This is a genomic window from Herbaspirillum sp. Her4, from assembly GCF_057961335.1.
This window is the reverse complement of sequence record NZ_CM176330.1, coordinates 680,629-792,325: the sequence shown is the minus strand read 5'-3', so window position 1 is coordinate 792,325 and position 111,697 is coordinate 680,629. Positions and strand designations below refer to the sequence as shown.

General features: G+C 64.1%; 106 protein-coding genes (2 of these 106 running past the window's edge). 54 read left to right on the top strand and 52 right to left on the bottom strand.

Going from position 1 to position 111,697, the window contains the following annotated elements:
* A protein-coding gene (locus ACWFUC_RS03660) for an NAD(P)/FAD-dependent oxidoreductase (RefSeq protein WP_489624137.1) crosses the window boundary here: on the top strand, positions 1-981 show its 3' portion. It extends 306 nt beyond the left edge of the window; the window shows 981 of its 1,287 coding nt (coding positions 307-1,287); its start codon lies beyond the left edge, outside the window; its stop codon occupies positions 979-981.
* A 9-nt stretch (positions 982-990) separates the two neighbouring features.
* Here the strand turns inward: ACWFUC_RS03660 and ACWFUC_RS03655 are convergent, their stop codons facing one another.
* Positions 991-1,521 carry a cysteine hydrolase family protein gene (locus ACWFUC_RS03655; RefSeq protein ID WP_209569502.1) on the bottom strand — a complete coding sequence of 177 codons (531 nt, stop codon included), beginning with the start codon at positions 1,519-1,521 and terminating at the stop codon, positions 991-993.
* A gap of 167 nt (positions 1,522-1,688) precedes the next feature.
* Here ACWFUC_RS03655 and ACWFUC_RS03650 point away from each other — a divergent pair, with 167 nt between their 5' ends.
* Both ACWFUC_RS03650 and ACWFUC_RS03645 read left to right on the top strand, forming a co-directional pair.
* Positions 1,689-1,868 carry a hypothetical protein gene (locus ACWFUC_RS03650; RefSeq protein ID WP_034331740.1) on the top strand — a complete coding sequence of 60 codons (180 nt, stop codon included), beginning with the start codon at positions 1,689-1,691 and terminating at the stop codon, positions 1,866-1,868.
* A 90-nt stretch (positions 1,869-1,958) separates the two neighbouring features.
* Positions 1,959-4,448, top strand: a complete 2,490-nt coding sequence (locus ACWFUC_RS03645) for a DEAD/DEAH box helicase (RefSeq protein WP_489637444.1) — start codon at positions 1,959-1,961, stop codon at positions 4,446-4,448.
* Between the two features lie 42 nt (positions 4,449-4,490).
* Here ACWFUC_RS03645 and ACWFUC_RS03640 read toward each other — a convergent pair whose 3' ends face one another.
* Positions 4,491-5,924, bottom strand: coding sequence for an MFS transporter (locus tag ACWFUC_RS03640; protein WP_489624135.1), 1,434 nt, complete (start codon positions 5,922-5,924; stop codon positions 4,491-4,493).
* A 197-nt stretch (positions 5,925-6,121) separates the two neighbouring features.
* Here ACWFUC_RS03640 and ACWFUC_RS03635 point away from each other — a divergent pair, with 197 nt between their 5' ends.
* Entirely contained in the window at positions 6,122-6,403 is a 282-nt protein-coding gene (locus ACWFUC_RS03635; RefSeq protein WP_121041139.1) for a hypothetical protein, read from the top strand.
* Positions 6,404-6,450: 47 nt separating this feature from the next.
* On the opposite strand, the gene ACWFUC_RS03630 is transcribed toward ACWFUC_RS03635, so the two are convergent.
* Positions 6,451-8,313, bottom strand: a complete 1,863-nt coding sequence (locus tag ACWFUC_RS03630) for a sigma 54-interacting transcriptional regulator (RefSeq protein WP_489624134.1) — start codon at positions 8,311-8,313, stop codon at positions 6,451-6,453.
* A 293-nt stretch (positions 8,314-8,606) separates the two neighbouring features.
* Here ACWFUC_RS03630 and ACWFUC_RS03625 point away from each other — a divergent pair, with 293 nt between their 5' ends.
* The 6 genes from ACWFUC_RS03625 (at position 8,607) to ACWFUC_RS03600 (ending at position 13,239) form a co-directional block, all read left to right on the top strand.
* Positions 8,607-10,076, top strand: coding sequence for a benzaldehyde dehydrogenase (locus tag ACWFUC_RS03625; protein ID WP_489624133.1), 1,470 nt, complete (start codon positions 8,607-8,609; stop codon positions 10,074-10,076).
* Between the two features lie 58 nt (positions 10,077-10,134).
* The gene (locus ACWFUC_RS03620; protein WP_489624132.1) at positions 10,135-10,902 is read left to right on the top strand and encodes a coniferyl-alcohol dehydrogenase; all 768 of its coding nucleotides are present in this window, start codon (positions 10,135-10,137) and stop codon (positions 10,900-10,902) included.
* 49 nt (positions 10,903-10,951) lie between these two features.
* Entirely contained in the window at positions 10,952-11,920 is a 969-nt protein-coding gene (locus ACWFUC_RS03615) for a SphA family protein (protein ID WP_489624131.1), read from the top strand.
* Between the two features lie 158 nt (positions 11,921-12,078).
* Positions 12,079-12,363, top strand: coding sequence for a hypothetical protein (locus ACWFUC_RS03610; RefSeq protein WP_489624130.1), 285 nt, complete (start codon positions 12,079-12,081; stop codon positions 12,361-12,363).
* Between the two features lie 275 nt (positions 12,364-12,638).
* Positions 12,639-12,899 carry a DUF4148 domain-containing protein gene (locus ACWFUC_RS03605; protein WP_489624129.1) on the top strand — a complete coding sequence of 87 codons (261 nt, stop codon included), beginning with the start codon at positions 12,639-12,641 and terminating at the stop codon, positions 12,897-12,899.
* Between the two features lie 115 nt (positions 12,900-13,014).
* Positions 13,015-13,239 (top strand): hypothetical protein, encoded by a 225-nt coding sequence (locus tag ACWFUC_RS03600; protein ID WP_121041128.1) that lies wholly within the window; start codon positions 13,015-13,017, stop codon positions 13,237-13,239.
* Between the two features lie 189 nt (positions 13,240-13,428).
* On the opposite strand, the gene ACWFUC_RS03595 is transcribed toward ACWFUC_RS03600, so the two are convergent.
* The 5 genes from ACWFUC_RS03595 to ACWFUC_RS03575 all read right to left on the bottom strand — a co-directional run bounded on the left by ACWFUC_RS03595 (position 13,429) and on the right by ACWFUC_RS03575 (position 16,852).
* A complete protein-coding gene (locus ACWFUC_RS03595) occupies positions 13,429-14,094 on the bottom strand; it encodes a GAD-like domain-containing protein (protein ID WP_489624128.1) in 666 nt (221 codons plus the stop codon).
* A 165-nt stretch (positions 14,095-14,259) separates the two neighbouring features.
* Positions 14,260-14,700, bottom strand: coding sequence for a hypothetical protein (locus ACWFUC_RS03590; RefSeq protein WP_489624127.1), 441 nt, complete (start codon positions 14,698-14,700; stop codon positions 14,260-14,262).
* A gap of 10 nt (positions 14,701-14,710) precedes the next feature.
* The gene (locus ACWFUC_RS03585) at positions 14,711-15,610 is read right to left on the bottom strand and encodes a hypothetical protein (RefSeq protein ID WP_489624126.1); all 900 of its coding nucleotides are present in this window, start codon (positions 15,608-15,610) and stop codon (positions 14,711-14,713) included.
* A complete protein-coding gene (locus ACWFUC_RS03580) occupies positions 15,607-15,852 on the bottom strand; it encodes a hypothetical protein (protein WP_489624125.1) in 246 nt (81 codons plus the stop codon). The genes ACWFUC_RS03585 and ACWFUC_RS03580 overlap by 4 nt, the downstream gene beginning before the upstream one ends.
* A 337-nt stretch (positions 15,853-16,189) precedes the next feature.
* Complete coding sequence (locus ACWFUC_RS03575) at positions 16,190-16,852, bottom strand: NUDIX hydrolase (RefSeq protein ID WP_034333177.1); 663 nt, start codon at positions 16,850-16,852, stop codon at positions 16,190-16,192.
* Positions 16,853-17,063: 211 nt separating this feature from the next.
* Here ACWFUC_RS03575 and ACWFUC_RS03570 point away from each other — a divergent pair, with 211 nt between their 5' ends.
* The 8 genes from ACWFUC_RS03570 to ACWFUC_RS03535 all read left to right on the top strand — a co-directional run bounded on the left by ACWFUC_RS03570 (position 17,064) and on the right by ACWFUC_RS03535 (position 26,436).
* Entirely contained in the window at positions 17,064-17,927 is an 864-nt protein-coding gene (locus ACWFUC_RS03570; protein ID WP_489624124.1) for a cysteine hydrolase family protein, read from the top strand.
* A 31-nt stretch (positions 17,928-17,958) separates the two neighbouring features.
* Positions 17,959-19,161, top strand: a complete 1,203-nt coding sequence (pncB, locus tag ACWFUC_RS03565; protein ID WP_134223836.1) for a nicotinate phosphoribosyltransferase — start codon at positions 17,959-17,961, stop codon at positions 19,159-19,161.
* Between the two features lie 28 nt (positions 19,162-19,189).
* Positions 19,190-20,887, top strand: a complete 1,698-nt coding sequence (locus ACWFUC_RS03560) for an NAD+ synthase (protein WP_489637443.1) — start codon at positions 19,190-19,192, stop codon at positions 20,885-20,887.
* Between the two features lie 70 nt (positions 20,888-20,957).
* Positions 20,958-22,007 (top strand): bifunctional nicotinamide-nucleotide adenylyltransferase/Nudix hydroxylase, encoded by a 1,050-nt coding sequence (locus ACWFUC_RS03555; RefSeq protein ID WP_489624122.1) that lies wholly within the window; start codon positions 20,958-20,960, stop codon positions 22,005-22,007.
* Between the two features lie 4 nt (positions 22,008-22,011).
* On the top strand, positions 22,012-23,184 hold the full coding sequence (locus tag ACWFUC_RS03550; RefSeq protein WP_489624121.1) for a hypothetical protein: 1,173 nt from the start codon (positions 22,012-22,014) through the stop codon (positions 23,182-23,184).
* A complete protein-coding gene (locus tag ACWFUC_RS03545; RefSeq protein ID WP_489624120.1) occupies positions 23,184-24,338 on the top strand; it encodes a TRM11 family SAM-dependent methyltransferase in 1,155 nt (384 codons plus the stop codon). Before ACWFUC_RS03550 ends, ACWFUC_RS03545 begins: the two co-directional genes overlap by 1 nt.
* Positions 24,339-24,543: 205 nt before the next feature.
* Positions 24,544-25,482, top strand: a complete 939-nt coding sequence (locus tag ACWFUC_RS03540) for a LysR family transcriptional regulator (protein WP_039784761.1) — start codon at positions 24,544-24,546, stop codon at positions 25,480-25,482.
* 33 nt (positions 25,483-25,515) lie between these two features.
* Positions 25,516-26,436 carry an ornithine cyclodeaminase family protein gene (locus ACWFUC_RS03535; protein ID WP_489624119.1) on the top strand — a complete coding sequence of 307 codons (921 nt, stop codon included), beginning with the start codon at positions 25,516-25,518 and terminating at the stop codon, positions 26,434-26,436.
* Between the two features lie 73 nt (positions 26,437-26,509).
* Here ACWFUC_RS03535 and ACWFUC_RS03530 read toward each other — a convergent pair whose 3' ends face one another.
* Positions 26,510-27,409: a DMT family transporter gene (locus ACWFUC_RS03530; protein ID WP_489624118.1), complete on the bottom strand. Its 900-nt coding sequence runs from the start codon at positions 27,407-27,409 to the stop codon at positions 26,510-26,512.
* A 204-nt stretch (positions 27,410-27,613) separates the two neighbouring features.
* On the opposite strand from ACWFUC_RS03530, the gene ACWFUC_RS03525 reads away from it, so the two are divergent.
* The 6 genes from ACWFUC_RS03525 (at position 27,614) to ACWFUC_RS03500 (ending at position 31,183) form a co-directional block, all read left to right on the top strand.
* Entirely contained in the window at positions 27,614-28,237 is a 624-nt protein-coding gene (locus ACWFUC_RS03525) for a glutathione S-transferase family protein (RefSeq protein ID WP_489624117.1), read from the top strand.
* Positions 28,238-28,604: 367 nt separating this feature from the next.
* Positions 28,605-29,018, top strand: coding sequence for a PAAR domain-containing protein (locus ACWFUC_RS03520; RefSeq protein ID WP_489624116.1), 414 nt, complete (start codon positions 28,605-28,607; stop codon positions 29,016-29,018).
* The gene (locus tag ACWFUC_RS03515) at positions 29,018-29,512 is read left to right on the top strand and encodes a DUF4123 domain-containing protein (RefSeq protein WP_489624115.1); all 495 of its coding nucleotides are present in this window, start codon (positions 29,018-29,020) and stop codon (positions 29,510-29,512) included. The genes ACWFUC_RS03520 and ACWFUC_RS03515 overlap by 1 nt, the downstream gene beginning before the upstream one ends.
* Complete coding sequence (locus ACWFUC_RS03510; protein ID WP_489624114.1) at positions 29,509-29,871, top strand: hypothetical protein; 363 nt, start codon at positions 29,509-29,511, stop codon at positions 29,869-29,871. Before ACWFUC_RS03515 ends, ACWFUC_RS03510 begins: the two co-directional genes overlap by 4 nt.
* A complete protein-coding gene (locus ACWFUC_RS03505) occupies positions 29,868-30,452 on the top strand; it encodes a restriction endonuclease fold toxin 5 domain-containing protein (protein WP_489624113.1) in 585 nt (194 codons plus the stop codon). Before ACWFUC_RS03510 ends, ACWFUC_RS03505 begins: the two co-directional genes overlap by 4 nt.
* On the top strand, positions 30,449-31,183 hold the full coding sequence (locus ACWFUC_RS03500; RefSeq protein ID WP_489624112.1) for a hypothetical protein: 735 nt from the start codon (positions 30,449-30,451) through the stop codon (positions 31,181-31,183). The genes ACWFUC_RS03505 and ACWFUC_RS03500 overlap by 4 nt, the downstream gene beginning before the upstream one ends.
* 113 nt (positions 31,184-31,296) lie before the next feature.
* On the opposite strand, the gene ACWFUC_RS03495 is transcribed toward ACWFUC_RS03500, so the two are convergent.
* Together ACWFUC_RS03495 and ACWFUC_RS03490 are read right to left on the bottom strand one after the other, a co-directional pair.
* Positions 31,297-31,449, bottom strand: a complete 153-nt coding sequence (locus tag ACWFUC_RS03495; protein ID WP_166675108.1) for a hypothetical protein — start codon at positions 31,447-31,449, stop codon at positions 31,297-31,299.
* Positions 31,450-31,629: 180 nt separating this feature from the next.
* Entirely contained in the window at positions 31,630-32,718 is a 1,089-nt protein-coding gene (locus ACWFUC_RS03490; protein ID WP_276843520.1) for an NADH:flavin oxidoreductase/NADH oxidase, read from the bottom strand.
* A gap of 125 nt (positions 32,719-32,843) precedes the next feature.
* Between ACWFUC_RS03490 and ACWFUC_RS03485 the strand changes: the two genes are divergently transcribed.
* On the top strand, positions 32,844-33,176 hold the full coding sequence (locus tag ACWFUC_RS03485; RefSeq protein ID WP_034331719.1) for an ArsR/SmtB family transcription factor: 333 nt from the start codon (positions 32,844-32,846) through the stop codon (positions 33,174-33,176).
* A 14-nt stretch (positions 33,177-33,190) separates the two neighbouring features.
* On the opposite strand, the gene ACWFUC_RS03480 is transcribed toward ACWFUC_RS03485, so the two are convergent.
* The 4 genes from ACWFUC_RS03480 to ACWFUC_RS03465 form a co-directional block, all read right to left on the bottom strand.
* Positions 33,191-33,622, bottom strand: a complete 432-nt coding sequence (locus tag ACWFUC_RS03480) for a hypothetical protein (RefSeq protein WP_039784766.1) — start codon at positions 33,620-33,622, stop codon at positions 33,191-33,193.
* Between the two features lie 156 nt (positions 33,623-33,778).
* Complete coding sequence (locus ACWFUC_RS03475; protein WP_489624111.1) at positions 33,779-35,053, bottom strand: c-type cytochrome; 1,275 nt, start codon at positions 35,051-35,053, stop codon at positions 33,779-33,781.
* Positions 35,054-35,067: 14 nt separating this feature from the next.
* Positions 35,068-36,840 carry a GMC family oxidoreductase gene (locus tag ACWFUC_RS03470; protein WP_489624110.1) on the bottom strand — a complete coding sequence of 591 codons (1,773 nt, stop codon included), beginning with the start codon at positions 36,838-36,840 and terminating at the stop codon, positions 35,068-35,070.
* Between the two features lie 53 nt (positions 36,841-36,893).
* Positions 36,894-37,607: a gluconate 2-dehydrogenase subunit 3 family protein gene (locus tag ACWFUC_RS03465; protein WP_489624109.1), complete on the bottom strand. Its 714-nt coding sequence runs from the start codon at positions 37,605-37,607 to the stop codon at positions 36,894-36,896.
* A 438-nt stretch (positions 37,608-38,045) separates the two neighbouring features.
* Here ACWFUC_RS03465 and ACWFUC_RS03460 point away from each other — a divergent pair, with 438 nt between their 5' ends.
* Positions 38,046-38,567 (top strand): GNAT family N-acetyltransferase, encoded by a 522-nt coding sequence (locus ACWFUC_RS03460; RefSeq protein WP_121041083.1) that lies wholly within the window; start codon positions 38,046-38,048, stop codon positions 38,565-38,567.
* 84 nt (positions 38,568-38,651) lie between these two features.
* Here ACWFUC_RS03460 and ACWFUC_RS03455 read toward each other — a convergent pair whose 3' ends face one another.
* Complete coding sequence (locus tag ACWFUC_RS03455) at positions 38,652-40,373, bottom strand: DUF3300 domain-containing protein (protein WP_489637442.1); 1,722 nt, start codon at positions 40,371-40,373, stop codon at positions 38,652-38,654.
* A 357-nt stretch (positions 40,374-40,730) separates the two neighbouring features.
* Positions 40,731-41,141, bottom strand: coding sequence for a hypothetical protein (locus tag ACWFUC_RS03450; protein ID WP_034331714.1), 411 nt, complete (start codon positions 41,139-41,141; stop codon positions 40,731-40,733).
* Positions 41,142-41,329: 188 nt separating this feature from the next.
* Between ACWFUC_RS03450 and ACWFUC_RS03445 the strand changes: the two genes are divergently transcribed.
* Entirely contained in the window at positions 41,330-42,217 is an 888-nt protein-coding gene (locus tag ACWFUC_RS03445) for a LysR family transcriptional regulator (protein WP_121041079.1), read from the top strand.
* A 186-nt stretch (positions 42,218-42,403) separates the two neighbouring features.
* On the opposite strand, the gene ACWFUC_RS03440 is transcribed toward ACWFUC_RS03445, so the two are convergent.
* From ACWFUC_RS03440 to ACWFUC_RS03410, 7 genes are all read right to left on the bottom strand, one after another.
* Positions 42,404-43,414 carry an SIS domain-containing protein gene (locus tag ACWFUC_RS03440; protein ID WP_489625591.1) on the bottom strand — a complete coding sequence of 337 codons (1,011 nt, stop codon included), beginning with the start codon at positions 43,412-43,414 and terminating at the stop codon, positions 42,404-42,406.
* Positions 43,407-44,534 carry an N-acetylglucosamine-6-phosphate deacetylase gene (gene nagA, locus ACWFUC_RS03435; protein WP_489624107.1) on the bottom strand — a complete coding sequence of 376 codons (1,128 nt, stop codon included), beginning with the start codon at positions 44,532-44,534 and terminating at the stop codon, positions 43,407-43,409. Before nagA ends, ACWFUC_RS03440 begins: the two co-directional genes overlap by 8 nt.
* Positions 44,531-45,448, bottom strand: a complete 918-nt coding sequence (locus ACWFUC_RS03430) for a glucosamine kinase nucleotide-binding domain-containing protein (RefSeq protein WP_489624106.1) — start codon at positions 45,446-45,448, stop codon at positions 44,531-44,533. The genes nagA and ACWFUC_RS03430 overlap by 4 nt, the downstream gene beginning before the upstream one ends.
* A gap of 3 nt (positions 45,449-45,451) precedes the next feature.
* Entirely contained in the window at positions 45,452-46,585 is a 1,134-nt protein-coding gene (locus ACWFUC_RS03425; RefSeq protein ID WP_134134118.1) for an ABC transporter ATP-binding protein, read from the bottom strand.
* Between the two features lie 15 nt (positions 46,586-46,600).
* On the bottom strand, positions 46,601-47,455 hold the full coding sequence (locus tag ACWFUC_RS03420) for a carbohydrate ABC transporter permease (protein WP_121041374.1): 855 nt from the start codon (positions 47,453-47,455) through the stop codon (positions 46,601-46,603).
* A 73-nt stretch (positions 47,456-47,528) separates the two neighbouring features.
* Positions 47,529-48,443 (bottom strand): carbohydrate ABC transporter permease, encoded by a 915-nt coding sequence (locus ACWFUC_RS03415; RefSeq protein ID WP_134134117.1) that lies wholly within the window; start codon positions 48,441-48,443, stop codon positions 47,529-47,531.
* A gap of 88 nt (positions 48,444-48,531) precedes the next feature.
* A complete protein-coding gene (locus ACWFUC_RS03410; protein ID WP_204726843.1) occupies positions 48,532-49,839 on the bottom strand; it encodes an ABC transporter substrate-binding protein in 1,308 nt (435 codons plus the stop codon).
* Positions 49,840-50,253: 414 nt separating this feature from the next.
* Between ACWFUC_RS03410 and ACWFUC_RS03405 the strand changes: the two genes are divergently transcribed.
* The 4 genes from ACWFUC_RS03405 to mgrA all read left to right on the top strand — a co-directional run bounded on the left by ACWFUC_RS03405 (position 50,254) and on the right by mgrA (position 55,072).
* A complete protein-coding gene (locus ACWFUC_RS03405; protein ID WP_288069796.1) occupies positions 50,254-51,591 on the top strand; it encodes an ABC transporter substrate-binding protein in 1,338 nt (445 codons plus the stop codon).
* A gap of 24 nt (positions 51,592-51,615) precedes the next feature.
* Entirely contained in the window at positions 51,616-52,329 is a 714-nt protein-coding gene (locus ACWFUC_RS03400) for a response regulator (protein WP_034331706.1), read from the top strand.
* Entirely contained in the window at positions 52,313-53,863 is a 1,551-nt protein-coding gene (locus ACWFUC_RS03395) for an ATP-binding protein (protein WP_121041067.1), read from the top strand. The genes ACWFUC_RS03400 and ACWFUC_RS03395 overlap by 17 nt, the downstream gene beginning before the upstream one ends.
* 174 nt (positions 53,864-54,037) lie before the next feature.
* Positions 54,038-55,072, top strand: coding sequence for an L-glyceraldehyde 3-phosphate reductase (mgrA, locus tag ACWFUC_RS03390; RefSeq protein ID WP_209533971.1), 1,035 nt, complete (start codon positions 54,038-54,040; stop codon positions 55,070-55,072).
* Between the two features lie 59 nt (positions 55,073-55,131).
* On the opposite strand, the gene ACWFUC_RS03385 is transcribed toward mgrA, so the two are convergent.
* The 5 genes from ACWFUC_RS03385 to ACWFUC_RS03365 all read right to left on the bottom strand — a co-directional run bounded on the left by ACWFUC_RS03385 (position 55,132) and on the right by ACWFUC_RS03365 (position 60,642).
* Positions 55,132-55,578, bottom strand: coding sequence for a YbaN family protein (locus ACWFUC_RS03385; RefSeq protein WP_134223816.1), 447 nt, complete (start codon positions 55,576-55,578; stop codon positions 55,132-55,134).
* A 4-nt stretch (positions 55,579-55,582) separates the two neighbouring features.
* On the bottom strand, positions 55,583-56,176 hold the full coding sequence (locus ACWFUC_RS03380) for a biliverdin-producing heme oxygenase (RefSeq protein ID WP_375163931.1): 594 nt from the start codon (positions 56,174-56,176) through the stop codon (positions 55,583-55,585).
* A gap of 240 nt (positions 56,177-56,416) precedes the next feature.
* Positions 56,417-58,213 (bottom strand): methyl-accepting chemotaxis protein, encoded by a 1,797-nt coding sequence (locus ACWFUC_RS03375; RefSeq protein ID WP_121041061.1) that lies wholly within the window; start codon positions 58,211-58,213, stop codon positions 56,417-56,419.
* Positions 58,214-58,510: 297 nt separating this feature from the next.
* The gene (locus ACWFUC_RS03370; protein ID WP_413458242.1) at positions 58,511-59,203 is read right to left on the bottom strand and encodes a GntR family transcriptional regulator; all 693 of its coding nucleotides are present in this window, start codon (positions 59,201-59,203) and stop codon (positions 58,511-58,513) included.
* Between the two features lie 107 nt (positions 59,204-59,310).
* Positions 59,311-60,642, bottom strand: coding sequence for a C4-dicarboxylate transporter DctA (locus ACWFUC_RS03365; protein WP_489624104.1), 1,332 nt, complete (start codon positions 60,640-60,642; stop codon positions 59,311-59,313).
* A 167-nt stretch (positions 60,643-60,809) separates the two neighbouring features.
* On the opposite strand from ACWFUC_RS03365, the gene ACWFUC_RS03360 reads away from it, so the two are divergent.
* The 4 genes from ACWFUC_RS03360 (at position 60,810) to ACWFUC_RS03345 (ending at position 67,692) form a co-directional block, all read left to right on the top strand.
* Positions 60,810-62,063: an allantoate amidohydrolase gene (locus ACWFUC_RS03360; protein ID WP_489624103.1), complete on the top strand. Its 1,254-nt coding sequence runs from the start codon at positions 60,810-60,812 to the stop codon at positions 62,061-62,063.
* Positions 62,064-62,102: 39 nt separating this feature from the next.
* Complete coding sequence (locus ACWFUC_RS03355; protein ID WP_489624102.1) at positions 62,103-63,731, top strand: HAL/PAL/TAL family ammonia-lyase; 1,629 nt, start codon at positions 62,103-62,105, stop codon at positions 63,729-63,731.
* Between the two features lie 239 nt (positions 63,732-63,970).
* Positions 63,971-65,731 carry a methyl-accepting chemotaxis protein gene (locus tag ACWFUC_RS03350; RefSeq protein ID WP_489624101.1) on the top strand — a complete coding sequence of 587 codons (1,761 nt, stop codon included), beginning with the start codon at positions 63,971-63,973 and terminating at the stop codon, positions 65,729-65,731.
* Positions 65,732-65,931: 200 nt separating this feature from the next.
* A complete protein-coding gene (locus ACWFUC_RS03345) occupies positions 65,932-67,692 on the top strand; it encodes a methyl-accepting chemotaxis protein (RefSeq protein ID WP_489624100.1) in 1,761 nt (586 codons plus the stop codon).
* Between the two features lie 14 nt (positions 67,693-67,706).
* On the opposite strand, the gene ACWFUC_RS03340 is transcribed toward ACWFUC_RS03345, so the two are convergent.
* Both ACWFUC_RS03340 and ACWFUC_RS03335 read right to left on the bottom strand, forming a co-directional pair.
* Entirely contained in the window at positions 67,707-69,164 is a 1,458-nt protein-coding gene (locus tag ACWFUC_RS03340; protein ID WP_134134260.1) for a sensor histidine kinase, read from the bottom strand.
* Positions 69,164-69,838: a response regulator gene (locus tag ACWFUC_RS03335; protein WP_034331694.1), complete on the bottom strand. Its 675-nt coding sequence runs from the start codon at positions 69,836-69,838 to the stop codon at positions 69,164-69,166. The genes ACWFUC_RS03340 and ACWFUC_RS03335 overlap by 1 nt, the downstream gene beginning before the upstream one ends.
* Before the next feature lie 282 nt (positions 69,839-70,120).
* Between ACWFUC_RS03335 and ACWFUC_RS03330 the strand changes: the two genes are divergently transcribed.
* The 5 genes from ACWFUC_RS03330 to ACWFUC_RS03310 all read left to right on the top strand — a co-directional run bounded on the left by ACWFUC_RS03330 (position 70,121) and on the right by ACWFUC_RS03310 (position 76,744).
* Positions 70,121-71,101, top strand: a complete 981-nt coding sequence (locus tag ACWFUC_RS03330) for a tripartite tricarboxylate transporter substrate binding protein (RefSeq protein ID WP_134134261.1) — start codon at positions 70,121-70,123, stop codon at positions 71,099-71,101.
* A 79-nt stretch (positions 71,102-71,180) separates the two neighbouring features.
* Positions 71,181-72,287 carry an ABC transporter substrate-binding protein gene (locus tag ACWFUC_RS03325; RefSeq protein ID WP_489624099.1) on the top strand — a complete coding sequence of 369 codons (1,107 nt, stop codon included), beginning with the start codon at positions 71,181-71,183 and terminating at the stop codon, positions 72,285-72,287.
* Positions 72,288-72,480: 193 nt separating this feature from the next.
* On the top strand, positions 72,481-74,292 hold the full coding sequence (locus ACWFUC_RS03320) for an ABC transporter permease (RefSeq protein WP_121041041.1): 1,812 nt from the start codon (positions 72,481-72,483) through the stop codon (positions 74,290-74,292).
* Between the two features lie 73 nt (positions 74,293-74,365).
* Complete coding sequence (locus tag ACWFUC_RS03315; RefSeq protein ID WP_039783129.1) at positions 74,366-75,454, top strand: ABC transporter ATP-binding protein; 1,089 nt, start codon at positions 74,366-74,368, stop codon at positions 75,452-75,454.
* 219 nt (positions 75,455-75,673) lie between these two features.
* Positions 75,674-76,744 carry a porin gene (locus ACWFUC_RS03310; RefSeq protein WP_084319776.1) on the top strand — a complete coding sequence of 357 codons (1,071 nt, stop codon included), beginning with the start codon at positions 75,674-75,676 and terminating at the stop codon, positions 76,742-76,744.
* A 113-nt stretch (positions 76,745-76,857) separates the two neighbouring features.
* Here the strand turns inward: ACWFUC_RS03310 and ACWFUC_RS03305 are convergent, their stop codons facing one another.
* Together ACWFUC_RS03305 and ACWFUC_RS03300 are read right to left on the bottom strand one after the other, a co-directional pair.
* Entirely contained in the window at positions 76,858-77,487 is a 630-nt protein-coding gene (locus ACWFUC_RS03305; RefSeq protein WP_209569475.1) for a hypothetical protein, read from the bottom strand.
* Positions 77,488-77,499: 12 nt separating this feature from the next.
* A complete protein-coding gene (locus ACWFUC_RS03300; RefSeq protein ID WP_204726849.1) occupies positions 77,500-77,658 on the bottom strand; it encodes a hypothetical protein in 159 nt (52 codons plus the stop codon).
* A gap of 178 nt (positions 77,659-77,836) precedes the next feature.
* Here ACWFUC_RS03300 and ACWFUC_RS03295 point away from each other — a divergent pair, with 178 nt between their 5' ends.
* Positions 77,837-78,808, top strand: coding sequence for a 3-hydroxyacyl-CoA dehydrogenase NAD-binding domain-containing protein (locus tag ACWFUC_RS03295; RefSeq protein ID WP_489624098.1), 972 nt, complete (start codon positions 77,837-77,839; stop codon positions 78,806-78,808).
* A gap of 273 nt (positions 78,809-79,081) precedes the next feature.
* Here the strand turns inward: ACWFUC_RS03295 and ACWFUC_RS03290 are convergent, their stop codons facing one another.
* Entirely contained in the window at positions 79,082-79,993 is a 912-nt protein-coding gene (locus ACWFUC_RS03290; protein ID WP_489624097.1) for a LysR family transcriptional regulator, read from the bottom strand.
* 142 nt (positions 79,994-80,135) lie between these two features.
* Here ACWFUC_RS03290 and ACWFUC_RS03285 point away from each other — a divergent pair, with 142 nt between their 5' ends.
* The 3 genes from ACWFUC_RS03285 to ACWFUC_RS03275 all read left to right on the top strand — a co-directional run bounded on the left by ACWFUC_RS03285 (position 80,136) and on the right by ACWFUC_RS03275 (position 82,350).
* Positions 80,136-80,585, top strand: coding sequence for a PACE efflux transporter (locus ACWFUC_RS03285; protein WP_034331311.1), 450 nt, complete (start codon positions 80,136-80,138; stop codon positions 80,583-80,585).
* 114 nt (positions 80,586-80,699) lie between these two features.
* Positions 80,700-81,338 carry an FMN-binding negative transcriptional regulator gene (locus ACWFUC_RS03280; protein ID WP_134134269.1) on the top strand — a complete coding sequence of 213 codons (639 nt, stop codon included), beginning with the start codon at positions 80,700-80,702 and terminating at the stop codon, positions 81,336-81,338.
* Positions 81,339-81,447: 109 nt separating this feature from the next.
* Complete coding sequence (locus ACWFUC_RS03275; RefSeq protein WP_489624096.1) at positions 81,448-82,350, top strand: helix-turn-helix domain-containing protein; 903 nt, start codon at positions 81,448-81,450, stop codon at positions 82,348-82,350.
* Positions 82,351-82,362: 12 nt separating this feature from the next.
* Here ACWFUC_RS03275 and ACWFUC_RS03270 read toward each other — a convergent pair whose 3' ends face one another.
* From ACWFUC_RS03270 to ACWFUC_RS03250, 5 genes are all read right to left on the bottom strand, one after another.
* Complete coding sequence (locus ACWFUC_RS03270; protein WP_489624095.1) at positions 82,363-83,919, bottom strand: sensor histidine kinase; 1,557 nt, start codon at positions 83,917-83,919, stop codon at positions 82,363-82,365.
* A 65-nt stretch (positions 83,920-83,984) separates the two neighbouring features.
* Positions 83,985-84,383, bottom strand: a complete 399-nt coding sequence (locus ACWFUC_RS03265) for a response regulator transcription factor (RefSeq protein ID WP_489624094.1) — start codon at positions 84,381-84,383, stop codon at positions 83,985-83,987.
* Between the two features lie 15 nt (positions 84,384-84,398).
* A complete protein-coding gene (locus tag ACWFUC_RS03260; RefSeq protein WP_489624093.1) occupies positions 84,399-84,641 on the bottom strand; it encodes a DUF1427 family protein in 243 nt (80 codons plus the stop codon).
* Positions 84,642-84,654: 13 nt separating this feature from the next.
* Positions 84,655-84,822 (bottom strand): DUF1427 family protein, encoded by a 168-nt coding sequence (locus ACWFUC_RS03255; RefSeq protein WP_083859654.1) that lies wholly within the window; start codon positions 84,820-84,822, stop codon positions 84,655-84,657.
* A gap of 84 nt (positions 84,823-84,906) precedes the next feature.
* Positions 84,907-85,596: a hydrolase gene (locus ACWFUC_RS03250; RefSeq protein ID WP_489624092.1), complete on the bottom strand. Its 690-nt coding sequence runs from the start codon at positions 85,594-85,596 to the stop codon at positions 84,907-84,909.
* A gap of 294 nt (positions 85,597-85,890) precedes the next feature.
* On the opposite strand from ACWFUC_RS03250, the gene ACWFUC_RS03245 reads away from it, so the two are divergent.
* The 5 genes from ACWFUC_RS03245 (at position 85,891) to ACWFUC_RS03225 (ending at position 90,730) form a co-directional block, all read left to right on the top strand.
* Positions 85,891-87,774 carry an amidohydrolase gene (locus ACWFUC_RS03245; protein WP_489624091.1) on the top strand — a complete coding sequence of 628 codons (1,884 nt, stop codon included), beginning with the start codon at positions 85,891-85,893 and terminating at the stop codon, positions 87,772-87,774.
* Between the two features lie 12 nt (positions 87,775-87,786).
* Positions 87,787-88,209: a DoxX family protein gene (locus ACWFUC_RS03240; protein WP_489637441.1), complete on the top strand. Its 423-nt coding sequence runs from the start codon at positions 87,787-87,789 to the stop codon at positions 88,207-88,209.
* A 135-nt stretch (positions 88,210-88,344) separates the two neighbouring features.
* A complete protein-coding gene (locus tag ACWFUC_RS03235; protein ID WP_039783148.1) occupies positions 88,345-89,172 on the top strand; it encodes an alpha/beta fold hydrolase in 828 nt (275 codons plus the stop codon).
* Positions 89,173-89,177: 5 nt separating this feature from the next.
* Positions 89,178-89,711 (top strand): Dps family protein, encoded by a 534-nt coding sequence (locus tag ACWFUC_RS03230; protein WP_489624089.1) that lies wholly within the window; start codon positions 89,178-89,180, stop codon positions 89,709-89,711.
* 149 nt (positions 89,712-89,860) lie between these two features.
* Positions 89,861-90,730, top strand: a complete 870-nt coding sequence (locus ACWFUC_RS03225) for a helix-turn-helix domain-containing protein (RefSeq protein ID WP_489624088.1) — start codon at positions 89,861-89,863, stop codon at positions 90,728-90,730.
* A gap of 12 nt (positions 90,731-90,742) precedes the next feature.
* On the opposite strand, the gene ACWFUC_RS03220 is transcribed toward ACWFUC_RS03225, so the two are convergent.
* The 3 genes from ACWFUC_RS03220 to ACWFUC_RS03210 form a co-directional block, all read right to left on the bottom strand.
* Positions 90,743-91,171 (bottom strand): hypothetical protein, encoded by a 429-nt coding sequence (locus ACWFUC_RS03220; protein WP_489624087.1) that lies wholly within the window; start codon positions 91,169-91,171, stop codon positions 90,743-90,745.
* A gap of 10 nt (positions 91,172-91,181) precedes the next feature.
* Complete coding sequence (locus tag ACWFUC_RS03215) at positions 91,182-91,397, bottom strand: hypothetical protein (protein ID WP_252696649.1); 216 nt, start codon at positions 91,395-91,397, stop codon at positions 91,182-91,184.
* Positions 91,398-91,686: 289 nt separating this feature from the next.
* The gene (locus ACWFUC_RS03210) at positions 91,687-92,307 is read right to left on the bottom strand and encodes a response regulator transcription factor (protein ID WP_121041011.1); all 621 of its coding nucleotides are present in this window, start codon (positions 92,305-92,307) and stop codon (positions 91,687-91,689) included.
* Positions 92,308-92,621: 314 nt separating this feature from the next.
* Between ACWFUC_RS03210 and ACWFUC_RS03205 the strand changes: the two genes are divergently transcribed.
* Together ACWFUC_RS03205 and ACWFUC_RS03200 are read left to right on the top strand one after the other, a co-directional pair.
* Positions 92,622-93,323 (top strand): YoaK family protein, encoded by a 702-nt coding sequence (locus ACWFUC_RS03205; RefSeq protein WP_489624086.1) that lies wholly within the window; start codon positions 92,622-92,624, stop codon positions 93,321-93,323.
* Entirely contained in the window at positions 93,320-93,895 is a 576-nt protein-coding gene (locus tag ACWFUC_RS03200) for a TMEM175 family protein (RefSeq protein WP_489624085.1), read from the top strand. The genes ACWFUC_RS03205 and ACWFUC_RS03200 overlap by 4 nt, the downstream gene beginning before the upstream one ends.
* A gap of 10 nt (positions 93,896-93,905) precedes the next feature.
* On the opposite strand, the gene ACWFUC_RS03195 is transcribed toward ACWFUC_RS03200, so the two are convergent.
* Positions 93,906-94,577: an HAD family hydrolase gene (locus ACWFUC_RS03195; protein WP_134224220.1), complete on the bottom strand. Its 672-nt coding sequence runs from the start codon at positions 94,575-94,577 to the stop codon at positions 93,906-93,908.
* Positions 94,578-94,948: 371 nt separating this feature from the next.
* Here ACWFUC_RS03195 and ACWFUC_RS03190 point away from each other — a divergent pair, with 371 nt between their 5' ends.
* On the top strand, positions 94,949-96,046 hold the full coding sequence (locus tag ACWFUC_RS03190; RefSeq protein WP_489624084.1) for a hypothetical protein: 1,098 nt from the start codon (positions 94,949-94,951) through the stop codon (positions 96,044-96,046).
* Positions 96,047-96,270: 224 nt separating this feature from the next.
* Here the strand turns inward: ACWFUC_RS03190 and ACWFUC_RS03185 are convergent, their stop codons facing one another.
* Positions 96,271-98,433: a hypothetical protein gene (locus ACWFUC_RS03185; protein ID WP_489637440.1), complete on the bottom strand. Its 2,163-nt coding sequence runs from the start codon at positions 98,431-98,433 to the stop codon at positions 96,271-96,273.
* A 615-nt stretch (positions 98,434-99,048) separates the two neighbouring features.
* Positions 99,049-100,350 carry a UDP-N-acetylglucosamine 1-carboxyvinyltransferase gene (locus ACWFUC_RS03180; RefSeq protein WP_034331843.1) on the bottom strand — a complete coding sequence of 434 codons (1,302 nt, stop codon included), beginning with the start codon at positions 100,348-100,350 and terminating at the stop codon, positions 99,049-99,051.
* Positions 100,351-100,602: 252 nt separating this feature from the next.
* On the opposite strand from ACWFUC_RS03180, the gene ACWFUC_RS03175 reads away from it, so the two are divergent.
* Positions 100,603-101,775: a serine hydrolase gene (locus tag ACWFUC_RS03175; protein ID WP_489624082.1), complete on the top strand. Its 1,173-nt coding sequence runs from the start codon at positions 100,603-100,605 to the stop codon at positions 101,773-101,775.
* Here ACWFUC_RS03175 and ACWFUC_RS03170 read toward each other — a convergent pair.
* The 7 genes from ACWFUC_RS03170 to xylF all read right to left on the bottom strand — a co-directional run bounded on the left by ACWFUC_RS03170 (position 101,756) and on the right by xylF (position 111,028).
* A complete protein-coding gene (locus tag ACWFUC_RS03170; RefSeq protein WP_489624081.1) occupies positions 101,756-103,261 on the bottom strand; it encodes a sensor domain-containing diguanylate cyclase in 1,506 nt (501 codons plus the stop codon). The two genes, ACWFUC_RS03175 and ACWFUC_RS03170, sit on opposite strands and share 20 nt — an antisense overlap.
* A 118-nt stretch (positions 103,262-103,379) precedes the next feature.
* A complete protein-coding gene (locus ACWFUC_RS03165) occupies positions 103,380-104,306 on the bottom strand; it encodes an L-fucono-1,5-lactonase (RefSeq protein WP_489624080.1) in 927 nt (308 codons plus the stop codon).
* 1 nt (position 104,307) lies between these two features.
* A complete protein-coding gene (locus tag ACWFUC_RS03160; RefSeq protein WP_252696641.1) occupies positions 104,308-106,092 on the bottom strand; it encodes an IlvD/Edd family dehydratase in 1,785 nt (594 codons plus the stop codon).
* A 33-nt stretch (positions 106,093-106,125) separates the two neighbouring features.
* Positions 106,126-106,917, bottom strand: coding sequence for a D-xylose 1-dehydrogenase (xylB, locus tag ACWFUC_RS03155; RefSeq protein ID WP_034330287.1), 792 nt, complete (start codon positions 106,915-106,917; stop codon positions 106,126-106,128).
* Between the two features lie 213 nt (positions 106,918-107,130).
* Positions 107,131-108,321, bottom strand: coding sequence for a sugar ABC transporter permease (locus ACWFUC_RS03150; RefSeq protein ID WP_489624079.1), 1,191 nt, complete (start codon positions 108,319-108,321; stop codon positions 107,131-107,133).
* Between the two features lie 25 nt (positions 108,322-108,346).
* Positions 108,347-109,903 (bottom strand): D-xylose ABC transporter ATP-binding protein, encoded by a 1,557-nt coding sequence (gene xylG, locus ACWFUC_RS03145; protein ID WP_489624078.1) that lies wholly within the window; start codon positions 109,901-109,903, stop codon positions 108,347-108,349.
* Between the two features lie 108 nt (positions 109,904-110,011).
* Positions 110,012-111,028, bottom strand: a complete 1,017-nt coding sequence (gene xylF, locus ACWFUC_RS03140) for a D-xylose ABC transporter substrate-binding protein (RefSeq protein WP_034330283.1) — start codon at positions 111,026-111,028, stop codon at positions 110,012-110,014.
* A gap of 324 nt (positions 111,029-111,352) precedes the next feature.
* On the opposite strand from xylF, the gene ACWFUC_RS03135 reads away from it, so the two are divergent.
* On the top strand, positions 111,353-111,697 hold the start of the coding sequence (locus ACWFUC_RS03135) for a XylR family transcriptional regulator (RefSeq protein ID WP_209569452.1). 921 nt of this gene lie beyond the right edge of the window; 345 of the gene's 1,266 nt are visible here — the first part of the coding sequence; it begins with the start codon at positions 111,353-111,355; its stop codon lies off the right edge, out of view.

Genomic DNA, 111,697 nt, shown 5'->3' with positions numbered 1-111,697 from the left:
AACCTTGCCAGCGCGCGCCGTGATCGCATCCGCACCACCGCACGCGCCTTGCGCACGCTGGTGGCCGATGCCCGCCGCCTGCATCTGGAGGTGGCGCAGCGCGCCGGTGTGGCGCACCTGATCGATACCTCGGGCGTGCTGCACGTCTACCGTTCGCGCCAGCATTTCGACAATGATGCGTTCGGCTGGGGTGTGCGTCGCGAGCTGGGCATCCAGTGGCAGGAGGTGGAAGGCGCGGCACTGCGTGAACGCGAACCGGATCTGGATCCGGCCTTCGGCTTTGCGGTCCAGGTCGACGAGGCCGGTCATTGCCGCAATCCTGCGGCGTATCTGCAGGCCTTGCAGGCGCATGCCCTGGCACGCGGTGCAAGCCGCGTCGAGGGCCGGGCCACGGGTTTCCGCGTGGAGCAGGGACGCTTGAAGGCCGTGCTGACCGAACAGGGCGAGATCGCCTGCGATGCCGCCGTCATCTGCGCCGGTGCGCGCTCAAAGGCGCTGGCGGCTGCCGCTGGCGATCAGGTGCAGCTGGAGAGCGAGCGCGGCTATCACGCCGTCATTGGCGGGCACGACCAGGAGGCGCGAGCGCGCACGCCGATGATGGTGTCCGAATTCAAGGTCATCGCCACGCAGATGGAAACCGGCTTGCGCATCGCTGGCCAGGTCGAATTCGCCTCCTTCGAGGCGGCACCGGACTGGCGGCGCGGCGAGATCATGCGCGACATCGCCCTGAAACTCTTCCCCGGCCTGCCGCGCACGCTGCCAGCGGAGGACGTGAAATACTGGCTGGGCCGCCGCCCCAGCACGCCCGACGGCATGCCCTGCATCGGACCGGCCAGCGCCAGTGCCGACATCATCCATGCCTATGGCCACGGCCACATCGGCCTGGGTTGCTCGGCACGCACCGGACGCATCGCCGCGCAGTTGCTGGCGGGGGAGGTGCCGGAAATCGATCTGGCACCGTTCAGTCCGCAGCGCTTCTGAGGGCCTGCCTCAGAAAGCGATATCGGCGGCTGCCGCGATGGTGGTGCGCACGCCATACGCCCCCAGATTGGCCAGCGTGGCCTGATGATGGGCCACCACCTGATCCACCGGCAACACACCGTTCGGTGCGGTGGTGTGTGCCCCTGCCGCCAGCGTTACCGGAAAGCCCAGCGCCAGTGCGCGACGCACGGTGGATTCCACGCAGAACTCGGTCTGCATGCCGCAGATCACCAATCGTGTCACGCCACGTTCGCGCAGCTGCGATTCCAGTGACGTCTGGTGGAACGCATCCGATCCGCGCTTGCGCAGGTAGAGGTCATCGGCCTGATGATGCAGCCCGTCCGCAAGTTGCCATCCGGCACTGTCGTGCTGCAAGCTGCCGCTATCTTCGTGCTGCACGAAGATCACCGGCGCGCCTGCCGCACGTGCATGGGCCGAGAGCAGGTTGATGTTGGCGATTGTGGTGTCGCCGTTGTCGACGGCTTCAGGGCCGGTGCACAGGGCTTGCTGGACGTCGATGATGAGCAGGGCAGTGGTCATGGTGGCGAACGCCTTGAGAAGAATGCGCTAGGGTAACAGAGCCCCGGCCAAGCGGCCCCGCAAGGATATTGCCAGCCTGACACTGCGGCAATTTGTCCCATTTCATCGGCCCGGGGGCTTGGCTACAATGAAGGCTCCCGAGTTATTCCATTTTTGTACCTATTCCCATGACAGCCCTGTTTGACCGCGTCGAAGGCTTCCTGCGCAAGGCATCCGGACTGCACATCCTGCTGGCCCTGCTGCTGGTGTGCGGCCTGCTGTGCTGGGCCGTGTGGGTATGGGCTACCGGTGAAGGCCGCACGCCGTTCGGCATGCTGGACTTCTGCATCACGCCGCCGGCGAAGTAAGCCTCCCATCGCTGGCATGCGCTGAGCGCATGCGCATGACCCCAGCCAGTTTCCCCGCGTTCCTGCACACCCGGCCTGAAGCGCCCTACAATGGCCGCTTCCCCGTTTTTCATCGGCCGCATGCCTGCTTCGCATTCCTCCAGTGCATTCCACCCCCGCCTGACCCTGCAGACACTCACCCGTGGTGAGGGCTTGCTGGGCATGCGCGCGCACGGGCTGTTCGGGCCGCGTGGCGGCATGGTGACGGTGGCGCAGATCGACTGGGTCTATGGTGAGGGCGCGCAGCGCTGGAGTGTGCCGGCCCTTGTGGGTCACCCCGATGACGAAGCCGGTTACACGCCGGCGCATGTCACGCGCAACCACGCCGCCGAGGCCGCGGCACTGGAGAGCATTCGCGAGATGGGCCTGCTGCCCTTGCGTGAGGATGCCTTGCAATGGCGTGCCGAGAATCCCCTGCATGACGCCGGACCGCTCTGGACGCTGATGCTGGAAGACGCCTTCGGCGACTTCTGGGCCGACCAGGCCCCGCGTCTGCAGCAGCAGGGCTGGATCTTGCGCGTGCGTCCGGGGTTTGCGCATGAGAGTGTGCCGGTCACGGCGTGGCGCTTCATCGTCAGCAGCCAGACCGGTGAGCTCAGCGCGCGCGAGGTGGCCGCGCCCCTGCAGCCGCGCGCCTTCTCCAGCGAGATCTTCGACGGCCTCGACCCCAGTGGTCGCTGGCTGCTGGCTATGGGCATCGAGGTCGATGGCCAGACCCTAGATGTGGCACCGATGGTAGCCGACCTGTTGCGGCGCGACCCGCGCTGGGCCGATGCGCAACAGGTGGAGCGCATGGATCCGCATGCCGTGATCTCGCTGCGTGCACCGGGCGGCCGCCGCATCGATGCCATGGCCGGTCCGCTCAAGGCGGTGGTGCTGTCCTTGCTGGATCTGCTGGTGGACCTCAAGCGCAAGGACGGACCGCTCCAGCTCTCGCCCTGGGATGCCCATCGCCTGCACAGCCTGCAGGCCGATCTCCAGCTGCTGGAAGGCGGTGCGCCGTGGCACATGAGCGGCGCTGCCGGCGTGCTGCAACTGGCACAGCGGCTGCGTGCCGCCGGCAGCGTTCAACCGGTGGCACCCCCGGCAGGATTGGGCCTGACCTTGCGCGGTTACCAGCTGCAGGGTGTGGCCTGGATGCAGTACCTGCGCCAGCACGGCCTGGCCGGCATCCTGGCTGACGACATGGGCCTGGGCAAAACGGCGCAGGTGCTGGCGCATCTGCTCATCGAACGACAGGCCGGCCGGCTCGACCTGCCCGCGCTGGTGGTGGTGCCGACCTCGCTGCTGTTCAACTGGCAGCAGGAAGCGCAGCGCATCGCCCCGGCCCTGCGCGTGGAGGTGCTGCATGGCGAGGACCGCGCGCGCCATGTCAGCGCCATTGCGCAGGGACAGGCCGACCTGGTGCTGACCACCTATCCGCTGCTGTGGCGCGATCTCGACCTGCTGCTGTCGCTGCGCTTTCACCTGCTGGTGCTGGACGAGGCGCAGACCATCAAGAATGCCGCTGCCCGCAGCACTGCCGCTGCGCGCCGACTGCACGCACGTCATCGGCTTTGCATGACCGGCACGCCGCTGGAAAACCATCTCGGCGAATTGTGGAGCCAGTTCCATTTCCTCATGCCGGGCTTCCTCGGGGATGCGCGCAGCTTCGCGCGGCTCTGGCGCAAGCCCATCGAGCAACAGGGAGAAACCGTGCGCGCGCGCCTGCTGGCCCAGCGCGTGCGCCCCTTCATCCTGCGCCGGCGCAAACAGGATGTGCTGCAGGAGCTGCCGGCCCGCATCGAGATCATCGAACGCCTGCAACTGCAGGGCCGCCAGCGCGAGCTCTACGAGAGCGTGCGCATCGCCGCCGACAAGCAGGTCCGCCGCGCGCTGGAACGGCGCGGCCTGGGCAGCAGCCAGGTGTCGGTAATGGATGCGCTGCTCAAGTTGCGCCAGGTCTGCTGCGATCCCTACCTGCTGAAGCAGGGCCGCATGCCGCGTGGACTGGAGCGCGCCAAGATCGAGTGGCTGCGCGATACCTTGCCCGCGCTGGTGGAGGAGGGGCGGCGCATCCTGCTGTTCTCGCAATTCACCAGCATGTTGACCCTGATCGAAGCGGAACTGCAGGCGCTGCACCTGCCCTGCCTGATGCTCACCGGCGACACCGAACCAGCCGCCCGCAGCGGTGTGATCGCCCGCTTCCAGCAAGGTGAAGTGCCGCTGATGCTGGTGAGCCTGAAGGTGGGTGGCGTTGGCTTGAACCTGACGGCTGCCGATACCGTGGTGCTGGCCGATCCCTGGTGGAACCCGGCCGTGGAAGAGCAGGCCATTGCCCGCGCGCACCGGCTGGGGCAGACGCGCCAGGTATTCGTCTACAAGCTGGTCATCGAGGGGAGTATCGAAGAGCGCCTGCTCGAACTGCAAACGCGCAAGTCGGCGCTGGCCGAGGGCATGCTGGGCCGCGATGACACCGCCACCATCAAGTTCGGCGAAGAGGAATTGCAGGCTTTGCTGGCACCGCTGGGGGCGGGCATTGCGGAAAAAATCCTGTCATAAGCCTGGCTGATGACTGAACAGCATCGTCATCAGCTCAGGCATTCAGGATTTCCATTCCGCCACTTCTTCCAGCGTGCGCCGTTCCGCATCCACCGCAAAGCGCAGCGCGCACACCCCGGCCAGCAGCGCCAGGCATGCGCCCAGCGCATAGCCCGCTGCCACTGCATGGCGGTCACCGCTGGCGATGAGCCAGCCCAGCAGCACCGGCGCGATGAATCCGCCCACGCCGGTCCCGATGGCATAGAAAATCGAAATGGCCATGGCACGCATGCGCAGCGGGAATACCTCGCTGGCCGTCAGGTAGGCCGAGCTGGCCGCCGCCGAGGCCACGAAGAATACTGCGCTCCAGCACAGCGCCAGTGAACGCGCATCCAGCATCCCGGCATTGAAGGCCCAGGCCGTGGCGGCCAATCCTGCACCGGAGAGCAGGTAAGTGGCCGCAATCATGCGGCGACGGCCGATGCTGTCGAACAGATGGCCCAACAGCAGCGGCCCGAGCACATTGCCCAGCGCAAACGGGAAGATGTAGAGCGCCACGCGATGGTCCGGCACCTGGAAGAAGCGCGTGAGCACCAGCGAGTAGGTAAAGAAGATGGCGTTGTAGACAAAGGCCTGCGCCACCATCATCAGGGCCACCATCACGCTGCGCTGGCGATAGCGATGCAGCAGCACGTGGGCGATCTCGTGCCAGGGCAGCATGCCGCTGCCTGCTGTGCCACTTTGGGTCGATGCGCTCGCGGCGTGTTCCACGGCGGGCAGGGGGCCATGTTGCTGCTCGACCTCCGCTTCGATCCGGCGCACCACGTCTTCGGCTTCGGCGTGGCGGCCGTGCATGAGCAGCCAGCGCGGACTCTCCGGCACATGGCGCCGCACCAGCAGCACCGCCACCGCCAGCACGGCCCCGAGCAGGAAGCAGGCGCGCCAGCCCAGTGCCGCACCCATCACCTGCGGATCGAGGATCACCAGCGACAGCCCGGCACCCAGTGCCGCCCCGATCCAGAAACTGGCGTTGATGATGAGATTGACCCGTCCGCGCACGCGCGCGGGTACCAGCTCATCAATGGCGGAATTGATGGCCGCGTATTCGCCGCCGATGCCAAGGCCAGTCACGAAGCGGCACAGCGCCAGGAACAGGAAATCCTGCGCAAAGGCGGTGGCCAGTGTCGCCGCCATGTACAGCATCAGCGTGAGCATGAAGAGCCGCTTGCGTCCCAGCCGGTCGGTGAGGCGGCCGAAGACCAGCGCGCCCAGTACGGTACCGGCGATGTAGAGCGAGCCGGTCCAGCCGACCTGCGCCGCATCGAGCGCCAGCGTATCGCTGCGCTCCAGCACGCTGCCCAGCGAGCCGACCAGCGTGACTTCCAGCCCGTCCAGCACCCAGGCCACGCCCAAGGCGATGACCACGCGCCAATGCCAGCGTGACCACGGCAGGCGGTCGAGGCGGGCAGGGATGGTGGCGGATGGGGTGGCAATCATCGAGGGCTCCGTGTGCGAGACGAGGCGCACCGTGCAGCCTGCGCCTGAACGGCAGACCGCCCGCTGGCAGCGCGGGTTCCTGTGGATGAGCTGGGTGACGTGTGGCCGGGGGTGCCTCAGTCATTTCCTGATGGGCGTCAACCCATCCGCAAGCTACCATCGCCGTATTGCCATCAAACAACGAGGACGGGGAGGACATGGACTGGTTCGATACCATCATGCAGTACGCCATCTATGCCGCTCTGGCCATCTGTTCGGTCGGGCTGGTGGCGGCCATTGCATTGTTCATCGCGCTCGAACACCGCTGGCAGGACCGCGTGATGCAGGAGGTGGAAGATCTGTCCGCGCGCAGGCAATCCGAACATCTCGACAAGGACCTGCCCATCCATCCCTGGGAAGAACTGCGCAACCGCATCGGCGAGATGCAGATCGTGGCCGATGAGGCCGACCGTCCCAGTCCCTACAAGAATGTCGCCTGACGCTCTTCGTCTGGTCTCCTGCCTGCCAGGAGATGCCCGCACATTCCCTAACTTTCCCGCTTCTGCTGCCGGTACGCCAGCTGCGCCCGCGTGATGCCAAGCAGGCGTGCCGCCGCCGACAGGTTGCCACCGGCCCGTTCGATGGCCTCGGCGATCAGGGTCTGCTCCAGCGCGGGCAGGGAGAGCGCATCACCTTCCTCCTTGCGGCCGCCGCGCCATTGCTGCACCGTCTCCAGCAGGCTGCCTTCAGGCTGATGTGAAGCTTCCTTGCTGCGCTGGCCCTGGCGCCCGGCGAGCGTGCCGGTCTCGCCTTCCCCTTCGCCCTGCAGGGCCAGCGACAGCACCTCGTCATTGAGCGTCTCGCCGCTGATGAACATATGCGGCAAATCCAGCGGATGCCCCTGCGCCAGGATCACGCCGCGCTCGATCAGGTTCTGCAGTTCGCGGATGTTGCCGGGGAAGCTGTAGTTGAGCAGCGCCTGCACCGCACGCTGCGTGAACCCGCGTACCGCTATCCCGTGGCGTTGCCCGTAGAACTTGAGGAAGTGATTCATCAACAGCGGAATGTCGTCGCGCCGCTCGCGCAGCGGCGGCAGGTGGATCGGGAACACGTTGAGGCGGAAGAACAGGTCTTGCCGGAAGCGCCCCTCCCTTACCGCCACCGCCAGGTCCTCATTGGTCGCGGCCACCACCCGTACCTTGACCTTGAGCGGACGGGTCGAACCGACGCGCTCGAATTCACCCTCCTGCAGCACCCGCAGCAGCTTGCCTTGCGCCACCAGGCTCAAGGTCCCCACTTCATCAAGGAACAGCGTACCGCCGTCGGCCAGTTCGAAGCGGCCCGCGCGGGATTGCGTGGCCCCGGTATAGGCACCGCGTTCGACGCCAAACAGTTCGGTCTCGATCAGCGTCTCGGGAATGGCGGCGCAATTGATGGCCACGAAGGGCTGGCGTTCGCGGCGGCCGATCTGGTGCAGCATGCGTGCAAAGCGCTCCTTGCCCACGCCCGACTCGCCCGTGAAGAGCACCGTCGCATCCGTCGGTGCCACCCGGTTCAGCAGATGGCAGGCGGCGTTGAAGGCCGAGGAAGTGCCTACCAGCGCGCGCGTCAGATCAGCCTCCATGGCTTCCGCCGCCTCGGCGCTGAGCCCGCTGTGGCTGTTGGCGGCGGCTTCGCCATCGGTGGCCAGCATGCCGCTGCCGACGAAGTCCTGGGCATTGAGGTAGCGCAGGTCGTCTTCGGCATCGCTCCACAGTTCGGCCGACTTGCCGATCACGCGGCAATGCGGCGTGCCCATGGCGCGGCATTCCACTTCGCGGAAGATCACCAGATGTCCCAGCAGCGTGCTGACATAACCGATGGCATAGCCGATCTGCTGCCAGCACGAGGGCGCGGTGGCGACGCCGTAGGCGGCCAGGTGTTCATCGGCTTCGCTGGAGTTGTGCCACAGGAATTCGCCCTCGTAGCGGCCGCTGTCGGGGTCATAGCTGAAGCTGACCGGGATCACCTTCACCACCCCCTCCAGCGTATGCAGCCGAGTGCCGGCCATGAGGATGGTGGAGGGATCGGCCTCGGGCCAGCGTTCGCGCACCAGCTGCGCATCGCGCGCGCCGGAGATGTAGCCGGCGCGGGTCAGCAGGCCGCGCGCCTTGTCGATGCCGAGATTGTCGATCAGCTCGCGCCGCAGCGTCCCCATGCTGCGGCTGTGGATGAGCAGCATGCGCTGGTCATTGAGCCAGATGCGGCCGTCGCCGGGCGAGAAGAACAGGCATTCGCCCAGGTCCGACAGGGTCGGATGGGCATCCACGCTCCAGCGGTCGGTGCTGGCCGAACTCAGCTGCACCGGGGCGGCGGCGCTGCCCTGGCTGCGTACCATCTCGGCAAGGGAAATACGCTGGGATGGCGGCATGGGCGAACTCCTGGCGGAAAGGGACAAGCGGGACGGGCGCGGGCCCGGTTCATCAAATGATGAAATTCAGTGGGCTGATGGTTGGCGAATTTGCGCAAATGCGCAAGCTGCAGTGCGTCAAGAACGCCGCTCCATCGCAGCAAAAATCTCTCCCTGAAACCCGCTCTGGCCGTCCCCGTCGCGGATGGATGAGCTTGCTGCGAAGCCGCATGGGATGGCGCGCAGCGCGGTGGCACAGGCTTTGCAGAATGGCTGCCGATCCGGATTCACCGGCCATTACAAAGGAGACCTGCATGTCCGCCCCATCCACCCCCTTGCTCGATCCTGCCCGCTGGCAACGCCACCTGTTCCGTGGCCGCTGGGAAGAAACCGCACACGGCACCACCGTCATCGAACCGGCCACCGGCGCACCGTTGACCGAGGTCGGACTGGCCGGCGCGGATGACGTGGCCATCTCCGTCCAGGCCGCCGTGGCCGCTCAGGCCGAATGGGTGGCGGTGCCGCCGCGTGAGCGTGCCGAGATCTTCCGTCGCGCGGGCAACCTGTTCCAGCAGCACTTCGATGAGCTCGCGCGCATGGTGGCGCGCGAGACCGGCGGCGTGCTCTTCAAGGGCGAACATGAGGTGCGCGAAGCGATCACCCTGTGCCACCTCGCGGCCGGCATGCCGCTGCAGGCGCAGGGACAGTTGCTGCCCAGCGCGCCGGGTCGCCTGAGCATCGCCAGACGTGCGCCACTGGGCGTGATCGGGGTGATCTCGCCTTTCAATTTCCCGCTGATCCTGACCTTGCGCACGGTGGCGCCGGCGCTGGCGGCTGGCAATGCGGTGGTGGTCAAGCCGGATGTGCGCACGCCCGTGTCCGGTGGCTTCATGCTGGCGCGCATCTTTGAGGAAGCGGGTTTGCCGGCCGGTCTGCTGCACGTGCTGCCCGGTGGCGCGGAGGCCGGCGAGGCGCTGGTGACGGCACCGCAGGTGCCGATGATCGCTTTCACCGGTTCGCCCGCCGTGGGCCGCCGCATCGGCGAGCTGGCCGGACGCCATCTCAAGAAGGTCTCGCTGGAACTGGGCGGGGCCAATGCGCTGGTGATCCTCGACGATGCCGACCTCGACGTCGCCGCCAGCAACGCGGCCTGGGGCGCGTGGCTGCATCAGGGGCAGATCTGCATGGCAGCCAATCGCATCCTGGTCCATGCCTCGCAGGCAGCGGGTCTGCTGGAGCGCCTGGTGGACAAGGCGCGTCACCTGCCCGTGGGCGATGGGGCCAGCGGCCAGGTGGCGCTGGGCCCGCTGATCGATGCGCGCCAGCTGCAGCGCGTGCACGGGCTGGTGCAGGACAGCGTGGCGGCCGGCGCACGCTTGCTGGCTGGAGGTTCCTATGAAGGTTTGTTCTATCAGCCGACGGTGCTGTCCGGCGTGCGGCCCGGCATGCGCGTATTTGATGAAGAAATCTTTGGTCCGGTGGCCAGCGTCATCACGGTGGATTCCGAGGAAGAAGCCATCACCCTGGCCAACCAGAACCAGGGCGGACTGGCCGCCGGCGTGATCTCCGGTTCGCTGGCCCGCGCCATGCGGGTGGCGGGACGGTTGCGCCAAGGCATGGTCCACGTCAATGACCAGACCGTCAATGACGAATGCGTGAACCCCTTCGGTGGTCCCGGCATCGCCGGCAACGGCACCAGCGTGGGCGGGCCGGCCGACTGGGAAGAGTACACGCAATGGAAGTGGATCACCGTCAAGGAGCAGGCCACGCCGTATCCCTTCTGACTCCGTCGCATGCGTGCCGCTGTAAAAAAACCAAACGATATTATTCAAGGAGACCAGCATGACACTGCAAGACAAGACCATCGTCGTTACCGGCGTTTCTTCCGGCATCGGTGCCGAGACCGCCCGGCTGCTGCGGGTCCAGGGGGCCCGCGTGATCGGGGTGGATCGCAATGCACCGATCATCAGCGTGGAGGGTTTCGTGCAGGCCGATCTCTCCACCGCCGATGCCATCCATGACGCCGCCGCGCAATTGCCCGAGAAGATCGATGGCCTGTGCAATATCGCCGGTGTGCCCGGCACGGTCCCGGCGGACTTGGTTGCACGCGTGAACTATCTCGGCTTGCGCCATCTCACCGAGCTGCTGATTCGCCGCATGCCGCCGGGCAGCGCCATCGTCAACGTGGCTTCCATCCTCGGTGCCGAATGGCCGCAGCGGCTGGACCAGCACAAGGCGCTGGCGCAGACCGCCGGCTTCGCGGCGGGGGCCGAGTGGCTGGCGCAGCATCCGGTGCCGCAGGAGCGCTGCTACCAGTATTTCAAGGAAGCGCTCATCGTCTGGAGCATGGCCCAGGCCCAGCCCTGGTTCCTGAAGCATTCGGTCCGCATGAACAGCGTTGCGCCGGGCCCGGTGCTCACGCCCATCCTGGGCGATTTCGTGACCATGCTCGGGCAGGACCGCGTGCAGAAGGATGCCCATCGCATGAAGCGTCCGGCCTATCCGGACGAGATCGCTGCAGCCATCGTCTGGCTGTGCGATGACGGCAGCCGCTGGATCAATGGCGTGAACCTGCCGGTCGATGGCGGACTGGCCTCGACCTATCTCTGAATCCGACGCACGGCAAGCGACCCATTCGATAACAATACAAGGAGACACCATGAGAGAGCACCGACAGCCCGCCCGCCGGCGCGCGGCGCGGCTGGCACTGAGCCTGAGCCTGCTGCCCGCGCTGGCCAGCGCCTACGACCAGCCCGCCGTCAACATGGGCGGGACCAGTTTCTTCGACGGCGCACCGCTGCCCGGCGGTCCCGGCTTTTACTTCGTCGAATACCTCACCTACACCAAGGCCACCAAACTGGTGGACAACAACGGCAACCGGCTGGGCTTTCCTGCCACCCAGGACATCAGCGTGTTCGCCCCCATCAGCCAGTTCATCTACGTGCCACCGGGGGCCAAATTCGGCAACAAGCAACTGGGCTTCCAGGTGCTGGTGCCGTGGGTGGCCAATGCCAAGGTGGACGATGGTGCCAACAATGCCATCCTTCGCGGCAATACCGGCATTGGCGACATCAGCGCCGGCGTGTCTGTGCAGTACGATCCCGTCATGGGGGCGCAAGGGCCGCTTTATTCGCAGCGGTTCGAGCTGCAGTTCATCCTGCCGACCGGGGCCTATGACCGCAATGCCACCGTCAATCCGGGGAGCAATACCTGGTCCTTCGATCCCTATTGGGCCGGTACGCTGTGGGCCAGCCAGAACCTGAGTTTCAGCTGGCGTCTGCACTATCTCTGGAATGCCCGCAACAACTCGCCCAATGCGGCTTTCGGCAACAACGTCAGCTCCACGCAGGCGGGGCAGGCGGTGCATGCCAACTTCTCGGCCGAGTACGTGCTCAATCCGGCGCTGACCATCGGCGCGGCCGGCTACTGGCTGCAGCAGATCACCGATACCAAGGTCAACGGCAGCGATGTGGGCGGGCGGCGCGAGCGCGTGGTCGGACTCGGTCCAGCGGCGATGGTGAGGTTGTCCGAGCGCGACCTGCTGTTCTTCAACGTGTACCAGGAATTCGCCGTGCGCAACCGGGCCGAGAACAGCAAGCTCCAGATCCGCTACGACCATCACTTCTGATCCGGGCGCATTCGGCGCTGTCGTCAGCTGCGGCTCTGCCTGCTTTCCTACAGCAGGCAGAGCCGTTGTCCGCTTAACCGCCCGGTCCTCCGGCGTGATACTGCTCCCCGACAATGAAGGCAGCCAACGTGCCCGCCACAAGATGGGAGAACCGAATCATGCCAGCTACCGACCAATCCAGAACCGGCCAGCCTGCCCGCCAGCTTGAGCAAACTGAAGATCCGATGCGCAAGCGCTTGCGTAAAACGCTCGCGGGTGGACGTTTGCCACCGGTGGTCCGTCCGCCGCGCCAGCTGCAGCCTGCGCTGCAGATGTCCTCGCAGACCTGCGCGCCCGAGGTGCGCGTGCGTGCCGAGACCGGCCCTGCGCGTCCGGTAGCAAAGCAGGTCCAGCACGAGGAATACACCCAGCCCCTGCGCGCGAATCAGCGCCAGTGGACCTGATGGCGCGGCTTTGTATCACTTTCGGACTATCGGCTCGATAGGCAATGGCGATTGTTCCAGAACCCGGAACACTCAATTCTTTCCAGCGTGGTTTTTCTCCTGAGCGCTCTTCCGTAGACTTCAGTCCATCGATGAACGACATCGCAACGCAAGAAACGATGCGGTTCTAGAGAGTGAGTGGCGTGAGCCGAACGACATCCCGGCGCCACGCATCACTGAACAGAAATCAACCCGACTGAAGTCCACTTAACGTAACGCATTCAAGGAGAAACATCATGTCCGCAAAGACCATTATCGCCGCCGTCCTGGCCCTGTCCGCTTCGTCCTTCGCTTTCGCTGAAGCCCAATACCCGGTTGACAAGCCTTTCGTCTCGCACACCACCCGCGCTGCCGTGAAGGCCGACCTGGTCCGCGCCCAGGCACAAGGCATCGCCAACCAGCCTGACTCGGTGTTCCCGGCCGTCAGCAACGCTGCTGCCAAGAGCGCCGTGCAAACCGCCGGCAGCGTTGCCGATTCGACCTACGCTGGTGCCTGATGCAGGGTGATCCGATGCGTGGACCGGCATGACCGGCCACGCATCGCGGTTCGCTGCATCGTCACTGGTGTGTAGCAGAACCCCCGGCACGTAAAACAAGAAAGAGGAATTCATCATGCTGCATCAACTGTTCTCGCGTAGTCTTTCCGTGTATCCACGGATCTACCTGCAATTTGCCGCTCTGGTCGGTTTGCTCATTGCCGCCGAGTTCAGCTTGAGCACCCTGTCCATGATGCTGACCCAGCGCGCCGTCTATCGCGTCTCGCAACGTGTGCGCCACCGCCGTGAATTGCAGCGCCGTGAACGCTGTGCCGATAGCGGCGGCAATTGCTGTGCCTGAGCCTGGCTCAAGAATTTCGACATGAAAAAAAGCGGCGCACCCACTGTGGGTGCGCCGTTTTGGTTTTTGGCGCCGATGCCGATGGCGTTTTTCGGGGTGAGGGCTGTTGTCAATGGATGGTTTTTGGACATTCGCTCAGTGTGATTCGTCCCAATGCGGAGGCGGCGCCATTGACGAATGGCTGCATGTTCAAGAATTGAGCAGCTTTTCAATATCGATCCCCGCGAATGGCAATTCTGGCTCTGCGAATTGGTGGAGAATCGTCAGGTGCACGTGGGCATTCATCTTGGCTAAATTTTCTAGGCAAATTTTTCCTCCTAATACGATAGCGGGCTCGAATCCATATATTTCATGCGGCTCAAGCGGGCCTAGTTTGGCTCTGGCGCGTTCGAAGAGCGGCTGGCCGTTCTCATCGTCCATGTCAAGATTGGCCCGCTCACTGAACAAAAAGAGCGAACGGACTGAAGAATCCTGGCGTTCCTTAGTTTTTATTTTCAATTCATTCTGGAGAGCAGTGATCATATTGAGCGCACAATGAATCGTGGTGCTGCACCCGGTTTTCTCGCCACACAGATAGAGTTTGCCAAATGCAGTCCTTGCAATTACGTGGAACGCATCAATTTCATCTAATCCTGTGTCGGCTAGCCACTCATCAACGAGGGCTTCGTAGTCATCGGGGTCAACTGTACAAAAGAGGCCATTCGCATATTCGCACCATCCTTCTTGCTCCCAGTATTTCAATAACTGATCGGGCAGCTTGCCGCGCCATTTTTCAAGGCTTGCAGGGGGAACCGGCGAGCTCTTGGTAGCCTCGCCAAAGTTACTAATAAAATGCTCAAAGTCTTGGTCTCTCATCTCATTCCCTTGCCACGGCAAGGCTCCAATTTGAAATTCATGAACGGTCCCGCTAAATCGTCGTCAGCTCCGACATAGGGAATAATTTTTTTATATTCGCGAATTCCATAGCCTTTTTCCCTTGGACGATCCATTTATTTTGCAAAAGTCTCGGAAGATAAGGCTTCATTTTTCTTTTGGTGGCCACTCATCCCATCTTCCTTTTGCGAAAGCCGTTGCCGACTTGGCTCCGTCATCGTCGTGAAAAAATCCATTCACTGCTAATCCGAGTTTGAGAAAGATACTCACGCCAGCTATTGTTAGCGGTGCATTGTCCCAATCATGCAGAACCTTAAATGCATGCGTGCCCGGAACCTCGAACAAGTTAAGTCCATTCAGTTGGACATTTTGGAGATTGGGGTACAAGCTGATTTCCAACAGTGTTTCATCCATTTCCGAATAGGTTAGTTGCAAACCGTTGTTGCTCCAATATTCTGTCAACTCCTCGGAGCACCAGCTTTTATCGATAGATAAAGGATCGCCTATCAGTTGATGAACCTCGTCGCGAGTCATTCCAAATCTGAGCGGTCCGACGCCGACGTACGACATGATGATGTGTTCCTCCATACTTGATCTCCTAAGGTAATAAGCCGTGCTGTTCAAGGCACTTAAAGTATTCCAACATTTCTAGCATTGCTTCGTTATATTTTCGCTGGTGCCCCAGCTTCTTAGCTATTTGTCGCACATCCCTTATTTCAATGACCATGGCATCTCGCCATTGTTTGTTCTTTAGGAGATTTTCGACTTTCATTCGATAGAGGATCGCTTTATGGGAAGAACCGTTGCTTGAAGTCTTTGTATGGTCGGTAGGGTCCATTTGAATGGCCGGTCCTTCGTCGCGCTTCAACGGGCTGAAATCATCAGCCGGCATGTGATGCGAATCTTTTCCATCGTTCCTTGGCTTGCTCGTCTTGCCGTGTGCTCCCCCTCGATATGGCCCTTTGCCACTTCCCTGTCGGAGATGATCACAAGGCCCCTTCTTCCTTCCCTTGATCGTGGTATCTTTGCCGCCCCTCCTGCCTCCGCCGCCTCCTTGGGCAGCCGTCGCTGCATTGACATCCCTCGCCACCTTGGCGTTTTCCTGCGCTTCTTTAGCGGCCTTGGCAGCCTTGAGCGCTTCTTCAGCTTCACGCGCTCCCTTGGCGACTCTTGCCGCGCTCACTGCGCGCTTGGCTACCTTGCCTGCCGTCGTGACCACCTTGCCGCCCGGTATCATGCTCGCCGCAGCAATCCCCGCTTCAACGTAATCGCCCTCGGCGGTATAGATGGCCGCGTCGATCGCCCCCGTGATGACCGACAAGCCCGGAACGAAACTGGCCACGCCCAGCACGCCGTGTACCCAAGGACTGGACTTCTGCCAAAACGTTTTCTCGGCCGCAGTCTCTGCCTTGATGGCTGCGTTGGCGCCGCCACCGTGCGGCGCGATGTGCGTGAACGACCTGTCAGCCTGTTCGAGGATGACGCCCTTGGTCGTCATGACACTGCGTCCCGCGTCTTATCGACCGGGTTGCAGGGCAGGTCGTTGAATTCAATCCAGGTCTGATCGGCCAAGCGCGCAAGAGCAAGCGCGAAGCCGGGTGACAAGCCCTCGCCGTCGTCAAGCTGGTTGACTAACGGTTCATTTTGGGAGACGGGGTGATACGGAAAAGCCCGCCGCAGAATGCGGGCGCAAGGATGGTCCGGAAGCCGCTGTTCCAGACCCGGGGATGCTTTGGGCATGCGAAGATCCTGTGCTCATCAAGTATCCCTCCCTGATGCAACACTGGCCCGCATTGTAGTGTTTCCATGTGGAAACTGGCAACTTCCGGATGACGGCTGCAGCTACGAAATGCTGAAGATGCGACCAAGGGGCAGCCTGCCCGGCAATGGTCCTGGCCCAGCCTGTATCAGCTGGCACCCCAGGCAAAGATTCAACTTGAAACAAAGGCCCGGGGGCGGCGCGAAACCGGACCCGGGCCTCCAAGGAGCAAGGTCACTGGCCAACGTTATATGACTAGTTCATCCGGTGTGCGCCGCTTTCCTTCGTACTGGCCGATCACAATGCAGCTGGCCATCCTCAAAGCCCGCGCTCCAGCAACTGCAACTCTTCACGAAAGGCGGGCTTCAGGCGATACAGCTGCGCCGGACGATGCGCCCCGCTCTCGAACTGTCCGTCCACCGGATCGAGCATGTCCATCTCGGTCATCTTGCGGCGGAAACTCACCTTGTTGATGCTCTCGCCCATCAGCACTTCATAGACCCGCTGCAACTGCGGCAAGGTGAAGACATCGCCCAGCAGATGGCAGGGCAGCGACGAATACTGGCTCTTGCTGCGCAGGCGCGAGACGGCGGTGCCGATGATGTCGCCATGATCGAAGGGCAGCGGCGGCAGGCGGTCCACGCTGTGCAGGCGGACCTCGTCCCGCTCGGCCTGGGCGATGGTGCTGGCCGGTACCAGCGCGTAATACGCGATCGAGATCGACCAGCCGCGCGGATCACGCGCCGCACCGGAGAAGGTGGCCAGTTGTTCCAGATAGGGCGCGGCGATGCCGGTCTTGTCCAGCAGCACGCGGCGCGCGGCATCGCGCGCATCGACGTCAGTGCGCGCATGAATGTAGCCGCCGGGCAGCGCCGCCACCCCCTTGAAGGGCGCATGTTCGCGCTTGAGCAGCGCCACTTCCAGCCCCTCGGCCGTGAGCGTGAGCAACGCCACATCCACTGTGCAGATCACCGGATCCATTTTTCTCCTCGCCTTGTCCAAGTCCGGGAAGTCTAAAGGTACTTAGTGTCATTGTGAATCTATTTGTTGCGATTCGAATCACGGATGACCTGCAAGCCATATTTAAAGCGCCAATCTAGAAAATTCACGAAATCTTTGTTAGTTGCAAAATTAAATTAAGTGGTCTACACTGGCCTTACCGTAACCCGACGCATTCCGAAAGGTGGACACCATGAAGCGCTCCCTGCATCTCCTCGTGATCGATCCGCAAAACGATTTCTGCGACCTGCCGACGGACTGGCTGCCGGTGGACCCGGCTACCGGCGGGATACTGCAACCAGCGCTGCCGGTGGCGGGCAGCCATGCCGACCTGCAACGCGTGGCGCGTCTGATCGACCAGGGCGGTACCGGCCTGTCGGCCATCAGCATCACCCTCGACGCCCACCACAGGCTGGACATCGCCCATCCCACGTTCTGGCAGCAAGCCGATGGTGCGGCGGTCACGCCTTTCACCCAGATTGAGGCCGCGCAGGTCCGTGCCGGCACTTACCTGCCACGCGATCCGCAAGCATTGCCGCGCGCACTGGCCTATCTCGATGCCCTGGAAACCGCCGGACGCTATCGCCTCATGGTCTGGCCGGTGCACTGCGAGATCGGCAGCTGGGGCGGGGCGGTCCACGCCGATGTGCGTGCCGCCTACAACCGCTGGGAAGAACGCACGCTGGGCGTGGTCACCAAGCTGGGCAAGGGCAGCAACCCTTGGACCGAGCACTATTCCGCAGTGATGGCCGAAGTGCCGGATGACGACGATCCGGCCACCCAGCTCAACCGTGGCTTCATCGCCACCCTGGCGCAGGCCGATACCGTCTACATCACCGGCGAGGCGGGCAGCCACTGCGTGCGCGCCACCACCGAGCACATCGCCGCCAACCTCGATGCCGCCGGCCGTGCCCGGCTGGTATTGGTGACCGATTGCATGAGTCCGGTGGCCGGCTTCGAGGCGCAGTACCGGGACTTCCTGGCGGCCATGTCACAGGCTGGCGTGCGCCTGGCCACTTCGGAGCAGGTGCTGCAGGAACTGCAAGCCAACGCCTGACCCCATCAACGTCTGAAAGGAGTGCCCCATCATGGCACCCGTCGTTCGCAGTCTGCTGGAAACCGATCTCTACAAGTTCACCATGTGGCAGGCGCTGCTGCACAGCCATCCGGGTGCCCAGGCCGAATACACCTTCGTGTGCCGCAACCAGCCGCAATTCCCGCTGGCCGAATTGAAAGAAGAGGTGGAGCGCGAGCTGGATCACCTGTGCAGCCTGCGCTTCAGCAGTGATGAACTGGCCTATCTGGCGCAGTTGCGCTACATGAAGAGCGACTTCATCGATTTCCTCGCGCTGTTCCGCTTCCAGCGCAAGTTCATCGAGGTCAGCACCGAGGGCGAGCGCCTGTGCATCGTGGCGCGCGGTCCGCAGGTGCATGTGATGGGCTTCGAAATCTTCGTGCTCTACATCGTCAACGAACTCTATTTCCGCCGGATCGGCACGCCAGCGGCCGGGGCAGAAGCGCGCCGCCGCCTGCAGGACAAGCTCGCACTCCTGCACGCCTTCGCCGCTGAAGCGCCAGGCCGCCATCCCTTCGAGTTCTTCGACTTCGGCGTGCGCCGCCGCTACAGCGGAGCGTGGCAGGAGGAAGTGGTGGCGACGCTGGCGCGCGAGGTCCCGCAGTATTTCAAGGGCACCTCCAACGTCTGGCTCGCCAAGAAGTATCAACTGGTGCCGATCGGCACCATGGCCCACGAATACCTGCAGTCCTATCAATCCTTCGGCGTGCGGCTGCGTGATTTCCAGAAGGCCGCACTGGAAGACTGGGTGCAGGAATACCGCGGCGACCTCGGCGTGGCCCTGACCGACGTGGTCGGCATGGATGCCTTCCTGGCCGACTTCGACCTGTATTTCGCCAAGCTCTTCGATGGCCTGCGGCACGACTCCGGTGATCCCTTCGAATGGGGCGAGAAGGCGCTGGCGCACTATCGCAAGCTGCGCCTGGATGCCAACACCAAGCGCCTGGTGTTCTCCGATGGACTGGACCTGCCGCAGGCGCTGCGTCTGTATCGTCATTTTTCCGACCGTGCCATGACCGGTTTCGGCATCGGCACCAACCTCAGCAACGACACCGGCATCGCGCCGCTGAACATCGTCATGAAGCTGTCGTCCTGCAATGGCCAGGCCGTGGCCAAGCTGTCCGATTCGCCGGGCAAGACTTTGTGCAAGGATGAAACTTTCCTGGCCTACCTGCGCCAGCTGTTCGGCATCGCTGCGCCGGCCACCCCTGCCTGAGCCGCTGCGGCGGCAGAAAGGATGCATCATGCTTCGCATCGCCATCGCCCAATGCAATCCCACCATCGGTGACTTCACCGGCAACCTGGCGCTTCACCTCGATGCCCTGCAGCGCGCCGCCCGGGCCGGTGCCGACCTGGTGGTCTTTCCAGAACTCTCGGTCTGCGGCTACTACCCCGGCGATTTGCTGGAAGAAGCACGCTTCCTGGCGCAGGCCGAACAGACTTTGCAATCGGTCATCGACGCCACCCGCAGCCTGCCCGGACTGACAGCCGTGATCGGCGCGCCGCGCCGCAATCCCGGCCCCGGCAAGCCGCTCTTCAATGCCCTGCTGGCGGTGCGCGAGGGTGTGATCGTGGCCGAGTATCACAAGCAGTTGCTGCCGGTGTATGGCGTCTTCGATGATGGCCGCCATTTCGAGGCCGGTCCGGAGACGGCCTGCGTGTTGCCGGTCAAGGGCATGCGGGTCGGCTTCCTGATCTGCGAGGATGGCTGGAACGACGACCTGCGCAGCTATCGCGTCAATCCCTTCGAGAAGCTGGCCCAGGCCGATGCGCAACTGGTGGTCTCCATCAATGCCAGTCCGTCGGATGTGGGCAAGCGCAGCCAGCGCCACGCGCTGTTCCAGGCCGCCTGCCTGCGCCGTCAGATGGCGCTGCTCTACGTCAACCAGGTGGGCGGGCAGGACCAGCTGGTGTATGACGGCGGCTCCTTCGCCATGTCGCCGCTGCAGGGACTGGCCTTCGAGGCGGCGCGCCTGGCCGAGGATTTCCAGGTCATCGCCTTCGAGAGCGAACGCTTCCTGCGCAGCGACGGTGTGGGCGAACCGGTCCGCGCAGACCAGACCCTGGCCACGCCCGAATTCCAGCGCCGCCAGATCCTGCTGGGCCTGCGCGACTATGCGCGCCGTTGCGGCTTCGGCAAGGTGGTGGTCGGTTGTTCCGGTGGCATCGATTCGGCGCTCACCATCGCGCTGGCCGTGGAGGCGCTGGGTGCGCAGAACGTGGTGGCGGTGACCATGCCGTCGATGTTCTCCAGCACCGGTTCGGTCGATGATTCCGAAACGCTGTGCCAGGCGCTGGGCGTGACGCTGTTCCGCCATCCCATTTCCGATCTGGTGCGCGAGTTCGAGGACGGTTTTGCCAAGGCCTTCGGCGCACCCCTGCGCGGGCTGCCGCTGGAAAACCTGCAGGCCCGCGTGCGCGGTGCCATCCTCATGGAATATTCCAACGGCTATGACGCGCTCCTGCTGACCACCGGCAACAAGAGCGAGATCTCGGTCGGCTACTGCACCCTGTATGGCGATACCAACGGGGGGCTGGGCCTGATCGGCGATCTCTACAAGACCGAGGTTTATGCCCTGGCGCGCCACCTCAATGCGCAGGCCGGCCGCGAGATCATCCCCGCGGCCATCATCGACAAGGCCCCCTCGGCCGAACTGGCCCCGGACCAGCGCGATACCGACAGCCTGCCGCCTTACGAGGTGCTGGACGAGATTCTCAAGTGGCACATCGAAGGCAGCCGCCTTCCTGCCGATGAAGCCCTTGCGGCAAGCCGCGCAGTCGAACAGCTCAGCGGAACCGAAACCGGGGCAGCACTGGTCGAACGCATCTGCCGCATGGTGGCGCGCAACGAATACAAGCGCCGCCAGTCGCCGCCAGTGATCCGGGTGCGCGCCCGGGCCTTTGGCAGCGGAAGGCAGATTCCGATCGCAGTGCGCTATTGAGGCGCTGGCCGTCATCCGTCATTCAGGTGAACGGCCGTTCGACCCTGTTGATAAAAATTAAGGAAAGCGCATGCCCGTCCTGACTCCGCAATACGATGCCGCCGTGGTGATCGGCCGCTTCCAGCCCGTGCACAACGGCCATCTGCACCTGCTGCATCACGCGCTGGAGCGCGCGGCCACGGTGATCGTGGTGCTGGGTTCGGCCTTCCACGCCCGCAACACCAAGAACCCCTTCACCTGGGAAGAGCGCGCCGCCATGATCGCCGGTGCCATGCCGCCGGGCCAGCGCGAACGCCTGCGCTTCGTCGCTACCCGCGATTACTACGACGATCGCCGCTGGTCCGCCGAAGTGCGCCGCCTGGTCGCGGCCGAGACCGATCCCCAGGCAAGGGTGCTGCTGGTCGGGCACTTCAAGGATGCCTCCAGCTACTACCTGCGCCACTTCCCGCAATGGCAGCTGGAAACCCTGCCGCGCGCGGGCGACATCGATGCCACCGACATTCGCACTGTCTGGTTCGAGGCCGAGGACCTGGAAGTCAGCCTCGACGTTCTCGACATGATGGTGCCGCCCAGCGTGCGCCACTACCTGCGCGCCTGGTCACTGCTGCCGCATTACGCCGCCCTGGTGGAAGAACATCGCCAGTTGCGCAAGTATCAAGCGGCCTGGGCTGCGGCACCTTATCCGCCGGTCTTCACGACAGTGGATGCCGTGATCCGCGCGGCGGACCACGTGCTGCTGGTACAGCGCAAGGGCTTTCCGGGGCGCGGGCTGTGGGCCATCCCCGGCGGTTTCCTGGACCAGCGCGAGCGCCTGATGCAGGCCGCCCTGCGCGAACTGGCCGAGGAAACCAACCTGGCCGTGCTGGATGTGACGCTGGAAGAGGCGCTGGTGGACGTCAAGATTTTCGATCACCCCGACCGCAGTGCGCGCGGCCGCACCATCACTCACGCTTACTACTTTGACCTGCGGCTGGAACAACTTCCCGAGGTCGAGGCCGCCGATGATGCGGCCCAGGCGGTGTGGACACCGATTGCACAACTGGCGGCGATGGAGGCGAGCTTCTTCGACGATCACTTCCATATCCTCGATACCTTCCTCAACCTCACCGGCAGCGAGTGAGATCATGGCCATTCCCGAAGCTGTCGATCCCATCGCACCGGATAGCCCGGCCCTGCCGGACCTGATGCCCGCCGCCCTGCAGCAGCTGCTGGAAAACCGCCTGCCACGCGTGATCCGGCGCGAGCCCGACCAGGACGACGCAAGGCGCTGGCGGCGCTGGGAGATCGGCGGGCGTACCGTGCAGATCGCCCAGCCCGTGACCTTTACCCCCTATGCCTCGGCGCAACCATGCTCGGCGCGCTGTCGCTTCTGTTCCGAAACGCTGGACGATGGCGGCCCGCACGCAGCAGCGCTACGACCCGGTCCGCAGTACGGCGCACAGCTCCGGCAAGCGCTCGCTGCGCTGCGCGGGCTGCCGCTGTCGTGGTCGCTGTCGGGACTGGAGACCACCGATGACGCCGGCTGGATGCTGTCCATGCTCGATGTCCTGCAGGAGCACGCGCGCCAGTCACCCGTGCAGGGCAGCGTGCTCTACACCAATGGCGCCGGCCTGGCCACGCCGCGTGGCGCGGAGCTGATCGCGCGCTTGCAGGCCTTCGATCTCGGCTGGGTGGAACTGTCGCGCCACCATCATGAGGCCCAAGCCAATCAGGCCATCATGCGTTTTCGCAGCGGACAGGCGGTTGCCACGCAGGCCGGCATCGACGCCACGCTCACGCAACTGGTGCCGCAGTTGCCGGTGAAGCTGGTGTGCATCGTGCAGCAGGGTGGCATCGATGGCGTGCCCGCGCTGAAAGCCTATCTGCGCTGGGCGCAACAGCGCGGTGTGACGGCGGTGATCCTGCGCGAGTTCTCGCAACTCGGACCGCAATACCGCAACAACGTGACGGCCCGCTACATCGGCGGCGCGCGCATCGATGTGGCGGCGTTGCTGGCAGCCTGCCTGGCCGATCCGGAACTGAGCGCCGAAGCGCAACCGGTGCACGCCACCTCCGGCTACTACTTCTGGAACGTGGTGCTGCACTGGCGCGGCATGCAGCTCACCTTCGAAGCCTCGGACTATGTGCGCATGCATGCGCGCCATGCCAGCGGACGCATCTACAAGCTGGTGTTCCATGCCAATGGCCGCCTGTGCGGCGGCTGGAATCCCGAACAACACGTGCTGCTGGAAACCACCGGTGCCGCCCCCATGCGCAGTCGCGCGGTGCAGCCGCTGCAGCTGCTGCGGAGCCCGTGATGAACGACAACAGCTGGCTGCACCTCAGCAGGCAGGACCCGGCCTGGACCCTGCCACGGGAGCTGGCCGAGACCGATCCCTTCGGCGCGCGCGATTGCGGCTGGGTGGAGCAGATGCAGCCGTTCATTGCGCACCTGTGCCCGCCTGACGGCAAGGTGCTCGATCCCTTCTGCGGATTTGGCAGCACGCTGGTCGCCGCGCACAGCGTGGGCCGCGCGGGCATCGGCATCGAGATAGATGGCCAGCGCGTGGCATTGACGCGCCAGCGGCTGCAGCGTCTCGGGGCCGATGGTCCGCCACAGCAAGTGTTGCAAGGCGATGCCACGGCGCTCGCGCATTCCCTGCCGCCGGTGGACCTGGTGTTGAGCAACGTGCCTTACTTCGGCTGCCAGTGGCCGGACGCCTCCGACGCCGCGCACGCTGGACAGCTTTACGCCAGCCAGACCTACGCCGCTTTCCTCGGCATGCTGGAGCGTCTGCTGCGCGCATTGCGCGACTGTTTGCGTCCCGGCGGCTGGCTGGTGCTGTGCGCCGAGAACCTGCGGGTGGGCGAGCAGTTCGTGCCGCTGGCCTGGGATCTGGCACGGCTGATGGCGGACCGCTTCCGTTTCGTCGAAGAACGCATCCTGGTTTATGACCGCGCCAGTACGTCCGAGACGCCCGGCCAGCTGCGCAGCAATCGTTCGCACGAATACGCGCTGATCGCGCGCCATCTGCCGCACGCCATCGATACGGAGCAGACTCTTGCCGTACTGCAAGCGCTGCAGTTGGCGCATCCGGGGTTCGTCCTTTACGGCAGCTTTGCGCGCTGGCTGCAGGATTTGCCGTTGTCGCAGGCGCCCGCCGATGCGGATCTGTTGCTTCCCGACGATCCGCGACTGGTTGCTGCCGTGTGCCATTGGCTGGAACAGCAGGGCTTCGCGCTCACCTGCTGGGGCGCACCGTTCTCGGCCGCCATGGCCGGCTCCGCTGCGGCCGTGCTCCCGGAGCGCCACTACCTGCGCGCCGTGCGGCTCGACCGTGCGGGCCGGCAGGTGCGGCTGGACCTGTGCCTGCGCGATGCACAGTACGATGTGGCAACTGTTCTTCCGCATGCAGTTTTCCGTCACGGCTTGCCCCTGATGCCGCCAGCGCTGTTGCAGGGCCCCGGCTGAGCTGGTGTGATCACTGCGCTGCATCGTTTATTCACCGCCTGTGCTCCCGCTTTCAATGCGCCTCATGCCAAAATGGCATGGGGCGCTGCTCATGCCATTTCGGTATAGTGGCTGCGTTCCAAAGGAGGGTCGCCGCCAGGCACAACGTGGTCGGCACCAAAGACAAGCCGCCGGATCAGCGCGGCAAGCCAACGGGGTAGGGAAGATGGAAATCAAATGGGTGGAGGACTTCCTCTCGGTCGTCGATACGCTGAATTTCAGCCGCTCGGCCAAACTGCGCAATGTCACGCAACCGGCCTTCGGCCGCCGCATCCGCTCGCTGGAAACCTGGCTGGGCGCCGAACTGTTCGATCGCTCGTCCTATCCCTGCACGCTCACGCCGGCCGGTGAATCCTTCGTCCCGATCGCCAAGGAAATGCTCAACCAGTCGATGCAGGCGCGGCTGGTGCTGCGCGGCCAACTGGCAGGTGCGCAATCCTCGGTACGCTTTGCGATGCCGCACACGCTCTTGCTGACGGTGTTCCCCAAGCTGCTGTCGGAAATCGAAAAGACCATCGGCGCCATCGCCACCACCGTCATGGCCGGCAACGTGCACGATGCCGTCATGGCCCTGGTGGAGCGCAACTGCGACCTGCTGCTGTGCTATGACCATCGCCAGCAGGGCATCGCCCTCGATACCGAACGCTATGCCGTGCTTTCGCTGGGCAAGGAGCCGCTGCGTCCCTATGTCAAGACGCTGCCCAGTGGCCAGCCCAAGTATGTGTTGCCAGGGACGCCCAATGATCCGCAACCTTTCCTCAGTTATTCCCCGTATTCCTCGCTCTCGCGCATCGTCGAGAAGGCCCTGCATTCCAGCCCGCGCCGCGTGCACCTGTTCCGCCGCTTCGAGACCGACCTGGCCGAAGGCTTGAAGAGCATGGCCGTCGAAGGCCACGGCATCGCCTGGCTGCCGGCCAGTGCGGTGTCGCGCGAGATCGCCGAGGGCAAGCTGACCCTGGCCATCGCCCCGAACGACAGCGAAGCGCTGGAGCAGGGGCTGTGGTGCGACGAGATGGATATCCGCGTCTATCGCCGTCTGGATGGAGCCAATCCGGACATAGACCGGATCTGGAACTATCTCAAGGCCGAGCACGGCACGCCATAATTTTTCCTGCATTTTTTGAAGCCAAGGTCCCGCATGAAATTTCTCACCAACCAGCAGGTCAGCGAACTGCTGACCACCGAAGACGCCATCGCCTCCATGCGCGAGGCCTTTGCCCACGCCGCCGAGGGCGCGCACCAGGGGCGCGTGCGCACCAGTGCCGCCAATGGCGTGATGCTGTCGATGATGGGGGCGGTCATTCCGTCGGCGGGGATCGCCGGGGCCAAGGTCTATACCACCATCAAGGGCCAGTTCAGGTTCGTCATCCAGCTGTTCTCCAGCGAGACCGGCGCACCGCTGTGCACGCTGGAGGGCGACGCCATGACCGGCCTGCGCACTGCAGCCGCAACCGCAGTGGCCTGCGACGCGCTGGCCCGCAGGGATGCCGCCACCCTGGCGGTGATCGGCACCGGCGTGCAGGCGCGTTCGCACATTCCGGCGCTGCTGCAGGTGCGGCCGTTCAAGGAAGTATTGATCGCCGGCTTGTCGGGCCGCGAAGCCCTGGCCGAGGAAGTCACGCGCACCCTGGGCGTTCCGGCGCGCGTGGTGAGCATCGATGAAGCCGCCGCCGCAGCGGACGTGCTGGTCACCGTGACCCGTTCAGCCACGCCGCTGTTCGATGGCAAGCTGCTGCGTCCGGGGGCCTTCGTGGCCGCCGTCGGTGCCTCCAAGGCCAACGTGCGCGAGCTGGACGACACCGCCATCGGCCGTGCCGCCGCGCTGTTCGTGGAATGGAAGCCGCAGGCGCAGCAGGAGGCCGGCGACCTGGTGCAGTGCGCACCGGGCGTGTTCGCGTGGGACAAGGTGATGGAACTGGCGCAGGCTGTCGATGGCAGCATGCCTTATCAGCGCCGCGACGAGGACATCGTCATCTACAAGGCCATCGGCATCGGGCTGGAAGATGTGGCGCTGGCAGGGCTGGCGTATCGCAAGGCGTGCGCGCAGTACGGCTGGTAAGCCGAATCTGGCGGGATGAAAAAAGGCGCTGCGGATTTTCCCGCAGCGCCTTTTTGTTTGGCGCAGCCTCGAATCAGGCAGTCACTTTCTTGTTCTTGGCGGCTGCTGCCGGTTTGGCCCGCAAGGCGGTGGCGGTGGCGATGAGCACGACGGCGATGCCGGTCACGGTGCCCACGGTCACCGGTTCATCCAGCAGCAGCCAGCCCCACAGCGAAGCGGTCATCGGCACCAGGAAGGTCACGGTGATGGCCTTGGTCGCCCCTTCAGCGGCAATCAGTTGGAAGAACAGTGCGTAAGCGATACCGGTACAGAGCACGCCCAGCACCAGTACAGATAACAGCGCAGGCAGGGTACCCGCCTGCAGCGCATGCGGCATCGACGGCGCAGCCAGCGGCAGCAGGCACAGGGCAGCGGCGAACTGGCTGCCGGTGGCCATGGCGATGGGCGGGATGCCGCCGGCGCGCATGCGCGTGAAGGTGGCCGCAAAACCATAGCTGACAGCCGCACCCATGGCCGCCAGCACCCCGGCGATCACCAGCGCATCGACCGGTGCCGGGCCGATGCCCACCAGCACCGCCACGCCGACCAGGCCCAGCACGAAGGCCCCGGTACGCACCAGGCTCAGCCGTTCGCCCAGCAGCAGGAAACCGAACATGGCCGTGAAGATCGGTGCCAGCGAATTCATGGTGGCCATGTAGGCCGAGGGAATGTGCAGCGCCGACCAGGCAAACAGCGCGAAGGGCAGGGCGGTATTGAAGATGCCGATCACCAGGTAGGGCAGCCAGTTGCGTCGCCACTGCAGCGGCACCCCGCGCATGCGGGCAAAGGCCAGCAGCGACAGCGTAGCCAGCGAGGCACGGCCGAAGGTGGTCAGCATGGGGCCGAAGACCGGAGCGGCGATGCGCATGAGCATGAAGCTGGTGCCCCAGATGGCAGCCAGCAGCAACAGCTTGGCAATGTTGGAGGAAGACATGGATGTGGGCGGCAGGTATGGCCAGTGGGAGGTCGATTGTACGGCCACTTCCTCGAGCCGTCCCGGTACAGTTGGCAGCTTTGTACCGGGCCACTTGACTGCAGCGCAACAGTCACCGGGGAGAATGAGGAAGAACTGTGCATGGCACCGTACCGGGCCACCTGCTAGGCTTGCCAGCCTGACACTTACTGTACGGGAGCCTGCATGCTGACGATCTACGGCCGTGACAATTCCATCAACGTACGCAAGGTCCTGTGGGCCTGCAGCGAGCTGGACATTGCCTTCGAGCGGCAGGACTGGGGTATTGGTTTCAAATCGACCAGCGAGCCTTCCTTCGTTGCCATGAATCCCAATGCGATGGTGCCGGTGATTGATGATGATGGCTTCGTCCTGTGGGAGTCCAACAGCATCCTGCGCTATCTCGCCGGGCAATACGGTGACGGTGCGCTGTATCCGCAAGCACTGCGTCTGCGCGCACGCATCGACCAGTGGATGGACTGGCAGGCCAGCGACCTCAACCGCAGCTGGAGCTATGCCTTCATGGCGCTGGTGCGCAAGTCGCCCGAGCATGGCGATGCGCAGCAACTGGCGGCTTCCATCGCTGGCTGGACGCGCTTCATGCAGGTGCTGGAACAACGGTTGCAGCACAGTGGCGGTTTCGTGGCGGGTCCTGCATTCACGCTGGCCGATATTCCGGTCGGGTTGTCGGTCAATCGCTGGTTCGGCACGCCCTTGGACCATGCGCCCTTGCCGGCCGTGGCAGCGTATTACGAGCGTCTCAGCGAGCGGCCCGGCTTCCGTGCCTACGGCCGCAACGGCATGGCCTGATGGCGGCGGGCGCGGTACACTGCGGCCTTGCGCATGCGCGCCCATTTCCGTCCTGCAGGTTCACCATGGCCACCCGAAAGAAAAAACTGCTCTTCCTTGCCGCCTTCCTTGGCTGTCTGCTGCTGGCCAGCGTTCCCTTGTGGACTTTGCTGTTTTACTGATTTGTTTTGATTGCTTGCGCCTGCTCGAAATCGTATCAGGCGTTACTAAAAATCCTTCCAGGATTCGCTCTTCTTTTCTGCCCGATGCGGGCCGATGCGTCTTGCCCCGGCATGATGTGCGGCCTTGCTGCGGCACCGGCTGAAGGCTTCTTTCGGATTCTCTTCTTCGCGCTGCGGCTGATGTCATCACTGCAGAGGAGGAGCGTATGCCACAAGCCTTCATCACGATTGGAGACAAGACCAGCCACGGCGGCACGGTCATCTCCGGCGATCTCACTTTCATGGTCCACGGCAAGCCGGTGGCGCGCGTGGGGGACCAGACGGTCTGTCCCCGGTGCCAGGGGACCTTCGCCATCACTACCGGCGCGGGCGACATGTTCTCGCTCGGCGCGGCCGTGGCACGCCACGGTGACCGCACCGCCTGCGGCGCCACACTCATCGCCAGCCAGGCTACCAGCACGCATGCCGAGGGGCGGATTGCCAGTCCGGAATTCCTGGCCGCTGAGGCCGAGGTAGCCAAGGCCGGCGCCGGGAACGCTGCATCGGCCGATTCCGGCATCTGCCTGAGCTGTATGCGCGATGCTGCCGTCAGCGGCGCCACCCTGCTGGTGCGCAGCTGATGGCCGCCGACGTCATGAAGCGACTGGCCGAGGCGAGGAAGACCATGCCGGCACTGCAGCTGTACGTCCTCGTGGACGGACTGCACTACGAGTCCTGCACGGATGCGGCGCTACGTGAGGCACCCGGCGTCATTGCACTTTTTGCCGAGACCGTGGATGCGCATCTGGCGCCCGCCGGGCCCTGGCTGCTGGCGGTCGAGAAGCTGTCCCCTGCGTTGCTGGAGCAGATCAGCCGCCTGGAAGCGATTGCTCCGGCGGTTTCCTGGATCATTGGCCCGCAGGATCTGCAGGGCCTGGCGCAACTATTGCGCTTGTGCATGCAGATGAGCTTGCCCGACGGACGCACTGCACTGCTGCGCTTGTGGGATCCGCGCGTGTTGGCTGCAGCAGCGCGTGACCTGAAGGCAGCGCAGCGCAACACGCTCTTCGGTCACCTGTTTGAATGGCACCTGTTGCTGGATGGCCGCCGGGTTCATATCGGGAGGCCGACATGATCCGCCTCGATGAAGACGACCTGGCGCGTTTGCGTGCCCGTGATACCGAACACTTCATTGCTGCCGTGGCCGACCAGTTCCTCTCCGAGCGTGGCGACCTGCAGCGCGTGCCGGGGCGCAGCGAGGTAATCCGGCGCATGCGCGAGGCCTATGCGCATGGTCTGTCGCTGGGCTTCGGTGCGTTGTCCCACCTGATCTACATGATGTATCTGTCGGCCGATTGGCCGGGCCTGTTCCGTCGTCCGGGCACCGTGCGTTACCTTCGCCGCCCGGGTGCCACGCCCGAACAAAGGCTCGATGACATGATCGCCGTCCTGCACAAGCTGGCCGCGCCGCAAGATGAGGAGCGCAAATCATGATCGCTCCCGTCGTGGCGGTACCGCTGATCAGCAGCGAGATTCTTGGATGGATAGGGCTGGGTGCGTTGGCGGTCGCAGCCGGTACCGGGGCGGCCATCTACAGCAGTTCGCGCAGGGCCGAAGAGGCCAAGTCCTCCCCATTGAGTCAGGCCGATGTACTCAAGAAAGATCAATCCTGCAAGCGCTGTCCCCCCGCAGCGGGGAGCCTGGTGCCACGCAACTGGCACATGTCTGAAGAGGCGCGGGCCTATCAGGCGCGTGTCACCGGGTTTGCGCCCTATACCGAGTGGGCCTTCGATGACATTGATTTCGATGGATTCCAGCTGGGCCCGTGTCTGCTGCAAGAGGCCAAGGCACGATATGCGCAGTTTTTTGACAGAAAGACGGGTGAGCCCAAGTTCTTCTATGGATTGAAGGGGTACCCGAATCTTATGAAACAAGCCGCCGCGCAGAGCGCGACCGTATTGAAGTCCAGTCCTGCCCACTTGTGCTGGTACGTGCAGGATCATTTGGTCTTTCGTCATCTGAGCGAGGTCTTTCCTGCCAACAAGCTCGCCATCCAACTTTTCCATAAGCCATGATCATGTATCTTGTCATCAACTTTGCCTTTGCTTCAACGCTCGCCACCTTGCCTAGCGCATCCGAACATTTCTCCATACTGTGGAAAGTCGCGGTTCTTTTGGACGCTGTGGGCATGCCGCTGGACGACTGGTGCCCTCCAGCTGATACGCCGGAAGATGCCCGGCGCATCCAGGCATTTGAAAGAGACGGTCCTACACGCGCTGCACTGGCCATTGTGGAAGAGGAGGAGCGCAGTGATCCTGCCAACGGCTTTCGTTATCTTGGTATCTGGAACGGCTATGAAGAAGAGGGCGGCTCCGCCATCCTGCTCGGATTGCAGCAGGCCGATGGACCCGGCAATTCCACTTTCCGCCTGCAGGCGCAGGCAGTTCCTGCGCTTTGTCAGAAGGCCAATCTGATCAAGGTGCTGACGGGGCTCTCGTTGCAATGGCAGCCTCCCTTCATCGCGGTCGACCCTGGCGGATATGGCATGCGCCACAAGGTCTTCGCCGATCGCCCCGGCGCCGGATGGCTGCTGTATCTGCCAGGCAGGATCACGCGCGCCCAAGTCCCCGAGGCCGCCGAGCTGCTGCCGGTATTGAACGAGGACGGACAGCAACGCGGCACGATCATCGTCTCGGTGGCGGGCGATGCGTTTGACGATGAAAATCCCGATCACATCCAGGCCGCCAACGCTATCGAAATCCGCCTGGCTGACCAGGACCTGTTGCCGCGCTACGCTGCCCTGTAACCCTCACGCAAAAAAAATCCCCCGGGTCCGACGACCAGGGGGCCAACATCATTTCATCGCGATTCAGGCAGACACACACCAGGCGGCACCGGACACGGTGCCGTCCCGCTCGCTCAATACGGCAGCCGATGCGGCGGCAGGCTGGCACGGCTGGCCAGCGGATGATGCCGCCAGCGCGCTTCGGCCAACAGGTAGATGCCCGTGGCCGACAACGCAACGGTCACCAGCGTAGAGAGAACGGCAGTCAGCAGGAAGGTGGTGAACATGATGATCTCCTCAAGACGACTTCATCTTAGGAGAAAGCACCGCCCGTGGCTCTAGTGATTTTCCCTAGAAAACAAACAAGCCGCTCAGGGAATCCCTGAGCGGCTTGCAGACCGGCAATGCTGTCATCCTGTCATGCTGCCAAGGCAGCAAGCCCCGCAGCAGGATGCCGCATCAGTGCATCAATAACGTTCCAGCCAGTGCGCGTAAGGTGCCGGCAGCGTCCAGGAAGGGCGCTCCACGCCCAGTTCCTTGGCGGCCTGATAAGTCCAGTGCGGGTTGGCCAGATGCGAACGACCGACCATCACCAGGTCGAGCTGGCCCTCCTTGACGGCGCGCTCGGCCAGTTCCGGCGTGCCGAAGCCCCAGGCGGAAGACACCGGCACGCCAGCTTCTTCGCGCACGCGTTTGGCGATCGGACCGAGGAAGGCCGGGCCCCAGGGGATCTGCACTTCAGGAATGGTGAAACCGATGGTCACGCTGATCATGTCCATGCCGATCTCCTTGAACTGGCGCACCACGCCGATGGAGTCGACCAGCGTCTGCTCGTCGCGGCCATCGTATTCCAGCACGCCGAAGCGTACCGTCAGGGCCAGGTGTTCCGGCCACACTTCACGCACGGCACGCAGGGTTTCCAGCAGGAAGCGGGCGCGGTTTTCCACGCTGCCACCGTAGAGGTCATCACGCTGGTTGGAATGCGCCGAGAAGAAGCTCTGGCCCAGGTAGCCGTGGGCGAAGTGCAGCTCCAGCCATTCGAAACCGGCATCACGCGCGCGGATGGCGGCATCGACGAAGTTCTGGCGCACGCGGGCGATGTCGTCCAGGCTCATGGCCTTGGGGACCTTGGGCAAGCCCTTGCCAAAAGCAATCGCGGACGGAGCGATGGTGTCCCAGCCGCGCGCGTCGTCGGCGGCCATGTGGTCGTCGCCTTCCCAGGGTCGATTGGCGCTGGCCTTGCGGCCGGCGTGGCCGATCTGGATGCCGGGCACGGCACCGGCGGCCTTGATGGCTTGCACCACCGGCACGAAGGCTTGCGCCAGCTCGTCCGACCAGATGCCGGTGCAGCCCGGCGTGATGCGGCCTTCCGGGGCCACGGCGGTGGCTTCCACGATCACCAGGCCGGCACCGCCACGGGCGATGCTGGCGTAGTGCGACAGGTGCCATTCGTTGGCCTTGCCGTCCACCGCCATGTACTGGCACATGGGCGGGACGGCAATGCGGTTGCGCAGGTTCAGGTCCTTCAGCTTGAAGGGAGTAAAGAGAGCAGACATGGGTGGCTTCTTGTCAATGATGAAAATGAGATCAACAAGCGCTGCACTGGCACAGCACTCGCTTCGTTTGTTCGTAAATCTTCGAACTATGGAAGGAGTATAACCCAGGGTGTATCATCTTGCAGATGCGTCCCTACAAACATCCCGAGATTGCCGAGTTCGTGCTGGAGCGCGTGCTCTACGCGCTGAGCGATTCGATCCGCCTGGAGATCGTGCGCCACCTGGCGCGCGTGGAATGTGCGACCTGCGGCGAACTCGATGGCGGGCGTCCCAAGTCCACCGTCTCGCACCACTTCAAGGTCTTGCGCGAAGCCGGCCTGGTGCGTACCGAGAGCAATGGCACCACCCACATCAACACCTTGCGCAGCGCCGATATCGAGCAGCGTTTTCCGGGTTTGCTGTCGGCCATCCTGGCCCAGCACGACAAGCTGCCCGCCCGCCGCAAGAAAGCGGCCTGAAGCCTTCCGTCCGCTCAGAGCTTGCCGGCCTTGACGTCGGCGTCTACCGCCACGAAGGCCGTGGCCATCGCATACTGTTCTGCCTCCACCGAGGTATTGCCGCGAAAGTCCTCGCACACCACGCGCCGGAAGGCGACCGGGTTGTCATTGCGATGCAGCTGGTAACTGCCGACCCAGGTACCGTCGATCTGTTCCCTGCTGCTGACCCGGATGAAATAACCGTGATGCTCGGCTACGTCATTGTCGAGCTGGGTATCGATCACCGCACGCGCGTAACCCACACCGGCCACCTGTGCCGAGGCCACCGAAGCGAAGGGATTGCCGTGCAGGCCGGGGGCCGGTTCGCCATCGATCTGCACGGTGCAAAGGACGTCGCCATCGCGTTGCTGCGTGCAGGAGACGCTGATGTGCTTGCCGCGATAGGTGGCACCGTAGGTAGGGAGCATGCGTGCTTTCAAGAAGAATTGCCTGGGCGCTATAGTGGCGCGATCGTTCATCGTGGTCAATCAACTTGCAGCCGGCTTGGCGTGACAGCCGCGTAAAAAAAGCCCGCATGTTGCCATGCGAGCCTTTTCTTTCACAGCGACGATTTGCGCAGCAGATCAGGACCCGTGCTTGGCCAGACCCTCGCGCATCCGGCGCACTTCCTTCTCCGACACGGTCCCTGCCTGGTTGCTCCAGCCCTGGCGCACGAAGCTGGCCAGTTCTGCCGCTTCCTTGTCCGAGAGGCGATGGGCGAAGCCCGGCATGACCAGGATCGACGGTGCCTTCTCGGTGGACGGCGTGCGCGCCCCGGCCAGGATCACGTGCAGCAACGCGCTGGGATTGTCGGCATTGACCACGGTCGCGCCATCGAGTACCGGGAAGATGCCCGGCGCGCCCTTGCCATTGACGAAGTGGCAGGCCGCGCAGTTGTCCAGGTACAGGCGCTCGCCCAGGCTCAGGTCCTTGGCGGCCGTGAGTTTCTTCGTGGTCGCCTCGGCCCCTTGCGGCGTGACGCGCCCGCTGCTGGCGGATGCCACCGGCGAGAGCGTCTTCAGGTAAGCGGCGATGGACTGCAGGTCTTCCGGTTTCAGGTGCGCCGTGCTGTGTTCCACCACCAGGCTCATCTCGCCCGCCACTGACGCGGTCTTGTTGCGGCCGGTCTGCAGGTAGTCGACGATGTCCTGCGCGCTCCAGTGCGGCATGCCGCGCAGCGACGGTACCGCCCAGCCATTGAGGTCGCCGCCCGAGAGGAACTGCGCCTGGCTGCTGTCGCTGGCCTTCTCGTTCATGGCAAAGCCGCGCGGGGTGTGGCAGCTGCCGCAGTGGCCCAGGCCCTCCACCAGATAGGCACCACGCTTGATCTCGGCGCTCCAGCCGTCCTGCTCCTTGAACGGCTTGTCATTGGCGAAGAAGACATTCCACAGCTTCATCCCCCAGCGGATGTTGAACGGGAAGCTCATGCTGCTGGCCGGCGGCGTGGAGGCCACCGGTTTCACTCCTTGCATGAAGTAGGTGTAGAGGGCGTGGATGTCCTCGTCACTCACCTTGGCATAGCTGGGGTAGGGCATGGCCGGATAGAGCTGCGTGCCATCGGCGCGCACGCCATGGCGCACGGCCGCCGAGAATTGGGCTTCGCTGTAGTTGCCGATGCCGTGTTCCTTGTCCGGCGTGATGTTGGTCGAATAGATGATGCCGTGGCCGCTGTCGATGGCCAGTCCGCCCGAATAGGCCGGCTTGCCGGCGGCGCTGTGGCAGGCCATGCAGTCGCCGGCGCGTGCCAGGTATTGGCCGCGTGCCACCGTATCCTGGTCGGCCGCCTGCGCCACATTGAACACACCCAGCACGCCCAGCGACAACGCCAGTCCGGCCAGCAATGAAGTCATTTTTTTCATGTTCTCTCCCCCCTTCATGCCTGGACCAGCGGGCCGGGGTTCTTCAGGTACTGCGTCTTGATGGCATGCGCGGCCATGAGCGTGATGGCACCGATGGTAGCCGTCGGATTGGCCTGGAAGTTCTGCGGGAAGGCATTGCCGCCGGGGACGAAGACGTTGTGTACATCCCAGGATTGCAGGTACTTGTTCAAGGCCGAATCGCGCGGCGAATCGCCCATGATCGCGCCGCCCACGTTGTGGGTGGAGACGTACTTGGTGATGTCCCAATGCGAATCCAGGGCCAAGAAGCTTTCCGACATGTGGTCCGGATTGAGCTCCTTGGAAATCTTGAGCACGATGTCGCGCAGGTAGCGTTGCAGCTTCAGTTCGTTCTGTCGCCAGTCGAAGGTCATGCGCAACAGCGGCTGCCCCCATGGGTCCTTGTAGTTCGGATCCAGGTCCAGGAAGTGGCCGCGATAGGACATGCAGGTGGTGGTGATGCTGATCTTCATGGAATGGTCGTACCAGTCGATCATGCCTTCCTTCCAGCCGCGTCCCCAGCTGGGCGTGCCCGGCGGCAGCGCCGTGCCGATCGGTGCGCCCGAGGCTTGTGAACTGTGGATCTTGGCACCGCCGATGAAACCCAGCTTGATGCCATCGTCGAAGTTGCCGGGCGAAATATCGTTGAACATTTCGCCGGTGGCACCGGCCGTGGCAAAGGAATTGAAGTGCTTGTCCTTGAAGAACAGCGTCGCCCCGCCATTGGAGAGGAAGGCATAGTTGCGGCCGATGACGCCGGTCTCGGTGATCGGGTCATAGGGCTTGCCGATGCCCGAGAGCAGCATCAGGCGCACGTTGGCGAACTGGAAGCTGGAGAGGATCACGATCTTGGCCGGCTGGAACACTTCCTTCATGTTCTCGTCGATGTAGGTCACGCCGCGTGCGGTCTTCCTGTCGGCGTGCAGGTCCACGCGGATGACGTTGGCGTTGACCTTGTAATCGAAGTTGGGCAGGCGCTTGACCACATCCAGGATGGTGGTCTGCGGCGAGGCCTTGGAATAGTTCAGGCAGGGATACTTGCTGCAGAAACCGCAATAGTTGCAAGGTGCAATTTGTGCGCCATACGGATTGGTCCAGGCCTGCGAAACATTGGCCGAGGGATTGGGGAAGGGATGGTAGCCCAGCTTGCGCGCCACATCGGCGAACAGGGTGTTGTTGTAGGTGTCGTGCAGCGCCGGCAGCGGATAGGGGTTCGAGCGCGGTCCTTCGAAAGGATCGCCGCCCGGCTGGATCTGGCCGCGCAGGTTGCCGGTATTGCCCGACAGGCCGCAGACCTTGTCGAAGAAATCGTAGTGCGGCTCGATCTCGTTCCAGGTGAAGGGGAAATCCTTGATGCGCATCTCGGGGTCGAGACTGCTGTGCTTGTAGGCCTGGTCGGCGTAGGTCTTGAGCTTGAGGTCGGTGGGCGTGGCGCGGATCAGCACCGCCGTCCAGTGCAGGCCCGAGCCGCCGACGCCAGTGCCGGGCGCGAAGGCCCCCCACTTGCGGGTCGGCAGCGCCTGCTGCGTGGTGTTGTAGCGCACTGTCAGCGCGGCATCGCGCGGGGTGGCGAAGACCTTGTTGCGGGTGGCGTAGCCGTACTGGTCGGCCGGCTTGGGATAGGCGAAGTCTTCCGGCGGACGGTCCGGGCCGCGCTCCAGGGCGCGTACCTTCAGGCCGGCCTGGGCCAGTTCGATGGCCATCAGGGAGCCGGCCCAGCCGAGGCCGACGATGACGACGTCGACGTCGTCGTTGGTAATGTTAGGCATGGAGTTAAGTCAGTAAGAGGTTGCAGGCGTGAACGAGGAGACAGGGCCGCGCATCAGGCGCGCTTGCCCGACAGGCTCACCGGTCCCAGCGGATACTTCACGTTGTGCTGGTCCACCCATTCGGTATAGGCCGCACGCGCACCGGGGAAGCCGATGGCGACCCAGGCCTTCATGTCCTTGTTGCCGCCGTACATGGGATCGGCCAGGTAGCCGTTCTTGGTATCGCCCAGCAGCTGGCCGAAGAACTGCGAAGGCTTCATCGCCTTCTCGCCCAGCGCGGCAAAGTCCGCAGCGTTCTTCTGCAGCGAGGTCAGCAGGGCATCCTTGTCCTTGGCCTCCAGCTGCTCGAAGCGCTTGCCATGCTGTTGCTGGCTGATCTGCTGGGTCAGGTCGATGCCGATGCGGTAGACGTCCTGCGGCGCGTAGGGAATCTGGAAGCCCAGCGTAGCCGGTGCATCGGTCTGATGCGGCCCCTGCTGGTAGATGTCGCTGCCCAGGCCGGCATGCAATTGCTGGTCGATGAAGACCGGCACATTGGTTTCCAGCGCGCCCGGCCCGCGCCCTTCGGCGGGGATCAGGCGGTCGCAGGCGGCCAGGATGAAGAGCCATTGGGCGGCATTGAAGAACACCGGCTTGTAGTGCTGCAGCTCGATGCCTTCCAGGCCATCGGCCCGGGCCTGCTTGAGCAGGGGCAGCGAGACTAGCGGCACTGCCGCTGCGGTGGCCGCGAGGACGGCACGCCGCGAGGGACTGAACTTGGTGGTCATGATGTGAGCAAAGTGGAGTGGGTGGAAAACAAGCTGCGCGAGGCATCGGGACAAGGACGCATCGGGCAGGACTGCGCCCGCCATGACCGCTGCACGGCACGCGCGCCGGCACCCGCAATGCCGCGTGGAGCGGCCTGCGCAGGATGAGACGTCGTTGCAATGGAATGGGGCATGGGTCGCAATCTCAGAGTGGGTCAACGCGTCTCCGATCTTGCGTCCAGCTTGCGGGGCTGGCATTTCTTGTGGTTCCCGGTCCTGGCCACGGTCGATCAGGCCAGGCGGGTTGCTCTATGGATGAGCGCACGCATTCTAACACCTCTAGTTGTCAGATGTCTTAAGACGCTGCCCCGCGGCAAGATCCTGCCATGGCCGTCTTCGGCTACACTGCTCATCCGCAGCATTGTCGCTGCAGACCCCGAATTCCGAGACCGAGACACCATGCAGATTCGCGACGCTACCCCTGCCGACATCCCCGGCATCACCCTGATCTTCAACGACGCCGTGGTCAATACCACGGCCATCTGGAGCGACAAGCTGGTGGACGACCAGAACCGCCAGGACTGGCTGGCGGCCCGTCGCCAACTGGGCTATCCGGTGTTGGTGGCGGTGGAGGGCGACAAGGTGCTGGGCTATGCGAGCTTCGGTGACTGGCGTCCCTTCGATGGTTTCCGCCATTCGGTGGAACATTCGGTCTACGTCCACAAGGATCACCGTGGCGAAGGCCTGGGCGTGGCCCTGATGCAAGCTTTGATCCCGCGTGCCCGCGCGGTCGGCAAGCACGTCATGGTGGCCGCCATCGATGCCAGCAACGTCGGCTCCATCGCCCTGCACAAGAAGCTCGGCTTCGAGCAGGTCGGCCACATGCCGCAGGTCGGCACCAAGTTCGGCAAGTGGCTGGACCTGGCCTTCCTGCAGCTGACGCTGGATCAGCGCACTGATCCCGACAACATCGGCAGCTGATTGCCGCAGCGTCAAACACGAAGGGCCGCATGGAAGCGGCCCTTTGTGTTGCTACTCAGCGATGTGAGGAAGGGGCTCACGGCCTCAGCCGTTGTGCTTTTCTCCCTCGTGCTTCTCGCCTTCATGCTTGTCGTTGGCGCGCTTGTCTTCCTCGTGTTTGGCCGGCTCGTGCTTCGCTTGCGCGTGCGCTTCCTGTGCATGGGCAGCTGCCTCATGCCGCTCGGGGGCCGCCTTCTGTTCGTGCTGCGGCGGACGTTCTTCACGGGGCGCAGCGGCAGCATGCGCCTGCATCTGCGGATGAACGTTTTCCTGCTTCATCGCCTGGGCCTTTCTTTCCTCGGCCTGCTGGCGGGCTTGTTGCGATGCATTCTGTTGCGCCTGTTCACGTTCGTGCGCCGCCTGCTGTTCCTTCTGCGCGCGCTGCTCCTGTTGTTGCTGCTGCAGTTGGCGTTGCTCCTGCTGCTCGCGCTGTGCCTGTTGTGGCGCTTCCTGATGCGGGTGCGCACCCGTTGCCTGCACGGCTTCCTTCTGCGCCTGCGGCTGTGCATGCAGGTTGGCCAGTGCCATCTTCTGCTGAGTTTCCTGCGCGCGCAGTGACGGCATCGCGCCGGGACGTGCATCGCTGGCCGTGAAATGCGGCATGCTCATGGCCGCCGGTGCCACCTGTTCGTGGCGATTGTCGATGCGGGTCTGGTTGTTGACGTTGCGCTCGTCGACATTGCGCACGTTGTTCACGTTGCTGACATTGCTGACATTGCTGACATTGCTGACGTTATTGACGTTGCTGACGTTGTTCACGTTGTTGTTCACCACGCGCGTATTGTTGACCGTCACGTTGTTGTTGGTCACGCGATTGATCACGGTGGTCGAGTGCGAGACATAGGTGGTGTTCTTGTACACCACGGCCGGCCGCTGCCAGTCGCCGGAGGGGCGATCGCCGCCACCGCCGCCACCCCAGTGCATGCCCCAGTCATGCCATCCCCAGTCACTGTGATGACTGATGGCCTCGCCCACGAACACGCCCACGCCGAAGGACAGCGCACCCACCACCACTTCATTGGCCACCGGGCTGGGCGGACGATAGGCGTAGCCCGGATACACCGGCACCGGCGGGCCATAGACCACGGCCGGGTTGTAGGCCGGCACGTAGACCGTGTCCGGCTGGCTGGATTCGATGACGATGGTCTGCGGCGGCGGCGGGATCACCGGGGCACCGGCGTAGACGGTGCGCGGCGCGGGTGCATCTTCCACCCGCACGGTGTCGCTGCTGCGTACCGTGCTGACCACCTTGAGCTGCGAGGAACTCTTGAGATTGCCGGCCTGTTGCGCACGCAGGCGCAGGGCCTGGATGGCATTCATCACGTCGTTGGGATCATTGACGAAGGCATCGCCCAGCGAGCGCGTCCAGTCCGGATTGGCGGCCATCTGCGACAGCACCGCCGGGAACATGGTGAGCGATTTCACGCTGACGTCCCAGGGCTGCTTGTCTTCGGCTGCCTGCAGGATATCGCCCTTGAGCGCGCCATTCTGTCCCAGCCACTGGTTGGCGGCGACGATCTGGTCCGGGTAGGTGGCCCCGGCCAGCACTTGCGCCACCAGCTTGTCCGGGAACAGGGCGATGGGGGCCACCATCTGCGACAGTTGCTCGGCCGTGGGCGGCGTGTAGGGCGGCGTGGTCGGCGCAGCCGGTGCGGCTGCTGCGGTGGGCGGGACGGCGTCCTGCTTCTGGCAGGCGGAGAGGGCCAGCACTGCACCGAGCAGCGAAGCCGAAACGATGATGGCGGAAGATCTGTTTCTTGTTGTCATGATGAAGTCCTCGATCCGTGACGGCGCACGGAAAACGCGTTGCGATAACCTGGCTAACGACACGCGGCGATGCGCAGTTGACTGCAGAATTGTGATGGGATGTAACAGCGCAGGCCATGCCAGGCCATCTCGCATTGTTAGGTTTCGAGCACGGCCATGGAGAAAGGTTCGACTTCGTTCTCCTTCACGCGGAAAGATCGCGCCGTACGGGAAACTGACAAAGCACTGACTGGAAAGGCGCACCAGAAGCGGGCGTTGGAGAGATGGTCTTGTCAGCGTTTTGCAAGGTCAATGCAAAAAAGGCAGACCATGAAGGTCTGCCAACAGGAGAGATGCAGCAAGGAAAAACTAATATTTTCAGCGGCACTCGCTCATGTACCGCGATTCGATGCGGGCGCGTTCGCCATACTCGATGTTGCCCGGTCCGTTCATGGTGAAGCGGCCATCGCGCCAGGTGCCCGGCACGGGGGCGCGTTGCACGTTGCTCGGGTCGCCGGTGCGCGCGCGCTCCGCTTGCATGCGCAGGCTGCGGCAGGAAGGAGATTCGCTGTTGGAGGCCAGTTGCATGGTGTTGCCGCTGTCATTCACGCTGCCGGTCCGGGGGGCCAGTGCCGTGCGCACCATGGCGCGATGCGGAGACAGGGCCTGGTCCAGTTCACTGGCCGAGGCGGCATAGGCGCTCTGGCTGAACGCCGACGCGAAGACGGCCAGGGTGCCGATGGTGGCGATGCTGCACAGGGCGGAAAGGGTGCGGAAAGAAATGCGCATGATGAGCTCCTCGTTCAGTGATCAGGATGGAAAGCGGCTTGGCATGGACGTAGTCTGCCGGTCCCTGGTTGACGCTGTATGTCATTTCTTCCCGTGCAGATTACAACTGAAACATGGCCGGATGAGCAGTTTTCAGACATGACTTAAAATGATGCATTCCTCCTCAACCATGAGTTCCATTCATCATCATGCTGGACCGCATCCACCTCTCCATCGTGCAGGAAGTCGAGCGCCAGGGTTCGCTGACGGCGGCGGCCGGCGTGCTGCACGTCACGCAATCCGCACTCAGCCACAGCATGAAGAAGCTGGAGCAGCAGCTCGGCACCGACATCTGGCTGCGTGAAGGCCGCCACCTGCGTCTGACGCAAGCCGGTCAATACCTGCTGGCCGTCGCCAACCGCGTGCTGCCGCAACTGAACCTGGCCGAAGAAAGATTGCGCCAGTTCGCCCAGGGCGAGCGCGGCGCGCTGCGCATCGGCATGGAATGTCACCCCTGTTACCAATGGCTGCTGAAAGTGGTGTCGCCTTATCTGGCTGCCTGGCCGGACGTGGATGTGGACGTGAAGCAGAAATTCCAGTTCGGCGGCATCGGTGCGCTGTTCGGTTACGAGATCGACCTGCTGGTCACGCCCGATCCGCTGGACAAGCCCGGCCTGGTCTTCGAGCCGGTGTTCGATTACGAACAGGTACTGGTGGTGGCGGCCGACCATCCGCTGGCCGGCGCCGATTACGTCAAGCCCAAACAATTGAACAACGAGGTGCTGGTGACCTATCCGGTGCCGGTGGACCGGCTCGACATCTACACCCAGTTCCTGACCCCGGCCGGCATCGTGCCGCGCAGGCACAAGACCATCGAGACCACCGACATCATGCTGCAGATGGTGGCCAGCGGGCGCGGCGTGGCGGCCCTGCCGCGCTGGCTGGTGCTGGAATATGCCGAACAGATGGCGATCGTGCCGGTGCGCCTGGGCAAGCAGGGCATCGCCAAGCACATCTACCTGGGCGCACGGGAAAGCGATGTGGAGATCGATTACCTGCGCGCCTTCATCGAGGAGGCGCGGCAGGCACAGGCATGAGCGTCAGGTGGCTCACCTACCGTTCGGACTGAGTAGCTGCGCAGCAGCGTATCGAAGTCTGTCTTGAACTTGCCGAAGGGGTGTGCCTGCGTGCAAAGGCCGGAGCACCTTCGATACGGCCCTTGCGGGCCTACTCAGGCCGAACGGGAGTCAGGGCGCTTGATCGGGACATGACCCGGTTTGCAGTTAGTTCGTTTTTGTGACTTTGTTGAGATGCCGTGGCCGGTCGGCATCCATCCCGCGTGCGGCCGACAATTGCGCCGCCATCACATAGAAGGCCTGGATCGCCACGATGGGATCGAGGTCCGGCGTGGCGGCCACCGGCAAGGTGAGGTCGCGCTCGATCACATCCTCGGGGGCCGCCAGCAAGACCCTGGCCCCGCGTGCGCGCATCTCGGCGGCCAGCGCCAGCATGCCGGCCTGCGAGGGGCCGCGTGTGGCAAACATCAGCAGCGGATAGCCGTCTTCGATCAGGGCCATCGGCCCGTGCTTGATTTCCGCGCCGCTGAAAGCCTCGGCCTGGATGGCGCAGGTCTCCTTGCACTTGAGCGCCGCCTCCAGCGCCAGCGGGAAGCCGATACCGCGCCCCACGATCATGAGCCGATTGGCCGGGACCAAAGCCTCGACCGCCGCTGACCAGTCGCATTCACAAGCCGCCCGCAAGGCCTGCGGCAACTGCCCCAACGCATCCAGCAACGCCGCATCATCCTGCCAATGCGCCGTCAGCAATGCCCCGGCTACCAGACTGGCGATGAAGCTCTTGGTGGCCGCCACGCTGGCCTCCACGCCCGCATGCAGCGGCAGGCTCCACTGCGCTGCCGCCGCCAGTGGCGAATCGGCCTGGTTGACCAGCGCCACCGTGCTCGCTCCCTGCGCGTCGAAATAGCGGATCGGTTCCACCACATCCGGACTCTGCCCGGATTGCGAGATGGCGATGGCCAGCGCATCGCGCACCTGCAGTGGGGCCCGGTTCAGCGTCACCAGCGACATCGGCAGCGACGCCACGATGCGGCCCAGGCGCGCCATGATGAGATAGGCACAATAGGCGGCCGCATGGTCGGAGCTGCCGCGCGCCACCGTGACGATGGACGCCGGTGGCGCAGCGCGCAGTTGCGCGCCCAGTGCGGCATAGCGCTCCTGGTCGCGGGTCAGCTGCACGGCCACGTAATCGGCCGCAGAGCGGGCTTCCTTAAGCATCAGCGAGGTCAATCTCTTCTCCTTCCACATAGACAGCCTTGAGGGCAAATTGCCGGTCCAGCACCACCACGTCGGCGTAGTGGCCGGTGGCCAGGCGGCCACGGTCAGCCAGGCCCAGGTAATCGGCGGCATAGGTCGAGGTGCGCAGCGAGGCTTCGGCCACGTCCATGCCCAGCGCAATGAGGTTGCGCAGCGCCTGGTCCATGGTCAGCACGCTGCCGGCCAAAGTGCCATCGTCGAGCCGCACTCCGCCCGCGCACTTGTGTACCACTTGCCTGCCCAGTGCATAGTCGCCATCAGGCATGCCGGCTGCCGCCGTGGAATCGGTCACGCAGAACAGGCGCGGGATGGAACGTAGCGCCGCACGGATGGCACCGGGATGCACGTGCAGGAGGTCCGGAATCAGTTCGGCATACTGCGCATGGGCCAGCGCCGCACCGACCATGCCGGGCGCGCGATGATGAAAGCCGCTCATGGCATTGAACAGGTGCGTGAAGCCCGAGGCCCCATGCGCCAGCGCGGCCACGCCATCGTCATAGCTGCCGGCGGTGTGGCCGATCTGCACCTTCATGCCGCGATGGGCCAGCTTGCAGACCAGCTTCAGGTGGCCGTCCACTTCCGGGGCGATGGTGATGAGCTTGATCGGGGCCAGACCGTCCAGATAATCCACCTGCTCAAGCGACGCCGCGATGGCGAAGTCGGGCTGCGCGCCCAGCTTGCCGGGATTGATGTAGGGCCCTTCCAGATGCACGCCCAACACGCGCGCATGGCCGGGCAAGCGCGCGTCGGTGGCGCTGCGGATGGCCTTCAACGCCACTTCCAGTTCCTCCAGCGGCGCGGTCATGGTGGTGGCCAGCAGACTCGTGGTGCCGTGACGTGCATGCAGGCGCGAGAGCACCTGCACCGCGTCGCCCCCTTCCATCACGTCGCGCCCGCCGCCGCCATGCACGTGCAGGTCGATGAAGCCGGGCAGGATGTAGTCGCCTTCATCGATGACGCGCGGCTGCTGCCGCAGCGGGCGGCCGTCGATGGAGCGGATGCGCTGGTCGAAGACCATGCTGCCATGGGTCCAGCCGTGGGGCGTGAGCACGTTGCCGTGCAATTGGGTCAGTGCATTCATGCCGGGGTCTCCTTGGGTTGCAGGGCGCGCCGCACCAGCAGCAGGGCTCCGTCCACCGCATCGGCTTGCGGCGGGACGATGCGCGCCTGCTGGCGGCGTTCCAGGTAGGGCTGCAAGGCAGCGGCCAGTCCGCCGCACAGCGCCAGCGGCAGGCATTGTGCGGGGTCGAGGGTATCGATCATGCGGCTGATCTCGGCGGCCGCCGCCTGCAGGATGCTGCGGGCGGCCACATCGTCATGGGCATGGGCCACCACCGGCCGCGCTGCACGGGCGAAGGCGGCCTGGTCCGCTTGTGCCAGCCAGTCCAGCAGGGTGGCGCGTTCGTCGCGTGCCGTGTCGGCGGGCAGTTCCTTGCGGCACAGGTCCAGCACGGCGTCGGCCAGCGGCCCGCGATGGCTGCGCCCATCCAGCGCCAGCTGGGCGTGATGCAGGGCGCGCAGGCCCATCCAGCCGCCGCTGCCATCGTCGCCGCTGGGAAAGCCCCAGCCATCGACCACGCGGCGGCTGCCATCCAGATCCAGCGACAGACCGATGGTGCCGGTGCCGACCGCGATGATGGCACCGGGCGCGCCGCCATGCGCACCGAGCAAGGTGGCCACGCCATCGTTGACGATCTCCAGCACGCCGAAGGCCGGTGCCTGTGCCCGAAAGTCGGCCGACCACTGCGCCACGTTCTCGCCTGCGATGCCGATGCCGACGGCGAGAGTCTCATCGGCGGGACGCCGGAGTCCGGCACTGGCAAAGGCATCCTCGATGGTCTGGCCGATGACGCGCCACGCCTGCGCGGCGCCGATGCGCAATGCGGAACCCGGGCCGCTGGCCTCGGCCAGCACCTGCCCTTGGGGCGAGGTCAGCCGCACCAGAGTCTTGGTGCCGCCGCCATCGATGCCCACCAGATAGGCGATAGCGTCCATGCGTCAGTCCTCGGCGAGGCGGCGAGCCGCCTGCAGGTTGCCGGGGTTGCGCCGACGCAGCGCCTGCCCTTGCGCATCGAAGAGATGGAAGGCGTGGCTGTGCACGGAGAGCGCGATCAGCTCGCCGATATGCACGCTGCGATTGCCATCGCCGCGCACCACGATGTCGTGGCCGCCTTCCAGCGTCACGTAGAGGAAGTTGGCTTCGCCCAGGTGTTCCACCAGGTTGACCACGCCGCGCAGCGGCTGGCCGTCGCCCAGCCCTTCGCGGATCTGTTCGGCGCGCAGCCCCAGCGTGACGGCTGCACCCGGCGCGACACCCTGCGGATCGACATCGGCCAGCAGCCGCAGTCCACCGGCGATTTCGACCTGTACGCCGCTGTCGTCGCAGCGCGTGACCACGCCGGGGAAGAAATTCATTTTCGGTGAACCGATGAAACCGGCCACGAACAGGTTCTGCGGCTGCTGGTACAGCTCCAGGGGCGTACCGGCCTGCTGGATGCGGCCCTCGTGCATGACCACGATCTTGTCGCCCAGGGTCATGGCCTCGACCTGGTCGTGCGTCACGTAGACGATGGTGGCCGCCAGTTGCCGGTGCAGCTTGGCGATCTCCAGCCGGGTCTGCACGCGCAGCGCCGCATCGAGATTGGACAGCGGTTCGTCGAAGAGGAACAGGCGTGGCTGGCGCACGATGGCGCGGCCGATGGCCACGCGCTGGCGCTGGCCGCCCGAGAGTTCGCGCGGCAGGCGCTGCAGCAGGTGATCGATCTTGAGGATGGAGGCCGCATGCCGGATGCGCGCATCGATGTCGCTCTTGCTGCTGCCGGCGACCTTGAGACCGAAGGCCATGTTCTTGTACACGTTCATGTGCGGATACAGCGCATAGCTCTGGAACACCATGGCGATGCCGCGTTCGGCCGGCGGCAGGTGATTGACCACCTCGCCGCCGATGGCCAGTTCGCCGCCGCTGATCTCTTCCAGCCCGCACAGCATGCGCAGCAGGGTCGATTTGCCGCAACCGGAAGGCCCGACCAGTACGCAGAATTCGCCATCGCGGATATCGAGATTGAGCCCGGCCAGCACATCGGCGCGGCCATCGTAAGTCTTGCGCAATTGCTTGATGTTGACGTGTGCCATGAAGTCTCCTTTGAATTATTTGACCGCGCCTGAGGTGAGGCCACGGATGAGCTGGCGCGAAAAGGCCATGTACAGGATCAGCACCGGGATGACCGCCATCGACAGCGCCGCCAGTACCGAATTCCAGTCGGTGGCGTATTGCCCGATGAACTGCTGCACGCCCAGCGTGACGGTGCGGGTGTCTTCGCCGGGCGCCAGGATGAGCGGGAACCACAGGTCATTCCAGGCCGGGATCATGGTGAACACGGCCACGGTGGCAATGGCCGGACGCAGCAGCGGCAGGATCACCCGGAAGAAAATGCTCAGTTCACCCACGCCATCGCAGCGCGCCGCGTCCTTCAGCTCGCCCGGAATCTGGCGCATGAATTCGGACAGGATCATCACCGCCAGCGGCAACCCTTGCGCGGTGTAGACCAGCACCAGTGCGGTACGCGTATTGATGAGGTCCAGCGCCACCACCAGCTGCAGGATCGAGACCGTGCCCAGCCGGATCGGGATCATGATGCCGATGGCGATGAAGAAATTCAGCGCACGGTTGCCGAAGAAGCGGTACTCGGTCAGCGCCCAGGCCGCCATCGCGCCGAAGAGTACGATCAGCAGCAGGGCGGCCAGTGTCACGGCCAGGCTGTTGCCGAAGTAGAGCAGGAAGTGGGTCCCTGCCAGCACCTTCTGGAAACCGGCGAAGGTCAGCGTCTCGGCAGTGGGCAGGGCCATCGGGCCTTCGAAGATGGCATTGCGGGTCTTGACCGAATTGATGAGGATGAGCGCAATCGGGAACAGCGCGATCACCGCATACAGGCACAGCACCGCATGCACCCAGAGATGGCCGGCGGGGCCGAAGCTGCGTTGAATCAGCGAGGGTTTGCGCATGGTGGTCGGGATAGTTGCAGAAGTGGAAGAAGTGCCGACGGAGGAGGAAAGCTGCATGCCGTTCTCCTTGCCGTCACAGGGCATAGCGCGTCAATCGACGCTGCACCATCACGAAATAGGCCCCCACGCCCGCCAGGATCACCAGGAACATCAGGGTCGCCACGGCCGCGCCCATGGTCGGGCTGCCGATCTGCGCCTGGTAGCCGAAGAAGGTGCGATAGAAGTAGGTGCCCAGCAGGTCGGAGGCGTAGTTGGGGCCGGCCAGCGCGCCCTTGACCGAATAGATCAGGTCGAAGGCATTGAAGTTGGCCACGAAGGTGAGGATGGTCACCAGCCCCAGGGTCGGGTAGATCAGCGGCAGCTTGATCTGCCAGAAGATGCGCAGCCCGCTGGCCCCCTCGGCGTGCGCCGCTTCCAGCACTTCTTCGGGCACCGCCAGCAGGGCGGCGTAGATCAGCATCATGGGAATGCCCACGTACTGCCACACCGAGATCAGCGACAGCGTCAGCAGTGCCGTGGATTCCTGCCCCAGCCAGGGCGCGAACCAGTCGGCCAGGCCGACCAGGCCCAGCAGTTTCTCGCCCACGCCCCACAGCGGCGAGAGGATCAGTTGCCAGATGAAACCGATGATCACCACCGACAGCAGCGTGGGCAGGAAAATCAGCGTGCGGTAGGTGCGCGCACCGCGCAGTCCCTTGAGGCTGAACAGCGAGGCCAGCAACAGGCCGATGGGATTTTGCAGGGCCATGTGGATGCAGAAGAACTTGACGTTGTTCCACATCGCATTCCAGAAGGCGGCCGACCAGTCGGGATCGAACAGGATGGTGCGGTAGTTGTCGAGGCCCACGAAGCTGCGCACGCCTGCATCATTGGCAGTGTAGAAACCGAGGCGCAGGGTATCGAGCAGGGGCAGGGCGCTGAAGAGTGCGTAGATCAGCACGGCGGGTGCAAGCAGCACCGCCAGTTGCCAGGCGCGGATGGTTTTCACGGATGTCTCTCTTCCTGAAGAGGAGGGAGCGGCCCTCTTGGCGGGTCCTTCGCTCCGGGTTGGTGCCTTGCTTGGCCGGACCGTCAGGTCATTGTTGCGGCTTGTACCATTTGGCAAAGCCGGCCTGGATCTTGGCCGCCGCATCCTGCGGACTCATCTTGCCGTTGAGCACCTGGGCATTGACGTTCCACATCTCGTTTTCCATGCTGGGCGTGCCACGGTTGAGGATCTGCGAATTGACGCGGATGGTGGAGGCGCAGTTCTTGCGCCAACCCATCATCTGCTTGGCAATCGGATCCTTCACCGAGATCAGGTGGTTCGACAGCGAGAAGAAACCGGTGACCTTGTTGGTGTAGAGATCGGCAAACTCCTGCGATCCCAGCCAGGCCAGGAACTTGTAGGCGTCATCCTTGTTCTTGGACTTCTTGTTGATGCCCATGCCGATGTCGTTGTGGTCCGAGATATAGCAGGCATCGCCGTTCTTGGGGACCGGCGGCGGGAAGGCGGCAAAGTCCATCTTGCCGTTGAAGTAAGCGATGTCCCAGGAACCGGCCGGATAGACCGCGCCCTTGCCGAGGGCGAACATGTTCTGGCTGTCGCTGTAGGTCTGGGCCGATGCGCCCTTGGGCAGGTACTTGCCGAGCTTGGCTTCGTATTCCCAGGCGGCCACGAATTGCGGATCGGTGAACTTGGCCTTGCCGGCGATGAGCGCCTTGCGGCCTTCTTCACCCTTCCAGTAATTGGGGCCGATGCTGGTGAAGAGCACCTGGTGCGATTCCCACTGTTCGGAAGTGCCCATCGCCAGGGGCGCGTACTTGCCGTTGGCCTTGACGGTATCGAGCAGCTTGAAGAATTCTGCCTCCGTCTTGGGCGGCTCCAGGTTCAGTTCCTTGAAGATCTTGGTGTTGTAGAAGAAGCCGTGGATCACCGAGGCCATCGGCATGCAGAAGGTGTCCTTGCCGTCATCGGTCTGCCAGGCGGCCTTGGCGGCAGGCGCGAAGAATTCCATGCCGGGCTTGCCGTCCAGCTTTTCCAGATGGCCCTTGTTGTAGAGCGAGAGCGAGACGTCGAAGGGGCGGCAGGCCACCAGGTCACCGGCGGTGCCACCGGCCATGCGGGCGGCCAGGCTGGAATCGTATTCGGTCGGGGCGGTCGGCGAGAACTTCACGGTAATGCCCGGATTGCTGCGCTGGAAGGCCGGGATCAGCACCTCCTGCCACAGCGGCAGGTCATCCACGCGCCAGCTTTCGATGGTCAGCGTGCCTGCCTGGCTGGGCGCGGCGGCCAGCCCTGTCAGGCCGAAGGCCAGGGCACAGGCGGCCAGCAGGCGACGGCGCGGCAATGCCGGGAGGGAAGGGATGAGGGAAAAACGACCAGCCTTTTGTTCGGTCTGCATCTTGGGTCTCCTTGGTTTTTGTGGGGATCGCAGCAGCCCTGCGCCACGAAACGCCGTGACAGTAGCAGCGGCCCGCATGTGATGCGAGCCTGGGCAGCGGCTGGCCGGAGAGTGCCGCAAGTGTTTGATTCAAAAAGAAATTAAGTCGATTCGCCGCACCTTGCGCATTACATATCCTTACAGGCCCTGCAGCATGGCGCGGGCGGGTTCACCGAGGCGGCAAGGGGGCAAGGTGGCGCAGCATCTGATCGCGCCTGTGGATAAGATAAGCAGAACCAGTCTTACATTTATTAACAAGAGCTAAACCGAGTTCATCGTTTTCAAGATGCGTGCGGTGGCGGCTCACTGCTGCACAAATTGCACAATGGCAGTCACCCGGCTATAGTCTCTTCCGGTTTGGAGACAGCACCCCCCATGATAAAAACGAAACGGCCCGCGAATGCACGCGTCGGCCCGGCCCGCTTCGGGCTGGCCGTGCTGTGCCTGCTCGCGCTGGCGCTGGGGCTGGCTGCCTTGCCCGCCCATGCGCAGGTGCCTGCAGCGGGGCCGTCCCCGGCCACCGGCAATGCCCTGCAGGTGCTGCACTGGTGGACCTCGGCCAGCGAGCGCCAGGCCATCAACGTGGTGGTCAATCAACTGGCCAAACAGGATATCCAGTGGCGCGACGTGGCCATCCCCGGCGGCGCCGGCATGGGCGCCGCCAAGGTATTGAAGAGCATGGTGCTGGCCAATCGTGCCCCGGAAGTGACACAGTTGAATGGCGTGGTCTTCGGCGAGTGGGCCGACCTCGGCCTCTTGCTCGAGCTGGACAATGTGGCCGTGCAGGGCAACTGGGAAAAGCAGATGTTCCCTACCGTCTGGTCCCTGCTCAACAACCACGGCCACGTGGTGGCCGCGCCGCTGGGCATCCACCGCATCAACTCGCTGTTCTACAACACGGCCATCTTCAAGCGCTACAACCTCGCGCCGCCCAAGACCTGGGACGACTTCGACCAGATCGTCAGGAAGCTGCAGGGCACCGGCATCGTGCCGCTGGCGCAGAGTGCCGAGGCCTGGCAACTGGCCACGCTGTTCGAGAACATCGCGCTGGCCGAGAGCGGTCCCGCCTATTACCGCCGCCTGTTCGTGGAGATGAGCCCGGCCGCCTATCTCGATGCGCGCATGCTGCATATCCTCAAGCGGCTGCGCAGCCTGGCCTCTGCCATGCCGCAGCCGGTGCGCGAGCGGCCCTGGACGGAAGTGGCGCGCAGCATGGTCAGCGGCGAGGCCGCCATGCTCATCATGGGGGACTGGGCCAAGGGCGAGCTCAATGCCTGGGGCATGGAAGTGGACCAGCAGTTCGGCTGTGCACCGGCGCCGGGCACGGGCGACTTCCACCTCTACAGTACCGACACCCTGGCCATGTTCGCCGGCAACTATGCGCACCAGCCCATGCAGGAAACGCTGGCGCGGCTGACCATGTCGCCGGCCGTGCAGTCCGAATACAATAGGATCAAGGGTTCGATTCCCGTGCTGCGCGCGGCCGATCCGCACATGGACCGCTGTGCGCGCGACTCCTGGCGCGCCTTCAGCAAGGGCCCGGCCTGGCAGGCGCCCAGCCTGGTGCACCGCATGGCCACCGACGATACGACCAAGGACGCCATCGTGGCCGAGGTGCAGCGCTTCTTCCTCGACCGCAACCTGAGCGAAGAACAGACCCAGAAACGGCTGGCAGCGATTGCGCGTACACTCGCCCGCAATCGTAACGATTAAGAATTTCGGAGATGGAGCAGCAACATGACGCGCAAGATATTGATCGTCGACGATGACCAGAAGACCCGCACCCTGTTGAAGGCCTATCTGGAAAAGAACCAGTACGAAGTACGCCTGGCCCATGATGGCGCAGCCTTCCTGACCGAGTTCCAGCGCTTTGCCGATGAGCTCTCGCTGGTGATCCTGGACGTGATGCTGCCGGACACCGACGGTTTTGCCCTGTGCAAGGCGGTGCGCCGCAAATCCAACGTGCCGGTCATCATGCTTACCGCGAGTTCCGACGAGACCGACCGCGTGGTCGGACTGGAACTGGGTGCGGACGACTACATCGCCAAGCCCTACAGCCCGCGCGAACTGCTGGCGCGCATCAAGGCCATCCACCGCCGCATCGGCATCGACAACAGTGCGGCGCCACGCTACTACCGCTTCGCCGGCTTCTCGCTTGACACGGTCGAACGCACCCTCACCGACAGCGCCGGCGAAGTCGTGCCGCTGACCGGCATGGATTATCAATTGCTGAAGTATTTCGTCGAACATCCGGGCGACGTGCTCGATCGCAACGTGCTCTGTGAAGAAACCCGCGGACGCGATGCCGGTCCGCTGGACCGCTCGCTGGATGTGCAGATCAGCAAGCTGCGCCTGCGCTTGAACGATGGCGGCCGCCAGCCGCACCTGATCAAGACCGTGCGCGGTGCCGGCTATGTCTTCTCGGCCGACGTCAGTGCCGCAGCCGCCTGAGAGCCTGGCGGCGGAGACGGCAGCGCTGGCTGTCCCCGCTGCCGCCGCGCGTCCCCCCAGCCTGCGCCGTCGCCTGGCTGCGCTGCTGGACTGGATGCTGCCGGATTCGCTGCTGGGCCGCCTGTCGGTGGTGATGATCTTTGGTGTGCTGGTGACGCAGGTGGCCGGTGGCCTGATCTGGGCCGTGCAGCTGCGCAGCAAGTCCGAGGCCGAGACCCGCACCGCCGCCCAGCACCTGGCCCACAGCGCCGCTTCGGCGATCCGCTACTTCATGACCCTGCCGCCCAACTATCGCCCGCTGATGATCCAGCAGCTGCGCGAGATGGGTGGCACGCGCTTCTTCATCAATGCCAACAGCAGCGCGGTACCGGTCAAATCGATCGGCGACAGCCGCCTGGCCAAGCTGGCCATCGATGTCGCCGCCCAGACCCTGCGCGAAGACCTGCCCTTCCTGCCGGAAGCGCGGCTGGCCTTCGCCTGGCCGGATGGCCTGCCGGTGGCCAGCGATGGCCTCACCGTCAACGACCTGCCCGACAACTGGGTGCAGCACATCCTGCTGACCAAGCCCAACTCGGCCCCGGTGCTGGTGATCCAGATGCAGGTGGAAAGCGGCCGCTGGATCTACCTGGCCGCGCTCATGCCCAACCCGTATTTCCTCGACAGCGACAATCCGCTGTGGCTGGACCGCCTGGTGCTGCAGGGTTTGTCATTGGCGGCGATCCTGCTGCTGACCATCCTCGTGGTGCGCTGGACCACCCGTCCGCTGGCCGCGCTGGCCGATGCCGCCGAAGCCTTCGGCAAGGGCGAGACCGTACCCAGCCTGCCCGAGACCGGCAGCCGCGAATACGTCAAGACTGCGCGCGCTTTCTCCGGCATGCGCGAGCGCATCAAGCGCTATCTGGAAGATCGTGAGCGCCTGTTCGTCTCCATCTCGCATGACCTGCGCACGCCCATCACACGCCTCAAGCTGCGCACCGAACTGATGGATGACGACGCCATGCGCACCGATTTCCATGATGATCTCGATGAGCTGGACATGATGGTCAAGGGCGCGCTGCAATCGGTGAAGGACAGCGACATCCACGAGAACCGCACCGAGGTACGCCTCGATGCGCTGGTGCTGCGCATGATCCGCGATGCCCGCCTGGCTGGCCACGAGATCGCCTTCACGCCCTCCGGCATCAACGTCATGGCCAAGCCGCTGGCACTGAAGCGCGCCATCGGCAACCTGTTCGACAATGCCCTGTATTACGGCCAGAAGGTCGAGATCAGCATCCGGCCCTCGGCCGGTGTCGGTGGCGACCTGGTGGAAATCGAGATCCGCGACCACGGCCCCGGCGTGCCGGAAGATGCCATGGGTACGCTGTTCCAGCCCTACGTGCGGCTGGAACACGGACGCGCGCAGAACAGCGGCGGCATGGGCCTGGGTCTGGGCATCTCGCGCAACATCGTGCAGGCCCATGGTGGCGAACTGCTCTTGCGCAACCATCCGGAGGGCGGCCTGATCGCCACCATCATCCTGCCGGCGCGCTGACGATCCGTCGGGAACGGGCCTGGCGATTCATCTGTCAGACAGATCAATCGCATCAAAATTTTGCATTTAATGAATAAGTGAGAGAAGCGTAGACTTCAGCACACCACCCAGGAAGTGGCAGTTCAGGCAGTTCCCCCTCGATTCTTCCCGCAGAACATTTCTCCAAGGAGACCCATGAGCTATATCGCCGAATCCTCCCGCTACGATGGCCGCATGCCCTACCGCCGTACCGGCCGCAGCGGCCTGCTGCTGCCTGCCGTCTCGCTGGGCCTGTGGCAGAACTTCGGTGGCGTCGACAACTTCGAAACCGGCCGCGCCGTGTTGCGCCGCGCCTTCGACCGTGGCGTCACCCACTTCGATCTGGCCAACAACTACGGTCCCCCGGCCGGTTCCGCCGAGGAAAACTTCGGCCGCTGGATGGCCAAGGATTTCCTGCCCTACCGTGATGAGCTGGTCATCTCCAGCAAGGCCGGCTGGCAGATGTGGCCCGGTCCTTACGGCGGTCCCAGCGGTGCGCGCAAGCACCTCATCGCCAGCTGCGAACAGAGCTTGAAGCGCATGGGCCTGGACTACGTCGACATCTTCTATTCGCACCGCGTCGATGCCGACACGCCGCTGGAAGAGACCATGGGCGCGCTGGCGCAGCTGCATCGCCAGGGCAAGGCGCTCTACGTGGGCATCTCGTCCTATTCGCCCGAGCTGACCCGCAAGGCAGCGGCCATCCTCAAGAGCGAAGGCGTGCCGCTGCTGATCCACCAGCCCAACTATTCCATGCTCAACCGCACGATTGAAAGCGGCCTGCTGCCGGCGCTGGAAGAACTGGGCGTGGGCTGCATCGGCTTCTCGCCGCTGGCGCAAGGCCTGCTGACCAGCAAGTACCTGGGCGGCGTGCCGGAAGGCGCCCGCGTGACGCGTGCGCCGTCGCTGCCGCAGCGCATGCTGTCGGAGGACAACCTGGCGCGCATCCGTGCCCTGAACGACATCGCCGCCAAGCGCGGCCAGACCCTGGCGCAGATGGCCATCGCCTGGGTGCTGCGCGATGCGCGCGTCACGTCTGCACTGATCGGTGCGCGCACCGTCGAGCAGCTCGACGATTCGCTGGATGCGGTCAAGAAGCTGGACTTCACGCAGGAGGAACTGGCCAGCATCGACAAGCATGCGACTGATGGCGATGTGGATCTGTGGAAGGTGTCGTCGTCGATCACGTGACGCCGATTGGCACGTGCATCAACGAAGAGCCTGTCCCGTTTGCGCGGGACAGGCTTTTTTCATGAGCGCTCGCCGGGCTCGGCGTCTTCCGCGCGTTCCGGGCGCGACCACATCCAGGCCGCACCCAGGGCCATGCCCAGCGTGGCCAGCACGATCACCCAATGACGCTTGACGGTGAAGAGCATGATGACCAGGCACAGGCTCATCATGAGGGAAGCGCTGATCTTGGCGCGCCGCGCCACCACGCGGCCGTGGCGCCAGTTGTGGATCATCGGGCCGAACAGGCGATGCTGTTCCAGCCAGCGCTGCAGGCGCGGTGAACCCTTGCCGGCGGCCCAGGCGGAGAGCAGCACGAATTCGGTGGTCGGAATGCCGGGTATGAAGATGGCCACGATGCCGACACCGAGGCTGGCATAGGCCAGCAGCAGCCACAGCCAGCGCGTGCGGCGCGGGGCCAGCTGGCTGGAGGGCAGCGGCAGGGGCGGTTGGGACGGACTGTCCGCCATGGCCTCAGTCCAGCGCGAAGTGCCGTTTCAACAGCACGCCAAAACGTTCGAAGGCCGCAGCGGCACCGGCCACCACCGCATCCTGTTCCTGCGCCGAGAGGCCGGGCGCATCGAGGAAACTGACGAAGCGGCGCCAGACCACCGCCCGTCCTTCCGGGTAGGCCGCCAGGTTGCGCGCGCCAAAGCTTTCGCTCAGGCCCAGCTTGTCCTTGACCTCCTTGAGCAGGAAGGCCGCGCCCAGCGTCGAACCTTCGGAGACGTAGAGCCAGCCCAGGGCTTCAGGCATGGCCACGTTGCCGGTGGCGATGACGGCCTCACCGGGCGCGGCCTCCAGGTCGGCCAGGTCGGCCAGCGCAGCGGCCTCGCGGCCGCGCACCTGCAGGTCAGGTACGGCGGCCTGGATGGCCGGATCGTCGAAGAGATGTTCGACATCGCGCTGGAAGTGATACTGCGCCGCCACGAAGCGCACGTACTGCGCGCGGCTGGCGAAGGGTTGCGCCTGTTCCATCAGGGCATGCATCTGCTCGTGCAGCGTGGCCGTTTCATTCTTGAGACGGGCCGAGAGCAGGGCGGGAGCGGTAGAGAGAGGATTCATCATGGTCGGGACGGGTCATCATGTTGCCGCCCGGGAGATCCGGCGGGCTCATCATGTTGCATGTCGATGGCCCTGGGGCGGCGCGGCTGGCAGACCCGGCCTGCGGGAGGACGGAAGAGGCTGACTGCGTCGGCCATTTTAACGCAAACGGCCGGACCCGCTTGCGCGCGGGGCCGGCCGTGGGGTGTGTCAGCGCTTTCGTCATTCTGACGAGGTCGGCACGTCAGAGTGACGAGACTTGCACTACATCTTGAAGCCGCCGACCAGCACCGACAGCCTGTGCGCCTCATCCTGCAAGGACTTGGCAGCGGCTGCCGCCTGTTCGACCAGCGCTGCATTCTGTTGCGTGCCTTCGTCGATATGCGTGATGGCCAGGTTCACTTCCTGGATGCCGCCATTCTGTTCGCTGCTGGCATGGGCGATTTCGCTGACGATCACGCTGACGTCACGGATGCTGGCCACGATCTGTTCCATGGTCTGCCCGGCCTGGGCCACCAGCACGCCGCCATCGGCCACCTTGGCCACCGAGTTGTCGATGAGCTGCTTGATCTCCTTGGCGGCCTGGGCGCTGCGCTGGGCCAGCGAACGCACTTCGGAAGCCACCACCGCGAAGCCGCGTCCCTGCTCACCGGCGCGGGCCGCTTCCACGGCGGCGTTCAGGGCCAGGATGTTGGTCTGGAAGGCGATGCCGTCGATCACCGTGATGATGTCGGCGATCTGGCGCGAGGAGGCATTGATGGCTTCCATGGTCGAGACCACGTTGCCGACCACTTCACCGCCCTGGGCCGCGATGCGCGAGGCATTGCCGGCCAGTTCGTTGGCGCGGCGCGCGCTTTCCGAGTTCTGCTGCACGGTCGAGGTCAGCTGCTCCATGGCCGAGGCGGTTTCTTCCAGCGCACCGGCCTGCTGCTCGGTACGGGCCGACAGGTCCTGGTTGCCGCTGGCGATCTCGGTGGAAGAAATCTTGACGGTATCGCTGCTGCGGCGCACGTCCTGCAGGATGCCGGTGATCTGGTTGACGAACTGGTTGAAGGAGCGCGAGATCTGCGTCAGTTCATCCTTGCCGTCTTCGTCCAGGCGCAGGGTCAGGTCGCCGTTGCCGGAAGACAGGCTGTCCATGGCCCGGCGCACGCGCGAGAGGCGCTGGAACACCGCCGTGGTGATCACGCTCATGATGCCCGCTGCCACCAGTGCCACCAGCACCAGCGCGATCAGCGCCGAGCGCGTGGCATTGCGCATGCCGGCGGTGACGTCGGCCTTGTCCATGGCCAGCATCAGGGTCCATTCGGTGCCTTTGATGGGGATGCCCTTGATGAGCTTGGCCGCGCCATCCAGTGGCAGCGCGCTGACCTTGTCATCGGCCGCCAGGCTCTGCAGGCGTTCCGGGGTCAGCTCGGCATTCCACTCCTTGGCCGGCTTGTTGACCCACTGGCCATCCGGGTGCGCCAGCATCAGGCCGTCACGGTCCACCAGGAAGGCGTAGCTGGCCGGGGTCGGGTGGATGGCGCGCACCACTTCGGAGACGCCATCGAGGAACATGGCGGCCGCCACCACGCCCACGCGCTGGCCGTTCTGCATCACCGGTGCGGTGAAGGAGACCATCGGCTTCTTGGTGGCGACGTCGGTGTAGGGCTTGGTCAGCACCGGCTTGCCGGCCGCCACCGCCTGCTTGTACCAAGGGCGGGCGGTCGGATCATAGCCGGCCGGCAAGCCTTCGGCAGCCGAGGTGAAGGCGGTCTTGTCCTCGCGGCCGAGGGTGGTGACGTAGAAGCCGCCGCTCTTCTGCAGCAGCTTGATGACGAACACCGGATCGGCCCCCTGCACGCCTTCGGCGGCGGCTACCGTCATGGCGGTGCGGGCCGCCACCCATTCATTGATGGTGGAACCGAAACCGGTGGCCACGGCCTGGGCGTTGCGTTCGATGGCGCGGTCGTTGTCCGTCTGGATGATGAAGAAGGACACCGTCCCGACCACCGCCAGGCTGGCGACCAGCAGGGCGATCGTATAGAACAGGATGCGGGCTTTGATGGAGTTGAGCATGTGGAATCCCTGAAATCATTATTTTGGTGAACCAGGCCCTGTTCAATCGTGACGGACGGCATCCGGACCGGTGCATGAGTGTGGACCCCGCTGCCGTGGTGGTAACCGTGGAATACAGCGGGATTTCACCGTCTGATGCGGGCTTGCCCGAGACTTGGGCGGTTCCGGGCCGATGTGAAGAAAACTTAGTCGGAGTACGGTAAGACCGTCCGCTATCCCTTGCAGCAGGCGGACTGACATGAATGGAAATGAATTTTTACTAAGTTTTTCAACCCCGTTCAGCGCTGGCTGACGAATTCATGACAAGAGTTCGCGCAGCAGATCCTTGCGCGGGCCGGACTTGGGTTCAAAGGCCAGTGCCTGTTCCACATGCAGCAGGTGGTGTTCCATCAGTTCGACGGCCTTCTCGACATCGCCCGCCCGCGCCGCCGCGATGAAGGCGCCATGTTCCTCGCTGGAGCAGGCGGCATCGCGTGTGGACTGGTAGAGCATGGTGATGAGGGCGCTGCGGCCGGCCAGCTTTTCCAGGATGTCGGTCAGGACGTCGTTGCCGACGATGCGCGCCAGCAGGATGTGGAAGTCGCTCAGCAGCGAAGAGCGCACCTGCATGTTGTCATCCTTGACGGCCTGGCGTTCCTGTTCCAAGTGCTCTTCCAGCCGGGCGTAATCCGCTTCGGTGGCGCAGGCCACGAACTGGCGCACCATGGCCGCTTCCAGCGCCCGGCGCACGAAGAACAGGTTGCGCGTCTCCTCCACCGTAGGTTTGCTGACGAAGGCCCCCTTGTCGGGGATCAGGTCCACCAGCTTGTCCTTGGCCAGCATCACCAGCGCCGCGCGGATCTTGGTGCGGCTGACCTGGTAGACCCGCGCCAAGGCTTCTTCGGGCAGCTTGGCACCGGGCGGCAGGCGCTGCGCGGCGATGTTGGCCGCGATGTCGCTGGCGATGGCGTCGGAGCTGTCGGGTGCGGGGGCAGGGGCGGAAGCGGTCATGGCTGGGGGGGACGAGTGGCTGGGAAGGCCGCCCTGCGGCGGCGCTCCATTGTAACCAGTGCAACGATGGCCAGCCAATTCCGCTTCCCCTGCGTCCATCGGCGGGCTCAGGCCCGGGCCGGGTTGCCGGCCACGCCCGGCAGGTCGATGACGGGCAGTTCCTCGGCCAGCGGCGTCACGTATTCGCCATTGAGCACGGCGCGGGCACGTTGCTTGTCGATATCCTTTTCCCAGCTGGCGATGACGACGGTTGCCACGCAATTGCCCAGAAGGTTGCCCAGCGCACGGGCGATGCCGATGAACCAGTCGATGGACAGCACCAGCACCAGGCCCACGACCGGGATGGCCGGGATGGTGGTCAGCGTGGCTGCCAGGATGACGATGGCCGAGCCGGGCACGCCATGTGCGCCCTTGGAGGTCACCAGGGCAATGGCCAGGATCGCCGCCAGGTCACCCCAGGACAGGTGCGTGTTGGTGGCCTGGGCGATGAACAGCGCGGCCATGGTCAGGTAGATCGAGAAGGCATCCAGGTTGAAGGAATAGCCGGTCGGGATCACCAGGCCGACGGTGGACTTCTTGATGCCCATGTGTTCCAGCTTCCTCATGATCTGCGGCAACACGCTGTCCGAGGAGGTGGTGGCCAGCACCACCACCAGCTCTTCGCGCAGGTAGCGGATCAGCTTGAAGATGGACAGCCCGCTGGCGCGCAGGATGCCGCCCAGCACCACCAGCACGAAGAAGATCACCGCGCCGTAGAACAGCAGCACCAGCAGTGCCAGCTGCTTCAGAGAGCCGATGCCGTACTTCCCGACCGTGAAGGCAATCGCCCCCAGCACGCCCAGCGGTGCCAGGCGGATGAAGAAGGACATGCACTTGAAGAAGGCATCCGACAGCGACGACACCAGCGCCACCACCGGTGCGCCCTTGTCACCGATCAGCAGCAGCGCACACCCGAAGGTCATCGAGATCAGCAGCACCTGCAGCACATCGCCGGAGGTGAAGGCGCTCACGGCGGTGGCCGGGATCAGCTTCATGATGAAGTCGGCAAAACCGGTCTCCTTGACCTTGCCGGCATTGGCCATGTAGCCCGACAGGCTGCTGGCATCCAGGTTGCTGGGATCGATGTTCATGCCCGCGCCGGGGTGGACCACCAGCGCCAGCACCAGGCCCAGCAGCAGGGCGATGGTGGTGACGACTTCGAAATAGATGATGGCCTTGACGCCCACGCTGCCGACCTTCTTCAGGTCGCTGGCACCGCAGATGCCTTGCACCACCACGCAGAAGACGATGACCGGAATGATCATCTTGATCAGCTTGATGAAGCCGTCGCCCAGCGGTTTGAGGCTCTGGCCGAAGTCCGGCCACAGCAGGCCGATGACGATGCCGGCCACCAGCGCCAGCACCACCTGCCCGAACAGGGACTTGAATACTTTGCTCACCGTTGTCTCCTTGACTTGTTTTATTGAAATGTTGCCAACGCAGGTGATCTTTTTTGTCGCGGTGGCGCGAGATCACTATATTGCATACAATTTTTGAATACAATAAAAAAACACGAAAATTTTCGAGTCCCGCTCCATCCCGGAGCCGGTCGAGCAGAGGAGACGCGATGAACGCCATGGACCTGTCCAGCCAGCAGGCCGGCCAGCAAGCGATGCAGTGGGCCGAGCTGCTGGCGCAGCACAGTGAAGCCCCCGGCATGCTGACCCGGACCTATCTCACCCCCACGCACCAGGCTGCCGCCGCCGAGCTGACGCGCTGGATGGAGCAATCCGGCCTGCGCGTGCGGCGCGACAACGCCGGCAACGTGATCGGCCGCTACGAGGCCGCGCCCGGACATGAGCATCGCCCGGCGCTGGTGACCGGTTCGCACTTCGATACCGTGCGCAATGCCGGCAAGTACGACGGCAACCTGGGCATCGTGCTGCCGCTGGCCTGCATTGCCCAATGGCATCGTGCGGGCAAGCGTTTTGCGTTTCCCATCGAGGTGATCGGGTTTGCCGAGGAAGAGGGCGTGCGATTCAAGGCCACCCTGCTGGGCAGCCGCACCGTGGCCGGCACCTTCGACCAGGCCGTGCTGGAAAACGTGGATGGCGAGGGCATCCGCATGCGCCAGGCGATCCAGGCTGCCGGACTGGATCCGGCGGGGATTGCAGGGGATGCGTGGTCGCCCGCTTCCGTGGCGGCGTTTGTCGAGGTGCACATCGAACAGGGCCCGCTGTTGCTCAACGAGGGCTTGCCGGTGGGCGTGGTCACCGCGATTTCCGGGGCCAGCCGCTTCATGGCCGAGGTGCGCGGCCTGGCCGGGCATGCCGGCACGGTACCCATGCACCTGCGCCGCGATGCGGCGATGGCAGCAGCCGAGATCGGGCTTTACATCGAACGGCGCTGCGGCATCAAGCCGGGGCTGGTGGGCACCATGGGCATCCTGGAAGTGCTGCAGGGCGCGGCCAATGTGGTGCCGGGGCTGGCCAATTTTTCCATCGACATCCGCGCCGAGGAGGATGCGGACCGTCTGGCGGCGGTGGCCGACGTGCGCGCCGAGATCGAGCGCATCGCCGCGCGGCGCCAGGTCGGGATCGATTTGCGCCAGACCCATGAGGCGGCCAGCGTGCCCTGCGCGCCGCGCCTGCAGGCGGCCTTGGCGCGGGCCATCGAGACGGCCGGCTGGCCGGTGCGCCACCTGCCTTCCGGGGCCGGCCACGATGCCATGGCCATGGCACCGCTGGGCGAGGTGGCCATGCTGTTCGTGCGCTGTGGCAACGGCGGCATCAGCCATCACCCCGACGAGACCATGAGCACCGAGGACGCCTGCATCGCTGCGCAGGTCTTCCGCCATCTGGTCGAACAATTCCAGCCCTGAGCACGCTCAGGCTTTCCAATGAAGGATTACGGAGTCTCCATGTCCACCATCACCATCGACGGATTCAACCTCACCGCTGCACAAGTCGTCAGCGTGGCCCGCGCCCCTCACCTGAAAGTCGCACTCGCCGAGTCTTCGCGAACGGCCCTCAAGCAAAGCCGCGACTACATCGAAAGCACCTGGATGCACGATGAAGCACCCATGATGTACAGCTTCAATACCGGCGTCGGTTTGCTCAAGGACACCCGCATCAAGGTCGAGCATATCGAGCTGTTCCAGACCCAGCTGATTCGTGCGCACAGCGCGGGTATCGGCGAGCCGTTCTCGGAAGAAGTCAGCCGCGCCACCATGCTGCTGCGGGCCAATGCGTTTGCATCGAATTATTCCGCGCCGCGCGTGGAAGTGGTGGATCGCCTGCTGGCCTTCATCAATGCGGGCATCCATCCGATCATGCCGCAGAAGGGATCGGTCGGTGCCTCCGGCGATCTGGCGCCGCTGGCCTATCTGGCCGCCGCCATTGCCGGATTCGATGAAGCGGAAGTGATGTATCAGGGCCAGCGCATGCGCGCCACCCAAGCCATCGAGCAGGCCGGGATAGGTTCGGTCAAATTTGATCTCAAGGCCAAGGATGCCTCGGCCCTCATCAATGGCTGTACCGCCTCGCTGGCGGTCGCCATCCTCGCCGCGCACGATGCGCGCCATCTGCTGACCGATGCATGCCTGTCGTTGGGGCTGACGCTGGAAGCGATGCGGGCCGAGATGTCGGCCTTCGATCCGCGTATCCAGCAGGCGCGTCCGCATGCGGGCCAGATCAAGACGGCGGAAGTCATCCGCACGCTGCTCAAGGGCTCTACCCGTACCACGCATGAAGCGCGCGCCGTGCAATTGCCCGATGAATTGCGCCGCAACGATATCCCCTACACCGCGCGCATTCAGGATGTGTATTCGCTGCGCTGCGCGCCGCAAGTGTATGGTCCGGTATTCGATGCACTCGACTACATCGATACCATCATCGAGAAAGAGACCAACTCCGCTACCGACAATCCGCTGATCTTCAACAAGGAAGACGGCGAAGGTTTCGAAATCATTTCCGGCGGCAACTTCCACGGCCAGTATCTGGCGCAGGCGATGGACTTGCTGGCCATGGCGATCACCGATCTGGGCAGCATTTGCGAACGCCGTATCGCGCGCCTGATCGATCCGACCCTGTCGTGGGGATTGCCGCGCAACCTGATGAGCGGCGTGCGCGGCGTCAATACCGGCTATCCGGTGGTGCAGTGTTCCATGAGTTCGCTGGTGATGGAAAACCGCACCCTGTGCATGCCCGGCAGCGTCGACAGCATCCCTTCCAAGGGCAACAGCGAGGACCACATTTCCAACTCGACCTGGTGCGCCCGCAAGGCGATGACGGTGGTGCAGAACACGCAATACATCGTCGGCGTGGAAATGTTGCTGGCGGCGCAGGCGCTGACCATGACCGAGGACTTGCTCAAGGACTTCAAGCTGGGGCAGGGTACGCAGGTGGCCTATGACGAGATCCGCCGCCAGATTCCTGCGTGTCTGGAGGGCGATCGCTGGTTCCACGACGACGTGCAGGCCGCGCATGGCTTCGTGGTCAGCGGGTCGGTGCGGGAGGCGGTGATCGCGGCCATCGGGACGTTCGTGTGAAGTAAATGCGAGCCGAGCCATGAGAATTTGATCCCGCAGGCTCAAGTCTGACAAAAAGCTGACGTTCAAGAAGATTGAACGGCAGCTTTTTTCATTTTGGGCACGGCCAATCGGATTGCCTTGCGGCAATCGCATGTTGCGTGTTGTCCGCGCGCATCAGGATATCCCTGATGGCTGGATGACGCGCCCGCAGCCAGACTGCTCTGATCAGCACTCTCACACTCCATCGAGGAACACGAATGAACATCAAGAACATCAAGATCAGCGTACGACTGGCGGCCTGCTTCGGCATCCTGGTCGCGGTCATGTGCCTGATCGCGGGCGTAGGGATGCAGAGCCTGCACAGCATCAGCAAGGCTTCGCGCATTGTTGTCGAGGACCGCTACGTGAAGATCGCGTTGGTGATGGAGATCCGCGAGAACGTCAATTCGGCCGCGCGCAACCTGCGCAATGCCATGCTGGGACGCAACCCCGACGAGGCCAAGCGCTATCTCGACCGCGGTGCGGCCAACAGCGCCAAGACCACGGAGTCCATGAACCAGATCGAAAAACTGATCAGCACGCCGCGCGGCAAGGAATTGTTCAAGGCCATCCAGGACGCGCGTGCCACCTACAGCACGTCGCGCGACAAACTGCGCGAGCTGATCCTTCAGCAGAAGAAGGAAGAGGCCACCGAAGTGCTCTTCAATGAAGTCATTCCCAAGCAGGACCGCTACTTCGACGTCCTCAACGACTTCGTCGCCTTCCAGAGAACGCTGATGGATGAAAGCGTGGCTGAAGGCCAGCAGACCAGCGATTCGGCCATCGCCCTGATGCTGGAACTGTCGGCCGTGGCCATTCTGCTGTGCGTGCTGGCAGCCTGGTGGGTCACGCGTTCCATCACGCGGCCGCTCAATGAAGCGGTGGACGTGGCCAGCGCCGTGGCGCAAGGCGACCTGACGGTACAGATCGGCGAGACCACCCGGGACGAAACCGGCAAGCTGCTGGCTTCGCTCAAGGCCATGAACCAGAACCTGCACCGCATCGTCAGCGAAGTACGGACCGGCAGCGACACCATCAATACCGCCTCCTCCGAAATCGCCAGCGGCAACCTGGACCTGTCGTCCCGCACTGAAGAGCAGGCCGGGGCGCTGGAAGAGACCGCCTCGGCGATGGAAGAACTGACCTCCACCGTCAAGCAAAATGCCGACAACGCCCGCCAGGCCAACAGCCTGGCCGCGACCGCCTCCGACGTGGCAGTGCAGGGCGGCAGCGTGGTGGGGCAGGTGGTGCAGACCATGGGCGAGATCAACGAAGCCTCGCGCAAGATTGTCGACATCATCAGCGTCATCGATGGCATCGCCTTCCAGACCAACATCCTGGCCCTGAACGCCGCCGTGGAAGCGGCCCGTGCCGGTGAGCAGGGACGCGGTTTTGCGGTGGTGGCTTCCGAAGTCCGTACCCTGGCCCAGCGCAGTGCGTCCGCGGCCAAGGAGATCAAAGCCCTCATCGATGATTCGGTCAGCCGCGTGGATAACGGCAGCCGCCTGGTGGAACAGGCCGGTGCCACCATGAGCGAAGTGGTGGCCAGCGTGCGCCGCGTTACTGACGTGGTGGCCGAGATCTCGGCGGCGAGCAACGAACAGAGCGACGGCATCGAGCAGATCAATCACGCCATCGTGCAGATGGACGAAGTGACCCAGCAAAATGCCGCCCTGGTGGAACAGGCCGCCGCCGCCGCCCAGTCCTTGCAGGAACAGTCGGGCCGCCTGGTGGAAACGGTGAGCATCTTCAAGCTCAGCAACCATGAGACGCCGCGTGCGCAGCCCGCGCGCAAGCCGGTGCCGCCCAAGGCCAGCAGCAAGCCGGTGGCCGCCGCGCCGGCCGCACCGGCCAAGGCCGCTGTGGCAGCACCCGTGCCGGCACCCAAGGCCCTGCCCGCGAAACCGGCCGCGCCAGCCAGCGCCAAGGCCGGCGGCAAGGCCATGGCGGCCGATGACGGGGATTGGGAACAATTCTGAACTAACTATCGCAGGCTCAGGGGCCAGGTCCGTCTTCCGGACCTCACCCTGTTTTCTCAAGTATTGGCCAAAAGCGCCGTTCAGCATCTGCTGTCCGGCGCTTTTTTCATGCGTCAGGCGATCCAGTGCGGCGTTGCATTCCGCCAACAATTTGCTGACAGAAAGACATGCATGTCTTCACAGCCAACAATGGGGTAAGTATGAACATCAAAGATATCAGGATCAGCGTCCGGCTGGCCGTCTGCTTCGCCGTGCTCATCGGGGTGATGTGCGTGATCACGGGGATCGCGCTCAAGAGCCTGGACCGGGTCGAGAAGTCCACCGCCGAGATCGTTGAGGACCGTTACCAGAAGATCTCCCTGGCCAGTGACATCAGTGACAACGTCAATGGTGCCGTACGCAGCCTGCGCGATGCCTTGCTCGGCCGCACGCCCGAGGAATCGGCGAAGTACATTGAACAGGGACAGTCCTTCAGCGCCAAGACCGGCAAGGCGCTGGCGCAGATCGAGAAACTGCTTACCAGCCCGCGCGACAAGGACATGCTCAAGATGGTCATGGATGCCCGCAATGCCTACACGCCCTCGCGTGACAAGCTGCGGGAACTGATCAAGCAGAACAAGAAGGAAGAGGGCACCGAATTGCTCTTCAAGGAAGTCGTGCCCGTCCAGGACAAGTACCTCAAGGCGCTCGATGACTTCGTGGCCTACCAGAAGACCATGATGGACGAGAGCGTGGTCCAGGGCAAACAGACCGCCAGTTCCGCCACCAGCCTGATGCTGCTGCTCTCGGGTGCGGCCATCCTGATCTGCGTCGCTGCCGCCTGGCTGGTCACGCGCTCCATCACGGGTCCGCTCAACCAGGCCGTCAGCATCGCCGGTGCGGTGGCGCAGGGCGACCTGACGGTGCGCATCGAGGCCACCACCAAGGATGAGACCGGCACCCTGCTGGCCTCACTGAAGTCCATGAACGAGAACCTGCACCGCATCGTCACCCAGGTCCGCCAGGGGACCGATGCCATCACCACCGCGTCGAAGGAAATCGCCAGCGGCAACCTGGACCTGTCCTCGCGCACCGAAGAGCAGGCCGGCTCGCTGGAAGAGACCGCCTCGGCCATGGAAGAGCTGACTTCCACCGTCAAGCAGAATGCCGACAACGCCCGCCAGGCCAACACCCTGGCCGCCACCGCCTCCGAAGTGGCGGTGCAGGGCGGCAGTGTGGTGGGGCAGGTGGTGCAGACCATGGGAGAGATCAATGATGCCTCCCGCAAGATCGTCGACATCATCAGCGTCATTGACGGCATCGCTTTCCAGACCAACATCCTGGCCCTGAACGCGGCGGTGGAAGCCGCCCGTGCCGGCGAGCAGGGACGCGGCTTCGCGGTGGTGGCCTCCGAAGTGCGCACCCTGGCCCAGCGCAGCGCATCGGCCGCCAAGGAGATCAAGGCCCTCATCGATGATTCGGTGACGCGGGTGGACAACGGCAGCCGCCTGGTGGAGCAGGCCGGCAGCACCATGAGCGAAGTGGTGGCCAGCGTCAGGCGCGTCACCGACGTGGTCGGCGAGATCTCGGCCGCCAGCAACGAGCAGAGCGCCGGCATCGAGCAGATCAACCGCGCTATCGCGCAGATGGATGAAGTCACGCAGCAGAATGCCGCGCTGGTCGAGGAAGCGGCGGCCGCTGCGCAATCCCTGCAGGAGCAATCGCACCGCCTGTCAGAGACGGTCAGCATCTTCCGGCTGGATAGCCAGCATGCGGCGATCGGGGCTGCGACCGCCTACGCCAAGCCGGTGGCCAGCAAGCCAGCTGCTCCCAAGCCAGCGGCACAGAAGCCCGCCGCCGCACCGCCCGCGCCAGCCGTCGCGGTCCCCGCCTTGCCGGCCAAGACGGCCGCCAACGCCGCCATTGCCAAGGCCAGCAGCAAGGCGCCGCCGGCCGGTGACGGGGATTGGGAACAATTCTGAACTAACTCTGGTGATCAGGCGCGCAGCTCGACCACGCCCGGAAAGGCGATGCGCACCACCAGCCCGCTGCCTTGCGCCGGGGCATCCAGCGTGACGCTGGCCCTGTGCATGGCGGCGATCTCGCGCACGATGGCCAGCCCCAGCCCGGTACCCCCCGGGTTGACGTGCTGGGTGGCCCCGGCACGATAGAAGGGTTCGAACACTTTGGCGCGCTCGGCCTCGGCGATGCCGGGGCCGTTGTCTTCCACCTCCAGCAGGGCCGCAGTCGGCTGCCCCGGACGGCGCATGGCGCGCACGCGCAAAGTGACCTGGCCGCCGACGGGCGTATAGCGGATCGCATTGTCCAGCAGGTTCACCATCAGTTCATGCAGCAGCAGGGCATTGGCTTCGATGCCGACGTCGCCCTCTTCCTCGAAGGCCAGCCCGATGCGCCGCGCCACCGCCTGCTGCGACAACTCCAGCGCGACCTGCCGTGCGGCATCGGTGAGCGAGACGCGCATGGTACCGCCCTCGGCCGCGCCATGTTCGGCGCGCGCCAGAGTCAGCAGGCGATTGGCCAGATGTACGGCGGAATCGGTGGTGCGGGCCATGCCCTCCACCAGCTCGCGCAGCTCGGCCGGGTCGAGCCGCGTGCGGCGCAGTTCGCGCAGGGTCAGTTCGGATTGGGTCTTCAATACCGTCAGCGGCGTGCGCAACTGGTGCGAGGCATCGGCGATGAAGCGCCGCTGCGCACTGATGAGGGCCTGCAACCGGCCCATGTAGCCATTCATGGCCTGCACCAGCGGGCGCATTTCCTTGTGCACCAGTGCCGGATCAAAACCGGACAGGTCGGTCGGTGCACGCGACTCCACCTCGCCCTTGAGCTGCATCACCGGACGCAGCACGAAGCGCACCGCGAACCACACCAGCAGCGCCGCCACGGTCACCAGCGTTCCCTGGCGCCACAGCGTGTCGAACAGGATCTTGCGCGTCATGCCGTTGCGGCCCTCCATGGTTTCGCCGACCTGGATCAGGGCGATGCCGCGCATGCTGTCGTCATACACCGGCTGCAGCAGCGCGGCGATGCGGATGGGCTGGTTGTGATAGTCGGCCTGGTAGAAGCGCACCAGGGCCGGATAGACTTCCGAGCGCTTGACGTTGGCGGGGACCGGCGGCAGGTCTTCGTAACCGGACACCAGTTCCCCTTTCAGGCCCGTGACCTTGTAGTAGATGCGGCCCAGGGTATCGGTCTCGAAGCTGTCCAGCGCCACGTAGGGCACGTCGGCCGTGACATGGCCATTGACGATGGAGACCCGCTCGGCCAGCGCACGGGTGGAGGCCAGCAGCGAACGGTCATAGGCCAGGTCGGCCACTTCGAGCGCGTTGTAGTAGACCGAGACCGCGTCCAGCGCCACCAGCAGCGTCAGCGGAATCAGCAGCCAGCGTACCAGCTGGCTGCGCAGGTTGCCCAGTCGGCGGGTGGCCTGCGCCATTACGCGGCCTGCAGCAGGTAGCCCAGGCCGCGCAGGGTGGTGATGCCGACGCGGCCGGCACCCTCGTGTTCCAGCTTCTTGCGCAGGCGGTGGATGTAGATCTCGATGGCGTCCACGCTGGCATTGTCATCCAGCGAAAAGACCTGCTGGAACAATTTGTCCTTCGGGACCGTATGGCCCTGGCGCATGATCAGCACTTCCAGCACCGCGTGTTCGCGCGGGGTCAGCGCCAGCAGTTCGCCGTGATAGGTGAAGGTGCGCGACACCGTATCGAAGCACAGCGCACCACAGGCCACGGTCACCGCTTCCTGGCTCTGCGAGCGGCGCAGCAGGGCTTTCACGCGCGCTTCCAGTTCTTCCAGCTCGAAGGGTTTGGCCAGATAGTCATCGGCCCCCAGGTTGAGGCCGCTGACGCGGTCAGCCAGGCCGCCGCGTGCGGTCAGGATCAGCACCGGCGTGCGGCTGCCGCGCGCACGCATGCGTTTGAGGACTTCCAGTCCATCCATGCGCGGCAGGGTCAGGTCGAGGATCACCAGCGCATAGTCTTGCGTGAGCAGCAGGCTGTCGGCGTCGGCACCGTTGTGCGCGCACTCCACCGTCAGGTGGGCGTCGCGCAGGGCTTTGGACAGCCAGCGGGAAAGTTCGATATGGTCTTCGACCAGCAGGATGCGCATGCGGCGGCCCTTTTACTTTTACTTGTACGTTGCGGTACGGCTTGTCTCCAGCGCGGATGCTAACAGATGGGCCGCCGCCTTTGAAACGTCCTCATCCGGCCATTGTGGAAACTGCGTAGCATTGATCCCACACTGACAGCTTCGCTGAAAGCCGGCTGAAAGGCTTTTCTTGTACGATGCGCCCATATCAAAAAATCCAAGCCGGAGACACATCATGACCACCCTTGGGTCCGGACCCGTCCGTACCGTTCTTCCCGCCTCCCGTTTCTGCTGCTGACCGCCATGAAGGCGGACCGCTCGCATCGTTGGCACCACTGTGTTCGCTTGCTGGCCGCCTGTCTGCTGGCCTGTGCGATGCCGTGCGCGCTGGCGGCCGAGTGCATCGTCCCGGCCAAGCCGGGCGGCGGCATGGACGCCTCGTGCAAGCTGTTGCGCCGGGCCATGCAGGAAGAGGGCGGCAAGCAGGACTTCAAGGTGGCGTATTTGCCCGGCGGCATCGGGGCGGTGGCCTGGAGTTCGGTGGTCTCACAGCGGCGCGGTGGGCCGGAGACGCTGGTGGCGTTTTCGGGCGGCTCGCTGCTCAGCCTGGCGCAAGGCAAGTATGGCCCCGCCGATGTGGGCGACGTGCGCTGGGTGGCCGGGATCGGTATCGATCACGGCATGATCGCGGTACGTGGCGATGCGCCGTGGCGCAACCTGAAGCAGTTGCTGGAAGCGATCCGCAAGGATCCGTCGGCGGTGACCGTGGGTTTGTCCGGGACCGTGGGCAGCCAGGACTGGCTGAAGATGGCGCTGCTGGCGCAGCAAGCCGGTTTTACGCCGAGGCAGTTCCGCTTCGTGGCGCTGGAAGGCGGCGGTGATTCGTTTGCCGCCTTGCAGGCCGGGCACGTGCAGGTGATTTCGGGCGATACCTCGGAAGCCGCCTACTTCATGGCCGACGGCAAGGTGCGCATCCTGGCGGTGCTGTCCGAGCAACGGCTGCCGGGCCCGCTGCAGGCAATACCGACCGCACGCGAACAGGGTTACGAGGTGGTGTGGCCGATCATTCGCGGCTTCTACATGAGCCCGCATGCGCCGGAGGCGGACTACCGGCGCTGGGTCCGGTATTTCGACCGGGTACTGGCCGATCCCGAATTCGATCGCCAGCGCAGTATCGGTGGCTTGCAACCCTTTGCCATGACCGGCAAGCCGCTCTCGGATTACATCGCGCAGACCGTTGCGCGTTATCGCAGGCAGTCCCAGGAGTTGGGCCTGGTGCGCTGATCAGCCAGGTTGCACACGCCGTCAGGCGTGCTCTGCAGCCGGGCCGGCGCAAGGTCCGTTTCATCATCAAGGAGAATCCATGTTGCACAAACGTCGCCTGAGCATTGCGCTCGGCCTGGCCCTCGCTTTGCCCGTCACTTTCAGCGGTGTGGCCCATGCCGACACCCCCGCCGGCTATCCCGCCGATTACGCCAAGGTCATCGAAGGGGCCAAGAAGGAAGGCAAGGTCGTGATTTACAGCACCACCGATTCCAAGGCGGCCGAAGCGCTGATCAAGGATTTCGGTGCGCTCTACCCGGGCGTGAAGGTCGAGTACAACGACATGAACTCCACCGAAGTCTACAACCGCTTCATCTCCGAAGCCGCCGCCGGTGGTGCCACGGCTGACGTGATGTGGTCCTCCTCCATGGACCTGCAGGTCAAGCTGGCCTCCGAAGGCTATGCCGTGGCCTACAAGTCGCCGGAAGCGGCGGCCCTGCCGACCTGGGCCAACTGGAAGGACACCGCCTACGGCACCACCTTCGAGCCGGCTGCCATCGTCTACAACAAGCGCCTGGTGACTGAGGCCGAAGTGCCGACCACCCACGACGAGTTCACCAAGCTGCTGGTCAGCAAGCAGGAAAAATTCAAGAACAAGGTCACCACCTACGACATCGAGAAGTCCGGCGTCGGTTTCAGCCTGATGACCTATGACCTGAAGCACAATCCGCATTTCTGGGACTTCGCCAAGGCCATGGGCGGCGTGGCTGCGCGCGTGCAATCCTCGACCGGCACCATGCTCGAGCGCATCTCCTCGGGTGAAAACCTGATCGGCTACAACATCCTCGGCCCCTACGCCCTGGTGCGCGCCAAGAAGGACCCGTCCATCGGCGTGGCCTTCACCAAGGATTACAACCTGGTGCTCTCGCGCGTGATCTTCATCAACAAGGCCGGCAAGAACCTCAATGCCGCCAAGCTGTGGGTGGACTACATCCTCTCCAAGCGCGGCCAGACCATCATCGCCAATGATGCGCAGCTGTTCGCCATCCGTGGCGATGTGACCGGAGCCACCACCTCGGCCGAACTGACCAAGCAGCTGGGTGCGTCGCTCAAGCCCATGCCGGTCTCCACCGAACTGCTGGAATACCTGGATCAGAAGAAGCGCCTGGACTTCCTGAAGCAGTGGAAGGAAGCCACCAAGAAGTAAATTTTTTAAATCAATCCTGTTACGGGCCGGGGAGTCCGCAGTGCCAAGGGCGTCACGCCTTCGATACGACCCTGCGGGTCTACTCAGTCCGAACGGGATGTTTGTCATCACCGCGCAAGTTCGTTGTTTCGGAGCGCGGCCCTGGCCGCTTCCCTGCCTGTCCTGATCCATCTGCCCACTCATGAGGCGCACCATGCAAACCACCACAACGCTACCGCGCAGCGAGCCAGCCCTGCCGACCCGCCGTTTCCGGCTGAACTGGCCGCGCGGCCTGGTCGTGCTGCTGGCAGCCCTGGCCATCTTCGTGCCGCTGCTGCTGATCTTCTATCAAAGCTTCCTGTCGGCCCCGTTCTTCGCGCCGGTCAAGACGCTGACCTTCGATTCCTACCGCTTCATCTTCGATGACCCGGACTTCCGCCAGGCCTTCGTCAATGGCCTCACGCTGGCCACCGGCCTGGCGCTGATCGCCGTGCCGCTGGGCGGCATGCTGGCCTTCCTGATGGTGCGTACCGACCTGCCGGGCCGCAGCTTCATCGCTCCCGCGCTGATGGTGCCGATCTTCGTCTCGCCCATGGTGATCGGCTTCGGCTACGTGGTCTCGATGGGGCCGGTCGGCTTCTACACGGTATGGGTCAAGAACCTGCTGTCGGTGTTCGGTTTCGAGGGCGATCCGTGGAACATCTATTCCTTCACCAGCATCGTCATCATCGCCGGCTTGACCCACGTGCCGCACGTCTACCTGTATGCCTCGGCCGCCCTGCGCAGCCTGGGTTCGGATGTGGAAGAAGCGGCCCGCGTGGCCGGTGCCTCGCCGCTGCAGGTCGCGCTCAACGTCTCGCTGCCGATGATTACCCCGGCACTGGCCTACTCCGGCGTGCTGGTGTTCTTCCTCGGCTTTGAAGTGTTCGGCCTGGTGCTGGTGCTGGGCGATCCGGAAGGCCACCTGGTGCTGCCGACCTATCTCTACAAGCTCACCAACAAACTGGGTACGCCTTCGTATCACCTGATGGCGGCGGTGGCCGTCTGCCTGGTGGCGGTGACCATGCCGCTGGTGATGCTGCAGCGCTGGCTGCTGCGCTCGGCCAACAAGTTCGTCGCCATCAAGGGCAAGGGCGCGCGCCAGAAGGCGCTGCCGCTGGGCAAGTGGCGCTGGGTGGCGTTCACTCTGATCGCCGGCTGGCTGCTGTTCACGGTCATCATCCCGCTCTCGGGCATCGGCCTGCGCACCTTCGTTTCGCACTGGGGCGATGGCGTCAACTTGCTGGACGTGCTGACCTTCGAGAACCTGTTGAACGTGTGGGATCAACCCTCGCTGGTGCGCGGCATCATCAACACGGTGCTGATCGGCGTGATCGGCGGCGCCCTGGCCGTGGCCTGCTATACCGCCATCGCCCTGGCCATGCACCGCAAGCAGGATGGCGTGACGCGCTTCCTCGACTACAGCGTGCTGGTGCCGCGTGCAGTGCCGGGCCTGCTGGCCGGCTTGTCCTTCCTGTGGGTGTTCCTGTTCGTGCCCTCGCTGCTGGACTCGGCCTTGAAGGGCATCGACAACCCCATCGCCCTGTGGCTGGTCGACAGCTTCATCCCCGCCCTGCGCGGCCTGCGTTCGACCATCTTCTCGGTCTGGCTGGCGTACTCGGTGGTGTGGATGGCCTACGGCCTGCGCCTGATCAACACCGCCCTGCTGCAAGTCGGCCCGGAACTGGAAGAAGCCGCCCGCGCGGTCGGTGCCTCGCGCTCCCGCGTCACGCGTGACGTCACCATTCCGCTGGTGCGCTATGGCCTGGTAGGTGCCTGGCTGATGGTGTTCCTGATCTTCGAGCGCGAGTACTCCACCGGTGTCTACCTGCTCTCGCCCGGTACCGAGGTGATCGGCTCGATGATCGTCTCCATGTGGGCTGCCGGCGCAGTGGAACTGGTGGCTGCACTGTCCTTCATCAACATCACGCTGGTGGCCGTGGGCCTGGGCATTGCGCTGCGCTTCGGCGTCAAGCTGCACGACTGACCTGCACCGATAGCACGGCCGGTACCAAGGGTGCCGGCCTCCCGATACAGCAAGAGCATCCTGAGGAATCATCATGACCGAACTTTCCGTCAACGACCTGCACCTGGACTATGGTACCGGCGCCTCCGCCAACCCCATCCTGAAGGGTGTTTCCATGCAACTGCAGCGCGGCGAAGTGGTGGCGCTGCTGGGTCCCTCCGGCAGCGGCAAGACCACGCTGCTGCGCGCCGTGGCCGGGCTGGAATCGCCCAAGGCCGGCACCATCGACATCGGCACCCGCCGCGTTTTTGATGGCGCACGCAACTTCGAGATGCCGGCCGAAGAACGCAATCTGGGCCTGGTGTTCCAGTCCTATGCGCTGTGGCCGCACAAGACCGTGGCCGACAACGTCGCCTATGGCCTCAAGCTGCGCAAGACACCCTCGGCCGAGATCGCCAAGCGCGTCAAGGAAGTGCTGTCCCAGCTGGGCCTGGGCCATCTGGGCGAACGCTATCCGCACCAGCTCTCCGGCGGCCAGCAGCAGCGCGTGGCCATCGCCCGTGCGCTGGTCTACAACCCGCAGGTGATCCTGCTGGACGAACCGCTCTCCAACCTCGACGCCAAGCTGCGCGAGGAAGCACGCGCCTTCCTGCGTGAACTGATCGTGCGCCTGGGCCTGTCGGCGCTGATGGTGACCCACGATCAGGGCGAGGCCATGGCCATCTCCGACCGTATCCTGCTGCTCAACAATGGCCGCATCGAACAGCAGGGCACGCCGCAGAGCATGTACCAGACCCCCAATACCCTGTTCACCGCCGAATTCATGGGCAGCAACAACAAGCTGGCGGCCGAGGTGGTCAGCCGCGAGGGCGACCGCGTGACCGTCAAGCTGGATGGCGGCACGGCGGTAGCGACCCTGCGCGGACGCGAGGATGCCAAGCCCGGCGAGCAGCTCACCGGCATCATCCGGGTCGAGCAGGTGCGTATCGCGGGTGAGCAGACCGGCAATGCGATTCGCCTGCCGCTCTCGACCTGCATGTACCTGGGCGACCGCTGGGAATGCCTGTTCAAGGTCGAGGGCGGACCGGCCGGTTCGGTCGGCCTGCGCGCCTACGCACCGCAGCGCCTGGACCAGGGCGAATACTGGCTGTCGCTGCCGGAACAGGCCTTGTGGGCATTCTGAAAAACTAAGGTGGCCGAACGGGATGTCTAAGTTTCCCGTTCGGAAAAACTTAGTTTTTTGACGTTTCATCGCATCGATGAAAACCAGCGAGCAAGGCTACCCGCCATCCCCTCGCTCACCCGGAAAAGCCATCAGGAGTACACCGGGTGCATGAACAGAAGACGTCGCACGGCAAGGCCGTGCCGACGCCATCCAACGCTTTCAACCAAGGAGACCTCAGTGCAAAGGAATCACCTCGCCGCCAGCATGCTGGCCGCATTCGCCGCGTTCGCCACGACTTCCGTGCAGGCGCAAACTTCCGTTACCGTCTACGGCCTGATCGATTCGGGCGTGGAATATGTCACCAATGCCAATGCTGCCGGCAACAGCCTGGTGCGCCTCAGCTCGGGCACCATGAACACCTCGCGCATCGGCTTCCGTGGCACCGAAGACCTGGGCGGTGGCCTGAAAGCCATCTTCCAGCTGGAAAACGGCTTCAAGCTGGATAACGGCGCCTTCGACGGCGATTCCAACCAGCTCTTCAACCGCCAGTCCAACGTCGGCCTGGAAGGCGGCTTCGGCCGCGTGGTGGTGGGCCGTTCCTTCTCCACCACCTATGACTTCATCCTGCCGTTCGACCCGATGGGCTACTCGGCCAACTATTCCTGGGTGACCTCGGCCGGTGCCACCGGTGGCCGCAAGGACGGCATGCCGACCGGCGTGTCCAATCTGGTCAAGTACCAGGGCGAGTTCGCGGGCGTGAAGGTCGGTGCCATGTACGGCTTCGGCGAAGTGGCCGGCGAGACCAGCAACGGTGCCAAGTATGGTGTCGGCCTGGGCTGGGGTTCGGGTCCGTTCAGCGTGGCCGCGACCTATGACCGCAACAACAGCGTGAGCACCACCAACGCCCCGTATGACCGCGCCACCAGCGCCCATCTGGCCGCCGGCTACCAGCTGTCGGATGCCTGGAAGTTCAACCTCGGTTACCGCTACTACAAGAAGACCCTGGCCAGCGGCGCTGCCGACCAGCGCAGCGACTTCATCTGGGGCGGCGTGACGTACAAGTTCACTCCGGCCATGAGCGTGATCGGTGCGATCTACTACCAGAACATCAAGAACGTAGCCAACGATGCTGATCCCATCATGTACTCGCTGCGCCTGAAGTACGCGATGTCCAAGCGCACCGACCTGTACCTGAGCACGGCCTATGCCAAGGCCAAGAACAACCAGCTGGTGGGCCTGTCGCGGGATGACGTCGGCTTCTCCAACAGCCAGTTCGGCATGACCCTGGGCATGCAGCACCGCTTCTGATGTCCGTGTAGTCCCCTGGCCCGGCACGCGTGGTTGGCGTGCGGGCCACGATAGTCTTGAGCCGTCATTGACCGGCGCACCCCTGCTGACGGCAGGCGTGCGCCGTTTTTTTTTCAGGGCTTGAGCGGGGGTGGCGAATGCAATTGCAGGAGATCGATCAGCCCCTCGTCACAGACCAGCCGGCCGCAGTCGCCCATGCTGGCCACCAGATGCGCACCGGCCAGCAGCACGAAGATGGTGCCTGCACCTATCCTGCCCCACGGGATGCGGCGTGGTTCATTTTCCTTTTCCGCGCTTTGCAGCAGCAGCAGCGTCGCCGGGTATTCAGCACTCTTGACACCCAGCAGGGCTGCAATGGTCAGGATTGCGGTCAGTGAAAACAGGGCCATCCAGGTATGGAAATGCATGCCTTGCAACAGCGGTCCCGTGGGCGTCTGCCCGGCCAGGGCTTCCAGCGAGATCTGGCGCAAGGCCACCAGCCCGGTCAGCAGCGCGCCCACCAGCGCTACCCCATAATGCGCACTCTTGATCCCGAAGCGCAGATTGCGCAGGAAGCCGATGCCGGTGAGGATGATGCCGGTGTACTGCAGCTGGCGTAGCGGGGTGCCAGGCAACAGCGCCATTGACTGGAGGTACAGCAGCAGGCCCAGGTAGCCACTGATGGCCAGCAGGCACAGGCAATTGAGGAAAATCCCGCCCGGCAGCACGGGTTCGCGTGGGGTGAAGACAACGGAACGGTCCATGAGACGGTGCCATTACAAGATGAAACCCAGGGGGCCCTGGGCGGTTTGGCTGAACCACCACAGGGTGACGATGGTGCTTGCCAACCATAGCTTGTTGCTTAGTGATTTCCAGCCGAGTGCAATCCCCAACACGGTGAGGAAGGCCAGCAGGAAAGGAAGATAGAGAAACATGGCGTGACCCGGAGTTGATCCCGATTCATATCCGGGAATTTGTTTATGTGCTTTGATGCCAATCGTAGCCGAATGCCCATGCAAATCTCGTGCTAAAACCTCGAATAAAATCGAGATTTATCAAGAATATTCATAACGAACCCGGCTTCATTGAAGCCCATCAACAAAGGAGACACAGATGCAAGCATCAGCAAGCGGCGCTCGGGCCGGTCAACAGGAGGTGCGCCGGGTAGCGGTGGTGGGCACCGGCGTGATCGGGGCCAGTTGGGCGGCCTATTTCCTGGCGCGGGGGCTGGAGGTCTCGGCCACCGACCCGATGCCGGATGCGCAAGTGAAGTTGCGTGCCGCCGTGGCGCGTCACTGGCCCAGCCTGGAGTTGCTGGGGCTGGCAACCGGTGCCTCCCCTGAGCGGCTGCGTTTCTCGGCCTCGCTGGAAGAGGCGCTCGAGGGCGCGGACTTCGTGCAGGAAAACGGCCCTGAGCGCGAAGACCTCAAGATCGACCTGTTCCGGCGCATGGATGCCGCGTTGCCGGCGCATGTGGTCCTGGCCTCCAGTTCCTCGGGCCTGCTGATGAGCAAGGTGCAGGCCGCCTGCCGCCATCCCGGCCGGGTGGTGCTGGGCCATCCCTTCAACCCGCCGCACCTGATCCCGCTGGTGGAAGTGATCGGCGGTGCGCAGACCGCACCGGAGGCGGTGCAGGCTGCGCTGGACTTCTACACCGCCATCGGCAAGAAGGCTATTCATGTCCGCAAGGAGGTCAAGGGCCACATCGCCAACCGCCTGCAGGCCGCCCTGTGGCGCGAGGCCTTCCACCTGGTCGAACAGGGCGTGGCCAGCACCGAGGACATCGATACGGCCATCGCCTACGGTCCCGGCTTGCGCTGGGCTTTGATGGGGCCTTATCTCAATCTGCACATGTCGGGCGGAGAGGGCGGCATCGGCCACATGCTGGATCACCTGGGGCCGCCCATCGAAAGCTGGTGGGCCGATCTGGGAGCGCCTTCCATCACCGCTGCGCTCAAGGCACAGATTCGCGCGGGGGTAGAAGAGCAGATGAGCGGCAAGACTTCTGCCGGCATCGCTGCCGAGCGTGACCAGCTGCTGGTGCAGTTGCTGGCGGCCAAGAGCAAGACCAAAATCATTCCGTGAAAACTAAGTTTTCTGAATTTTTTCTCTAAGGTAGCTCTTCTGAAAAACTTAGAAAATTTGATCAGTGTTCAATCGGTTTTCAATCGATTTTCAATCGGTTTTCAATCGGTTTTCAATCGATGTTCATCGTGCAAAAACCAACCGTTCGGACTGAGTAGCGGCCCCGCCGCGTATCGAAGACGCTGTGCAGCGTGATGATAATTTTGCCCGCGCAGCGCCTTCGAGCCGGCCCTGACGGAGCGGCTCAGTCCGAACGGTCTCTGCGGGCCGCATTCATTTGTGCGCGCGCTTGCGCCGGCTCGGTGCCATTTCGCGCATCAGGGCAATGAAACGCTGCGCCCCCAGCCCCAGCGGCTGGTCCTTGTTCCACACCACATCCACCCACATGCGCTGCTGGTTGCTGATGTTGTCGAAATCGATGACCACCAGCGTACCGGCCTCGATCTGTGCCTGCACCAGGCTGTGCGGCAGATAGGCCCAGCCCAGTCCCTCGCGCACCAGCGACAGCGTGGCCAGGTGATTGTCGGTGCGCCAGAGGTGGCGTGCGAGGAAGAAGCGCGGGTCCGAGATGCTGGCATCGCGGCTGGCCACGGCGATCTGGCGGATGTCGTACAGGTCTTCATAACGCAGCTTGCGCTTCTTGCGCAGCCGCGCCGGATGCTCGGGTGCGATCACCGCCACCATCATCTCGCTGCTGAATTCCTGGAAGGCCTCGCGGTCATTGCCGGCATGGCGCTCGAAGACCAGCGCCAGCTGTGCCGTATTGTCATAGAGCATGCGCATGGCATCGGCCTGCGGCGAGGACAGTACTTCCACCTCCAGTGAGGGAAATTCTTCCGCCAGCACCGCCAGCGGTTTGGCCCAGGGCACCGACAGCAGTTCCGGGGCCACCGCCAGCGTCAGCTTGCGCTCCAGTCCCTGATGCATGGCCAGCGCGTGGGCGTCGAGCTGGCGCAGGGTGCTGGCCAGCAGGCGTGCATCCGGTTCCAGCGCGTGCGCCAGTTCGGTCGGTCGGGCATCGCGCGCGGTGCGGTCGAACAGCACCAGGTCCAGCTCCGCTTCCAGCTGGCTGATGGTCATGCTGACCGAGGAAGGCACGCGTCCCAGCTGGCGCGCCGCCGCCGAGAACGAACCACTGTCGAGCACGGCCAGGAAGACCCTGACGTTGTCACTGGAGAAAGCCATCGTCTGTTCCTTGTGTGTATGGCAGTGCCGACCTGTCAGAAAAACTGAAAGAAGCCGACTTCATTCATCAAAAACTTCATCATAGAATGCTTTCCATCGCGCGGCCAGAGGACTGGCGCGCCGCAGTCTTCAGGAGCAACTCATGCAAGGTTTCAAACGCAAGCTGGTCTATGCCTGCCTCTTCGAGGGGCTGGCCATCATTTTCACCACGGTCGGGCTGAGCGTCTTCGCGGGCCATGACAGTGGCCATGCATCGGCCGCCGCCGTGGCCTCGTCGACCATCGCCTTCGTATGGAATTTCATCTTCAACGGTTTGTTCGAACGCTGGGAGGCACGCCAGCCGCGCCGTGGCCGCAACTTTGCGCGCCGTGCCGCGCACGCCCTCGGTTTCGAAGGCGGGCTGGTGGTGATGCTGGTGCCGCTGTTCGCCTGGTGGCTGGGCATCAGCCTGTGGGAAGCGCTGGTACTGGACTTCGGGCTGATCGTGTTCTTCATGATCTACACCTATCTGTTCAACCTCGGCTTTGACCGTGTCTTCGGCCTGCCCAGCTCGGCCATGCCGGTCAGCCCGCAGACCGCAGAAGCGCGCTGAGCGAACGGTGACGTTGACTGGAGCTGTCCGCAACTGCAGGAAGTCGCGGCGCAGGATGCAATAGAATAGGGCGCTCCTCTCCCTTCAACGCCAGTCCAACGCCAGCCGCCCGCCATGTACATCCCCGCCCATTTCGCCGACCAGGACACTGCCAGCCTGCACCAGCTCATCACCGCCCATCCCTTCGGCGTGCTGGTCTCGCACACGGCCAGCGGGCTGGATGCCAACCATCTTCCTTGCCATCTCGACACCGCTCAGGGGGCCTTGGGCACGCTGCATCTGCACGTGGCGCGCGCCAATCCGCTGTGGCGCGCGCTGGCCGATGGCGATGAAGTGCTGGTGGTGTTCTCGGCGGGGGATGCCTACATCTCGCCGAGCTGGTATCCCAGCAAGCATGAGGCGCATCGCCAGGTGCCGACCTGGAATTACAGCGTGGCGCATGCCCATGGCCGCGTGACCATCCGCGATGACGAGCGCTACCTGCGCGGCGTGGTGGCGCGCCTGACCCGGACTCACGAGGCCGGCGAGGCCAAGCCGTGGAAGATGTCCGATGCGCCTGCCGACTACACCGATACCTTGCTCAAGGCCATTGTCGGCATCGAAATCGAGATCACGCGCCTGGAAGGCAAGCGCAAGCTCAGCCAGAACAAGGACGTGCGGGATATCGAAGGCGCAGGCAGAACGCTGGCCGAGCGCGGCCATGTGCAGCTGGGCGAGGCCATGCTGCAGGAGGCTGCCCGCAAGCAACAGTAGCCGGCGAGACAATACTGCGCATTCCTCACACCGGAATGCGCCGCCCTGTAGAATCGCGAAAAAGCTTGCCGTACTCCCTCTCGTCTTTCCGATTCCCACGAGGTCGCCCATGACTGCCCAGGTCCCGCTTGCCACCGCCCCCGCACGCAGCGACTCTCTCGGCTGTTCGTCCACTGCGCTGAAGCAGAGCCAGGAGCTGCAGGGCAGTCAGTTCAGCTTCTATCGCAAGCGGGTTGAAGGCCGTGAGGTGTCGCAGGTCTACACGCCGGCCTCCGATCGCGGTTTCCTGGTCGGCATCTCGATGGCGTCGCAGCACCGCCGCAGCATCTTCCGCGGCCGCCAGGGCGCGCAGTTCGAGTTCGGACGCGGTGCCGTCTACATCCGCGATTTTTCCGAAGACTACCGGGCCGACTTGCAGACGCCCTTCGACTTCCTGCTGGTGGAGTTGCCGCTGTCATGGTTCGCCACGGTCAACGAGGATCTGCGCGGACGCAAGGCCAGCGGACTGGCCACCGTGACCGGCCACGATGATCCGGTGCTGGCCCATCTGGCCGCCGCACTGGGCCCGGCACTGGCCCAGCCCGATGCCGACAATCACCTGTTCGTCGACCAGCTCGGCCTGGCCATGGGCACCCATCTGCTGCAACGCTATGGCGGGGCCAGCCTGCCTGCGCCGCGCCATGTGCGGCTGTCGCGCCTGCACGAGGAGCGGGCCAAGCAGATGCTGCTGCAGAAAAACCGCGACCAAGTCTCCATTCCCGAGATCGCGCGCGAATGCAACATGTCGGCCAGCTACTTCCTGCGCGCCTTCAAGGCCAGTACCGGCCACACGCCGCACCAGTGGCTGCTGCTGCAGCGGGTCGACATGGCGCGCGAATATCTGCGCCACAGCGGGTTGTCGCTGGCCGAGATCGCAGTGGCCTGCGACTTCTACGACCAGAGCCATTTCAGCCGCGTGTTCTCGCAGATCGTGGGCAGCAGTCCGGGCGCATGGCGTCGCCGGCTGGGCTGAGGGACGCGGGGCTCACGGCACGCGTGGCAGGTCGAAGCTGAACACCGTCCCTTGCGGCTGCGCCGCCTCCACGCGCAGGCGGCCGCGATGGGTCTCGATGATGGAACGGCAGATCGCCAGCCCCATGCCCATGCCGGTTTCCTTGGTGGTATAGAAGGCATCGAAGATGTGCGGCATGGCGTCGGCCACGATGCCCTCGCCGCTATCCTGTATCTCTACCTTCACGCGCTGTTCATTGCAGCAGCTCACGCCGATGTTGAGCGTGCGTGCATTTTCCGGCACCGCTGCCATGGCATCGATGGCATTGACCACCAGGTTCAGCAGCACCTGCTGCAACTGCACCGTATCCCCCAGTACATGGACCTCGGCAGGCGGCAGGGACAGCGAAAGATGCACTTCGCGTTGATCCAGCTCGCTGCGTGACAGGGTCAGCGTATGCCGGATCAGCGCAGCCAGGTCGAGGCGCTCGAATTGCGGCGCGCGATTGCGGGTCAGGTTCTGCAGGCTGCTGATGATGCCGCCGGCGCGCTGGCCTTCGCTGATGATGTCGCGCAGGCCGGCGCGCGCATGTTCCAGTTCCGGCACGGGCCGGTTCAGCCAGCGCAGGCTGGCCCCGGCGTTGGAGACGATGGACATCAGCGGCTGGTTGATTTCATGGGCGATGGACGCGGTCAGCTGGCCCACGGTGTTGGCGCGCGAGACGCGCTCCATGTCCACCTGGGCCGCGCGGATGGCGTATTCCGCCTGCCGCCGCACGGTGATGTCGGTGGCCGTCCCCACGTATTCGGTGAAGGTGCCATCCACCCATACCGGCTTGCCGATGCCGGAGAGATAGCGCACCTCGCCCGTGTCCTGGCGGCAGATGCGGTGCTCCACGCGGATGGTGCCGCCCATGGCGACGGCCGCATTGACGGTCTCGATCACTTCCTGCCGGTCATCGGGATGCATGATGGACGCGAACTCGTCATAGGTGATGCAGTTGCGGCCCGCCGGCAGGCCGTAGATGCGGCACAGTTCATCGGAGCAGAACATCAGGTCTTCGCGCACCAGGTAGCGCATGCTGCCGGCGTGGTTGAAGCGTTCGCCCTGCTTGAGCAGTTCCTGGCTGGTGCGCAGTTCGCGTTCGGCGCACAGCAGTTGTTCCTTTTCCAGCAAGGCCTGCGCATGGTCGGCGGCATTGGCCAGAGCCACGGCGGCGTGGGCGGCGAGGTGATGGGCGCAGCGCGTCATGGCCGCAGCGGGTGGCGCGTCGTAATACAGCAGCAGTTCGCCACGCGCCTGGCCACGATGGCTCAGGCGCAGGGTGAGCGTGGCCGTGTGCAGATCGTCCGGCCCGGCGATGCAGTGATCCTGGCTGTTGCAGACGCCCATGCCATCGCGCAGGGCCTCGGACTCGATCAGCGTCAGGCCGGCCTCATGTCGCACCAGCAGGCAGCGCCGTGCACCGGCCAGATGGCAGAGCGCGCGGGTGAGTGCCGGCTTGAGCAGGACCGGGTCGAGCAGCGCCGACAATTCGCGCAGGGCGTGCAGCAGGGCATCGTCGTCGGCAGGGCGCGGGTCGGACGGCAAGGGGATCTCCAGGCAAGGATGATGAGGTCAAGGCCGCATTGTGCCGCATTGCCGACGCGTGCGGTTCAGGGCGGGCCGTAGAGCAGGGTGGACGTCAGCAGCACCAGCAGGGTATCGGCGTCGACCGGTTTGACCAGCAGCGCCATGCCCATGGCCGTGGCGCGCTGGCGCTGCAGCGGCGTGACCTGCGCCGAGATGAACAGCACCGGCAGGTCCGGCCGCAGGCTGCGCAGTTGCTCGGCCAGTTCGAAGCCGCTCATTCCCGGCAGGTTCAGGTCCACTATGGCGCAGGCGGCTACCGGCAGGCAACTGCTGGTGAGGAAATCCTCGCCGCCATCGAAACTGCAATGGCGATGCCCGGCGGAATCCAGCAAGTTGCACAGGGCCGCGCGGACCCCGAGATCGTCATCGATCACCGCGATGGGGCGGTGTGATGGTGGCGTTGTCTCCCCTTCGCTCATCATCGTCTGCCCGGTGGCTCACTTGGCGTCCGGCGGCGGTGTGCCGGTGATCTTGAGCATGCATTCGCGGTGAAACCACGCTGCGCTCAGCGGCTCGCCGGCCAGCTTGCGGCGCACGATGGGCACCAGCTGTTCGCCGATGAGCATGCCCAGCAAGCCGAGCAGGGCGATGATGGGCGGTGCCGGTGACTGCACGTGCAGGGCCGCGTAGATCAGGCCGGCCAGCAGGCCCATCAGGAGGGAGATCAGGTAAGGTTTCATGCGTACTCCGGGATCAGTGGCCCAGCAGGGGCCCCAGGCCGTTGACCAGGCGCTCGGCCAGCACCATGCCCAAGAGGCCGATGAGGGCAATGCCCGGTGGTGCCGGTGAGCGCACCTTGAAGAGCGCATAGACGACACCGATCAGGATGCCGGCCCCCAGGGAAATCAGATAAGCGGACATGGCCCGGCTCCTCGTGAAGATGGGACGCCGCCGCGCCCCGCCGATGCAGGGCAGGAGCGCGGCGGCGTCGGTGACCGGACTGGCTTACCTGGCCGGCACCGGTGCCAGGATCTTCTGGTTGCCGTGCGGGCGCTGCTCGGCCTTGTGCACCATGGTGTAGGCATAGTCCACGCCCATGCCGTAGGCCCCCGAGTGTTCGCGCACGATGTCCATGACGGCGTTGTAGGTTTCCTTGCGGGCCCAGTCGCGCTGCCATTCCAGCATCACCTGCTGCCAGGTCACGGGGATGACGCCGGCCTGGATCATGCGCTGCATGGCGTAGTCGTGGGCTTCCTTGGAGGTGCCGCCGGAGGCGTCGGCCACCATGTAGATCTCGTAGTCGCCTTCGGCCATGGCACACAGGGCGAAGCTGTTGTTGCAGACTTCGGTCCACAGGCCGGCCACGACCACCTTCTTCTTGCCGTTGGCTTTGAGGGCGTCGCGCACCTTCTGGTCATCCCAGGAGTTCATGGAGGTACGTTCCAGGATGTCGTGCTCGGGGAAGACCGACAGCAGTTCCGGATAGGTGTAGCCGGAGAAGCCCTGGGTTTCCACGGTGGTGATGACGGTAGGGATGTTGAAGACCTTGGCCGACTTGGCCAGGGCGACGACGTTGTTCTTCAGTGCCTGGCGGTCCATCGACTGCACGCCGAAGGCCATCTGCGGCTGGTGGTCGATGATGATGAGCTGGCAGTTGGTCGGGGTCAGGACGTCGAGTTTGGTGTTGGTGGTCATGATGGTTCCGTAGGTGGAGTGAGCAGGGAGACGGCAGCCGCTGCCTTGGCCGGGGAGAGGCGGTGCGCAGCGGCGTGGCAGGGGAGTGAGGCTGCCGGAGGCGATCATAGGCAAGCGGGCAGGGCGCTGCCATTATCTGTTCGTATAGCTAGACGCTGGCAGTGCGTTTTTGCACACTGCCATCACCAACAAAAGCACCAACACAAGCGCATGAGATGGACGATTCGCCGCCAGCGACGCCACACCCTGCGCAATCCGCCCTCTTCATCGTTGCAGCCCATGCCCGGAGCCTCCATGACCATCGCAGCCAGCGTCACCCCTGACCTGATTTTGTTGAACGGCAAGATCCACACCGTCGACAAGCAAAACCCCATCGCCGAAGCCGTTGCCATCGGCGGCGGAAAATTCATCGAAGTCGGCAGCGCCGCCGACGTGATGCGTCTCAAGCAGGCGAGCACCCAGGTCATCGACCTGGGCGGCCGCACCGTCATCCCCGGCCTGAACGACTCGCACCTGCACCTCATCCGTGGCGGCCTGAACTACAACCTGGAACTGCGCTGGGAAGGCGTGCCGTCGCTGGCCGATGCACTGCGCATGTTGAAGGACCAGGCGGCGCGCACGCCGCATCCGCAATGGGTGCGCGTGGTCGGTGGCTGGACCGAATTCCAGTTCGCCGAGAAGCGCATGCCCACGCTGGAAGAGTTGAACGCGGCCGCACCCGATACCCCGGTCTTCGTGCTGCACCTGTATGACCGCGCGCTGCTCAATCGCGCCGCGCTGCAAGCGGTGGGCTACACCAAGGACACGCCCAATCCGCCGGGCGGCGAGATCGTGCGCGATGCCTCGGGCAATCCGACCGGCATGCTGATCGCTCGTCCCAATGCCATGATCCTGTATGCCACCCTGGCCAAGGGACCGACCCTGCCGCAGGAATACCAGGTCAATTCGACCCGCCAGTTCATGCGCGAGCTGAACCGCCTGGGCGTGACCAGCGCCATCGATGCCGGCGGCGGTTTCCAGAACTACCCGGACGACTACCAGATCATCAACAAGCTCGCAGCCGACGGCCAACTGACCATCCGCATTGCCTACAATCTGTTCACCCAGAGCAAGGGAAGTGAACTGGCCGATTTCCAGAAGTGGACCGGTATGGTCAAGCCAGGTGACGGGGACGACTTCCTGCGCCATAACGGCGCCGGTGAAATGCTGGTGTTCTCGGCGGCCGACTTCGAGGATTTCCTCGAACCGCGTCCCGACCTCGCCGACGGCATGGAAGAGGAGCTGGAACGGGTGGTGCGCCACCTCGTGTCCAACCGCTGGCCGTTCCGCCTGCATGCCACCTATGACGAATCGATCTCGCGCATGCTGGACGTGTTCGAGAAGGTCAACCGCGATATCCCCTTCGACGGCCTGCACTGGATGTTCGACCACGCCGAGACCATCACCGAGCGCAACATCGAGCGCGTCAAGGCGCTGGGCGGCGGCATTGCCATCCAGCATCGCATGGCCTTCCAGGGCGAATACTTCATCGACCGCTACGGCAGCGATGCCGCCGAGCACACGCCACCCGTGGCCAAGATGCTGGAGATGGGCGTGCCGGTCGGTGCAGGTACCGACGCCACCCGCGTGGCCAGCTACAACCCCTGGACTGCACTGTACTGGTTGGTCTCCGGCCGTACTGTTGGCGGCACGCAACTGTACCGGTCAACTGGCAGGTTACCTCGCGAAACTGCACTGGAACTGTGGACCGCAGGCAGCGCCTGGTTCTCCAGCGAGCAGGCCAAGAAGGGTCGCATCCAGGCCGGCCAGCTGGCCGACCTCGCCGTGCTGTCGGCGGATTTCTTCAGCGTGCATGAAGACGACATCAAGTCCATCGAATCGGTCATGACCGTGGTGGATGGCAAGGTGGTCTATGGCACCGGTCCGTTCTCCGCGCACGGTCCGGGCGAGATCCCGGTGCTGCCCGAGTGGTCGCCGGTGGCCAAGGTGCCGGGACACTATCGCGCCGTCGCCAGCAGCGATGCCGCACGCCGGAAGAAGACCGCGCTGCCGCATGCCTGCGCGGGTTCCTGCGGGGTGCATGGACACGCGCATGATGTGGCGCGCAAGTCGACCGTTCCGGTCTCCCACTTCGCCGGTTTCTGGGGCGCGTTGGGTTGCAGCTGCTTCGCGTTCTGAGCGGGGCCGATCATGCAAGCGAATCATTCCGCTCGCCGGACCGGTTGGTCGGTCCCGCCCCTGGATCTGGGTTTGCTGTTCCTGCGCGTGGCCGCCAGCTTCATGCTGTTCTACGTGCATGGTTTGCCCAAGCTCATGCATTACGCGCATGAGCTGACCGTCATCGAGGATCCCTTCGGCCTCGGCCCGACGGTATCGCTCTGGTCCGCCATCCTGGCTGAAGCGCTATGCCCGGTGTTGATCGCGCTTGGCCTGTTCACCCGCCTGGCCTGCCTGCCCATCATCGGCGTGCTGCTGGTGGCCATGCTGGCGGTGCATCCCGGCTGGAGCATCGCGGAAGGGCAGTTCGGCTGGCTGCTGCTGGTGATCTTCACGGCCATCGCGCTGTGCGGTCCGGGCCAGTGGCGGCTGGGCCAGGCCGCAGCTCAGCCGTAGGAATCAAGTCGATTCACGGCGGTCTCTCTTCCAGCTTCATTGGCAGATTCAACGTTGTCAGGCCGCTCTGCCATGCGCAGGGCGGTTGCTGTTCCCTGCACGGCCTCTCCACACCATCTCACAAGGAGTCACACCATGAGCACCATCACTACCCGCGACGGCACTGAAATCTATTACAAGGACTGGGGCAGCGGCCAACCGGTCGTCTTCGGCCACGGCTGGCCGCTGGACGGCGACATGTGGGAATACCAGATGAACTTCCTGGCCGAGCGCGGCTACCGCGTCATCGCCTATGACCGCCGTGGCTTCGGCCGTTCCAGCCAACCCTGGAGCGGTTATGACTACGACACCTTCGCCGATGACCTGGCCGAGCTGATGGACAAGCTGGACCTGCAGGGCGCAACCCTGGTCGGCTTCTCCATGGGCGGCGGCGACGTGGCCCGCTACATCGGCCGCCACGGCAGCAAGCGCGTGGCCAAGGCGGCGCTGCTGGGTGCGGTGACGCCGATCTTCGGCCAGGCGCCGGACTTCCCGCAGGGCGTGCCGGCCGAGGTCTTTGCCGGCATCAAGGAAGGTCTGCTCAAGGATCGCGCGCAATTCATCAGCGACTTCGCCGCCGTCTTCTTCGGCACCAACCGTCCGGGCAAGGCCGATGCGGTCAGCGCCGGCGTACTCTCGCAGACCTTCAACATCGCCATGCTGGCCTCGCTGAAGGGAACGCTGGATTGCGTGAGCGCCTTCTCCGGCACCGACTTCCGTGAAGACATCAAGAAATTCAACTTCCCGACCCTGGTGATCCACGGTGATGACGACCAGGTCGTCCCCTTCCAGACCACCGGCAAGCTGGTGGCCGAGATGGTGCCGGGGGCGCAGCTGAAGATCTATGGCGGCGCACCGCACGCCCTGTGCGCCACCCACAAGGACCAGATCAACGAAGACCTGCTGGCCTTCCTGAAGGGGTAAGCACCATGAGCCTGGATGCAACCCAACGCCAAGCGCTGGAAAAGCGCCGCCTGGCGCCGCTGGCCACACCTGGCGCGCTCTCGGAGCTGGCCACGCAGGAAATCGGTGGCGCCCTCACCATGCTGCTGGCGGACATCTTCGCGCTGTACCTGAAGACCAAGAATTTCCACTGGCACATGTCGGGACCGCATTTCCGCGATTACCACCTGCTGTTGGATGACCAGTCCGGGCAGATCATCGCCATCACCGATGCGGTGGCCGAGCGGGTACGCAAGATCGGTGCGACCACCTTGCGTTCCACCGGGCATATCGGCAAGCTGCAACGGCTGGCCGACAACGATGCCGACTTCGTCACGCCCTCCGACATGCTGGCCGAACTGCGGGAGGACAACCTGCGCCTGGTCGGTTTCATGATGGCCACCCATGCGCTGTGCGATGAGCACGGCGACGTGGCTACCGCCAGTCTGCTGGAAAACTGGATCGACGAGGCCGAGCAGCGGGCCTGGTTCCTGTTTGAATCGGGGCGGACCTCGATGTGAGCGCTCCCTCTTGATGCAGGGTGCGGAAGGCAGAGCTTGACGGCTCTGCCTTTTTTGCGTTTTCCTTCACTCAGCTTCGGATGCGTCGGCTTGTTGGCCGCCACTGGAGCGGGTGGTTTTTCTTTCTTTCACTTTTATCGATTTTCCACGTGATCCAGCCCTTGCCCCGGCGTTTCATCAAGCGTCTCCGCCTGCAGGACGGCCTGGGCCTGACGCGCGCCGCGCAGTCGCAGGTCACGGGCGTCTCGTCCGGGGCGGTGCCGGTGATCGACATTCCGGGCGAGGATGCCTTTTCGGTGATCGTGCAATTGCAGGATTTCCGCCATCACAAGCTGTGGCGCGGCCAGCAGCTGGTGCATGCGGGCGGCCACCGCAGCGGCGAAATGGCCATCACCGACCTGCGTGAGCAGTGGCGCTGCCAGCACCTGTCGGACTACGACAACGTACGCCTGCAGTTGCCGCGCGCCACCATCGAGCAATGGAGCGAGGAGGGCGGACGCCGCATCAGCGGGCTGCAGCAGCGCCAGGCGGTGCGCGACCCGGTGATCTGGCACCTGGTGCAGGCGATGTTGCCGATGCTGGGCGAGGCGGCCAATGATGGCGATACGGTGTTCATGGACAGCGTGACGCTGGCCCTGCACACGCATCTGGCCCGGCACTATGGCGGCCAGCCGCTGGCGCGCAACAGCGGCCGCCTGGCCGGATGGCAGCAGGTGCGGGTACGGGACTACATGCTGGCGCATTTGGGACAGCGCCTGACGCTGGCCGAGCTGGCGGCGCAGTGCGGCTTGTCGCGCGCGCATTTCTCGCGCGCCTTCAAGCTCAGCTTTGGTCTGCCGCCGCACGCCTGGCTGCAGCGCCAGCGCATCGCCCTGGCTTGCCAGCTGCTGCGCGAGGAGGGCAAGAGCATGTCGGTCATTGCGCTGGAGTGCGGGTTCTCGGACCAAAGTCACTTCAGCCGGGTGTTCAAGCAGGTGATGGGGGTGGGGCCGATGGGGTGGGTGAGGGGACAGGGATAGGCCATGCCAGGCTTACTCGCCCAGCACGGAAATATGGGTGCGGTCATCCGGCGTCAACAAGGGCGCGATGCTCTGGTCCGTATATATTTTGTCTCCCGTGCCGGTGACCACGACCAGATGGAGATCAGGATCCGCTTGATTTGCCGTCGTCCCCCGTCGTATCGCCTTCATCGTTCTTGCCAGCGCAGAGCGGCGTTTCCTGCCGGATGCGCGAACGGCGTCTTTCCATTCGTTCCAGAGTTGCTCGACACCCTCGCTGCGCTCTGCATACCGCACTTCGATGCCGCACAGGCCGTCACCCTGGCTCACCAGAAGGCCGATGTGTTCGCCCGGGCGGGAAGGCGTCACGTGAAAGAATTCACTACCGGATCGCTGCAACATTTGCGCAACCAGGCCCTCGGCAAATTGGTGTGCGATTTCTTGACGACGGGAACGTGGCATGGGCGGCTCCTCAGATGAGCTGTGTCAGTGGCGGATTGTTGCGCAGCGACCAGACGCGGCAAACTTCGTTGTAGATGGCAATCTTGACGGCGTCTTCGGCAAGGTCATGGTGTGGCGCAAGACGTGCGATCCCTTTCGACTGGCGTGCATCTATCCCCTTTACATAGATCCGCTCCCGGCGTGCGGTGCTGCGATCGACGATGCCCACGAAGAAAGGGGTCTTCATGGCGCGCGCACGCTTGATGGAATGACCGGACGCATGAGTTCAATACCGCACAGGTATTCACCGCCGGTGCCAATGATGTTCTTGAGATTGCCCATCGTGGTTGTGCGGGTAGCGATGGAGGCCGCCCGGGCTGCTGTCAGAGCCGCACAGCTTACTGATGGGAAGAAGGGATGTGTTCAGGAATACCGCAAAAGCGGATCAGTTTCGAAGGCCTTCGACGACGATGGGCGCTCTTGCGGTGGTCATTGATGGTCCGTCTCGTGCGGATACCGTCAGCTGGCCGGCAGCCTCACCGCTGCCGCGCAGAATGAATCTGCAATCGCTCCGCCGCCCGCACCAGATCGGCCAGGGTCTTGGTCTGCATCTTGTCCATCACGCGGCGCTTGTGGACCTTGACGGTGATTTCGCTGATGCCCAGCTCGGTGGCGATCTGCTTGTTGAGCAATCCGCCGATGGCCAGTTCCAGCACTTCCCGCTCACGCGGGGTCAGCTTTTCCAGCCGCGAAGTGCTGGCGGCCTGCTCCACACGCTGATGCAGATCACGCCCGGCAATGGCCAGTGCCTCCTGCACCGCGCCCAGCAGGCGCTCGTCTTCGATCGGCTTGGTAAGGAATTCATGGGCACCCGCCTTCATCGCCTGCACCGTCACGGGAATGGTGCCGTAGCCGGAAATGAAGATCACCGGAATGGCATCGCCGCGCTGTTCCAGCTGCCGTACCACCTCGAAGCCATCCGAGCCGGGCATCTTCATGTCCAGCAGCAGGCAGCACGGCGTGCCCGGCAGCGACTCGCGCAGAAACTCGTCGGCTGAGGCAAAGCCGCGCGCCTTCAGGCCGGCCGAGGCCAGCAGTCTCAACAGGGCGGTCCTGACCATGCCATCGTCATCGACGACGTATACGGTACTTTCCATAATGAATCCGTCTTGCCGGGTTGCGAAAATCCTTGCACCGGCACGCCTTCGCAACGCCCCTCTTCGGGCGTCGCAGGCCTTGCCGTGCAGTCCTTCGCATCATCAGCATTCAGGCCCGGCTTGGATTGTACAAATGTGCTGTTTTTTGTAGAAAATGCCTTTGTTGCATCCATCAAGGGCATATCGTTGCCGGATCGGCAAGGGTTTGGCGCGGCTTCGCCGGACTTGTCTTATCCACAGGGATAATGGGCGGACGGCAGCAGCGGTGCTAAGGTGTGCGGCCTGCCCCCCGCCCTCCGGAAGCGAGAGACCTCATGAATGCCGCACAACGCAACCGCCTCCAGTCCTCGGGACTGGCCTTCCTCGCCGCCTATGTCGATACGCTGGGCTTCATCGCGCTGTTCGGCCTGTTCACGGCGCACGTGACGGGCAACTTCATCCTCATCGGCGCGGCCCTGGCGGATACCTCGCAGATGTCCATCCTGCTGAAATTCCTGGCCTTCCCGGCCTTCATCCTCGGCGTGGCCGTGGCACGCCTGTTCATCGCCGCCATCCAGCGCCGCGATGGCCGCGCCCTGGGCTGGTCACTGCTGCTGCAGTTGCTGTTGCTGACCGGATTCATGCTCTGCGGCATCGCCGCCGCTCCGGTGCAGTCGCCCACGGCGGGCTGGGTGATGGCGTCCGGGCTGCTGGGCACGGCATCGATGGGCGTGCATAGCGCCATCAGCCGCCTGCTGCTGGCGCATCTGGCACCGACCTCGCTGATGACGGGCAACGTCACGCAAGTGGTGATCGACGTGGTGGACATGCTGCGCGGCGCGGCCGATGCCGGTACCACCGAGCGCTGCATCAAGTTCGTGTGGCCGGTGCTGTCGTTCGGCGCGGGTGCCATCGCCGCCGCCTTCGCCTATCACGCCATCGGCTTTGCCGGGCTGATCGTGCCGGTGCTGATCCTGGTGGCGATGGTGGTGTGGGAATTTCGCCAGCCGCTGCCGGCCAAGGCGGCCACGCCGTGAACAAGTCGCGGCTGGAAGCCTTCAGCGATGGCGTCATCGCCATTGCCATCACCATCATGGTGCTGGGCTTGCAGACACCGCAGGGCGCCGGTCTGGCCGACCTCGCCCCGCTCATGCCGCCGCTGCTGAGCTATGTATTGAGCTTCGTCTACATCGGCATCTACTGGGTCAACCATCATCACCTGCTGCAGCTGGCCACGCAGGTCGACCGGCGCGTGCTGTGGGCCAACCTGCACCTGCTGTTCTGGCTGTCGCTGCTGCCCTTCGTCACCTCGTGGATGGCCAACCATCATCGGCAGAGCGCACCCGTGGCCTGCTATGGCGTGGTGCTGCTGATGTGTTCGGTCTCTTTCCTGCTGTTGAAACGCGCGCTGCGCCACAGTGAAGCGGCGCATCCTTCGCTGGCGGCCATGCTGGGGCACGGGCGCAAGAATGCGCTCTCCATCCTGCTCTATGCGGTGGCCATTCCGCTGTCACTGGCCACCCCGCTGGGCGCGACCGCCATCTACGTGCTGCTGGCCCTGCTGTGGTTCCTGCCGGACCATCACTTCGAGGCGGCCCGCTCGCAATGAAGGCGCGGACTTATCCGCCGATCTTGTCCCACAGCGCCTGACCGTTGAAATCGCGGATCACGGCGTGGGCACCGGCAGCCCGCAGGCGCGCTTCATCCAGTCCACCCAGCATGCCGAAGGTCCAGACCTGGGCGCTGCTGGCGGCTTTCACGCCCGAACTCGAATCCTCGAAGGCTACCGCCTGGTCCGGTGTGCCGCCCAGCAGTTGCAGGGCGGTCAGGTAGGGCAGGGGATCGGGTTTGGCGCGTTCCAGCTCATCGCCAATCACCAGCGTATCGAAGCGGCCGGCCAGGCCGGTGGCCTTCAACATCAGCTCGGCATTGGCGCGCGGTGCATTGGTCACCACTGCCGTGCGTCCGCCGATGCGGGCGATATGGTCGAGCAGGCGTTCGATGCCGGGCGTGGGCGCGACCTGCTGGTCCAGCTGCGAGCGGAACAGCTGTTCCTTCTCTTCGGCCAGCGGCTGGTATTCCGAGGCCGGCATGCCGGGAAACAGGTGATCGAAGATCATGGCGTTGGACGCCCCCATGATGTGGGTCTTGTAGTAGTCCACATCCACCGAGCGGCCCCAGCGCGACAGGATGGTGTTGAAGGCAGCGTGGTGCAGGGCGTCGCTGTCCATGAGGGTACCGTCGAGGTCGAACAGGAAATGCGTGATCGGAGTGCTGTGCGTGTTGGCCATGGGAATCCGTAGCAGGTTGGGGCGACAGGGCAGGATGCCGGTGTGTGAGGCGCTCATTCTATAAGACTCGGTGCAGCGCTGCTGTGCAGTTTTCTGTACAGCGTACTGAGCATTGTTCTGCCGCTCTTTCTGTACGTTTTTCCGTGCGTTTTTCCGTACTGATTCCTGGAGTGAATTCGGCACGGAATTTTGTACGGAATTCTGCACGTTTTCCTGTACGCCGACTTCGCGCTTCCCTGCTCTCCTACGCCACCTGCCGAACTCCGCCGATGGCGCGCGCGCCAGCGCGCGCCTACAGTCTCTTCGTGGCAATGCCCCCCAGCCCTGCGCCAGTCGCAGAGATCAATCCATCAAGAATCGCGAGGAGACTCATGACCACCTCAACCATCCATCCCCTTCCACCGGCCAGCGTCGAGGCCGTCAACAACAACGGCTCCGGCGTCTCGTGGGGTGCCATCCTGGCGGGCGCTTTTGCGGCGGCGGCCTTGTCCTTCATCCTGGTGATGCTGGGCTTCGGGCTCGGCTTCTCGTCGATCTCGCCGTGGTCCGGAGAGGGCGTCTCGGCCAAGGCCATCGGCTATTCCACGGCCGGCTGGCTGCTGTTCACCCAGATCGCGGCCTCGGCCATCGGTGGCTTCCTGGCCGGCCGCCTGCGCGTGAAGTGGGCTGGCCTGCATACCCGTGAAGTCTATTTCCGCGATACCGCACATGGCCTGCTGGCCTGGGCCGTGGCTTCGCTGGCCACCGCCGCCCTGCTGGGCTCGGCCGTGGGCAGCGTGATCTCGGGCGGGGCCAAGACCCTGGGTGCCGCCGGTGGCGTACTCGGTACCGGCGCTGCCGCGACCGCGGCGGCCATGGGCCCGGACGGTGCGCAACAGGCGGGCAATCTGGCTGACCGTGCCTCGGGTTATTTCATCGATTCCATGTTCCGTAGCGGCACCGCCAATGGCACCGCCAACACCAGCGCAGCCCCTGCCGCACCGGTGACTCCGGCCGCCGGCAGCGATGCCGCCAACGCTGCTCCCGCCGCTCCGCTGGCTGCACCGACTCCCGCCGATGGCCGTGAACTGACTTCGGCCCAGCGCATGGAAGTGGTCCGCGTCTTCGGTTATTCGCTGGCCAACCAGCAACTGGCCGACAACGACAAGCGCTACCTGGGCCAACTGGTGGCACGCCATACCGGCCTGTCGCAAGCCGATGCCGAGAAGCGCGTGGCCGATACCTTTGCCGCTTACCAGCGCAATCTGGACCAGGCTGCCACCAAGGCCAAGGAAGCCGCTGATGCCGCCCGCAAGGCTGCTGCCTATGCCTCGCTGTGGATGTTCCTGGCCCTGCTGTGCGGTGCCTTCGTCGCCAGCCTGCTGGCCACCTACGGCGGCCGCCTGCGTGATCGCAACGAACTCTACGGCGAACCGGTGTTGCGTCATGAACTTCATGACCATCGCGTCGGCGAACCCGAGTTGCGTTGAACAGCGCCCTGCCGCGCCACGTTTCGCCGAACCTGAACACCAACCTTCATAGGAGACTGACATGGGTGCCATTCTGCTCTGGCTCTTGGGGATTCCGATTCCCATCATCCTGCTGCTGATCCTGCTGTTCTGAACGCAGCCATCAATGCAGCAAAGGCAAAGGCAGTAAAGCACAAGGGCGGCCAATTGGCCGCCCTTGTGCATTGGCTGGTGAGACCTGCCGTTTACACGCCGAAGATGCTACCGATGGTGGACGGGTTGTACTGCACTCCCTGCAGGGTCAGGTGGTAATACAGCTTGCCCGCGCCCGCGCCGTCCAGGTCGATCTGCAACTGTGTGCTGCCGTTGAGATCAGAGGCCGTGACGTAGTTCTTCACGAAGTCCGGGTTCACGATTTGGCCAGAGACCTTCACCCGGTCCATACCGACCGTGAAGTCGGTAACGGTAGCCTTCAGGGCACTCGTCTTGCCGAAGCTGCCCACGGTGATCCTGTCGTCACCTGCACCGGTTTGCACACGGATGCCCCCGACGATCTCGGGATCGGCAGCAGCACCCAAGACCAGCTCGTCATTGCCATTGCCGCCGACGATCGAGGTGCCCGCCTGCGCGGCCCAGTACCAGCCCAGCTTGAGGCCCTGCATGCTGGTGGTCTGGCCCAGGCGCGCGCCGGGAGTGAGCACGGTGGCGCTGATGCTCAGGTCCTGGTAGTAGCCCGGTGGCAGCACGCCGGCCGGGATGCCGATGGCGAAGCTGCCTGCACCCACATCCTCGAAGGCCACGACCTTGCCGCCCATCTGGATGGTGACCAGATAGCGGTCCGATGCGCTGCCGCCGCCGACTGTGCCGACGAACACCGGGCCCTGGTTGCCATGCCCGGAGGCAAAGCTGGTGTCCGCATCGCTGATGACGGCATAGGAGGCGCCGGACTGGCCCAGCGACTGTGCTTCAGAGGCAGACTGCTTGTTGCCGCGCACGCCCAGGTCCGACAAGGTCACCGGTGCGCCACCGGCTGCCACGTTCACGCTCAGGTTGCTGCTGACGGAGTTGCCGCCTGTATCGGTATAGCGGACCTCCAGATCATGCCTGCCGGCCGACAGGCTCTGGAAGACGGCGACGTCCACTTCCTTCGGTCCTGCCCCGAGATCGCTGGCGACCAATGTCTTGCTGCCCACCAGCCGGTCGCCTTCATACAGCTCGATCACGTTGCCCACGATGGAGTAGGCACCGTCGTACTTGACGCGGATCACCGGCCGGCTGCTGGTATTGGCCACACTCAACTGGTACAGCAAGCCGATGTTGGCCAGGCCGACATCACTGAGGCCGGTTTCCAGATCGGGGCTGACCTTGTACTGGTCCACGCCGTTGCGCTTGAAGCCGCCCAGCATCTCCAGCGCCACGTTGTTGAGCCCGGCCGTGGCGGCAGGCTTCAGGCCCAGGCTCAGCCACGCCCCCAGCGTATCGAGGCTGCTGCCCTGCTGCAGCAGGCTGAAGGAGGTGGTGCCGGTCCCCAGCTTGTCGAACATCTGGTAGCTCTTGAGGCTGCCGATGCTGGTGTTGCCGTCGCCGGTGACGCCCTTGCCACCCCATTCGGCGGAAATGCCGCGAATCGCAGCGAGCAGCGTGGCCGCAGTGAAACCGGCAGGCAGCGTCGGGATGGCCTCCTCGCTCTTGGTCAGCACGGCCGGGAAGGTGCCAGCGCCACTGCCGCTACCAGCACCGGACGCGGCAGCACCGCCGCCACCGCCGCCTCCACCGCCACCCCCTGCCGCTGCCAGCAGGCCCAGGCCGCCGGCAATTACCGGCCAGGAGATGCCGCCCTTGCTGCTGCCGATATCGGCCGGGGCATCGGCCACATCCTGTATCGCCAGCGAAGAGCTGCTCCCCTTGCCGCTGGTGAACTTGCTCGCAGTGATGTCGCTACCGCCCGAGTCCCCGCTGCGACTGCCGCCGGATCCGTCGTTGCCGGCCAGCGCTTCGGCGGGGCGCGCCTCCTCGGTGTCGGGGGAGGCCGCGGTTTCCTCGTCGGTCTTGTCCTTGTCCGCTTCCTGATCCTGCTTGTTCCTGGCGACCTTGGGTTTGACCACACGCTTGATGCCATAGCGCGTGATCTCCTTGGAGGTGACGGTCACGGCAGCATCGGCCGGGACCTCGATGTGGTTGAGCTTCTCGAACACGTCACCCAGGGCGACATCGCCGTCGGCGAACTCCAGCATCAGTTGCGGTGAATTCACCGCCGCCACGGCACCGCGGCTGATGATGATCTTGTGGCCGCTCTCCAGCACCAGGGCCAGGTCGAGATCGATGGCGCGCACATCCTTGATGTCGCGCTTGTTGATGGTGCGCAGCAGGGCGCTGGCTTCGGTCAGGTTCAGTACGGTAATGCTCATGGTGGCTGCTTTATCGTTGAAGGCATACCCGATCGCGTCATCCGGCATGCATGTTGATCACGACTACGCCAGCCGCAGGACGACAGAGGCCACGGCACTGCCGACCCGGCAGGCATGGCGATCATTGCGGAGGAGACAGGACTGGCCGGCGCAAGCGTCTGCGTTCGGATCAGTGGGGCGAAGCCTGTCTCGGTGGAGGGAGCTGAAGCGATTCCTGCCGGGGCCGGTCGGCCTTGTCTTGTGTTCGGGTGGCTCGACCGCATCCGCCATGCATGACCAGTACTTCCGCCACGGCGTAGATTAACGCCGGAAATTATCCGTGCCGGGTCGGCGCAGGGCTGTCGAAATAATTCGATTTATTTGATCAACAAGCAGGTGTTTTGGGCAATTTCAAAAGTGTGCCGGCGCAGGACTGGCGGCAGCCAACACAAACTGTGAAAGGAAGAAGAAAACTGGCCCTGAGGACAATGCACAGCGCCCGGGAGGACAGCCGCAATCGCAGGGGAAAGGAGGGAGGAAGCGGCGGGTGCGAAGGGCACATCGCGGAATGGAAATCGGAGGGTGGCAGGGGAAGCTTGCGCCGGGCGCTTCCCCTGCAAGGTCGAACCGTGGAGATCAGTCTTCCTCGACCCAATCGACGACTGCTCCCAGCGAACGCAGGTTCTCCACGAATTTGGGATGGGCGCGCCGGATCGGCAGCGCATTGCGGATCTCGGAGCGGCCCTCGATGCTGGCGGCGACCATGAACAGCGCGATGGCCACGCGGATGATGTAGGGGCTTTCCACCGAAGCCGGCGACAGCGGCAGGCCGCCGAAGGTGATCAGGCGATGCGGATCACCCAGGAACACGTGGGCACCGAACTTGGACAGTTCGCTGCTCCAGCCCATGGCACCGTCGTAGATCTTGTTCCAGAACATGGTGTTGCCCTCGGCCTTGACACCCAGGGCGATGAAGATGGGCAGCAGGTCCACCGGCAGATAGGGCCAAGGGGCGGCTTCCACCTTGGTGAGGATGTTGCTGGTGAAGGGTTTGACCACCTTCAGCGGCCCGTTCTGGCGCGTGTGCGACCAGCCGTTCTCATGCACCACTTCGACGCCGAATTTGGCGAAGGTGCGGTCGATCAGCGGGAACTGTTCCGGTGCGCTGTTGCGCACGCGGACCTGGCCCCCGGTGATGGCGCCCATGGCGAGGAAGGTGGCGATCTCGTGGAAATCCTCGTCGAAGCGGAATTCACCGCCGCCCAGCTGCTGGCCGCCGCGCACCGTCACGCGCGAGGTGCCGAGGCCGTCGATCTGCACGCCCATCATCACCATGAAGCGGCAGAATTCCTGCACGTGCGGTTCCGAGGCGGCATTGGTGAGCACCGATTCGCCCTCGGCGGCAGCGGCGCACAGCACGAAGTTTTCGGTCGTCGTGACCGAGGCATAGTCCAGCCAGTGATGATTGGCCTGCATGCGGCCGCCGGTGCGGATGATCAGCGAATCCGGGCTGCTTTCCACCCGCGCCCCGAAGCGCTGGAAGACTTCAACGTGCGGATCGATCTCGCGCACGCCGAGCGTGCAGCCCTTGACGTCGTTCTCCAGCCGCGCCACGCCGAAGCGCGCCAGCAGCGGCGGTACCAGCATGATGGAGGAACGCATCTCCTCCGGCAGGTGGTGCACTTTGGGATCGAAGTGCGTATCGCGGTGATGCAGTTCCAGCACGCCGCTGGCATAGTCCACCTTCACCTCGCTGCCCAGCACGCGGAAGATCTCCAGGATCTTCTTGACATCGGTGATCTCGGGGATGCCGATCAGCCGCAGAGGCTGGTCGGTCAGCAGGGTGGCGCAGAGGATGGGGAGGACGGCATTCTTGTTGGCGGAGGGGGTGATGTCGCCGCGCAGCGGGCGGCCACCGTGTACGATGAGATTGGACATGAAGAAAATCGTTGATTCAGTCAGACGGAGTGCGCCGGAAGCAGCCTGCCCCGGCCGGGAATGGACAGATTATGCGCCGCCCGGTTGCAGCCAGGGAAGCAAATTATGTCTCGCGGCGGCGGCCTCCCCGGGACTTGTCGCCTTGTCATCTTATTCACTTGCGGCTGTACGGCAGTGAAGGTTGCTGCATTGAAAGCCAAGTTTCCGTATCATGGCCGGTCTTGGATGATCGCACCGACAAGGTTTTCGACGATGTTTCGCACGCAGCAGTCCCGTTCCGGTAATGATTTACGCTTTTCCCTGCTGATCCTGCCTGGCCTGCGCCGGGCCGGCATGGTGGTCCGTCTCCTGATGTGCAGCGTCTTGCTGCTGGCACTGACGGCGCTCTCGGGCAAGCTCAGCGAGGCCCAGGCCGCCGGTTCCACGGCCGGCAAGCACCGGGCCGCCAGCAGCGGTGCCAAGGGCCGCAATCGCAGCGTACGCAAGAAGGCCGCCCTGCCTGCCAAGGCGCGCACCCCGGCGCGTGGCCGCCGTCGTGGCCGTGCGGCTGCGGCGGCTGCTGCGGTCGGAGCGACCGCGGCCACCGCCGCCGTGGCGAGTCCGGCCACCCCGGCAACGGCCATCACCACCAACACCAAGCCCGAGCTGCTGCCGCGCTGCGGTTTCACCGAAGCCTCGCGCCGCCACATCTTCTCGCGCGGGGTGTACGTGCTCGATGAAGAGACCAATACGCCGCTCTTCGAGCGCAACGCCGATACGGTCGCCCCCATCGCCTCGGTGACCAAGCTGATGACGGCCATCGTCTGGCTGGACCAGAAGTCGCTGCCCATGGCCAATCGCCTGGAAGTGACCGAGGATGACCTGGACAACCTCAAATTTACGCATTCGCGCCTGAACGTCGGGGCCAGCCTGTCGCGTGCCGACATGCTGCACATCGCCCTGATGTCTTCCGAGAACCGCGCTGCCGCGGCCATGAGCCGCGACTATCCGGGCGGCCGTCCGGCCTTCATCGCCGCCATGAATGCACGCGCCCAGGCACTGGGCATGCCGCATACCCATTTCGAGAACGGTACCGGCCTGTCGCCCGAGAATGTTTCGACCCCGCGCGAGCTGGCCGAACTGGTCAAGGCGGCCAACCGCTACCAGCTCATCCGCAATGATTCGCTGGACAAGCAGAAGATCATCAACATCGGCCGTGGCCAGCTGCAGTACATCAATTCCAATCGCCTGATCCGCTACGGCCAGGTCAATGCCACCGTGCAGAAGACCGGCTTCATCAACGAGTCCGGCCACAACATGGTGCTGCGCCTGCTGGTGCATGACCGCCGTCCGGTGATCGTCACCATGCTGGGCAGCGGCACTGCCGATGGCTCGCGGCTGGATGGGGTGCGCATCGCCAAGTGGCTCAACTGTTCGCTGAACTGAGCTGCCATTCAGGCGGGGCCACCTTGGCGGTGGCCTGGTACAGCCGCACCCGGTTGCGGCCCTCGCGCTTGGCCTGATAGAGCGCTTCATCGGCGGCCTTGACGATTTCGTCGATACTGCGATGCACGCCCCGCTCCAGGCAGGCCACGCCGACGCTGATGGTGAGGCGGCCGAACGGGCTGCGTTCATGCGGGATCTTCTGGGCCTGCAGCGCTGCCAATATCAGCTTGCCCACGTGCATGGCACCCTCGGCATCGGCCTCATCGAGCAGCACCACGAATTCTTCACCCCCGTAGCGACCGGCACGGTCGCAATGGCGGGAAACCGCGCCCTTGATGCACCGGGCCACGGCCACCAAAGCATAGTCGCCCGCCTTGTGGCCGTAGGTATCGTTGTAGAGCTTGAAAAAATCCACATCCGCAAACAGCACCGCAAAGCGTGCCGAGTCATTGCGCTGGCATTTGTGCCAGGCCTCCTGCAGGACTTCGTCCAGGGCGCGGCGGTTCAGCAGCGTGGTCAGCTTGTCGGTGCGGGCCTGCTCCTCCAGTTGCTGGTCCAGCTTGCTGCGGCGGAACAATTCCTCGCGCACGCGGCTGATGAGGTAGAAGGCCGCCGTGCTGAAGAGCGCCATCAGGAAGACCACGGCATAGAACATGCGCATCCATTCACGGAACAGCGCCGCCTTGGTGTGGCCGATGAAGACCACCCAGCGCGTCTGTGGCACGCGCACGTAGGTGTAGAGGCGCTGCACCCCATCCTGCTGCGAGCGCGTGAAATAGCTGCCTTCAGCGGGGGCGCTGGACGCCAGCAGCTTTTGCAGCTGCGGGGCATTTTCCACCCGGGAGCCGATGAAGGCCTCGTCATAAGGCAGGCGCATGTAGGCCACGCCCTCCACCGAGTAGAGCGACATGACCGCATTCTTTTCCAATGACATGGCCTCGAACAGCTGCCGGAAATAATCCAGGTAGAGCACCATGAAGACCACCCCGCCAAAACTGCCGTCGACATGGACCAGCCGCTTGGACAGCACGATCACCTGGGCGCGCCGTTCCAGCCGTACCGCTTGCGGGGACGAAATGAAGAGGGTGGCGCGCGCGTCCCGTCGTGGCCCGTCGAAGAAATCGCGGCCGGCAAAATTGCCCGGCATGATCTCGTCCAGCACGGGTGATCCGACCACGCGTTCACCATCGGCGTCGATGATGCCCTGGGCCGCGATGTAGCCGGCCTCGATCTTTTCGCCAAGCAGAAATTCCAGTTGTTGCTGGGCCGGCATGCGATGCAGTTGCGTATGGCGATAGCGCCACGCCAGGCTGTCCAGCGCCAGCGAGAGCAGCTCCATGTTGCGCGAGATCGAACGCTGTGCGATACGCGCCACGTTGAGGGTGTGATTGACCGAAATGTGTTCTACCTGCTTGTAGCTCTGGTAGAGCACCACACTGGTGATGACCCCTGCCATCAGTGTCAGCGAGCCGACCAGCAGGGTCATGTTGCGTTTGAGGCGTTTGATTTTTTGTCTCCCCGTACCTTGTCATGACAAAGCGTTCCCTGGCGCAATATCGCACCGTGAAAACCGCTTGGCAATGAAAAGGCAGCCGGGGAAAACCTTATGGCATCAGGCCATAAATCCGGGCCGAGGATTCGCCCCACAGGGCGTCCTGGTCCGCTGCAGAAAGACGGCGCGCGGCCCATTCCCGCACCACCGCCACCACCCTTGCATAGGAGGCGGCCAGCAGGCAGACGGGCCAGTCGGAGCCGAACATGAGGCGCTGCGGACCGAACAGATCCAGCGCCGTATCGAGACACTGCACGATGTGATCGAAGTCGCGCGTGCAGAGTCCGCGCAGCCAGTCGGCTTCGGTCAAGAGGCCCGAGATCTTGCAGGCCACGTGCGGCATGGCGGCCAGTTCGCGCAACTGCTGGCGCCAGCGCTCATAGGCGGCGCGGCCCTTGCGGAATTCCTTCAGGGCCGGCTTGCCAAGGTGATTCAGGACCACCCAGTGCTGGTCATGCAAGGCGCAGAGCTGGCGCAGCTGCGGCAGGTGGCGTTCATGGGTGAGCACTTCCAGCACGTAGTCGCGCTCCTGCAGCCAGCGCACGCCGTGATTGAACTGCGGTTGTACCAGCGCTTGCGCGGCATCATCCTCGTCCTGCATCGGATGGCGCAGCCCCAGCATCTTGGGGCGGCCCCATTGCTCCATGCGTTCGGCCAGTTGCGGCGAGGCGATGTCATCCCAGGCGATCACGCCGGCGATGCGCGCATCGCGCCGCGCCATCTCCAGCAGGAAACCGGTCTCCTCGTGGCCCGGACGGGCTTGCACCGTGATCGACGCATGCAGGCCCTGGGCGTCCAGCAGGGGCTGGAACTGATAGGGCAGGCGGTCTTGCGCCAGCAGGTCCATGCCGGTACCGATCCACGGATAATCCTCGGAACGGTAGCGCCAGAAGTGCTGGTGCGCGTCGATGCGCATCGGCCCCTTGATCCTTCTCACCGGGGCCGGTGGCATGCGCAATTCACGATGCAGGGTCAGCATGTCAGTGATTGTGCCGTGGCAGGGTCTGCGCCACGCCCTGATACTTCAGGGCCAGCTCCATGCAGGCACCGGTCTCCAGTTGGCCGACCGTGCTGCGATAGATTTCCTGCCAGGGTGTCTGGCTGGGCGGCACCGGCGGAATGCCTTCGCTCTTGCGGCGCGCCAGTTCTTCCTCGCTGATGAGCATGTTGCACTCGCCGGTGTTGAGATCGATGCGCACGCGGTCGCCATCGCGCAGATAGGCCAGGCCGCCACCAACCGCGCTCTCGGGCGAGGCGTTGAGGATGGAGGGACTGTCGGAAGTGCCGGACTGGCGGCCATCGCCCAGCGTGGGCAGGGTCGAGACGCCGCGCTTGATGAGCGCATCGGGCGGCTGCATGTTGACCACCTCGGCCGAACCGGGCCAGCCGACCGGACCGGCGCCGCGAATGGCCAGCAGGGTGTTTTCGTCGATCTGCAGTGCGGGGTCGTTGATGCGGGCGTGGTAGTCGTCCGAGCCGTCGAAGACCACGGCGCGGCATTCGAAGATGTTTTCCTGGCCGGGCGTGCTCAGATAACGCTCGCGGAAGGTCTCCGAAATGACGCTGGTCTTCATGATGGCGAAGTCGAACAGGTTGCCCTTCAATACCAGGAAACCGGCGCGTTCGCGCAGCGGGGCGGAAAATGCGTAAATCATTTCCCGGTCGTTCGATGCACGGCCCTGCAGATTCTCGGCCATGGTCTTGCCGGTGGCGGTGATGCGCTCGGCGCGCAGCTTGCCGGCCTGCTGCAGTTCCCACATGATGGCCGGCACGCCGCCGGCGCGGTGGAATCGTTCACCCAGGTACTTGCCGGCGGGCTGCATGTTCAGCAGCAGCGGCACGTCGTAACCATACTTCATCCAGTCTTCCGAATGCAGCTCCACGCCCGCATGGCGCGCCATGGCCATGATGTGCGGCTGGGCATTGGTGGAGCCGCCGATGGCGGCATTGACCACGATGGCATCGAGGAAGGCCTCGCGCGTCAGGATCGCTGAGGGACGGAGGTCTTCATAGGCCATACCGACGATGCGGCGACCGGTTTCATAGGCCATCTGGCCGCGTTCGCGATAGGGGGCGGGGATGGCCGAGCAGCCGGTGAGCGACATGCCCAGCGCCTCGGCCATGGCGTTCATGGTGGAGGCGGTGCCCATGGTGTTGCAGTGGCCGGAGGAGGGGGCCGATGCGGCGGCGATCTCCAGGAATTTCTCGTTGTCGATGGCGCCTGCCGAGAGCAGCTTGCGGCCCTTCCAGATGGCCGATCCGGAGCCCACCAGTTCGCCATCCATCCAGCCGTCCAGCATGGGGCCGCCGGAGAGCACGATGGCCGGGATATCGACGGTGGCTGCCGCCATGATCTGCGAGGGCGTGGTCTTGTCGCAGCCGGTGGTGAGCACCACGGCATCGATGGGGTAGCCATGCAGGATTTCCACCAGGCCCAGGTAGGCCAGGTTGCGGTCGATGGCGGCGGTCGGACGGCGGCAGTTCTCGAAGATCGGATGCAGCGGGAATTCCATGGGAATGCCGCCCGCATCGCGGATGCCATCGCGCACCCGCTTGGCCAGCTCCAGGTGGATGCGGTTGCAGGGGCTGATGTCGCTGCCGCTCTGGGCGATGCCGATGATGGGACGGCCCGAGCGCAATTCTTCGGCGGTGATGCCGTAGTTCATGAAGCGCTCCAGGTAGAGCGCAGTCATGTCGATGTGATCGGGATTGTCGAACCAATCCTGGGAGCGGAAGCGACGGGGTGTGGCGTGTGGCTTGTTCATGGATTCCTCTGGGCCGAAAGGCGTGTGGATAAGTTACGCGCCCAGCCAGCCGGCATCGACGTAGTACTCGCGGCCGGTGCACTTGGCACCGCTGTCGGAGGACAGGAACAGCGCGAGCGCCGCGACATCATGCGGATCGACACGGACCGGCAGGCATTGCGCAGCCAGGATTTTCGCCTCTTCTTCAGGGGTGTGCCAGAGCAGCGTCTGGCGCGGGGTGCGGATGGCCCCCGGGATGATGGCATTGACGCGCACGCCATCGCGGCCGAAGTCGCGCGCCATGCCGTGGGTCATGCCTTCGATGCCGGCCTTGGCGGTCATGTACAGCGTCAGGTCGGGCAGGCCCAGGTGCCATGAGATCGAACCGAAATTGAGGATCACGCCGCCCTTGCGTTCCCGCATGCCCGGCAGCACCGCCTGGGCGCAGAAGAACTGGTGGCGCAGGTTCACGGCCAGGCGTTCATCCCAGTAGGCGGGGGTGACGTCTTCGCTCTTGTGGCGGTCATCATTGGCGGCGTTGTTGATGAGGATGTCGACGCCGCCCATGACGGTCTCGATCTCGGTGAAGGTGGCGCGCAGGGCTTCCAGGTTCATCAGGTTGCAGGGGAAGAAGCGCGGAGCCACGGCGGCATCCTTGAGCGAGGCCACCAGGGCCTCCGAGGGTTCGGTGGCGATATCGAGGAAGCACACCTGCGCCCCTTGCCCGACGAAGGCTTCCACCAGCGCCGCACCGATGCCGCTGCCGCCGCCGGTGATGACGACCCGCTTGCCGGCGAGGCTGCGATAGAGGGCGTGTTCGAAGACGGTGGGGGTAGCTGCGGTCATGCTTGATGCTCCAGAGGATAGGATGGGCCGCAGATGCGACCCGGAAAATTGATCAGTTCATTCAGAGATGAAAAAGAATTGCTTCCTCATCTCATTCCGTTCGGACTGAGTAGGCCCTTGGGCCGTATCGAAGGCGCTACTGCTGGTGCGCCTTCGATACGCGGCTATGCCGCTACTCAGTCCGAACGGTCTCAGTTCATCGCGTCATTTTGATCAGCGACCCGAACGGGTACTCACATCGACCCACACCGCCAGCACCAGGATGCTGCCCTTGACGATCATCTGCCAGTAGGTGCCCACATCCAGCATGGACATGCCGTTGTCGAGGCTGGCCATCACCAGTGCACCGATGAGTGCGCCATAGATGGTGCCCGAGCCGCCGCGCATGGAAGTGCCGCCGATGAAGCAGGCCGCGATCGCATCGAGTTCGCCCATGTTGCCCGCCGACGGCGAGCCTGCAGCCAGGCGGGCGGTGTTGACCAGACCGGCCAGTGCGCACATCAGGCCCATGATGCCGAACACCCACAGCTTGACGGCCTGCACGTTCACGCCCGACAGGCGGGTGGCTTCCATGTTGCTGCCCACCGAATAGATGCGGCGGCCGAACACGGTCTGCGTGCTCACGTAGCTGAACAGGCCCAGCAGCCCCAGCAACAGCAGCACCGGCACGGGGATGCCGTCATAGCTGTTGAGCGTGCGCACGAAGGCCAGCAGTACCGCACCGATTACCAGCACCTTCAAGCCATCGCGCCAGAGGGCCGCCAGCGGCAGGCCGTGACGGCTGCGGTTGACACGGCTCATCCACGTGAGCGCCACCGCCAGCACGAACAAGGCGATGCCCAGCGCCACGCCGATCTGCGGCGGCAGGTAGCCCTGGCCGAGATAGACCATGTTGTCCGACACCGGCGCAATGGTGAGGCCGCCGGTAATGCCCAGCAGGATGCCGCGGAAGGCCAGCATGCCGCCCAGGCCGACGATGAAGGAGGGAATGCCCAGGTAGGCGGTGAGGTAGCCGTTCAAGAGGCCCAGCCCCAGGCCGAAGCCCAGCGCCAGGACCAGGTTCAGTGCCAGCGGCAGGTGATGGCTCACGTCCAGCAGCGCGGCGATGCCGCCCAGCAGGCCCAGCAGGGAACCTACCGAGAGGTCGATTTCACCGGCGATGATGACCAGCACCATGCCGCAGGCGAGGATGCCGGTCACCGACATCTGGCGCAGCAGGTTCGACAGGTTGCGGGGCGTGAGGAAGCCGCCATCGGTCATGAAGCTGAAGAAGCCCCAGATGATGGCGATGGCGATCAAGAGCGCAATGATCTTGTAGCGGCGAAACACCAGCTTCAGGTTGGCCATGCCGCCCGCTCCACCGACCGCACCGCCGGTGGCGCTGCCCAGATTGCTTGTAGTCATACCGAATTCACCTTGTGATGTTGTGTCAGACCGCCACCGCGCGTGGCGACGCTTGCGGGACGGGCTGGTTGATGGCTGCGGCCAGCACGGTTTCCTGGCTCAGGTTGTCGTTGACGAAGTCGCCGCGCAGTTTGCCTTCGCCGATGACCAGCACGCGATCCGACACGCCCAGCACTTCGGCCAGCTCCGAGGAGACCATGATGATGGCCAGGCCCAGCTTGGCCAGCTCCGAAATGAGCCGGTAGATCTCGGCCTTGGCGCCCACGTCCACGCCGCGCGTGGGTTCGTCCAAAATTAATACTTTGGGTTGGGCCAGCAGCATCTTGGAGAGCACCGCCTTCTGCTGGTTGCCACCCGAGAGTCCGGTGATGGGCAGGAAGGGCGAGGCGGTCTTGACGCGCAGGCGGCTGATCTCGCCCTGGATGGTTTTCAGTTCGGCGCTGCTGTCGATGCGGGTGCCGCGCGAGAAGCGGTTGAGCACGGTCAGCGTGATGTTCTGCCCTACGTCGAGATCGGGCACGATGCCATGGTGCTTGCGGTCTTCCGGCACCATGCACAGGCCCTGGCGGATGGACTTCAGGGGCGAGCCGGTATCGGCCAGCTTGCCTTCGAGCAGCACCTGCCCCTCGTAACGTCCGCGATAGGCGCCGAAGATGGCCGAGACCAGTTCGGTGCGTCCTGCACCTACCAGTCCGGCAATGCCCAGGATCTCGCCCCGGCGTACCGAAAAGGAGACATCATCGACGCGCTTGCGGCGCGGATTGTCGATGTCGTAGCAGGTGATGTGGCGGGCTTCGAGCACCACTTCGCCGATGGCGTGGTTGCGCTCCGGGTACATGGCGGTGATTTCGCGGCCGACCATCTGGGTGATGATCTTGTCCACATCCATGTCCTGCATGGGCGTGGTGGCGATGTGCTTGCCATCGCGGATCACCGAGATGGTGTCGCAGATCTCGGCCACTTCGTCGAGCTTGTGCGAGATGTAGACGCAGGCCACGCCGCGCGCTTTCAAGTCCTTGATGATCTTCAGCAGCACCGCGATTTCCGAGGCGGTCAGCGACGACGAGGGTTCGTCCAGGATCAAGAGGCGGGCATCCTTGTTGAGCGCCTTGGCGATTTCCACCAGCTGCTGGTGGCCGCCGCCATATTGCGAGACTGGCAGGGCCACGTTGATGTCGGGCATGTTCAGCTCGCGCATCAGTTCTTCGGCGCGGCGATACATGGCGGGGTAGTTCATGCGGCCACCGGGCAGGGTGATCTCGTGGCCCATGAAGATGTTCTCGGCCACTGACAGCTCGGGCACCAGCATCAGTTCCTGGTGGATGATGACGATGCCGGCGGCTTCGGTGTCGCGCACCGAATGGGCCTGCAGCGGCTTGCCGTCCCACAGGATTTCGCCCTCCCAGGTGCCATGGGGATAGACGCCGGAGAGGATCTTCATCAGCGTCGATTTTCCCGCGCCGTTTTCACCGCACAGGCCCACGCATTCGCCGGGGCGGATCTTGATGTCGATGCCATCCAGGGCACGCACACCGCCAAAGCTCTTGACGATGCCTTTCATTTCTAACAGATACTCGGACATGCCTGTTCTTTCCAAGAAGCCTCTGGAGCCTGCGCCCGGCGGCCGTGCCGGGGGCGCAGAGAGCGACGCCGGCTACCGTTGCGGCAGCCGGCGTTCGTCACTCAGGAATCAACGGCCGTCGATCTGGGCCTGGGTGTAGAAGCCGTCATCGACCAGGACCTTGACGTTTTCCTTGGTCAGCAGGATGGGCTTCAGCAGCAGGCTGTCGACCTTCTTGAAGCCGTTGTCATACTGGGCGTTGTAGGTCGGCTTCTCGTTGCGGGCCAGTTGCACGGACAGGTTGGCCGCTTCGGTGGCGATCTGCTTCAAGGGCTTGTAGACGGTCATGGTCTGGGTACCGGCGACCACGCGCTTGACTGCAGCCAGGTCGGCATCCTGGCCCGAGACCGGCACCTTGCCGGCCAGCTTCTGGGCCGCCAGGGCCTGGATCGCGCCACCGGCGGTGCCGTCGTTGGAGGCCACGATGGCATCGATCTTGTTGTTGTTGGCCGTCAGCGCATTCTCGACGATGGACAGGGCTTCGGTCGGGTTCCATTCCTTGACCCATTGCTGGCCGACGATCTTGATGTCGCCCTTGTCGATGTAGGGCTTCAGGGCCTTCATCTGGCCTTCGCGGAACATCTTGGCGTTGTTGTCGGTGGGCGAGCCGCCCAGCAGGAAGAAGTTGCCCTTGTTCTTGACCTTCAGGATGCCCTCGGCCTGCATTTCACCGACCTTCTCGTTGTCGAAGGAGATGTAGGCGTCGACGTCGGCATTCAGGATCAGGCGGTCATAGGACAGCACCTTGATGCCGGCCTTCTTGGCTTCCTTGATGGTGTTGGTCAGGACCGTGGCGTTGAAGGGCACGATCACGATCACGTCCACGCCGCGCGAGATCAGGTTCTCGATCTGGGAGATCTGGCGTTGCTCGCTGGCATCGGCCGATTGCACATAGACCTTGGCGCCCAGCTTTTCAGCGGCGGCGGTGAAGAAGTCGCGGTCGCGCGCCCAGCGCTCCACACGCAGGTCATCGATGGAAAAACCGATCTTGGGATTCTTGGCGTCGGCCATGGCGCTGCCGGCCACCATGGACAGGGTGGTCACGGTCATCAGCGCCAATACGGTCTTCTTCAGCATTGCCTTCATAGTCCAGTCTCCGATTTGAATTGAATTTGAATTGATTATGATTTTTGAAGCGGCGTGACCGGGTGGAACCGGTGGCCCGTTTTGGGGCAATCGCTTCCAATGGCGCGTGGGGCCGAGCTTGTCAGGAATGGTCTACGCCGCATGATGGTGCGAGGGGGATACTAGCCCCGGGCCAATCCCCTCTACAATTACGAAATTCACCAAACGGCTTAGTGATTCTTTTTGTTGCAGGAGCACATATCCGTCATTTCGACGATGGCTCGCTACAATTCGACGAATAAAAGAACGGCGCGCCTGACGACGCCGGCAACCAGGAGACACAGCGTGGCAAAAACCCCCACGGTGCACCGGATTGCGTTGCTCTTCAATGGCAACAAGATCTTCGATCGGGAAATCATTTCCGGCATCGGCGAATACATCAGCAGCACCCGTGCCTCCTGGGACTTGTACCTGGAGGAGGATTTCCGCTGCCGCCCGCAGGGTATCGAGCGCTGGGCCGGGCATGGCATCATTGCCGACTTCGACGATCCGGTGACGACCGCCGCGCTGGAAGGCGTGCAGCTGCCGGTGGTGGCCATCGGCGGCTCCTATGCCGACCCCTCGCAATATCCGGCCAACCGGCCCTATGTGGCCACCGACAACTACAAGATGGTCAAGCTGGCCTACGAC

Excerpts from the sequence above, each read along its gene's own strand:
- ACWFUC_RS03655 (WP_209569502.1), bottom strand. The coding sequence starts at position 1,521 with ATGACCACTGCCCTGCTCATCATCGACGTCCAGCAAGCCCTGTGCACC.
- ACWFUC_RS03650 (WP_034331740.1), top strand. The coding sequence starts at position 1,689 with ATGACAGCCCTGTTTGACCGCGTCGAAGGCTTCCTGCGCAAGGCATCC.
- ACWFUC_RS03645 (WP_489637444.1), top strand. The coding sequence starts at position 1,959 with ATGGCCGCTTCCCCGTTTTTCATCGGCCGCATGCCTGCTTCGCATTCC.
- ACWFUC_RS03640 (WP_489624135.1), bottom strand. The coding sequence starts at position 5,924 with ATGATTGCCACCCCATCCGCCACCATCCCTGCCCGCCTCGACCGCCTG.
- ACWFUC_RS03635 (WP_121041139.1), top strand. The coding sequence starts at position 6,122 with ATGGACTGGTTCGATACCATCATGCAGTACGCCATCTATGCCGCTCTG.
- ACWFUC_RS03630 (WP_489624134.1), bottom strand. The coding sequence starts at position 8,313 with ATGCCGCCATCCCAGCGTATTTCCCTTGCCGAGATGGTACGCAGCCAG.
- ACWFUC_RS03625 (WP_489624133.1), top strand. The coding sequence starts at position 8,607 with ATGTCCGCCCCATCCACCCCCTTGCTCGATCCTGCCCGCTGGCAACGC.
- ACWFUC_RS03620 (WP_489624132.1), top strand. The coding sequence starts at position 10,135 with ATGACACTGCAAGACAAGACCATCGTCGTTACCGGCGTTTCTTCCGGC.
- ACWFUC_RS03615 (WP_489624131.1), top strand. The coding sequence starts at position 10,952 with ATGAGAGAGCACCGACAGCCCGCCCGCCGGCGCGCGGCGCGGCTGGCA.
- ACWFUC_RS03610 (WP_489624130.1), top strand. The coding sequence starts at position 12,079 with ATGCCAGCTACCGACCAATCCAGAACCGGCCAGCCTGCCCGCCAGCTT.
- ACWFUC_RS03605 (WP_489624129.1), top strand. The coding sequence starts at position 12,639 with ATGTCCGCAAAGACCATTATCGCCGCCGTCCTGGCCCTGTCCGCTTCG.
- ACWFUC_RS03600 (WP_121041128.1), top strand. The coding sequence starts at position 13,015 with ATGCTGCATCAACTGTTCTCGCGTAGTCTTTCCGTGTATCCACGGATC.
- ACWFUC_RS03595 (WP_489624128.1), bottom strand. The coding sequence starts at position 14,094 with ATGAGAGACCAAGACTTTGAGCATTTTATTAGTAACTTTGGCGAGGCT.
- ACWFUC_RS03590 (WP_489624127.1), bottom strand. The coding sequence starts at position 14,700 with ATGGAGGAACACATCATCATGTCGTACGTCGGCGTCGGACCGCTCAGA.
- ACWFUC_RS03585 (WP_489624126.1), bottom strand. The coding sequence starts at position 15,610 with ATGACGACCAAGGGCGTCATCCTCGAACAGGCTGACAGGTCGTTCACG.
- ACWFUC_RS03580 (WP_489624125.1), bottom strand. The coding sequence starts at position 15,852 with ATGCCCAAAGCATCCCCGGGTCTGGAACAGCGGCTTCCGGACCATCCT.
- ACWFUC_RS03575 (WP_034333177.1), bottom strand. The coding sequence starts at position 16,852 with ATGGATCCGGTGATCTGCACAGTGGATGTGGCGTTGCTCACGCTCACG.
- ACWFUC_RS03570 (WP_489624124.1), top strand. The coding sequence starts at position 17,064 with ATGAAGCGCTCCCTGCATCTCCTCGTGATCGATCCGCAAAACGATTTC.
- pncB (WP_134223836.1), top strand. The coding sequence starts at position 17,959 with ATGGCACCCGTCGTTCGCAGTCTGCTGGAAACCGATCTCTACAAGTTC.
- ACWFUC_RS03560 (WP_489637443.1), top strand. The coding sequence starts at position 19,190 with ATGCTTCGCATCGCCATCGCCCAATGCAATCCCACCATCGGTGACTTC.
- ACWFUC_RS03555 (WP_489624122.1), top strand. The coding sequence starts at position 20,958 with ATGCCCGTCCTGACTCCGCAATACGATGCCGCCGTGGTGATCGGCCGC.
- ACWFUC_RS03550 (WP_489624121.1), top strand. The coding sequence starts at position 22,012 with ATGGCCATTCCCGAAGCTGTCGATCCCATCGCACCGGATAGCCCGGCC.
- ACWFUC_RS03545 (WP_489624120.1), top strand. The coding sequence starts at position 23,184 with ATGAACGACAACAGCTGGCTGCACCTCAGCAGGCAGGACCCGGCCTGG.
- ACWFUC_RS03540 (WP_039784761.1), top strand. The coding sequence starts at position 24,544 with ATGGAAATCAAATGGGTGGAGGACTTCCTCTCGGTCGTCGATACGCTG.
- ACWFUC_RS03535 (WP_489624119.1), top strand. The coding sequence starts at position 25,516 with ATGAAATTTCTCACCAACCAGCAGGTCAGCGAACTGCTGACCACCGAA.
- ACWFUC_RS03530 (WP_489624118.1), bottom strand. The coding sequence starts at position 27,409 with ATGTCTTCCTCCAACATTGCCAAGCTGTTGCTGCTGGCTGCCATCTGG.
- ACWFUC_RS03525 (WP_489624117.1), top strand. The coding sequence starts at position 27,614 with ATGCTGACGATCTACGGCCGTGACAATTCCATCAACGTACGCAAGGTC.
- ACWFUC_RS03520 (WP_489624116.1), top strand. The coding sequence starts at position 28,605 with ATGCCACAAGCCTTCATCACGATTGGAGACAAGACCAGCCACGGCGGC.
- ACWFUC_RS03515 (WP_489624115.1), top strand. The coding sequence starts at position 29,018 with ATGGCCGCCGACGTCATGAAGCGACTGGCCGAGGCGAGGAAGACCATG.
- ACWFUC_RS03510 (WP_489624114.1), top strand. The coding sequence starts at position 29,509 with ATGATCCGCCTCGATGAAGACGACCTGGCGCGTTTGCGTGCCCGTGAT.
- ACWFUC_RS03505 (WP_489624113.1), top strand. The coding sequence starts at position 29,868 with ATGATCGCTCCCGTCGTGGCGGTACCGCTGATCAGCAGCGAGATTCTT.
- ACWFUC_RS03500 (WP_489624112.1), top strand. The coding sequence starts at position 30,449 with ATGATCATGTATCTTGTCATCAACTTTGCCTTTGCTTCAACGCTCGCC.
- ACWFUC_RS03495 (WP_166675108.1), bottom strand. The coding sequence starts at position 31,449 with ATGTTCACCACCTTCCTGCTGACTGCCGTTCTCTCTACGCTGGTGACC.
- ACWFUC_RS03490 (WP_276843520.1), bottom strand. The coding sequence starts at position 32,718 with ATGTCTGCTCTCTTTACTCCCTTCAAGCTGAAGGACCTGAACCTGCGC.
- ACWFUC_RS03485 (WP_034331719.1), top strand. The coding sequence starts at position 32,844 with ATGCGTCCCTACAAACATCCCGAGATTGCCGAGTTCGTGCTGGAGCGC.
- ACWFUC_RS03480 (WP_039784766.1), bottom strand. The coding sequence starts at position 33,622 with ATGCTCCCTACCTACGGTGCCACCTATCGCGGCAAGCACATCAGCGTC.
- ACWFUC_RS03475 (WP_489624111.1), bottom strand. The coding sequence starts at position 35,053 with ATGAAAAAAATGACTTCATTGCTGGCCGGACTGGCGTTGTCGCTGGGC.
- ACWFUC_RS03470 (WP_489624110.1), bottom strand. The coding sequence starts at position 36,840 with ATGCCTAACATTACCAACGACGACGTCGACGTCGTCATCGTCGGCCTC.
- ACWFUC_RS03465 (WP_489624109.1), bottom strand. The coding sequence starts at position 37,607 with ATGACCACCAAGTTCAGTCCCTCGCGGCGTGCCGTCCTCGCGGCCACC.
- ACWFUC_RS03460 (WP_121041083.1), top strand. The coding sequence starts at position 38,046 with ATGCAGATTCGCGACGCTACCCCTGCCGACATCCCCGGCATCACCCTG.
- ACWFUC_RS03455 (WP_489637442.1), bottom strand. The coding sequence starts at position 40,373 with ATGACAACAAGAAACAGATCTTCCGCCATCATCGTTTCGGCTTCGCTG.
- ACWFUC_RS03450 (WP_034331714.1), bottom strand. The coding sequence starts at position 41,141 with ATGCGCATTTCTTTCCGCACCCTTTCCGCCCTGTGCAGCATCGCCACC.
- ACWFUC_RS03445 (WP_121041079.1), top strand. The coding sequence starts at position 41,330 with ATGCTGGACCGCATCCACCTCTCCATCGTGCAGGAAGTCGAGCGCCAG.
- ACWFUC_RS03440 (WP_489625591.1), bottom strand. The coding sequence starts at position 43,414 with ATGCTTAAGGAAGCCCGCTCTGCGGCCGATTACGTGGCCGTGCAGCTG.
- nagA (WP_489624107.1), bottom strand. The coding sequence starts at position 44,534 with ATGAATGCACTGACCCAATTGCACGGCAACGTGCTCACGCCCCACGGC.
- ACWFUC_RS03430 (WP_489624106.1), bottom strand. The coding sequence starts at position 45,448 with ATGGACGCTATCGCCTATCTGGTGGGCATCGATGGCGGCGGCACCAAG.
- ACWFUC_RS03425 (WP_134134118.1), bottom strand. The coding sequence starts at position 46,585 with ATGGCACACGTCAACATCAAGCAATTGCGCAAGACTTACGATGGCCGC.
- ACWFUC_RS03420 (WP_121041374.1), bottom strand. The coding sequence starts at position 47,455 with ATGCGCAAACCCTCGCTGATTCAACGCAGCTTCGGCCCCGCCGGCCAT.
- ACWFUC_RS03410 (WP_204726843.1), bottom strand. The coding sequence starts at position 49,839 with ATGCAGACCGAACAAAAGGCTGGTCGTTTTTCCCTCATCCCTTCCCTC.
- ACWFUC_RS03405 (WP_288069796.1), top strand. The coding sequence starts at position 50,254 with ATGATAAAAACGAAACGGCCCGCGAATGCACGCGTCGGCCCGGCCCGC.
- ACWFUC_RS03400 (WP_034331706.1), top strand. The coding sequence starts at position 51,616 with ATGACGCGCAAGATATTGATCGTCGACGATGACCAGAAGACCCGCACC.
- mgrA (WP_209533971.1), top strand. The coding sequence starts at position 54,038 with ATGAGCTATATCGCCGAATCCTCCCGCTACGATGGCCGCATGCCCTAC.
- ACWFUC_RS03385 (WP_134223816.1), bottom strand. The coding sequence starts at position 55,578 with ATGGCGGACAGTCCGTCCCAACCGCCCCTGCCGCTGCCCTCCAGCCAG.
- ACWFUC_RS03380 (WP_375163931.1), bottom strand. The coding sequence starts at position 56,176 with ATGATGAATCCTCTCTCTACCGCTCCCGCCCTGCTCTCGGCCCGTCTC.
- ACWFUC_RS03375 (WP_121041061.1), bottom strand. The coding sequence starts at position 58,213 with ATGCTCAACTCCATCAAAGCCCGCATCCTGTTCTATACGATCGCCCTG.
- ACWFUC_RS03370 (WP_413458242.1), bottom strand. The coding sequence starts at position 59,203 with ATGACCGCTTCCGCCCCTGCCCCCGCACCCGACAGCTCCGACGCCATC.
- ACWFUC_RS03360 (WP_489624103.1), top strand. The coding sequence starts at position 60,810 with ATGAACGCCATGGACCTGTCCAGCCAGCAGGCCGGCCAGCAAGCGATG.
- ACWFUC_RS03355 (WP_489624102.1), top strand. The coding sequence starts at position 62,103 with ATGTCCACCATCACCATCGACGGATTCAACCTCACCGCTGCACAAGTC.
- ACWFUC_RS03350 (WP_489624101.1), top strand. The coding sequence starts at position 63,971 with ATGAACATCAAGAACATCAAGATCAGCGTACGACTGGCGGCCTGCTTC.
- ACWFUC_RS03345 (WP_489624100.1), top strand. The coding sequence starts at position 65,932 with ATGAACATCAAAGATATCAGGATCAGCGTCCGGCTGGCCGTCTGCTTC.
- ACWFUC_RS03340 (WP_134134260.1), bottom strand. The coding sequence starts at position 69,164 with ATGGCGCAGGCCACCCGCCGACTGGGCAACCTGCGCAGCCAGCTGGTA.
- ACWFUC_RS03335 (WP_034331694.1), bottom strand. The coding sequence starts at position 69,838 with ATGCGCATCCTGCTGGTCGAAGACCATATCGAACTTTCCCGCTGGCTG.
- ACWFUC_RS03330 (WP_134134261.1), top strand. The coding sequence starts at position 70,121 with ATGAAGGCGGACCGCTCGCATCGTTGGCACCACTGTGTTCGCTTGCTG.
- ACWFUC_RS03325 (WP_489624099.1), top strand. The coding sequence starts at position 71,181 with ATGTTGCACAAACGTCGCCTGAGCATTGCGCTCGGCCTGGCCCTCGCT.
- ACWFUC_RS03320 (WP_121041041.1), top strand. The coding sequence starts at position 72,481 with ATGCAAACCACCACAACGCTACCGCGCAGCGAGCCAGCCCTGCCGACC.
- ACWFUC_RS03315 (WP_039783129.1), top strand. The coding sequence starts at position 74,366 with ATGACCGAACTTTCCGTCAACGACCTGCACCTGGACTATGGTACCGGC.
- ACWFUC_RS03305 (WP_209569475.1), bottom strand. The coding sequence starts at position 77,487 with ATGGACCGTTCCGTTGTCTTCACCCCACGCGAACCCGTGCTGCCGGGC.
- ACWFUC_RS03300 (WP_204726849.1), bottom strand. The coding sequence starts at position 77,658 with ATGTTTCTCTATCTTCCTTTCCTGCTGGCCTTCCTCACCGTGTTGGGG.
- ACWFUC_RS03295 (WP_489624098.1), top strand. The coding sequence starts at position 77,837 with ATGCAAGCATCAGCAAGCGGCGCTCGGGCCGGTCAACAGGAGGTGCGC.
- ACWFUC_RS03290 (WP_489624097.1), bottom strand. The coding sequence starts at position 79,993 with ATGGCTTTCTCCAGTGACAACGTCAGGGTCTTCCTGGCCGTGCTCGAC.
- ACWFUC_RS03285 (WP_034331311.1), top strand. The coding sequence starts at position 80,136 with ATGCAAGGTTTCAAACGCAAGCTGGTCTATGCCTGCCTCTTCGAGGGG.
- ACWFUC_RS03280 (WP_134134269.1), top strand. The coding sequence starts at position 80,700 with ATGTACATCCCCGCCCATTTCGCCGACCAGGACACTGCCAGCCTGCAC.
- ACWFUC_RS03275 (WP_489624096.1), top strand. The coding sequence starts at position 81,448 with ATGACTGCCCAGGTCCCGCTTGCCACCGCCCCCGCACGCAGCGACTCT.
- ACWFUC_RS03265 (WP_489624094.1), bottom strand. The coding sequence starts at position 84,383 with ATGATGAGCGAAGGGGAGACAACGCCACCATCACACCGCCCCATCGCG.
- ACWFUC_RS03260 (WP_489624093.1), bottom strand. The coding sequence starts at position 84,641 with ATGAAACCTTACCTGATCTCCCTCCTGATGGGCCTGCTGGCCGGCCTG.
- ACWFUC_RS03255 (WP_083859654.1), bottom strand. The coding sequence starts at position 84,822 with ATGTCCGCTTATCTGATTTCCCTGGGGGCCGGCATCCTGATCGGTGTC.
- ACWFUC_RS03250 (WP_489624092.1), bottom strand. The coding sequence starts at position 85,596 with ATGACCACCAACACCAAACTCGACGTCCTGACCCCGACCAACTGCCAG.
- ACWFUC_RS03245 (WP_489624091.1), top strand. The coding sequence starts at position 85,891 with ATGACCATCGCAGCCAGCGTCACCCCTGACCTGATTTTGTTGAACGGC.
- ACWFUC_RS03240 (WP_489637441.1), top strand. The coding sequence starts at position 87,787 with ATGCAAGCGAATCATTCCGCTCGCCGGACCGGTTGGTCGGTCCCGCCC.
- ACWFUC_RS03235 (WP_039783148.1), top strand. The coding sequence starts at position 88,345 with ATGAGCACCATCACTACCCGCGACGGCACTGAAATCTATTACAAGGAC.
- ACWFUC_RS03230 (WP_489624089.1), top strand. The coding sequence starts at position 89,178 with ATGAGCCTGGATGCAACCCAACGCCAAGCGCTGGAAAAGCGCCGCCTG.
- ACWFUC_RS03220 (WP_489624087.1), bottom strand. The coding sequence starts at position 91,171 with ATGCCACGTTCCCGTCGTCAAGAAATCGCACACCAATTTGCCGAGGGC.
- ACWFUC_RS03215 (WP_252696649.1), bottom strand. The coding sequence starts at position 91,397 with ATGAAGACCCCTTTCTTCGTGGGCATCGTCGATCGCAGCACCGCACGC.
- ACWFUC_RS03210 (WP_121041011.1), bottom strand. The coding sequence starts at position 92,307 with ATGGAAAGTACCGTATACGTCGTCGATGACGATGGCATGGTCAGGACC.
- ACWFUC_RS03205 (WP_489624086.1), top strand. The coding sequence starts at position 92,622 with ATGAATGCCGCACAACGCAACCGCCTCCAGTCCTCGGGACTGGCCTTC.
- ACWFUC_RS03195 (WP_134224220.1), bottom strand. The coding sequence starts at position 94,577 with ATGGCCAACACGCACAGCACTCCGATCACGCATTTCCTGTTCGACCTC.
- ACWFUC_RS03190 (WP_489624084.1), top strand. The coding sequence starts at position 94,949 with ATGACCACCTCAACCATCCATCCCCTTCCACCGGCCAGCGTCGAGGCC.
- ACWFUC_RS03185 (WP_489637440.1), bottom strand. The coding sequence starts at position 98,433 with ATGAGCATTACCGTACTGAACCTGACCGAAGCCAGCGCCCTGCTGCGC.
- ACWFUC_RS03180 (WP_034331843.1), bottom strand. The coding sequence starts at position 100,350 with ATGTCCAATCTCATCGTACACGGTGGCCGCCCGCTGCGCGGCGACATC.
- ACWFUC_RS03175 (WP_489624082.1), top strand. The coding sequence starts at position 100,603 with ATGTTTCGCACGCAGCAGTCCCGTTCCGGTAATGATTTACGCTTTTCC.
- ACWFUC_RS03170 (WP_489624081.1), bottom strand. The coding sequence starts at position 103,261 with ATGACCCTGCTGGTCGGCTCGCTGACACTGATGGCAGGGGTCATCACC.
- ACWFUC_RS03165 (WP_489624080.1), bottom strand. The coding sequence starts at position 104,306 with ATGCTGACCCTGCATCGTGAATTGCGCATGCCACCGGCCCCGGTGAGA.
- ACWFUC_RS03160 (WP_252696641.1), bottom strand. The coding sequence starts at position 106,092 with ATGAACAAGCCACACGCCACACCCCGTCGCTTCCGCTCCCAGGATTGG.
- xylB (WP_034330287.1), bottom strand. The coding sequence starts at position 106,917 with ATGACCGCAGCTACCCCCACCGTCTTCGAACACGCCCTCTATCGCAGC.
- ACWFUC_RS03150 (WP_489624079.1), bottom strand. The coding sequence starts at position 108,321 with ATGACTACAAGCAATCTGGGCAGCGCCACCGGCGGTGCGGTCGGTGGA.
- xylG (WP_489624078.1), bottom strand. The coding sequence starts at position 109,903 with ATGTCCGAGTATCTGTTAGAAATGAAAGGCATCGTCAAGAGCTTTGGC.
- xylF (WP_034330283.1), bottom strand. The coding sequence starts at position 111,028 with ATGAAGGCAATGCTGAAGAAGACCGTATTGGCGCTGATGACCGTGACC.